This window comes from Candidatus Neomarinimicrobiota bacterium, assembly GCA_021734025.1.
In the GTDB taxonomy this organism is placed as follows: Bacteria; Fidelibacterota; JAANXI01; order JAANXI01; family JAANXI01; genus JAANXI01.
In genome coordinates this window covers 1-115,343 of record JAIPJS010000006.1, presented here as the reverse complement: position 1 = coordinate 115,343, position 115,343 = coordinate 1, and the positions used below count along the sequence as shown (strand labels likewise).

Genomic DNA, 115,343 nt, shown 5'->3' with positions numbered 1-115,343 from the left:
GAAAGATACGGAAGTTCCGGAACATTCCGGGGGGCTGTTCCTGGATACGGAGGCATCAGGATTGAGCGGCGGCACCGGCACGTACGCATTCATGATCGGGCTGGGATACTTCCATGAGAATGAATTTGTCGTGGATCAGCTGTTCGTGGATAGCTATGCCACGGAGGAGGGGATGCTTGATCTGCTCCGCGAATATGTGAAGGCATCCGCGTTCCTGGTGACATTCAACGGGAAGAGTTTCGATATCAATCTCCTGAATACCAGGTACGCCATGCACGGACAGGCGAGTCCGTTCGACGATATGCCACACCTTGACCTGCTCCATCCGAGCCGGAATCTCTGGGATCTGACCCTGGAGAACTGCAAGCTCCAGACGCTGGAGCGGGAGATTCTTGAGTTTGCCAGAGCTCACGATACGCCAGGCGAGGAAGTACCGGGAATCTACTTTGATTTTATCCGTACCGGAGATCCCTCGGAAATCGCCGGCGTTTTCGAGCACAACGTACACGATATCGTTTCATTAGTTTCGGTCACGATAATGTTAGAGCAAAATTTCCGGGAGATACGATCTATTCCCACCGAAAACGGCTTGACTATGTTTAGTCGCGCAAGGATCTATGAGCGCCGGCACGATTACGAAAATGCCATCGAATGCTACACAAAGGCACTGGAACAGGATCTCACGAAATCCCGGCGATTTACCGCTCTCGGTAATATTGCAGCCCTCCATAAAAGGGGTGAGAACTGGGAGCGTGCAATCTATCTCTGGGAAGAACAAATTGAAGTGATGCCGACATTTGCACTGGAACCGTACGTGGAGTTGGCGAAATATTATGAGCATCAAGAAAAAAATTTTGTAGCGGCAATGGAATATGTGAATACAGTGATTGAGCAACTGCCCGGGCACCGGGAGGACGAGCTGGCAGCGTTGGAGCACCGTCTGAACCGGTTGCGCCGGAAACTGGAGCGTGATGCGTGAATGAGAAATCAATTAAAATGGTCAAAATGATCATTAACCCGACAGCTGGTGGCGGAAAAGGCCGAAAGGAACTCGAGCATGTACTGCGGGTGTTTCGGAGCCACCGGATTGAGGTGGAGCTGGTGGTGACCGAATACCACGAACACGCCATCGAAATTGCCGAACAGTCCCAGTTCGAGGAGTATGATGCGGTGGTGGCAGCCGGAGGAGACGGGACGGTCTATCATGTGATTAACGGGCTGATGCGGCATCCGGAAAGTGATCGGAAGCCTTTGGGGATTATCCCGCTGGGCACGGGAAACGCCGGCGCATGGGACACGGCAGGTGTCCGGGAGATCAATTCGGCAGTGGAGACCATCGCAGGCGGGAAGACGCGTTGGGTGGATGTGGGTACTTTCCTGATGGATCACCGGACGTACTATTTCCTGAATGTTATCGGGGTAGGATTTGTGGCGGATGTCGGCAAAATCGCCGTCAAAATGAAACGATTCGGGGAAATTGCGTATACATTCGGGGTTCTCTGGGAAACCTTGTTTCTGAAGTCGCACCATATGCATTTTGAGATGAATGGCGACGTATTTGATCTCCAGGGAACGTTCGTGGAGTTTTGTAACACCCGGTATACTGCGGCCGATATGCTAATGGCACCGGATGCAAAAATCGATGATGGGTATATAGACATGGTGGTGTGCAAGGCATTGAACCGGCGCCGGCTACTTACTGCCTTCCCGAAGGTGTTTAAGGGGACGCATACAGAGATGGAAGAGATTGACATTCACAAAATTAAATCCGTAAAACTGTGGACAGAGGAGCCGAAAGTTTTAATTCCCGATGGGGAAATATTTGGCCGGACACCCATCGAGGTCGGTATTGAGCCGGGCGCGCTGGAAGTGTTCAACAGGATGAGCGAATGAAAGAACTGTTCCGCTGGATCGTCACGGTGTCTCTCTACCTCTGGGGTGGATTCTGCGGTGTACTGTTAATTTTGACGATTTTGGTTGCCGCACTAATCCTTCCTGTCGGAAAATACGAGGGGCTTATTATCCATGGGTGCAGGATTTATTTGGCACTCATGGGAATACGCGTCACAACAGAGGGAAAAGAGCATTTTGATCCCGATGAGACGTATATATTTATGGCAAACCATATCAATATTTTCGATGTCTTTGTGTTGGGGGGATACATCCCCGGCGTGAAGCGAGGTGTGGAGGCGGCGGAACACTTCAGCTGGCCGCTCTGGGGATGGATGGTGCAGCGGTTGGGGAATATACCGATCCAACGCACACAGTTGTCCGAAGCAATGAAAAGCTTGGACACCGCGGCCGAGGCGGTGAAAAAGGGAATTTCCATCGTCATCCTGCCGGAAGGACACCGAACCCGGGACGGAGGATTTCAACAATTTAAGAAAGGGCCGTTCCACATGGCAAAGTCTGCTGAGGTGCCGATCGTGCCAATGGGAATGTCAGGTATGTGGGAAATCAAGCAGTATAAAAATCCGCACTGGAGACCGGGTACGATTCATATCCGGTACGGAGAGCAGATCCCTGTTGAATCCATCAAGGAATCCGGCGTCGAAGAATTACGCGGCATTACCCGCGATGCCATCGGTGGGTTGATTGATTACGATGAGAGGCCGAGAAGATAGGGTTTTACTAAAAGCGTGTTATGGTGTTATTGTGTTAAAGTGTTAAGGTTGTGCGTTTATTTATCTCAACTAGACTCTTATTTTCCATGGCGAATTAATCTTCATTTTTTTTCGTTGTTGGTTGTTCGTAGTTCGTCGTAATCACAAAAAACCGTTGAAACCTTCCTAATCCTGGATGAATGAACACGGGACTCCGGACAATTTAACTGTAAGTCTCTACAATTCGGATAAAATAGATTTCGCCTGCGTCTCAATCGCCCTGTACAACGAACAACCAACCACGAACCACAAACATTTTCTCCTTTCTCCTTTTTCCCTATACCCCTATACCCTTATTCCTAATCCTCATCCGGTCGGACAATCTCATATTCGCTGGTGATCTCTGCGGTACTTTCCAGCATGGCGGAGACACTGCAATACTTATCGTGCGATAAGTTAATTGCTTTTTCGGCGTCTTTTTCTTTTAGATCGGGGCTGGTGAAAATGTATTTGGTGTGAATATTGGTGAAGACTTTGGGGTGCGTGTCGGCTCGTTCTCCTGTGACTTCGATACGCAAGTCCTCCAGCTGCACCCGGCGTTTTTCCAGGATGACAATGACATCCAGTCCACTGCAGGTCGCCAGCGCCATAAGTACGGCTTCCATCGGGGCTGAGGCGGCATCACCTCCACCGGCCTGTTCTCCGGTATCGAAGGCGACCCAGTGATTCGATTTCCCCTTGGCTATGAAAGTTCGATTTTTGACATATTGTGCAGTAACACTTTTCATCGATGCTCCTGTCTCGTCTGAAATTCAACTCATCAAATTCACTGTTTAGAGAGACGACAGGAGAGAAAGTTACGTTTTCGGGTGCAGTCAGGAATTTTTATAGCGATTGTACGCCACGAGTCCGCCTTTGAGATGCTTTACGTTGAAATCGAGCCGGCTCAGTAGTCTGGCGACGGAGCCACTTCTGGAGCCGGTCTGACAGTAGACGACGATTTCTTTCCGCTTATTTTTTTCCAGCTGATCCAATTTATGCCGGAGCTGTTGAGCCGGGACATTCTTGGCGTTGGAGAGATGTCCGCTGTTGTATTCAGACTGGGTTCGAACGTCCAGCAGCATAGGGCGGGGGACTTTATTTAGGTGATCGTCCAGCTCCGCCGGGGTGATATCCAGATTCCGCATCTGCCATTTCCGCCAGATAAACCAAACGACAATGAGTACTCCGAGTCCGATCCAAAAATATTCCATGATTCTCCTATGCCAAACGAGTTCCGATTCACCGGAATCTATAAACACGGAGCGCAATTACCAAGGGGCAAAAGCAGTGTTACAGTGTTCTGGTGTTTCCCAAAGGGACCCCTCCGGGGCGAGTGTTCAGGTAACACCGAAAGCGTATTATTGTGTTACCGTGCTAATGTGTTATTGTTAAGGCCGTCATGAGTCATGCGGCCGGTGTCCCCAGTTCTGAGTTTACAACTCTCCACCTGTTGGAAGTCCCCGCCTTAGCCAGTCGCGTTTGTGGTTCGTGGTTGGTTGTTCGTGGTATCACCGGTTTACTTACGTCCAGTCTGCTATCTCGGATTTTATACATTTTTAGGGAGGACTGGGAGGGGAAACAACATACTACAAACAACGAACGACAAACAGGTTGTATCCCTTCTCCCTTATACCCCTAAACCTAATTCCCGATTCTTATCGTTGCATTGTCAAATTGAAATCTCCTCCTGGAACATATACATTAACATCTATGGAAATTATGCAGGGGGCCATTATTTTGTTGGCGATAGTGGGGGCGTTGATTGCACTCTATTTCAGTCTGGCGACCTATCAGATCGTGAGGGAAGATTTAATTGAGAGTATGCCGGTGTGCAACGTGCACGGTGAACGTGAACGGATCGTTGATACCTTCTATGGAAGGGTGTTTTTCCTGCCGAACTCGATATACGGATTTGTTTATTATATGACACTGCTGGTTACGGCCATTTTTTACTGGCAGCAAATTACGGGCTTTTGGGCAATGGCGTATCTCATCGGCAGCGGATTTGTCGCTGTGTTTTCGTTATTCCTCTTTTGGTCGCTCCAGGTAAAATTGAACACAATGTGCAGACTCTGTGTTACCTCTCATGTGATTAACCTGATAATTTTTGGCATATTTGGGGTTCGTTATGTTTAATTTAGTTCTCCGAAAGAATAGAAATGGCACGGTCCACCGCGAGGTGGTAAAGAGCTTGTTAAAGAATATATAATTTTATGGCCACCGTAGAATTTTCATCACAGACAGGATTGATTTACCCACCGGAGGCAGTGCATGCCATTCTGAGTGAACCGTCGCTTTTTCCGGATTGGTGCCCGGAGAAGTATAATCCGGAATATAATGGTGGCGTATCGCCCGGTGATTTCCGTTTTCGGATAACCCCGCTCTCGATTACAGGGCAGGTCAAGTCAGCGCAACCAGTCAAGAAGATTCACTGGGAATTTGGTGAGGGCGATTTTGAGGGATCCATCGAATGGCGATTAAATTCGGCGGATTCCGGTACCGAGTTATCCTGTGTTGGTACAGGTGTCATTCACGGTGTTCTTAATAATATAATTAACACAATTTTCCCGTATTCATCCCGATTTCATCGAATGTTCTGTGATCTGTTTTTTGGATTGAAGACGGAACTCTCTCGCCTCAAAGACGTCAGTCGGGACTGAGTTATGCGGATTTTTTCTCCCGTGCGGACTGTAAAAAAATATCTGAAAACCCTGGTGACGATCCACAGCTCTCCGAGGGCAATTGCACTTGGAGCTTCACTGGGAATTTACGTTGGATTTACACCCTTTGTGGGGTTCCAGACACTCCTGGGGATTACACTAGCGACGATTTTCGGGTGCAATCGGCTGGCGGCTGCGATTGGCGTAAACCTGCACACGCCCATTCTCTGGTTATGGCCGGGCGTTTTTGCCCTGGAATACCGGATTGGCCAATGGATGCTGGGGGGACATTCCTTCCCGCCATTTGATATGGCTTCGCTGGGGTGGACATCGATTTTTGAGGTCGGTTTACCGATACTGCTGGGCTCGGCAGTTATTGGTATCCCTGCTGCGATCATAAGCTATCCGATACTCAGAAAAGGCGTGATAAAATATCATAAGCGGCACAGTCATTACAATCCGGTGGCTGCTCCCAAAGAGAACCTTTCCGATATCAAATCAGTGCCTTCCGATCACCCCTAGGGCGTATTGGAATCCCGGGGGGAGTCCATATCCTCCGTTTCAAGCGGACGAACGCGCACCAGATAATACAACAGGCTGCAAGTCATGAACACACTTATAGCAATCAGGATCCATTTGAACACTTTCATACTTTACCCTTTACATTGGATTAAGCGCTAGATTGGACACCGGGATAAGATACCCCGGCCGGCACAGTTGGCTCAGTTAAAGTTCAAATAAAAAATTACGAAAAAGTAGCACGGCAGAGAAGTCACATTTTTCAATTCAATGAAAATTGGTTTCTGTCGATATTATACCGTATATGTCAGGGTCAGGAACCACTTGACAAGCGTCGGAAATTTATATAATAAAGACATCCGGGATTTGCCCCTGGTCTATACTCTTTTAATTATTAATAGCGAAAAGCATAGCAAACGTTCCAGTCCGGGCATCTCGTGTCTCAACTCAAAACCAAGAAATATTAAATATGACCGATACAACAGGTACTGATTTCAACGGTAATCTCGACCCCCAAACCTACAAAGCTGTTTTCCACAATGCCTACGACGCCATCTTTTTAGTGCGTGATGGTCATTTTATCGACTGCAATCCGAAAGCGGAAGAGATGTTTGGATACTCCAGAGAGGAATTTCTGCATTTACAGCCCGCGGAGGTGTCTCCGGAATACCAGCCGGATGGACAACTTTCCAGGGAGAAATCGAAATCAAAAATACAAGCGGCGCTCAACGGCACGCCACAGCGATTCGAATGGAAACATATGCGTGCAGACAGCACTCCGTTTGATGCCGATGTCAGTCTCAACCGGATTGATGTTGACGATAATGTGTTCGTGCTGGGAATTGTCCGGGATATAACAGAACGAAAACGAATCGAGGAACGGATTACCTACCAGGCCAGTCTGTTGAATGAAGTGGAAGACGCGATTATTGCCACGGATATGAACACAATTATTACGCACTGGAACGCCGGCGCCGAACAGGTATACGGGATCTCGGCCAGTGATGCGATAGACAAAACGGTAGAGGAGGTTTTCGGCAAAGCCCTGGTGGATGAAATCCGGGGAAAGCTCGGGGACTCATTCAAACAGCAAGGACTCTGGCGTGGGGAATTCAACTGGAAAACACCGGATGGGATTAAGAAAACCGTGGAAGGCAACGTGACGCGATTGACCGATGAGGCGGGTGGTTCCCTTGGGACAATTGCTATTTACCGGGATGTAACCGACCGAAAGGAAACGGAGCAGAGAATCCGGGAGCTGTCCCGCTATCCGGAGGAAAACCCCACCCCTGTAATGCGGGTAGAGTGCGACGGGAATATCACGTATACAAACAGCGCAAGTGCGCCATTACTGGAGTATTGGGAAATCACTGCGAATGACATGTTGCCCCCGGATATCGCTCAAACAGCAGAATCGGCATGCGACTCAGGAGAAAATATCGAAGCTATAGTGGAGACTGATGAGTCAATATATTCCCTGCTCTTTGCCCCGCAACCTGAGTCTGGTTACGTCTATATTTATGGCAAAGAGGTCACTGAAACGCGTTCAATGCAGCGAGCTCTTGAAGCCTCTGAAGAACGGTATCGGGCATTTATTGAGAACAGCAATGAAGGTATATGGCGGTTTGAGATTGAGGATACTATTCCAATAGAAAGCTCTGTGGAAGAGCATCTGACTACGGCTTATAATTCAGCGCATCTGGCCGAATGTAACGATGCCATGGCACGAATGTACGGGTATGAGAACAAAGATGATCTCATCGGAGCCAGGTTGAGTGATCTGTTACCGCCGGAAGATCCGGACAATCTCGCCTACATTAAAAAATTTTTCGAAAACGGGTTTAAACTGACCAACGAAATCACACACGAAAAAGACCTGCAAGGCGAAGAGCATATATTCAACAACAGTCTGGTGGGGATTGAAAAGAACGGATCCATCACCCGAATTTGGGGAACCCAACAAGATATTACCGAACAGAAGAATGCCGAACAGGCGCTTCGGGAGAGCGAGGAAAAATTCCGGGCGCTGACCGAAACTGCCTCTTCCGCCATATTGATTTTCCAAGACGATTCGTTTGTTTACGGAAATAAGGCATTGACTGAGCTCACCGGGTATTCTTCTGCCGAGTTGTCCCGGATACAATTGTCGGTCCTAGTTGCCGAAGAATACAAGGAGCACCTCTCCAGGATATTGGCTTCGGAATCCAGGGAGAATCAACCGGGGGGAAGGATGGAATTCCGGATTACCACCAAAGATGGTCAGGAGCGATGGATCGATTTTACAGCCACCGAAATCGAATACCACGGTAAAACAGCCCAGCTGGGGACGGCGTTCGATATCACCGAGCGGAAACGCGGGGAATTGGTGCAATCCGCAGTATTCCAGATTTCGGAAATTGTCCACACCACGGAGACGCTGGATGAGGTGTACAAGCGGATTCATGAAATTATCCAAAACCTGATGCCGGCAAAGAATTTTTATATTTCGCTATACGATCCTGAAGAAAATCTGCTGAGATTCCCATATTTCGTGGACGAAAAAACCGAATACCAGGGTGCCTTCTCCCGGAAACCGGGAGGGGGCATTACAGAATATGTTATGGAGTTGGGAGAGCCACTTCTTTTAACGACCGAGGATATGCTCAGGATGGTGGAAGAGGGCGAAATTGTCGCTCACGGGGAATATGCTGTGGATTGGCTCGGGATTCCGCTCCAGGCCAGGCAAAAAACTATCGGAGTTCTGGCGGTACAAAGCTACGATCCGGGAGTCCGGTATTTTGAACGGGAGAAAAATATTCTCTCCTTCGTCTCCAGGCAGGTGGCGATGACCATCGATCGGAAGCGGGCGGAAGCCGAGCTGGCACGGGAACGCCAACAACTGGCGGTCACCCTGCGTTCTATAGGCGACGGTGTGATCACCACCAATACCGAAGGTCAAATTCAACTGATGAATAAGATGGCCGAACAGCTCACCGGATGGAGCGAGAAGGAGGCAAAAGGCAAAAACCTTGATGACGTTTTCCCGCTGGTCAATAAAAACACCCATGAACCATTTGATTATTCTTTAAGAGAGGTAATCACCCAGCGAAAGTCAGTTTCTCTCCCTCCGCAAACTATTCTGAAAACCCGGCAGGGCGGGGAGCTCCTCATCGCGGACAGTATTTCGCCGCTCAGTGATGAAAACAGTAAAGTGATTGGAGCAGTACTCGTCTTCCGGGATGAAACGGAAAAGCGCCAGATGGAACGGGAATTATTAAAGTCCAGAAAACTGGAATCGGTGGGGACGCTGGCCGGTGGTATTGCGCACGACTTTAACAACATTCTTGCGGGCATTCTGGGAAATATTTCTCTAGCTAAACTGAATACGGGCGATCAGAATAAAGTGGACGAATTGCTCCAGAATGCGGAGCGGGCTGCCAAGCGAGCATCCAGTCTGACGAACCAGTTGTTAACATTTTCAAAAGGCGGCGCACCGGTCAAAGAGACCTCCTCTATTGCAGATATTCTTCGGGAGTCGGTGAAATTCGCCCTGCACGGCTCGAATGTCCGGTATGAGTTGAAAATTTCGGATGATCTCTGGGCAGCCGAAGTGGACCCGGGGCAGATTGATCAAGTTATTAACAATGTCATTTTGAATGCCGACCAGGCCATGCCATCGGGTGGCACGATTCGTATCCGTGCGGAAAATATTATGTTGGAGTCCTCGCTGTCTGCACCACTGTTTCCCGGAGCGTATATCAAAATTAGCATCACCGATTCCGGTGTCGGGATCCCGGAAGAGGATCTGGAAAAGATTTTCGATCCGTATTTCAGTACCAAGGATATGGGGCATGGGCTGGGATTGGCGACCTGTTACTCTATTGTGCAGAAGCATGGCGGAAAAATAGAAGCAGAATCAGAGGTAGGCCGGGGAACGACCATGACGATTTACCTGCCTGCCCGGAAAGAAAAACAGCTGGAGATTGAAACCAAAACCAGAGCCAAGATTTTGACGGGTGAGGGAAAAGTGCTGTTGATGGACGATGACAAAACGGTATTGGAGATTGCCTCCGAGATGCTTACCCGATTGGGGTATGACGTTACAACCGCCAGCGACGGAGATGAAGCCATCCACTTGTACAAAAACGCAATAGATACTAATGAGCACTTTGATGTGGTTATATTGGATTTAACTATTCCAGGCGGCAAAGGCGGGAAGGTGACTGCTGAAGAGATACTGGATATCGATCCGGAGGCGAATATGCTGGTATCCAGCGGATATTCCACGGATCAGATTATGGCCAATTACGAGGAGTACGGTTTTCAGTGGAAAGTTGCCAAGCCGTATAATCTGGAAGAGTTAAGTCAGGCACTGAATCGCGTACTGCAAAAAAATTAGTCTGCTGCTTCTATAATTATCGCTCAATGGCAGTCACCCGATAATTTTGAGGACACCAGTTTAAGCATTATGTTACTTTCGTTATACGAAAATACGACAATTACAATATTATGAAGTGGTTCTCGTTGGCCAGCTTACGGGTCAGGCTGATGCTGTTTGCCGTGATTCTATTGATTCCGGCTATTTTTCTGACCATATATAATACCCGGGAACTGGAAAGCCATGCGGCTATTGATTCCAGGCGAAATGCGCTTCACCTGGTTCGGATTCTGTCTGAAGAGCAGAACCGGGTCATTGAGAATGCCCGGCATCTCCTGACCGCATTGTCCCATATCCCACCGATTAAAAACCTCCGGCATCCCCAGTGTGATAGCTTGCTCACCGGCATGATACGGGATTACCCGACCTATTCCAATATCGTACTCGCAGATTCATCCGGGAAAATTATCTGTTCAGCCATCCCGTCGGACAGGCAAGTAAATGTAAACGATCGGGAGTGGTTTCAACGGACAGCGAAATCCGGTGAATTTTCCATCGGGGAGGTCCAGACGGGACGCTTTTCCGGCGACCAAATTGTCGTGCTCGGTTACCCAATAAAAAACAGCAGCGGAGCAAGCATGGCCGTTGCTGGTATCGGGATTAAGCTCAATTGGCTCAATTCGATGATCCGGATTACGGACCTGACCAAACAGACCTTCGTCAGCATCTTTGATGCGGACGGAACGGTAATTGCCCACTATCCGAATCCGGAGGAACATCTCGGCGCTCACCTGTTTGATGAGGCATTGTATACCAGGATTCGGGAGTTGAGTGAAGGTTCTCTGACTGCCAGACTCGGCCCGGAACAGCGGGAATATCTGCTGAGCTTCAGCCAGTTCGGTCCCGACGAAATGGAAACATATGTCAGCGTTGGAATTCCAACCGAGCACGCATTTGCCACCGCACAGCAATACCTGGTGCGTCAGATTATCTTGCTGGGAGGCATCTTTGCGGTTGTAGTACTCACAATTTGGTTTGGTGGGAATACGTTGTTTATTAATAAGGTGAAGAAGTTAATCCGGGTGACCCGGCAGGTAGCGGAGGGCGATTTCTCGGCCCGGACAGAAATACCCCCTGGTGAAGGAGAACTCAATCAGCTGGCAGCCAATTTTGACCAAATGACAAAAGCCCTGGGAGCCCAGCGGGAAAGTCTCCAAAAGACGTCACGGCGATACCAGGAACTCCTGGATAATATCCGGGATGTCATTTTCGTCCTGGCACCGGATGGAACTGTGACATCTATCAGTGCAGCATTTGATAATATACTTGGGTTTTCGCGCGATGATTGGCTGGGGAAGAAGTTTCAGCCGGCTATTCATCCGGATGATTTACCCAAATTTGAAAGCTATTTTAATATGGCGCTCCGGGGTGAAGAGACCTCCCTGTTTGAGGTGCGGGCCAAAAGTGGAAGAACGTATCTGACAATCGAATACCGGCTTTCTCCAAGGGTCATGGGTGACCAAATCGATGGCGTAATCGGTGTCGCCCGGGATGTCACCCGCCGGAAAGAGGCCGAAGAACTTCTCCGGCGGCAGGAAGAAGAGTATCGGTCGCTGGTGCAAAATGTTCCGGACGTTATCTCCCGGGTGGACAGAGAGTACCGCCATTTGTTTATTAACAGCGTCATCGAACGGTATATCGGTATTCCGCCGGAAGTAATCATTGGGAATACAGTCCGGGAAACCGGTCTGCCAAATTCCTTTGTACAGATGTTTGAGACAAACATAGACGCTGTCTTCCGCACCGGTGAAGAACAACAGGCGGAATACGATTTCGCGACGAACCAGGGCCATCGTCATCTCCACATTCGTTTTGTACCTGAGCATTCGGATGAGGGAGAAGTGGAAACCGTATTAAATGTGGCCAGAGATGTAACTGAGCTCCGGGAAACCGAAGAAGCGCTCCACGAATCCGAGCGGTTACTCCAGGAAACGTTTGAAGCGCTGGAGGAAGCGGTGATTGTAGTAGAGGTGGATTCCCGGAAAATAATCACTTGTAACCCCGCCACTGAGCGTATTTTTGGGTACTCCAAAGAGGAAATGTTGGGCAAGAGTACCCGGATGCTCCACGTTGATGAGAAGCATTATCGCCAATTTGATGAGATGGGAGTGGAACCGCTCCAGGCCAGTGGATCCTGGGAAACCGAATACCGAATGCGGAAGAAAGACGGGACTATTTTCCCCACGGAACATACTATCTCCATCCTGGAAGATGCGAAGGGAAACTGGAAGAGTGTAGTGAGCGTAGTCCGGGATATTTCGGAGCGGAAAAAGGCGGAACAGGAGCTTCGACGATCCCGCGAGCGTTTGCGGAGTCTGGCGAGAAACCTGCAAAGTGCGCAGGAGGAAGAGCGCAGGAGAATCAGCCGGGATATCCACGATGAACTGGGCCAGCAGTTGACGGCCATGCAGCTTGATGCCATCTGGTTTAAGCGCGAACTCCGGGATGACCCAACTGAATATATAGAAAGAATTGACAGCATGATTGCATTGATAGATGATGCTATTGCAACGATCCAGCGCATCGCCTCTGAGCTTCACCCGGGTATGCTGGAGGACTTGGGGTTGTTGGCAGTCCTCGAATGGGAAACCACACGACTGGCCCGTCGGGCGGGCTTTGAGTATGCATTGGATTTTTCTGACGAAGAGCCTGAACTATCCCATGAGAAAAAAACCTCGTTATATCGTATCTTCCAGGGGGCGATGACTAATATAATCAGGCACGCCGAGGCCTCTCTGGTTCGTGTACAACTCACAGAAGATGAATCGGATTACATTTTAACAGTTGAAGACAATGGTCGCGGCATTAGTCAGGACCAAATAGATAATACAAAATCCCTGGGGATAAATAGTATGCGGGAGCGGGTGCAGACCTGGGGGGGACAACTGGTGATTACGGGAGATCCCGATAACGGAACAACCCTTGTGGTCACCATGCCGAAGGGAGAAGGATTTAAGGCGTGAGTACCGAGATCTTGATATGCGACGACCATGCCGTCGTCCGGGCAGGTATGAAGCAGATTATCGAATCCTCGGCTGAATTTCAGGTCACCGGCGAGGCTGAATACGGCAACGAAGTACTGGAGTTGCTGGAAGAATCGACCTACGATTTAGTGATTTTGGATATTTCTCTGCCGGATCGCAGTGGGTTAGATATTCTCAAGCAGATAGAATCACTGTACCCTGACCTCCCTGTGCTGGTGCTGAGTATTCATCCGGAAGAACTGTATGCCCGCAGAGCGCTGAATGCGGGCGCATCCGGGTATCTGACAAAGCGGAGTGCTCCGGATGAACTGGTAAAAGCAATCCGGAATATCGCAGCCGGCCGGAAGTACATTACATCGAGTATGGCCGAGACCCTGGTCACCTGGATGAATGAAGAGAATATGCCGCTCCACGAAACCCTGTCCGACCGTGAATACCAGGTACTGGAGTACATTGGGAAGGGATACTCCCTCAATAAAATTGCCAAACAACTGAACCTGAGTGCCAATACCGTGAGTACATACCGTTCCAGGATTCTCGAAAAAATGGGATTACAGAATAATGCCGAATTAATTTATTATGCTGTGCAACACGGACTCGTGGAGTAGTTCAACAGTTTCCGGATTACTTCATAAAAGTTACCCGGTTGATCTCAGTAATTGTCTGTTTGTAGTGATTTCACTACAAAAAGATCACAATTAGCCCTATACCGCTTCCTCATTACCCACAATATATTCTTGCATTGAAATAGGAATGGATCTGTCAGAATATGGCGATTCTATTCCAACAGATACGCCGGAACCAAGGTAAATTTTCTCCCTGAGAGTTCACCAGGTTGTCTTTTGAGGGTACGGACGGATGCGCAGGGTACGAGATATACCTCTCCTGTGCATCCGTTTTTTTATCCCGCCATCCAGAAAACCACATGTGTGAACACGTGGATGACTGGTTTTCTGGGCGGGATACCGCCCAGACTCCGCCTAATGGTGGAGTTAAAGCCGGGGGCTCCAAATAAAGTACGAGGTGCTGAATGAAAATTGTCATCGCAGATGATGCGGCTTCCTTTCGGGAACGGCTCAGGGATATGATAGAAGCGATACCAGAGGTGAGTAAGGTGATTGCCACGGATGGCGGGTTCGATGCACTCCGGCAAATCATCGTGCACCAACCGGAGCTTGCTGTGTTGGATATCCGGATGCCGGGGGCGAACGGGTATGAAATCCTGATTGAGGTTAAAAAACGTGATCCTGATATCCGGATCTTCATCGTTACGGCTTTCGGAGATGAGTTAAATAAAACCATGGCCGAACACTGCGGTGCGGATGGATTTTACACCAAGACCGGACACCTGAATGAGATGCTCAACAAAATTGAACAATTGGCCAAAGAGAAAGCTATCTCTGAGAGAGATGTATGGGAAGAAATCGTAGACGAATCTGGATAATTGCTGCCGTATTAGCTGCCACCGGACTGATAATAACAGCCTCCTCTGTTTTTCTCTTATACCAAACGGCCATAGAGGAAGAAGAGCTCCATCTCCTGGAAAAAGTACGTAACCAGGAATTCCTCATTGAGGAATTAAGTAACTCCGGTATGTCGAAGGAGGAAATCCTGATTCGGGTCTCAGCCGCCCAGCAACGATCGTTGTCCGCCAACCGGCGCAGCGAATTTGTTCTGGGGACTTTGACGGTGGATTCCATTCACTTTATAATGAACAGAGACCTGCGGTATCCGGAACGGATGGCGCAGGTCCCGCTGACTGCTACACTGGGTGAGCCAATGCAGCGGGCACTGGCGGGATATTCAGGAACTGTGGTCGGCCACGATTACCGGGGTGTAAAGGTTTTGGGCGCCTGTGGATATATCGATTCCCTGAACTGGGGAATTGTGGCCAAGGTAAACCTGGCTGCTATCCGGGAGCCTTATCTGCGCGCAGGCGGAATTGCGGGGACGTCGGCACTTCTGCTGATTGCGCTCGCTGTCTTCCTCATCATCCGGAACACCAATCCGATAATTACCGGGCTGGAGAAGCACACCCGGGATCTTCGGGAGCGGATGAAAGAATTACGGTGTATGTATTCTGTCACGGAAATTGCTGGCCGGAAAGGATTGATACTTACCGGCATTCTCCAGGAGGTCGTTTCCGCCATTCCCAGTGGTTGGCAGTACCCGGATTCTACCGCTGCTCAAATTGTGTATGGTCACCAGGAATTTGTCACATCCGGATATACCGGAAACGGGCCCCGTCTGGAAAGTGCTCTCCAACTTCCAAATGGCACTACCGGTAGTATCCGGGTGGAACGGACAGTTTTATACGGTGAGGAGCCTTTCATTCCGGAAGAACAGGACCTGCTCGATGGAATTGCATCAACACTCAGCCGGGCACTCATTTCCCGGCAAACCGAGGAGGCGCTAAAGGAATCGGAAGCGAAGTATCGCGAATTGTTCAACAACATGCCTATCGGGCTTTACCGGACGTCGTCGGACGGAAAGTTCCTGGAAGCGAACGAGGCATTGGCCCGAATTCTTGGATTCGACAGCCAGGAAGAATTGTTGAAGACAGAAGTGCTGAAGGTGTATGCAAATCCTGAAGACCGTAAAAAGTGGCAGGAGAAACTGGCAAAAGACGGTCTTGTAGACAGGCATGAGGTGGAGATCCGCCGTAAGGATGGGTCTACAGGGTGGGTGCAACACAGCGCAAGAACGGTTACGGATGATGCCGGAAATGTTATGCAATATGAGGGGGCAGTGGAAGAGATCACCCTGAGGAAACAGGCAGAACGGCAGCTCCGTAAGAGTGAGGAACAGCTGCGGCGTGCGCAGCAGGTAGCGCATATCGGAAGCTGGTATATCGATCTCCCGTCCAATGTTCTGGAATGGACCGGGGAAACTTATCGAATATTTGGTGTTCCGATCGATACACCAATGAATTATGACCTGTTCCTGGATCGGATTCACCCGGAAGACCGGGCAATGGTCGATCAAGCCTGGCAGACTGCACTCGATGGGGGCGGATATAGCGTTGAACACAGGATTACGGTGAACGGTGAGCAACGCTGGGTCATTGAGAAAGCGGAAATCATTTTCAATGATCATGGCGAGCCTGTTAAAGGCATCGGTACGGTGCATGATATTACGGAACGGAAACAGTACGAGCTGGCCCTCCAAAAAAATGAAGAGCGGTTCAGGGCTATGATTCAGAACGCTTCTGACCTGATTACGGTCATAAATCCTGAAGGCATAATTCAGTACGACAGTCCCTCGATTCAAAGGATTTTGGGCTATAAACCTCACGATCGATTGGGAACATCGGCCTTTGAGTATATCTATCCCGATGAAGCTGAGATTGTGGAGAACGCCCTGAGTGAGGTGGCGAAGACGCCAGGGAAAACACTGTCTTTACATATTCGGATCCGGAATGCTGCCGGGGACTACCGGGTGATGGAGATCACCGGGTCGAATATGCTGGACGAGCCGGCTATCCGGGGTATTGTGGCAAATGCCAGAGATGTGACGGAGCGGGTGGAATCCTCGGAAAAGATGCAGGCCTACTCAGAAGAGCTGGAACGGTCTAACAAAGAGCTGGAACAGTTTGCGTATGTCGCATCCCATGACCTGCAGGAACCACTACGGATGGTTACCAGTTATCTGCAGCTCCTGGAGCGTCGATATGGGGGGCAACTGGATTCGGATGCCGACGAATTTATCGAGTTTGCGGTGGATGGCGCCAACCGTATGAAAACGCTGATCGTTGACCTGCTGAAGTATTCCAGAGTCAATACCCGCGGTAATCCTTTTGAAGAGACAAACCTGAATTCCCTGGTGAACGACGTGCTGGAATATATGAAAATGGCCGTGGATGAAAAGTCGGCCGTGGTGTTGGTGGGAGAATTGCCGGAATTGCCCGTAGACCGAACCCAGATAGCACAGGTCTTTCAAAACCTGATTGGAAACGGTTTGAAATACAGTGGAGATGCGCCGCCGGAAATTCACATCTCGGCAAAACAGGTCAAAAATGTTTGGCGGTTTAAAATACAGGATAATGGAATCGGGATTGCGCCGGAGCACCGGCAGCGTATCTTTGGCATTTTTGAACGGCTTCATGGCCAGGATGAATACGGAGGCGGCACAGGCATAGGACTGTCGGTGACAAAACGAATCGTTGAGCGCCATGGCGGTGATATCTGGGTAGAATCCGAACCGGGAAACGGGTCAACATTCTATTTCACAATCGGAAACGGACAGGAGTAACAATCTATGGAATACCTGAATGCGAAACCCATCGATATACTGCTGGTGGAGGACAGTCCCGGCGACGTCCGGCTGACCAGAGAGGCACTGAAAGAAGGTAAGGTAAAAAACAACCTGGAAGTGGCCAAAGATGGGGTTGAGGCGCTGGAATTTTTGTACCGTCAAGGGAAACACAAAAAGGCCTTCAGGCCCGATCTGATTTTGCTGGATTTGAATTTACCCAAAAAGGACGGCCGGGAAGTACTGGAGGAAATCAAAGCCGACGAGGATCTGAAGCGGATCCCTATCGTTATTCTGACGACCTCAGATGATGAAAAGGATATCCTCCGCAGTTACAATCTACACGCAAATTGTTATATCACGAAGCCGGTGGATCTGGATAAGTTCATTACCGTGGTAAAATCGATTGGAAGTTTCTGGTTCACTATCGTCAAGCTCCCCAACGGAAAATAATTATGACACATTACAATATTCTCGTAATAGAAGACAATCCTGGTGATGCCAGGCTGATAAAGGAATACCTCTCCCGGCGTAACGGTGCAGAATATTCGGTGGAGTGGGACACTTCCCTGACCCAGGGAATTGCCCACGCCCAATCCGAGCAGTTCGATATTGCACTCCTGGACCTGGGCCTTCCGGAGTGCCGGGGCAAAGAGACTTTCATCCGGTTTACACATGATATTCCATACCTGCCTGTGGTCGTATTGACCGGCCTGGATGACAAAGATCTGGCCGTTGACGCTGTGCAGAGCGGCGCCCAGGATTACCTGGTGAAATCCGAACTGGACGGACCGGTGCTGAAAAAAGCACTCCAGTATGCGATTGAGCGGTGGAAATTCACCCGGGCCTACCAGGAGTCGGAAGAGAAATTCCGGCTGATTGCTGAGACGAGTCAGGACCTAATTTTTCAGCTGAATTCAGACGGAGAAATACTGTACGCCTCGCCGGCGGTCTCCGATATTCTGGAATATTCCCAGGAGGATGTAACCAATCGACATTTTACAGAGTTTATTACTTCGGATGATCAGGAAAGAGCGCTTGATATTTTCGGCCGGGCCATCTCCGGAAAGACTGTCCAGACATTTGAACTAATCGCGGATACCAAATCCGGTGATCCGGTGCCGCTGGACGTGAATGTTTCAACATTCAAGATCGATGACACCCATATCGGTATCCAGGGAATAGCCAGGGATATCACGTCGAGGAAGACACGCGAAGAGGAGTTACAAACAAGCGAACGGGAATACCGGACGCTGTTCGAAAATCTTCAAGATGTTTTTTACCGTGCAGATTTGGAGGGGAATGTTACCATGACGTCACCTTCCGTGAAGGAACTACTGGGGTATACTCCGGAAGAAATCGCCGGGAAAAACCTTATCGAAGACATCTATCTGCACCGGGAAACGGCTATGCAGTTCTGGAGGGAGATCCAGCAGGATGGCGCAATCCGCGGGTTTGAAACCCAGTTGGTTCGAAAAGATGGAGAAATTATCTGGGTCCTGGTGAATGCACAAATTATGAAGGATACCGGCGGCAATCCGACGGGAATTGAGGGTATTGTCTGGGATATCACTTCCCAAAAGGAAATGGAAAAGCAGATACGCCGCCAGGCGAAGATAGATGAAGCGGTATCCAGGGCTTCACAACAATTTGTTAAAACCAGGGAAGCCGACCTGGACAAAGTATTGAAAATCCTTGGTGAAGCCGTTGATGTGAACCGGGCCTATATCTTCGGGTTTTCGAAAAACACAATTAAAGTGTCCAACACCCATGAGTGGTGTGATTCGCAAACCGATTCAGTCCGGGATGAGCTCCAGAATATTGATACACTGGATATGCAATGGTGGATGGAGAAAATACTAAACCAGGAAAATATTGTACTCCGGTCACTGAATGACTTGCCGGAAGAGGCTGAACCTGAGCGAATGATGCTTGCTGAGCAGGGGATCAAATCGTTACTGGCTGTCCCGATAGAATCGAGTCACAACACCCTCGGTTTCCTGGGGTTTGATGATACCGAAAACCGGCGTGAGTGGGGATCGGAGGAGATTAGAGCACTCCGTGTGCTGGCGGAGATGATTGGATTCTATTGGGAGAGACAGCGGTCAACCCGACGGGAACGGGTGTTCTCGGACCTCGGTCGTCAGCTCAGTGGAGCAACTACCCCGCCGGAGGCCGCTGAGATTATTGCCGAAGCGGCCGAGAAATTAATCGGCTGGGATGCTTGCAGCGTCGATGCCTACGACCCCGATGAAGATGTAATGAATTCGCTGCTAACCGTCGATATTATCGATGGAGAAAAAGGGGATGTTCCTCCTGTTGGTTCAGGGAGAGCGCCGGGGGAGGTCGCACGAAAGTGCCTTGTAGAGGGAGCGCAGTTAATCCTCAGAGATGAGAACACGCCCCCAGACCAGGGTCTCCGGCCGTTTGGGTCGACTGACCGGCTGTCCGCCTCCCTGATGTTTGCGCCGATCAGGCACAAGGACAGGCCCATCGGGATAATCTCAATTCAGAGCTATGAGTATTACGCTTTTGATCGAATGGATCTGGAAATACTGCAGGTCCTGGCCGATCATTGTGCCGGAGCGCTTGAGCGAACGCAGGCGGAGCGTGCCCTTCTGGAATCGGAACGGGATTTTCGGGGCATCTTTGATAATATGCAGGAAGGCTTTTTTCGGCTGGATGCCGATGGTACCATTATTAAGGTGAATCCCCGGATGCTTAAGATCCTTGATTGCGAAGAAAAGGAGCAGTTGATCGGAAAGCAGGTCACCGATTTCGAGGTGTTCAGCGACGAGGAGACGCAAAACTACCTGGAACTGCTCCAGGAATCCGGCGAAATTACCAACTTTCAGAATACCTGGTCAACCCTGTCCGGTCGACAGATTGAAGTTCGAAAGAGTGTCCATACGGTAGAAAATCCTGATGGATCGGTGTTGTATTACGAAGGGACCGTCTCCGATATCACGGAACAGAAGGAACTGGAGCGGCAACTGATCCATGCGCAGAAGATGGAATCGCTGGGACAGATTGCCAGCGGAATCGCCCACGACTTTAATAACGTGATGGCCACTATTTCCGGGGCAAACCAGATGCTTGAAATGCTTTCCAAAGATTCCCCTGAAGCGTTTGAAAAGTACCTGAAAATGATCAGTTCCAGTATTGAGCGTGGAAAATCCATCACCAACCGGATGCTTACGTTTACCCGGACAGAGCAGCCGAATTTCCAGCCTATCTCTGCGATGAATTATCTGGAGGAGATCCGCGAAATCACCGGTACTACTCTCCCGAAGAACGTCCTGGTCAATCTGAATCCATATGAGGGAAATGATCGGGTTATTGGCGATCGCGGTCAGCTTCAGCAGGTGCTCATGAACCTCTGTATCAACGCCGCCGACGCCATGGAAGGCGGTGGGCAGATCGACCTGGCTGTATCGGAGGCGCCGCAGAACTGTATCCGCCGGCACGACGTGGATCAGGAACTGGAGTACCTCTGTATCACCGTATCTGACAACGGTCCCGGCATCCCGGAAGAATTTCGTGAGTCGATTTTTGAACCGTTTTTTACGACAAAAGATCCGGGTAAGGGCACCGGCCTCGGGCTGGCGGTGGCGTACAAAATAATCAAGAACCACGGCGGTTGGATAGATGTTGAAAGTACGATAGGAGAAGGAACGATCTTTACCCTCGGCCTGCCGCAGGCGAAATCCGGTGGACACATCGCTGCGGAAAAAGATAATGTGGTTGATTACAGGGGAAACGGTGAACGGATACTCGTTATCGACGATGAAAAGGATATCCGGGAAATCATGACCAGCGTCTTGACCGAGCAGGGATATACGGTTATTACGGCGTTTTCCGGGCCCCATGCGATGGAAAAACTTCAGGAGAGCGATGAGCCTTTTGATCTGATTATCACCGATCTGGGTATGCCGGATTTCGGGGGGAAGGAATTAATCAAACGGGTGTTAAGGCGGTTTCCAAATCAGCGGGTTGTCGGGAATACCGGGTACCTGGATACATTTGAGCAGGAAGAATTAAAAGAGTTGGGTTTCGATAATATTATTCAGAAACCATTCAAAATCGAGGAACTGCTCAGGGTAGTCAATACCGAGCTCCAAAAGGTGGTTTAAACTCGTAGTTTCCTTAATGTAGAGTGGTCTACATAACTCAGTAGATGAAATGCGACCGGCCGACATCGAGTCCTTTTATGTAACCAAAGAGTCTCCTACCTTTTCAGTGTGAGTACATGAATATGTGAGGACCGAGGCCCGCAATGCCCACAGTGCTGGTTATAGAAGACGATTCATCCGTCCGCACCGTTCTTGAGGAAATGATTGGATCCGGCAATTACGAGGTGCTGTCAGCGGATAATGGCGAGGAGGGGCTGGAGCTCGCCCGTTCTGAGCTGCCGGATATCATCCTGTGTGATATATCCATGCCGGTGCTGGATGGATATGGGGTGCTCGAAAAAGTGCGCCAGGATCCGGAGCTCCGGATGGTGCCGTTTATCTTTCTCACCGGCACCGATGGCCGGCGGAAGTTTCGCAAAGGCATGGAGCTTGGCGCCGATGACTTTATCCCGAAACCGTTTACCAAAGTAGAACTGTTCAGCGCTATTCAGACCCAGCTGCGAAAACGGGAGGAACGCCTTGAACAAATTTCTGAAGAGCTGGAGGCCAAGGATCGGGAGTTGAACCGTCTCCTTCGCCAGGATGACCTCACAGGTTTGCCGAACCAACTCGCCTTCGGGGAACAGTTTACAGAACAGGCGTCCGGGGACTCCGCATCCGGGAATGCACTGGCCATCTTTTCGATAAGCCTGGATCGCTTTAGCGAAATTAACGACTCATTGGGGCATGAGGCCGCAGACCAGGTATTGCAAAGAATAGCCAATCGACTACAGTCCGGAACCGGGGAAGAGGACACAGTCGCCCGCACCCGGGCCGCAGAATTTGCCGTGCTGCTGACAGCGGTCGAGAATGAAGAGGGGGCAAGAACAGTGGCAGACCAGTTGCTGGAGCAGATGAAGTCTCCCATTGAAGTACAGGGCCACACGATTCATATAACCGGGAGTATGGGAATTGCATTGTATCCGCGTCATGGAAAAGAGATAAACCAGCTACTGGAATGCGCGGGTTTGGCACGGAGCCTGGTGAAGGCCCGGAACGGAAACGGGTACCAGGTTTATTCCGAGACACTGGAAGCAACACCATCCCAGCAGATTGAGATGGAAACCGCGCTCAGGAGCGCACTGCAAAAGAACGAATTCACGCTGAATTACCAGCCGATCGTTCGCTCCGGAGACGGTAAAATCAGTGGGGCCGAGGTGTTGATCCGCTGGCAGAATGAGCGTATGGGCTTTGTGCCTCCTTCCCGGTTTATTCCGGTGGCAGAGGAGTCCGGAATGATATCCGACATCACCTGGTGGGTGTTGGAAACTGCCACCCGGCAAATGCGCGAGTGGAAAACCCGGGGCGCCAACGGATTTACGCTTTCCGTAAACCTGTCCGGACAGCAGTTCGGGGAATCCGACCTGGTCACAAAGATTGATGAGCTGCTGAACACCGCTGATCTCAAGTCCGACGATATTAAGCTAGAGATCACCGAGACGGCTATCATCCGGGACGAGGAGCAGGCCCGTAATGTGATGAAGACGTTTCGGGCAAACGGCATCCGAGTCGCAGTGGATGATTTCGGTACAGGGTATTCATCGTTTAGTTATCTGCAGCAATTCCCGGTTGATATTTTGAAAATTGACCAGACGTTTATCAGGAACCTCCCGGATGACCATCGGAACATGGAGATCACCCGGGCTATTATTCAGATGGCGCATAACCTGGAACTCTCGGTCATCGCCGAGGGTGTTGAGACCAATAGCGAGCGGAATTTTCTCCGGGATACGGACTGCGATGAGCTCCAGGGATTTCTCTTTAGCAAGCCGCTGCCGGCCGATGAGTTTGAGGAATATCTTTTTGGGGAAGATGGAGAAGAAGGTCCCGATTAAACCGAGAGTTTATATTTTCATTGAGAATCCGGTCTCGAACGTCACTATACCCAAATTTTGGAATACCTTCTCTTCGACAGGCCAAATTGGGCATTATCTAATACCCGTTTTTTCTTGATAAAAAACGGGTAGAAAAAATCAAGGAAACTCAGAACTCGCACCTCTATGAATCTACATGGTCTTTCATTCATTACTCTCTTAAATATAAATAGCCCTAAAAATTTCTATTGGGGTGCTCAGACACTGAGTTTCCATAAAAAGAGTACTAATTGAGCGGAAGGCAACCATCATAAACCAGTCCCGTCAGGGGCGACCGCTGACTATCCCCGGGATTTATCCCGGGGGCGGTTTTGCATGATCGTCAGTCCCGCCAGGGACGACTGGGGTACCTCCTCCACCACCTCCCCCAATAGATCTCCGAATCACCCTATTCACAGTACCTGAAGAAAGAATTATAAAAATTTGTATAATATTCGTTTGATCGGCATATACAAATTTATATATTAGGTGCGTTTGCAACTGGTAATCGACCGAAAAGGATTATGGAATGGTTACGGATTTGGTAGTACTGGGGATTTTGAATAGAGCCCGCAGGCATGGGTACGAAATCAAAAAGGAGATCGAGTACGAGATGTTTAACGTGGACATCCAGTACGGCTCGATCTACCATGCCCTGAAAAAGTTCACGCAGGACGGGTTGGTGGAGCAGGTGGAGATCGAGCCGTCCGAATCGGGTCGACCGGACCGGAAAGGGTACGCCATTACGGACAAGGGGAGAGAAAAGTTCAAAGAACTGTTCGCCGGCGCGCTGACCGCTACAAATCCCGCATCCAATGCTATAGATGCTGCAATACATTTTGTCGGAGCAGTCCCGGCGGATAATGTGCTCGGATACCTCACGGAACGGTTGGAAGGATTTCGGGAACTGGGGAAGACCATCAGAGAGAAACAGTCCAGACGCACCATCGAAATTCTCCGCCGGAACCGGGAGAAGAAGCCGGCCAATCTCTCGCCGGAAGAGAATACGCTTTACGAGTCCGATCAGAAGTTAATCCCGTTTCTGTTCCGGAATGCGGTGAGTCACCAGCTGCATCTGGTGACCGCTGAAATCCGATGGACAGAAGAATTTATTGAGCAGTTCACGCAAAAGTTCGAAATTGCTGAAAAAAATTGAGAGCCTGTGTAGTCGCGGATGCAGACATCACTGGAAATCCAGAAACGTAATCGATAATCTTATTAGAAGAGCCGGGGCGCATGATTCGGTTCGGTCCGCGACCTCATCACAATAAAATTTCGAATATCAATGGCACACTCACACCATAATCACTCACACGACCACGGGAATGGTCATGAGCATACCCATGGCGCCATCGATCCATCCATCGCGTCCACGGAAAAGGGGATCTGGGCCATCAAGTGGTCGTTTATCGGGTTGATGGTTACGGCGCTGATTCAGGTGGTGATTGTCTACCTCTCCGGCAGCGTGGCACTGCTTGCGGATACCATCCACAATTTTGGCGATGCGGCCACAGCCATCCCGCTCTGGATTGCGTTCCTGTTTGCGCGGAAGCAGGCGAACAAGCGGTTTTCGTACGGTTTCGGTCGGGTGGAGGATCTGGCCGGAATGGCCATCGTTGGTACCATCCTGTTTAGCGCTATCGTCGCCGGTTATCAGTCGATCCACCGGCTCATCTATCCCGATCCCATGAGTCATGTCTGGGTGGTGGCCGGGGCTGCCCTGATCGGATTTATCGGCAATGAAGCGGTGGCGGTGTTCCGGATTAATGTCGGGAGGAATATTGGCAGCGCTGCGTTGATTGCCGACGGAAAGCATGCGCGAGTTGACGGCCTGACCAGTCTCGCAGTTTTGGCGGGCGCACTGGGTACCTGGCTGGGATATCCTGTCGCGGATCCCATCATTGGTATCGGTATCACCATTGCCATTCTGAAAATTGTTTGGGATTCGGCGAAGACGGTCTTTCAGCGGGTGCTGGACGGCGTCGATCCGGAGATCATCGATCAGATCAGGCACTCCGCGGACCATACGGAGCGGGTGGCCGAAGTCTCCGACGTCCGGGCGCGATGGATCGGTCACGAGATCCGCGCCGAATTGAGCGTGGCGGTACAACCGGATCTCACCATCGAAGAAGGTCATAATATTGCCATACAGGTACGGCACAATCTGCTCCATGACCTGGATTTCCTGACGGATGCGGTTGTGCATATCGATCCGGTGGACGAGAGCGGAGACGAGTATCACCGGGTTGAGGATCACAGTCATGGCGAGCATGGCGTGCATTCCCATCCCTGAATTTCCTGTTATCTCATCCCGGGTGTGCAGACGCCCGCTCATCATTGGAAAATGACATTTTATGGATAATCGAACGATTCTCGAAAATCTCCAGAGCCGAATCAGATTACTGATTATTGTTCTGGCGATTATACCCGGCGTAATGATGCTTTGGCTTCGGACCGCATTCAGTGGAGACGTGGCCATGCGGTGGTTCCTCGGCGTAGCGCTGGTATTTTTTTACATCACCACGGAATTCTACCACCGGCTCAATCAAAACCGGCCACCGAATGGTGACCGGCTTTTTCCCTCGCTGGGAATTGCTAATACAATCACTTTTTTCCGGGGATTTCTGCTCGCCTTGTTGGCCGGTCTGATTTTTTCTCCGGAGATTCTAAGTCGCGCCCCGTATCTCCCGGCTATCCTTTATCTCCTTGCGGGCATTCTGGACGGCTTCGACGGGCATATTGCCAGAAGGCGGGATCATATTTCATCGCTGGGACAAATGCTGGAAAACCGGTTTGATGCGCTGGGGATACTCGTCGCGTCCACCATGGGGATTGCGTTGGGAAAACTGCCGGTGTGGTATATGAGCATCGGGTTGGCGTATTACCTGTTTATCCTCGGACGAAAGTGGCGTCTCAGGACGGGCAAACCGGTGATTGAACTACAGCCGGATCGATTCCGAAGCGTTGCCGCGGGCATTCAGATGGGATTTCTCGGGATTGCATTGTTGCCAATATTTCCCGGAGAAATCACCAAAATTGCTGCGCCGGGCTTTTTCATTCCGACGGTATACCTTTTTCTCCGGGACTGGCTTATTACCGCCGGAATCATCGATTCGGTCGGAGGGAGATACCGGTCCTTTGTTTCAAAGATCAAGGGGACAGGCAGATGGATTTTACTTCCGGTGATTCGGATTGGTATCGCAGGCGCCTTCTTGTGGGGAGTACTCTCCGGCGGATATCATATGACCCCAGGATATATGGTCGTCGGCATATTGACACTCTTCGTGTTCATGGGCGTTACGGCGCAAATAACCGCTATTGTTCTGATGTGCGCTCTCGGGATAACCCTTCAACCCGGAGCGATTTCCCCGCAGACATTCATCATCATTTATTGCTCAATCGCGATTCTATTCTTCGGCTCCGGCCGGTTCTCCCTCTGGCGCCCGGAGGAACAATTCCTCTTCCGGCAAAGGTAATCCTGTTATGCCTGATTACGTGAATATCATCATCTGGGGTGTCTACGCACTCCAGGTGGTGGAACTGATCTTTCTCCCGCTCCCCAGTGAAGTGTCAACCTACCGGCTTTTGTCAGGTCGTTCTGAGGTAACCGAACGGGATGCTCTGGGGATTAAACCGTTCACCCGTGGCGTGCTCATACTCGGCACGGTTATCTCTGTAATCACGTTTTTGATACCGTTTGTGATACAATTGTATCCGGATGTACTGATATATTTGCTCCCGATAACAGTTCTCGTGGAATTGTCCCCTGCTCTGATTGGTGTGGTTTTGTTAGTTCTTGGCAGCCTGTTGACGCTGACTGCAGTGATTCAAATTTCGAAATTCCGGAGTAAAAATGAGATGCCGTTATTCACTTCGGGCATATATGGCTTCAGCCGGAATCCCATCACCCTGGGGCTGGATATCATAATGGTCGGATTTTTCCTGGTGTACCCTACATGGGTTTTACTCGGTGGGACAGTCATTTATCTGATGAACAGTCATTATCACGTGGTGCTGGAAGAAGCGATACTCCGGGAACGATTGGGTGATACATACCGGCGTTATGCGGGCAACACGAGGCGGTATCTTTAGGAAGTTTCATATACTCCAAAGAAATCCTTATTTAGAGCGGTAAACTGTAATCGGCCAGTCGACAGATGTTCCCGGCGTTCTGCAAGCCAATCGGTTAATTCTTTTTCTCCGATTTCCGGGACGCTTTTGAGCGCATTTTCCATGGTTCGGAGAAGATATTCGATGAATCGGTGTTCATCGTCCGGATATCCGCCGTTGACCGGTTCTACCCGCCAGGGGGAATCGCCGGATGCAATGAGGGTTGTTTTATCCGACAGTATTGCTTCAAGTTTAGCCGCCGCCTTGCTTCCTGACCGCGGTTTCCCGTTGGTGGTTTCACTGTTCATGGATTTGTGATAGGTGTCCAGGATTTTTTTGTTCAACCGGGGATTTTCTGATGGCGAAACCTGCGTAACGCCGCCATAGTTCAGTGTAAAATAGTAGAATCCTCCGGGTTTCAGGGCCTGGAGCAGGATTGGGACGGCGGTCTCCAGGTGAAACAGATCCAGGACAGCGTGGGCCAGGATGCCGTCGAATCCGGCGATGTGTTCCTCCTCCTGAAGCCACTCCAGCGCATCGGCGGTTACGAACCGGATGTGACCACGCTTCTCGTCCTCCAGGAGTTTAAAAATTTGACCATCGGATACGGCATATTCGATGCCGTGTTTCTCACAATAGTGCTGTATGCCGGAGATAGCAGCCGAAGTATTGTCCTGATTCAGATCCATGGCGGTATAATCGTACCGATGGAGCACATCCCGGTCGAAAAGTCGCTCTACCATGGCGCCGGCGCCTGAGCCGATTTCGATTAGCCGTGCGGTTCCTTGTTCCTGTATTTTGCAGAGATGAGTTCGAAATGTCTCGAACACTCTGCGGTTCAGTGCCCGGTCGTCCACGGATTTTTTCACAGCAAGATAGTCTTGGTAAGTGTATTCATTCATAGGCAAATCCTTCAAGAAATTCCCGGACTTTGTGGCCGGTTTCCTCCCAGGTGGGGTGTTTCAGGTATGCCCGGAAGGCATTGACACTCATTGTGGCAAGTTTGTCTCTGTCTTTTACCAGTTCGCGGATGAGGCCCCGTGATTTTGTGAGATCACCGGGGGAGACGATGTACCCGTTTTCGCCGTGAGTGATAAATTCGTTCGCGGCGCTTTGGGCGGTGGCAATACTGGGAATGCCGAATCCGGCCGCTTCCACATGGACCAACGGAAACCCTTCCGCAAAGGAGGGGAGGACGAGCAGATCCGAGCGCTTGAAAAATTGCGCAATCTCTGCCGGGGATTCAATCTTTCCGGCTATTTGGACAATCGACTCCATACTATTCTTCCGGACAAATCGCTGGATTTTCCCGGTATAATCCGGTTTATATTCCGGGTCGCCGACCAGGGTAATATTGACTTCCTGAGCGGTGAAATCCTGGCAGGCCCGGAGCACGGCCAGCGCATTTTTCCTCGGTGTAAGGTTACCCAGTACTAAAATCCGGAGCGGGCCATCCCGGTCGGGATTTGCGCGAATTCCTTCCTCAGTCATTTCCCCGCCAAACCGATCCCCGGCCGGGTAGGCAACCACGTGTGGTTTGGGTAATCCAAGCAGCGTTACGACCTGCGCAACCGTCTGCTGGCTGATGGCAACGTACCCGTCCACATTATGCAGGAACTTCCGCTCGGCCCGTTTGGAGAACCAGCTGGTAACGGGATTCGATTTTGCTTCGGCTGCCAGCAGGTGAACGATGGCGATTACCGGGACGGAGAAATGTGTTTTAATATTTCGCATCCGTAAAAAAAGGGACGGATGTACCAGTTCGTCGATGAGTAACAGATCCGGCTGGTGAGTTTCTATTTCATCCATAATTTTTGTCGAGAGATTCTCCGGTACGTTTCGCAGGTACCCCTGGCGGTTTAATGAAATGACGGATACCTCGTGTCCGGCCTCTCTGAGATGTTCCACAACTTTCCGGTCGTAGAGGTAGCCGCCGGTCAGAGTCTCCAGATCGCCGTAGATGATAAGTCCGATTTTCATTGGATTCGTGCCGCTTCCGAAGTATCCGCGGAGCCATAAGTCGCCTTCAGGCTCTCCATCAACATGGGATAAAGGTCCTGGTGGGCGATAGTGCCTGAATCTTCTGCGGGTTTTTGGAATCCCTGCGCAAAGCCTTCTTTGGTAAATGTGCTAAGCAGCTGCTTATTTTTGCTCAGGACATGAACGATGGTTTGAGTCCCGTCGGATTTGCGGGTGACCATTGCCGGCTGGTGGTCGCCAACAATGAGGACCACGGCGTCGCCGGCGATTTTGTCCCGCATGAATCGTTGGATTACCCGAAAATCGTACCGGAGTAATTTGAGGAAGTAGTCCGTATTCAACGGCTGCATGGTCAGCGAATGGAGCCTGATCCTGAGATGACTGAAAAAATCTTCGTTCCAGGCGGTCGAATCGTTCGGATTGTTCAGGGACCGCCAGTCCGCTTTTAGCGGGGGGCGCGCCTGCTCGCTCCACGGCATATGGGTGGCGAGGGTCGTGAAATGGAGCATCGTGGGTCCAGTCTCCGGTGCGACATAATTGTGATAGGCGTAATTCAGGCTGTATTGATCCGGAACAATGCCCCAGCCGAACGCAGTTCCGGTATAGTGCAAATCTTTATAGGCAACCGGTATTTCAAATCCGAACTGGTTCTCCAGGGGAATACCGGGTCTGGTCCGATCGGCGGGCTTCACCGAGATTGTTGTGTATCCGAGTTCCTCCAGGACGCGAATCAGGTGCGATGTGTCGAATTTCAGGATACTATGATACAATGGTTCGTTGGCAACCCGGATACCGGTGAGGATGGTTGCGCTGCTCAGCCAGGAGCCACCGCCGACCACCGGGGCGTCGCTGTAGTTGGTCACGGCATGCCAGCCGCGGGACTCCAGTGTGTCCGAAAAATCCCGGATGATCCGATTGTATCCATCCTGGAGTTTGGGGTGTTGCAGAAGAATTTTTCCGTACGATTCCAGCATTATCAGGTAAATGTTCGGCCTGGTTGATAACTGCAGATTGGCGTACTCCTGGAACGTGCTGTCCAGTGCCGCCCAGTCCGTCTTCCGGATGGTGTGATAATATTCCAGAGATGTCTCCACCGACTGACCGGCCCGGTAACTGACCAGTTGGGCTGCAGCGTCCCGTTTGTGGATACCCCAGTCGATTTGTACCAGCAGCACCGCTGTCCAGAGAATTCCGAGCGTCCATAAGATGGGTTCTGGTGAACCGGTCTCCCTGAGTCGGCGGCTCAGGTGCCCGAACATCTTTGGGATAATCCATAGAATAAGTATCGCGACCAGTGCTGTGATGATCAGCAGAATAAGCCAGGCCACAGGACCGTTATCCAGGACGAGATAGAGGGCGTCTGTGATGAGATACAATTCGTTGTACAGGACGGGGGGACGCTGAAAGAGTTGCTGGATGACCGAGGCGTATCCCTCGAATGCCAGCAGAAGGATATACGCGGTTATGCATGCCCGGCGAACCCAGCGATGCCAGCTCTTGTTCCTGGTCGCATAGAGCAGAGTGAGCATAGCCAGGAGATCGACGCTTATCCAAAAGAGGCTGAAGATTTGGCGGGTGTACCAAAAGCCGAATACCGTGCCGGTTTCCGCAAGTTTGTGGAACCAGGACGGAAAGACGAGGATAGCATTCAGCGCAAATGCCGTCGCCCACCAGGTGGTGAGGAGATCACGAGTTCGTATTTTGATGTAATTAAATTGTTTCATTACGAAAATGCGGGTGAATTGCCTGACGAAAGATAGAAAATTTTTTGTATTGGTTTTATGGATTTTATGGATGCCGGGGAGGACACACTATCCCGTCCGGTTATTCCGTTCGTCTCTGTCAGTGGCGCTGAAACCGATCAATGGTAGGAAACATTTACAGCGATTGGGTGTATTCAGCCCAGGTGGACTCATCCTCCCAGAGTCTGACCGAAATCTCTTCGAGGGTTTCCGTCTCCAGGGCGGAGGCGATTTTTTCGCAGAAGATCCGGGCGAAGTGCTCCAGGCTTGGGTTCAGATCCCTGAACTCCGGGAGATCGTTGAGGGTGGTGTCCTGAAAGATCGCGACGGTATCCGAGAGGACCGATTTTACTTCATCGATGTCAACGAGATAGCCGTGTTCGTTCAGTCTATTTCCTGTGAGCCGGAGATCTATGCGATAGGGATGGGAGTGGAGTTCGTTTTCGGGACCGAAGTCCCCGCCAATGAGGTAGTGCTGGGCGACGAATGATTTTTGGATTGAGAGGGTGTACATGATTGGTACCTGTTTATTTATTGATGTTTTCTCAAATATAAGGTTTTATGGTACGGTTTTTTAGATCCATTATATCTTTGATCAGGGAACCTTATGAATAGCCTCGGGCTTCAGCCCGGGGACAGGTTGTTTTATCCCGCCATCCCGCCGTGGCGGGTTGAATGGTTTTCTGGGCGGGATTCCGTCCAGACTCCACCTAATGGCGGAGTCAAAGCAGGAACCCCGGCTGTAAAGCCGAGGGCTCCATTCAGTTTTGTTGATTGAGTTAAACTCAGTCGGGTTTTCTTAACTTTTTTTACACCCACTTTTATCTTGACATAAAAGTGGGCAAAAGGTCAAGGCTGCCACGTCTATTTCTGTCATGCCAACGGCTTCCTCGGGCGGGAATCAAAACTCCCTCCGGTCAAACAGTTGATTCCCGCTTGTCCTCAGGGCGCCGGGCATGAAGACAAAATAGACGTGGAGGCCATTTGCACAAAAATAATCTATCTTAAAGTTTCGGTTATCAAAATCTCCAAAGAATATTTTTTTCGGAAACTCAGTGTCTGAGCACCCAAATAGAAATTAAAATGTTTTCCTCTATATATGAGCAGTCTTATGAAAGACCATATTAAACTAGAGAAGTGCGAGTTCTGAGTTTCCTTGATTTTTTCTCCCCGTTTTTTATCAAGAAAAAACGGGGAAACAAGATTTCCGGATCCCCGGGATAAATCCCGGGGCTAGTCAGTGGAGGCTCCTTCGGAGATTGACGACAAAATTAATAAGTCAAAATCACCTGGATGGTTTTCTCCGGATGCTGATCGATTAGCTGGTAGGCATCAGCAGCGTTCTCAAAGGCGAATCGGTGAGTGATACACGACTGCAGCGGGAGCTGCTTTAACTGCCGCATGGCGAGATTGAGGCGTCGCTGTTTGGTCCAGCGGTCGGCGAATTGGGTGCCGAGGGTGCTGACCTGGCTGCTGATGATTTTGACGCGGTTGCGGTGAAAGCGTCCGCCGAGATCCAGCGACACAGCCTTGGTGCCGTACCAGGAGCCGACCACGATCCGGCTTCCGAAGCCGGCCAACTCCAGGAGGGAATCAAGTGCTTTTGGGTTCCCGGACACCTCGTAGAGGAGGTCAGCGCCGGAAATTTCATCTTCCGGAAAGAGTAATTCGCGCAGCGTATCCATGGAATTGCTGTCCGTATCGAAGGACTGGGTCGCACCGAACTGCAGGGAGGCATTCCGGCGGAGCTGAAAATGATCCAAGGTATAGATTTTCAGCATCGGAAATTGTTCCAGTACGCCGGTCGTGAGCAGTCCGACAATGCCCTGTCCGGTCACGACGACCGTTTCGCCGGCAATGGGAGCACCGTCCATGACCAGGTTAAGGGCGGTTTCGGTGTTCGGGAGGAACAGGGCTTCTTCCGGCTCCAGTGATTCCGGCAGCAGAAGCAGGTCATCTGGATCCGCGTGAAAGTGGGATTCGTGAGGATGAAAGGCGTGCACAAGTTTTCCCTGCAGGTCCGGATTAATCTCCGAGCCGGTTTCTGTGATTTTTCCGACCACGGCGTACCCGTACTTCAGCGGATATTTGAACTGGCCTGGCAAGACCGCCAGCTGGGAATCCACATCCATATCCGCGGGGACCTTTTGCCGGTAGACCAGCATCTCGGTCCCGGCGCTGATGGCCGAGTATATGGATGTGACGAGCACCTGATCCGGTGGAAGATCAGGCAAAGTCTCCTCCCGGATTGTTACCGAACGTTCACCGGTAAAATAGAGGCTGTGCCGACTTATCGGGTATTCCAGCAGACGTTTCCCCATACGATTAAATCCTTACCAAGTTGACGATGATGAATGTTGTTGAGTTGTGGCGGATTTTCAGGATCGGTGATCCGGAGATCGCCGATCCCCCTGAATCCGCCAAGGAGTTGCGGAGCCACGGTGAGCACCATGATGTCGACCAGTCTTCGGTTCAGGCAACTGGTGATGATCCCTGAGCCGCCTTCCACCATGACATGCCGATACCCCTCGGATTTGAGGAACCGCATCAGTGCTGCGAGATCGACCGTGCCATCGTCTGTGGCAGGCATCTGTTCTACCCGTACCCCCAATTTTTGCAGTTTTTCCAGCGATGCTGTAGGCGCTTCATCCGTAGTCGCAACTATTGGCGTCCGTGAATTGTCATTCAGCACCTGGGAGTCCGGCGGAATACTCAGGTTGCTGTCCACGATGACCGGGACCGGGTTCTCCCCCTCGCGCAGCCGGACGGTCAACTGCGGATTATCGGCGGTGACCGTTCCCACACCTATTAAAATGACATCGTGCATGGCACGGAGTCCGTGCGAGAGTTCCAGCGATTGTTGCCCGCTGATGGTCAGCTGCTCGCCTGCCGTCGCTGCGATACTGCCGTCCAGGCTCTGGGCAAAGCTGAGCGTCCGGGCCGGGTAATCCGAAGCGCTGTTTTTTAGGTGTTGGTCAAGCATCTGCCGGATTTCGTGAAGAATTCGTTCTACGCCGGTCGATTTCCATGCAGTTGATGGCGTCGACGAAATCTCCAGCAGATGATTCAGTCGCTCCTGCTTAGCCCTCAGGTAGTTCCGATTTCGATCCGTCGCGTCGATTTGGTGCGGGACACGCTCGGCTACCGGAATACCGGCCTTTTCAATTCCGCGGATTTTTTCCGGATTATTGGTCATCAGGCGGACTGAACGGACGCCGAGATCCTGCAAAATGCTGCCGGCAATGTCGTAGGAGCGTTCATCGTCTCCCCGGCCGATTTCGCGGTTGGCCTCGACCGTATCATAGCCTTCGTCCTGGAGGTTGTAGGTTTTGAGCTTATTCAGGAGGCCGATGCCACGGCCTTCTTGCCGTAAATAAATCAATACGCCAGCCCCTTCATTGGAAAGTCGCTGCATTGCCAGTTGGAGCTGATCCTGGCAGTCGCACCGCAGCGATCCCAGCGTATCCCCGGTGAGACACTCGGAATGGATGCGGGTCAGCACATTCTCCCGGCCATGGATATCGCCAGTTACCAGGGCCAGGTGTTCCCGGCTATCCACATCATTGGAATAGAGGCTTAGCCGGAATTCACCTTCCCTGGTGGGAAGATCAACCGTAATTTCTTTCGTGAGTGTCATAGGTGCCTCTGTATGTGAAACAGATATGTTAGTTTATTTGGGAATTTGCGTTTTTCAAAGAACGAAGTTGGCGTACCAGGCGTAAAATGCCGAGCAGGCAGCCCGCGTGACAGATATTGCTTGACTTCTACCTGAGGAATGGTTTGATTTATTGGTAATAAGAAATCTATTCAATATGGTATCGTACTTTTCCGTTTGCACTTAGAATATTTATTTCACGCAGAATAGATTTGTCTTAGTAAAACACGTTTGAACAGATAGATGATAAAATAGTTGTGTAACAAATTGGTATACAGCAATGCTGTTTCATTGGTTGGGCCTGTATAGTGCCTAGACTGGAAGGAACAGATATTCACGGTTGTACTCATGTGTGTGTGGATGGGTAAAGTAAAGACAGTTTCAGTCGGGAGGATCGGGATGCCGTGGAAGTATGACAATCGAAAAAGACTGGCAAAGAAGAACGTCACGCGTGGGATTGTGTTGGTTGGGATTGCGATTATCCTTTTGCTGGTGCTGGTGACGAATGTGCCCCAAGATGCCGGGTCAGTATTTGGAATATTTTGCAGGGTGGTGGCGGGCGGATTGTTGATTGCGGCGGGAATAGGTCTCTGGCAGCTGATACGTGGTTTGGGCCTCTACATCAAATATCTTAGTAACAGGGGATAAGCGAACATAATATCTCAAATGCGTATTTTCGAACAGGATATATTTACCTCTGTATCCCGCTTCACGGCAGGTACAGAGGAATGTAAAATAATCGATTGCACTAGTTTGGGCTGCGGACTACATTTTGCGCTCTTATGGAATAATGAATGCGGATAACTGGATAAACACGCTGTGAAAATTGATTTGATAGTCGGGGCCCGGCCGAATTTTATGAAGGCGGCACCCCTGTACCATGCTCTACAAAATCATCCAGAGTTGTTTGAGGTCAGATTAATCCATACCGGCCAGCATTACGACCGGAAAATGTCACGTATTTTCTTTGAGGAACTGGGCCTGCCAAAGCCGGATGTTTATCTTGGCGTCGGATCGGGGTCGCATGCCGAGCAGACCGGGGCGGTGATGACCGAGTACGAAAAGCTGCTCATAGACGATCCGGTGGATCTGGTCCTCGTGGTTGGCGATGTGAATTCCACCCTGGCCTGTTCACTCGTTGCAAAGAAGTTACATATTAAACTGGGACATATCGAAGCCGGGCTCAGGAGTTTCGACCGAAGAATGCCGGAGGAGATCAACCGGCTGGTGACGGACAGCGTTGCGGACTACCTGTTTACCACCAGCAGGGATGCGGATGAGCATCTGAAAAAGGAAGGGCACAGCGAGAATTCTATATTTTTCGTCGGCAACCTGATGATCGATTCGCTGGAGGAATTCCTCCCCCGGGCGGACTGTTCGAACCTCCTTGATTCTCTGGAAATTGAATCCGGCGAATACGGGCTGATTACGCTGCACCGGCCTTCGAACGTGGACGATGAGGAGATTTTTACCGGAATCCTGGAAGCCTTTCAGGAGATTCAGGGTGAGTTGCCGCTGATTTTTCCCGCCCATCCCAGGACAAAGCAACGGATACACGAACTGACTGCATCCGGTGCGCTGGAATCAATGCCCGGCTTGCATATTATTGATCCGGTGGGCTACCTGGAGTTTATTGGTTTAGAACGTGACGCGAAAATTATTTTAACGGACTCAGGCGGAATCCAGGAGGAGTCCACGGTGCTCGGCGTACCGTGTCTGACGCTCCGGGAGAACACGGAGCGGCCGGTGACGGTTGAGGTTGGGACGAATCGACTGGTGCATCCGGCCAAAGATGAAATTCTTGACGCGGTTCGAGCGGCCCTTGACGCAGCAGAGAGCTCCGGTGAGATTCCGGAATATTGGGACGGGCACGCTGCCGGACGCATCGTTGACATTTTAATTGAAGTGAATGCATTAATAGATGAGAGTAACGCAAGTACATTAAACTCATAGGTATTTACCGGTTGTTGAGAGTAATTTGTGTGATTTATCACATCCAGTTGTCGATTCTGGCATAAGTTGTTGAAAAGTACCGTTTGTCTGAATATTATTGCCAGAATATGGAGAAAGGAATAATTACTCCGAGGTGAATAGAGAAAAATCCCTGATGATTTTGACTTAATTCCCATTAAACATTGCGTAAGAACATTACAGGTGATTGATAATCCTGTAGGGTGCTGCTTGGCCGGCGTGCGTTTTAGAGTAGTTGGGTATGAAAGGTAAACTCCTTGTTCTGAGAGAGTTCGGAGCGGGGATGACATTGAGAAGAAGCAATTGCATGGCATAACACTCCATGATATAAATGGGAGTGAGGTGGCGAAGCCACGTCTAACAGGAAAGCCCGTAGTATTTGGCATGATTTGGATGCTAAAATTTATTGCTGTTTTCTCTTGAGTTTTCTTTTACCTTTGACAAATATTTCCGTGAGAACGAACTGATAGTAGTGTTGAGAGTAAGTAAATGAAAAATATTTTTGGGAACAGGATGATCAGCGGGGTACTGCCATACGTTTTTCTCCTGACAATGGGCATATTCCTCCTCCCGGTTGCGGTTCATCAACAGGTGCCGGGACAGGTGCAGGAAGAACTGGAACGGCAGGGGATGACCATCGAGGAGGCCCGGCAGCGGGCACGACAGCTGGGCATCGATCTGTCCAACCCCCAGCAGGCAACACAGCGTGCGCGGGAATTGGGCATCCCGGAATCCAGAATTCAGCAGATGCTGGACGCCTATCAAAGTGCGTCGCCGGAGCAACGGCAGTCGCAGCAGGATATGTTCTTCCGGGATGATACGACCGTTTGGGAGGATACAACGGCGTTGGCAGATACGACCGCCATGGCGCAGGATACCACCAAAGATACCACCCGTCGCGCGGTCGACAGTCTCCCGTATTTTGGATATAATTTATTTAAAAAGGTGCCTGACGCCTTTAAACCGACTGCGACTGGCCCGGTGGACGATGGGTATTTAGTTGGCCCGCAGGATGAGCTCCGGTTGGTGGTGTGGGGATCTGCGGAGTTTCAGTATGACCTGCCGGTAGACAAGGAAGGAAGAATTTATATCCCCAACGTGGGGCAGTTCACTGTCGCCGGGAAACAGTTGAGTACGCTGAGAGAAGAAATCAGACAGTGGCTATCCCGGAGTTATGCGGGACTTACGGCGAATCCGCCCACCGCTTATATGGATCTGACGGTCACCCGGCTTCGTCCTATTAAAGTGTATGTTTTGGGAGAAGTAAAACAACCGGGTGGTTATACCATCAGCAGTAATTCTACGGTATTTAATGTCCTCTATAGCGTGGGAGGGCCTCTCCGCCAGGGAAGTTTGCGTCAGATCAGTGTGATCCGGGATGGAAAAGTTGCGGCGACTGTCGATATGTACGGGTACCTGTTGAACGGGTACGAGCCCAGCGACCTCCGCCTGCAGAATAACGATCGGGTATTCGTGCCGCCCCGGGGCAAGACGGTTGCCGTTCGGGGACAAGTGAAACGTCCCGCATACTACGAGATGCTGGCGGATGAAACGTTTAAGGATCTGGTTGATTACGCCGGCGGGCTTACGGCGGAGGCGTATGCCGGACGCTTCCACGTGACCAGGATTATCCCCCTCGCTGAACGGGAAAACCCGTCGGTTGCCAGGGAGGTTTTGGACTTCAGCCTGACGAAGGTGCTGAGCGGTGAAAAGGATGTGAGTTTGGCCGATGGAGACCATGTCAGTATTTTCTCCATATTGAAGTCGTATCAAAACCGGGTATTTGTCAGCGGGGCGGTATACCAGCCGGGACAGTATGAGCTCAGCGACTCGGTTCGTACAATCCGTCAGCTAATTCTTCGGGCAGATAGCGTCCGCCCGGATGCCTATCTGGAAAAGGCTGATCTTATCCGGGTCAACAGGGATAGCACGGAACGGCAAATTTCTTTAAACCTCAATTTGGCATTTGAAGATCATCCCAGGCATAACCTCCCCCTGTTGCCTGATGATAGCCTGCGGGTGTATTCCCGGACGGATCTGGATACGATCAGACAGGTGGCTATCAGCGGGCAGGTTCGCAATCCCGGCGTATTTACCCTCCGGGACAGTATGACCGTGTATGACCTCTTGTTTAGAGGCGAGGGACTGCTTGACGAGGAGTATCTCAAGACGGTTTATCTGCCCCGGGCCGACCTCTTCCGGCAAACACCGGATGGCCGGCGGGAGATTGTGGTACCGTTTAACCTGGAGGAGGCTCTGAACGGTGACGGATTGGCGGAAGAGCGGTTACAACCACATGACGAAATCCGGGTTTATCCCCGCAAGGTGGAAGAGCGGGTTTCGGAAAAGTTTGTCAATATCAGTGGATCGGTCAAAAATCCCGGACAGTATCGTCTCCAGGAAAATATGACGCTGGAGGACCTTATCTTCAGGGCGGGTGGTTTCACCGAGGATTCGTATCTGGAGCAGGTGGAAATCTCCAGGCTCCTTGAGCCGGAAGCACAGGATGCCCAATCGAGAGCTAAAACCCTGACCATTCAGCTGCTACCTGAAGTGATGAGGGATTCGACTATTTCATTTGGAATTGATGATACGACACTGGCGCTCAGTAATGCCCGGACCTTTTCTATGCATCACCGGGACCGGGTTTATGTTCGTCGTGATCCGAATTTTAAACCCCAGAAGGTTGTTACTGTCAGCGGCGAGGTGCAATATCCTGGAGATTATACCCTGCGGGAGGAGAATGAACTGCTCTCCCAGGTATTGCGGCGTGCCGGAGGATTACGCACTACCGCCTATCCCAAGGGAGGCCGCCTGGTCCGGAAAGGGCAGAACGTGATCACCCGGATTGACCGGGCGCTGGAGGGCGAAGAACGGGCAGACGTCATCCTGCAGCCGGGAGATGAAGTTATTATACCACCCCAGCCGAACACTGTCTCCGTGCAAGGCAACGTAGCCAATCCCGGCCTTATCAAGTTCGAGGAAGGCCGGCGGCTCTGGTTTTATCTGGATCGCGCCGGCGGTGTTGGCGACCGGGTGGAACATGTGTACATCACACAAGCATCCGGAGCTACATTTGAAGTGGATCCGCGGTGGTACTGGCTTGATCCGAATCCCAAGGTGGATGACGGAGCGATCATCCGGGTGACCGAGGCACCGGAGCGCGAACGGGAGCCGTTCAACCTGGGACAAACACTGACCGATATCTCGCAAATTATTTCGACAACGCTGACGATACTAGTGTTAGCGAGTCGGTTGTGATTGTTAGGAAAAAATTGTTCATCGCTTACATTACCGATAAAAAGTAATGCCTGAAGATCCGAATAATAAAGCCCATAAAGATTATAATCAAAGAGATGATTCCTCTGCAGAACTTATAGCGTCTGACTATAGCGGGAGAAAAGTATCTTTACTTGACCTATTTCTATTAGTGCTTCGACGTAAAAGGGTTATTCTATATACGATAGGTTTTTGTATGATTATAGGGTTGTTCATCGCTCTTTTTGCTTCTCCGGAATATAAATCTTCTGCCACACTTATTAGAGAGATTGAAGCACAGGAAACTGGAATTGGGGGATTTTCTTCGCTAAGTCGGGGGTTGGGAGGCTTAGGCATTAATTTGGGTATTGCCACAACCGGGTTGACGGCCGAGGCGTACCCTGACATTATTAAAAGCAGGGAGGTTCGGCTAGCCGTTGTACGAGATGAATTTTACTTTTCCGAGCTTGGTGATACCCTAACTTTAACAGATTATTTTGACGGTGAAGCATCCATTATTTCAAGAATCCTTAACGTGCCAGGTAAATTCATTGAATCTTTTAAGAAAGAGCCAGCGAAGAGAGCAGTTATAAACACCTCTGGGGAAAGTTCCTATCCAAGTGAAGCAGAAGAATTAGCGATGAAAGTAGTATCTGAGATGCTTGCGGTTAACATCGATAGGGGAACTGGCTTAATGTCTATTGATGTAACAACTGAGGATCCTCTATTTTCAGCAAAGCTAGCAGAGAGTTTTATTGAGCACCTAAAAGACAGGATTCGGGGGATCAAAACACAAAAGGCACGAGACAATTTGGATTTTGTCCAAGAACGGTTTGTTGAGGCCGAAGTTATTTTAAGGCAAGCCGAAAAACAACTGGCCAACTTTCTTGATCGTAATACCAATCCGCAGACCGCGGAACTTCGGACTGAACAACAGAGATTACAACGGCATGTCAATTTCAAATCACAGCTCTATAGCGATCTTCAAACCCAACTCACTCAGGCTGAGATCGAGCTGCAGCGCAGTGAGCCGGTGATTACTGTCCTCGAGGAGCCAGTGCCTCCGATGGATAATAGCAAACCGAACAGAATGCTCACTGTAATTATTAGTCTATTTATCGGGAGTGTTCTGGGAATAAGCGTTGCATTCTTTCAGACAACAATTGACAATCTAAAAGAAGATGAAGAAGAAAGGGAGAAAATACAGGAGATTAAAGAACACCTGATTCCTGCACGATGAAGATGAATACGTAAAAAAAATAACCCTGTCTCTCTGAATCTGAAATTTTCGATAAATCTGATGATAAATAATTGTTTCGATTTATCTTACCAATACTAACGGAAAAAAATAGTTTTTCTAAATATTAATGAATAAAACTTCTAAAATTTATGTTGCAGGCCATACCGGGATGGTTGGCTCTGCTATCGTTCGCAGACTGCAGGATGAAGGTTACGATAACTTAGTATTAAAAATACATTCCGAGTTAGACCTACTTCGTCAGAATGAAGTGGAAGATTTTTTTAAACAGGAACAACCGGAATATGTTTTCGTGGCGGCTGCAAAAGTGGGCGGTATTTTGGCCAATGATACCTACCGGGCGGAATTTATCTACGAAAACCTCCAGATTCAAAATAACATCATCCAAAACGCCTATAAAAACGGTGCAAAAAAGCTGATTTTCTTGGGTAGCTCCTGCATCTACCCGAAACATGCGCCCCAGCCGATGAAAGAAGAACACCTTCTGACCGGTGAACTCGAGAAGACCAACGAACCATACGCTATTGCCAAAATTGCTGGCATCAAAATGTGCGAAAACTATTATCGTCAGTATGGTTCCAATTTCTTCTCAGTTATGCCAACCAACCTTTACGGTCCAAACGATAACTTTGATTTAAAAACGTCTCATGTCCTTCCTGCACTCATTAGAAAATTCCATGAAGCCATAGAAGAGGGGAGTGATCGGGTCGTTTTATGGGGAACGGGGGAACCGAAACGAGAATTTCTCCATGTCGATGATATGGCTGACGCCTGCGTCTACCTAATGAAAACAATTGATGCAGGGCAAGTTTATGGTAAAGACATCACCCACATCAACATAGGAGTTGGTGAAGACCTCAGCATTAATAATTTGGCAAAAATCATTGCGGAAATAGTTGGCTATCAAGGAGAAATCGACCATGACACTGCTAAGCCGGATGGAACGCCACGGAAATTATTGGATGTGTCTCTGCTACAGAAGTTAGGTTGGACTCATTCTATCTCATTGAGAGAAGGGATTCAGCAAACATATCATTGGTTTCTTGCAAATCATTAAATGATTTAATTTACTATTTCTACACAAATACGAATAATGTAATATAGACGGAATGGGTGAAATGAAAAAAGCACTTATAACGGGGATTACTGGTCAGGATGGTTCTTATCTCGCAGAACTTTTAATGGAAAAGGGTTATGAAGTTCATGGAATTATTCGCCGGGCCAGTACCTTCAATACAAAACGTATTGATCATTTATATAAAGATCCCCATACAGAGGATGTGCAAATGTTTCTACATTATGGGGATATGACTGATAGTAGCAATTTAAACCGGCTGCTTGAAAAAATAGAACCTGATGAAATATATAATCTCGCGGCACAGAGCCATGTTAAAGTTTCGTTCGAAGTTCCTGAATATACGGCGGAAGTAGATGGTATAGGTGTTTTGCGGTTTCTGGATGCCATTAAAGAGGTTGGTTTAAAGGATGCGACCAAGTTTTATCAGGCGTCTACGAGTGAAATGTATGGCAAAGTCCAGGAAGTACCTCAAAATGAGAATACCCCATTTTACCCCCGAAGTCCATATGGGGTTGCGAAATTATATGCATATTGGATTGTCAAAAATTATCGTGAAGCATATGATCTGTTTGCTGTTAATGGGATTTTATTTAACCATGAATCGCCCCGACGAGGAAAAACGTTTGTGACACGCAAGATTACACGTGCAGCGGCAAGAATTCAACAGGGCCTGCAATCAAAACTGTACCTCGGGAATCTGGATGCCAAACGGGACTGGGGATACGCTCCAGAATATTGCAAAGGAATGTGGCGAATGCTTCAGCAAGAAAGTCCGGATGATTACGTTCTTGCCACAGGTGAAACTCATACGGTGCGGGAATTCGTTGATTTGGCATTTCGTGAAGTCGGACTTCAGTTAGTTTGGCAAAACGAAGGTAAGGAAGAAATCGGTATAGTAGCTGCTATTACTGATGACAACTATACAGGGGATATACAATGTGGAGATGTTCTCATTGAGGTGGATCCCAAATATTTTCGGCCCACAGAAGTGGATGTTTTAATTGGTGACGCTTCGAAGGCAGCTGATAAATTAAACTGGAGAAGCCGCTTATCTTTTGAAGAGTTAGTTCACGTTATGGTTCAATCTGACTGGTCTGATTTACAGGAAGAGAAACGCTACGGAGGCACTCTTAGTATTTGAATTTCTGTTCTAAAATTGATCCTATATCAAGGCTAAGGTATTACAGTGATCCATTTTTAAAGAGTACACTCATTGTTTCTTTCTGATATTGCTTGGAAATTTTGAAATTTAAGGAAAAAATATCAATAAATAGGGGTGAAGGAATTCAGATTTTTATCTGAATATTATGATAGATTTCCTATAGATGATAAATATATTTGATGGCAATTTTCATCTGTTGTATTAGGCCGGAATTCTTCTAAAAGTATGGATCTTTATCTTAATAAATATAACACGGTTGCTGTGTATTTTTTCTTGGTGAGTATTCATGTCTTATTAATGTATGCGTTTAAAGGGTATATGGGCTTAAATATAAATGCGCCATCTTTCATTTTAATTAAACTTTGGAAAGAGTTGGTCATTTCCCTTTTTATTTTAGTGAATGTTGTTATGACATCATACAGAAGGAATAAAATTGAATTCCGTATGATCCTACTTGATGATTATATAGTTTTATTCTTACTGCTCGGTATATTATATATACCGATTGGGGGAAATCTCACAACATCAATTTGGAGTTTTAGGAGCCTTTACGAAATTTTCTTTTTTTACATGGCGGGTCGGTTTTTTGTCTTTACCATAGATGGGTATGCTAAAGTTTTAACCCGGATGATTGGTATTGCCGTATTGGTAAGTATTTTTGCGGTTATTCAAGTTAAATATTTGGGAACTAATTTTTTTTATGATGTCTATAATGTTGATAAACTTGCCGTCGCGCATACAGCCTATGGGTATGAGCAAATTAGAGCGACCTCTACCTTTATAACTGCCCATGAATTTGGCTTATTTATAGTTCTTCAAATTTTATTTATACCTTTTCTTTGGAATTACTACGACAGTAATAAAGTGAAAATATTTTTAAGTACTTCGCTTCTCATAATTTTGGTAGGTCTTGTATTTTCTCTCTCAAGAAGTTCTATAGTGATTTTATTTGTATGTGGTATAATATATTTAGGTAGGAATTTTAAAAGATTACCTGTTTACTTAATATTAGGAATATTTGTTTTCTACGTTTTGCATTATACGGGAGCAATTCAAAATCTCTCGTATATTTTTATAGGAATGGATCCCTCTAGTAGCGGCAGGTTGGATGTCTTAAATGAAGCAGTGCATTTCATTATGGACCACCCGTTTGGTTCTGGTCTAGGAACTGTAGGTGTAGTTGTAAGAAGATTTATACCAACTGCTCCTCAGTTTGAAGGAGAATTATTTAACATTCTCGCTCAATTGAGTATCGTCGGGTTATTAATTTATATTTCTATCTATTTTCAAACATTTAAACAGATTAAGTCAGCTTTTCATTCTGAAAATAAGTCCATCACAAATTTTTCTATCAGCGTATTTCTGTTGGTATTGGCGTTAGGATTGAGAGAATTAATTCTCCCAAGAGATTTTAGCAATTATTCATGGGGGTGGTTTATGATTGGTTCGTTTGTTAGCTCAAAATATTACTGGACACAAAATTTTAAAAACTTAGTAAGGAGATGACCAATTTAGATAGTTCTTAAAGTAGTCAGTCGGTTTGTAGTCTCTCTGAAATGAACGTAATTGAAGCATGGTACCCCAATATTAATTGAACATTCTAATATAGATTCAAATAGATCGTATCGATTAAGAAATAATTTAATTACTAGGATTCGATGTATGAGTTTTAATAAACTTAAAAAATCAAGTATAATACTTCTCGGCCTTGCTGTAAAAATTATTGCCCTTGTTGTACGTCCAAATAAAGACTATTGGGTATTTGGTGCTGGAAAGGGAGAGGATTTTATCGACAACTCAAAATTTCTTTTTTTACATGTTGCACATCATAATCGAAAAATTCATCCGATTTGGATTACGACTAATAAGCGTGTCATTTCCCAACTGAGAACGGAAGGTTACGAGTGCTACCACAATTACTCCGCAAAAGGCATTTTTTCCATATTAAAAGCAGGTGTAGGAATTCTTTGTACTAACCGGTCAGATATACATTTTTTTCAACCATCAAAGGATAAAATTCTAGTAAATTTATTTCATGGTATGCCTATCAAAAAAATCATATATGACTTTGAAGGCCATAATTTAAAACGAAATCCCTTTTATGATAAAATATGGAATGTTTTTGCAGCGACTTCTAAATGGGAAGACTCAAGATTAATTCCGAGCACCGCCGAATTTTTTAATGAATCATTGAGCACTGCTTTTAAGACAGAAAATGTGTATGTCACTGGTTTACCAAGAAATGATATTTTTTTTTATGACACGCATGTTAAAGAAAAATTTAAAGGTATTGACAATCATAAAAAATGGAAATTGAGTGATAAAAGGATTGTATCGTATTTACCAACCCATCGCAAATTTGGTAAAGGCAAAATAAACCCAATACCATTTATCGATGACCAAGAAATGCAAGATTTCCTTAGTAATGCCAATACAATACTGTTGTATAAGGCACATTATAATTATGCCATCCATAAGGATAGAATACCTGATGAAAAGAGCGTGATGAACATCAGTCACTGGGACATTGATACCCAATACCTGTTGAAAATATCTGACGTTCTTATCACTGATTATTCAAGCTGTCTATTCGATTTTTTACTCCTCGATCGCCCTATTCTATTATATTTCTATGATAATTATGCAATAGAGGATAATCACCTGTATTTTGATATAGAAGACCCGCATTATGCTCCAGGCCCTATAATTCGTAATCAGAAAGAGTTAAAACGTATATTAGTTGGGGTAATAGAGACGGGAGATCCTTTTCGTCAAAAAAGACAAAAGTTTGTGCAGAAGTATCACAAATTTCGGGATGGTAAAAGCAGTTTACGTATAGTCGAATCTATCAATAATATCCTGTCCGATCGAGGTGATTTAAGCGATGTATGATAAATTAAAATCCCTCACGGCCGATATCTCCATCTACGGTTTGGCCGAACTCTTAAATCGGATGATGCAGGTCCTTTTTCTACCAATAATTTTTATCTACATCAAGCCTCACGACTTTGGTGTATTGGATTTTTTCTTAACTGCAAAAAACTTATTATCTATTGGATTAGGTTGGGGTATAATAACCGCGATTCAACGATATGCCTATAAAGATATTGAGGCGAAGTTTACTGAAGTAGTTTCAGTTTCGATTTGGTACATATTAATTATTGATATTGTAATAGGATTGCTAATATTAATAGGTCTCTACGTCTTTTTAAATGAAAATAATATAGTCTATTTTGATGCTGTTGTCGTTACAGTCTCAATATCTGTATCTTTTGCGTTGCGATCTGTAGCACTAGGAGTTTTACGTTTAAAGAGAAAACCGAAGAAGTTTTTAATTGTTACAGTGAGTAATGTGGTTTTCTATTTATTGCTCACATTTTTATTTATCAAATTTTTGGATTTAACTTATATGGCCTTTTTATATGGTGGCCTGATTGCCATCATGCTCTCGACTTTAATCGGTATTCTTTTCATAAGGGAGTGGATAACCTTAAATCTAAATTTAAATTTGGCTCGACGGATTTTAGGATTTGGTGTTTCTGTATTATCAACCTCAATGGCCTTTCAATTTATCAACAGTTCAAATCGGTTTTTTTTAAAAATAAATAACAGTTTCAGCGATATTGCTATGTTGGGAATGGCTAATCGGCTTTCGGTGTTCGTTGGAGGATTACTCATTGCACCTTTTGGCTTAGCATGGCTTCCGTTTGTCAACGAAAATTTCAGCCGAAACGATTTTCCGGAAATTTTCCGAAAGGTTTATATCTATGTCACTTACGTCGGTCTCTTATTGACTTTAACGATCAGTCTTTTTGCTAGTAATATTTTAGACCTCGCAAATGATATCGAATATGTCAACTCAGCAATTTATGTGCCGATTTTTTCATTGGTATTTGTTTTTCAGGGTTTTTATTACCTTTTCTCAACCGGGATTTATCTCCAAAAGGGTAGAAAAAATTACTATACTATCGCACTTGTCAGTTCAATATTTAATATTGTAATGTATATATTATTGTTAAATGTTCTTAATGTAATGATCGTGAGTTTGATTACGCTTGGTACATATGTGTTGATCTTTCTTATGGCATATTATTTTGGACAAAAAATGATCCAAGTATCAGTATTTAATACAGAAGTTGTATCCTGTTTTTTGACTTTTATTGTACTCATGGTCGTTAATTTGAATTATCTGCCAGCCATGTGGGCAATTCATGAAATAGTTTTTAAAATACTATCTGTAGTGGTGTTTGTTGGATTATTGTTTATAATACCCTCAATGCGAAAGGATGTTTCGTTAATCATAGCCAAGATAGGTTAACAATTTTGATATAATTTTAATTTCGAAGGATTAGTTATTTATGAGTAGAAAAGTTATAACTTACGGTACTTTTGATCTATTTCATTTTGGCCATTTAGAGCTGCTTCGGCGGGCGAGAGAATTGGGAGATTATCTAATAGTAGCGGTCTCAACAGATAAATTTAACAAAATTAAAGAAAAACGATGTATCTATAAATTTGAGCATCGAATAAAGATAGTGGAGGCTATCCGTTACGTAGATGAAGTTATTCCGGAGAATCGTTGGGAACAAAAGCGTGACGATATCCTATCAAAGAATGTTGATATTCTTGTTATGGGAGATGATTGGGAGGGTAAGTTCGACGAATTGAACGATGTATGTGAAACTGTCTATTTACCCCGCACCTCTAAAATTTCTACTACAGATATTGTGAAAAACATTGAGCAAAACAATTACCGTTAATAGTAAGATGTTTTAGCAAAGAGGTTAATAGTTAAACGAATTTATTGCAAAAAAATATTAGAGTACTAATCTATGAAAATACAAGATGTTAAAAATATTACGAGTAAAGGTAGTCGCGACCCTTTTTTAACCAACAGAATTTTTTTTCGACATATCTCAGTATATGTCACGTATATCTTTCTTAAACTGCGTATCCCAGCAAATACAGTGACTTTTCTAAGCTCAATTGTTGCAATAACAGGAGCATTTTTACAGGTTTATAACGATATGCAAATACTATTGATTAGCTGTGTTCTACTAAACTCCTATTATATATTGGATATGGCTGATGGAGAAATTGCCCGGTACAATATTAAAAAAGGAAAAAGGCAACCTAATGAGGCCGGACCGTATTTTGATGCTCTGGTACACTACTTCCTTACTCCACTCCTTTTTTTCTCTGTTGGATTATTTTGCTATCATAAATATGGAGCAGAGATATATCTTTGGGCCGGATTGATTGTGGGAATGTGGTTATCATCATACGCCCAATCTGCCGCAAATAGAGTTATACTCGACTTCTTACTTCAAGGAAATCGAGATCCCAATGGAAAAATTATTGATGAACTTTGGAGGGATAACAAGTACGACAACTCAAAGGCTTCCATTAAACAAAGGGTGAGGTTCCTAATAAGAGAAGCATTTTCTTCTCAAGGACAAATTATTACTCTTACTTTATTGATAATTTTGGATTGGATATTCCAACCAGGAATATCATTTCGAGCTTACTATTTATTGATTATGGCTGGAATCGCATTGCTTAATATGCCTCGTGTTTCGTATAAGTATTTTCGAATGCTAAAAGAATTATAATTTGACAAATGGGCCTAAGAAATATTTTCAGACTTGGGTATTAATTTTTCTAGTTTTGTGTTTTCAATGTTTATAAGACAGCAAATTAATAATAAAAAAATGGTATAAATGCTTTGAAGGAACTCCCCAAAATATCAATAATTACACCTTCGTTTAATCAGGGTGAATTTATCGAGAAAACTATTCAAAGTGTAATAAATCAGGATTATTCAAATACTGAATACATTGTTATTGATGGCGGCTCTAGCGATTCGACTGTTGAAATAATAGAGCAGTATGAAAAACATATTACGTATTGGATAAGCGAGCCGGATACAGGGCAATCCAACGCAATTAATAAAGGATTGAAAAAGGCAACCGGTGAAATATGGGCGTATTTATGCTCTGATGACACCTATAATGAAGGAGTTCTTCAGTCAGTGGCGACTGTGTTTCAGGAAAATCCGAATTGCGATTTAATATATGGCGGATGCAACTTCATAAATGAAAATAATATAGTCACACGGGTAAAGCGACCAGGTGAGTTTAATCGGAAAAAGTTATTAATGGGTAATTATTTATATCAGCCCTCAGTATTTTTGCGAACAAATATATTTCAACGATTCGGGTTATTTTCCGAAGAACTCAACTATAGTATGGACTATGAATATTGGCTGCGGATCAGTAAAGAGGCGAATTTTTGTTATATCGATAAAATTCTCTCAAATTATAGGCTTCATACTAATTCTAAATCAATGGACCAAATTGTGTCTATGGTAAGGGAATCATCGAAGGTACGCAAACGATATGGAGCTGGATGGCGAGCCGATTTGGATTATATATTATTTGTTATGTGGGGACAACACTACTACCGATTTAAACGCAGGTTTTTTGAGTGGATAAGCGCATAATGAAATCTTTATTTGAAAAGTTATTTCGTCGTATTAAAAAAGATAAATCGTTTACACTTCATGAACAGTGGACATTACTCCCAGTGGTTACTATGCTTCTTTCAATGGCGATGAGTCTTGTTCGAGGAAAGTGTGTAGGAATAAACTTTAAGAAGCAAGAGGGATTTATATTTGTTAAAAAAGGTGTCAGGTTGATGAATACTCATCATATAGAAGCAGGTAAAAACCTAATATTAGAGGAAGGTTGTGAAATTAATGGATTAGCTAAAAAAGGTATAAAATTTGGTACAAATGTTACCGTTGGAGCGTATGCGCTTATTCGACCGAGTAATTTTTACGGTGGAGAGCCGGGTGAAGGGCTGAAGGTAGGTGATAATTCTAATATTGGGCCATACAGCTATATCGGATGCTCGGGATACATAGAGATAGGTTGCAATGTAATGTTTGGTCCCAGGATTAGTGTTTATTCAGAGAACCATAATTTTCAGCGAACTGATATTACAATCAAAGAGCAAGGCATAGAAAGGCAGTTCGTCAAAATTGAGGATGATTGCTGGATAGGTTCTAATAGCGTCATATTGCCGGGCGTTACTATCGGCAAAGGTGTTGTTGTAGCTGCAGGAAGCATCGTAACTAAAGATATTGCCCCCTATTCTGTTGTTGCTGGCAATCCTGCTCGTATATTAAAAAATAGAAATTAAATTAATTGTGAACATTCTATTTATTCATTCCGCGTCAGATTTGTATGGCTCCGGGAAAATAATGTTATATGTTATCGATGCTTTGCAATCGAAAGGACATGTGTGTCAAGTATGTGTCCCCAACGAAGGGCCGTTAGTTAGTGAATTACGTAAAAGAAAATGTAAAATCCAAACGATGGAATTGGGAATTATACGAAGGAAATATCTTAATTTTTTTGGGCTATCCAATAGGATTTATGCCCTAGTATGGTCAATACTTAAATTGGGAAAGATCATTAGAGAAGATAAGATTGATGTAATTTACTCGAATACGTTAGCCGTTTTATGCGGTGCATTTGCGGCAAAATTTTTTCAAAAAAAGCATATTTGGCATATTCATGAGATTATTGACTCTCCCAAAATATTTGCACTATTTCTATCTGTTCTGATACAACACCTATCTGATTCGGCAATAGCAGTTTCAACACCGGTGAAGAAATACTGGGATACCATTTATAAGAGGAAATCTGAAAAGGATATTATTAAAATTATTCATAATGGGATACCATTGGAAGATTTTGATGTATCTCGATCCTCACTAAGAGAAGAAATAGGATGTGATGACCGGTGTACTATTGTTGGAATGATAGGAAGGGTTCACCACTGGAAAGGACAAGACTATTTCCTTAAAATGGCAAATAAAATTCATCAAGATTTCGAAAATGTCCGATTTATTATGGTAGGTGATACGTTTTCTGGGTACGAATATTTATATGAGAATTTGTCTAAATTAATACAGGGTTTTGGTTTGGAAAACGTTGTTTACGACCTTGGTTATAGAAGGGATATACCTAACTTACTAAAAGGGTTTGATGTTTTTGTATTGCCTTCAACCCTTCCAGACCCTTTGCCGACAGTGGTGTTGGAAGCAATGGCAATGCAGGTACCGGTTGTAGCAACTGCACATGGGGGAGCTTTGGAAATGGTTGAACATGGAAAGACAGGATATCATATTCCATGGGATAATGCGAAAGCCGGTTCTGTGTACATTGAAAAATTAATATCAGATAAAAAAAAGAGGGTAGAATTTGGGAATAGAGGGCGCAGACGTCTTGAGACATTTTTTACATTAGATGCGTTTAAGAAGAACATTTCCGCAGTTGTATCTAATGTCGTACCCAGCTGATATGTTAAATACGAAAAGAATTGCAATAATTGGAACCCGAGGCTATCCTTATGTATATAGTGGCTACGAAACGTTTATAAGAGAATTGCTAGGTCGATTAAACCACAAGTTTGATTTTCACGTTTATTGTCATCGCCAGCTATTTGAGAATAAACCCAAAAAAGTGAACAATGTTACCTTGCATTACCTGCCTGCAATTCAGAAGAAGTCTCTAAGCCAGTTATCCAATAGCATTTTAAGTACTATGCACGCTCTATTCATGCGTTATAATATGATTTTATATGTCAATACGGCAAATGGCCCATTGGGGTTGTTGACCAAAATATTTGGAACTAAAACGGCTATAATTACAGATGGTTTAGAATGGGAAAGACCCAAATGGGAGGGGATTGGAGGGAAGTATTTTCTTTGGGCTTCTCAAAAAGCCACCAAGTACATGGATGTGCTCATTTCAGACAGCAAAGAGATGAAAAAAGTTTATGAGAAGAAATTTAACGCTGATTCTGTAGTGATCGCGTATGGAGCGAATTTGGTACGAGAGGAAAGCCAAACGACTACTGATGCATTCATAAATTTTTGTAAGATTCACGGTTTGAAGGCACGGGGTTATTACCTAATTGTTGGACGATTGGTACCAGATAATAATGCGGAACTTTTAATCGAAGGATTTCACAAAAGTAACTCCACCAAAAAGTTAGTCATCGTCGGTGATACGCCGTATCACGATCAGTGGGCTTCCAGAGTGAAATCTTATATGTCTGACAAAATAATCTTTACCGGTTATATTCGAGATCAAAATTTTTTAAATGATCTTTTTTTAAAGTCTTATGTCTATTTACATGGTCATGAATATGGTGGGACAAATCCGTCGTTATTAACGGCTCTTTCAAAACGATGTGCGGTGTTGGCTTTGGATACTAGATTTAGCAGAGAAGTTTTGCTTAATGGTCAATATGGAAGGTTCTTTGAAAAAAATGTACAATCACTGCGAGAACAAATAGAATCTCTGGAGCAAAACGAAAACTTAGTAGACAAATTGAAGAGAAGTGCTCCTAAACGGATTCAGGAGAGATACACTTGGGAGAAGATCGCAAAACAGTATGAGGAGCTGTTCCAAATAACCATATCAGGCTAAACTTATAAGGACAGCACTAAATTTAAGGCTCATGACTAGAACAGCATACCAGAAAAATGGTATATTTCAGCCTTGGTGCGGGTTATTATGTTTTCAAATCGTCAAAAATCCCTAAAGATCAATTCGGGCATTAGTACAACTGTTTGCCCTGGATATTGAAGTCGCCAAATTTGTAGCGATACTCGACTTGCCGCGGAACAATTTTAATTGGTTATTGCGGGCAGGGCGTGAACATAATATTGTCTTCTTTGAGACCGAATCACCATCCGGCGGCGAAATGGAAGTCGATGAAAGTAAATTCTGAGCAAAGGGATTCACAAGTAGAGGGGCCCTAAAGAGTTTGGATACAGTGATTCATAATGATGGGATATTGAGGTATGGTTGTTATGGGCAATAACAACCATTTTCGAGTCTATCAAAAACCCTGCGGACCAAATTACGGGGGATAGCCAACCCAACACCCTATTTGCATTTGAGAAATCGACTCCAGATTTAATCATTGGCATGAATACTTGTATCCATTGAGACTTAAATTATGTCGAAAAAAAATCCACAGTTCTATTCAGAGGCCTAGAATTATTACAACAAGAAAGTGTAAATAATTGATGGAAATAGTTAAAGAGCCGCTCAACGGACTGTTAATAATAAAACCAGATATTTACGAGGATGAAAGAGGTTTTTTTCTGGAAACTTGGCAACAAGAACGATATAGATGTATAGGTATAAAAAATAAATTTGTGCAGGATAATTGGTCCCGTTCTTTCAAAGGAGTTTTGCGTGGCCTTCATTATCAAAGAAGCCAACCTCAGGGCAAACTGGTGAGTGTCCGTAGAGGTAGAATCTTCGATGTAGCGGTAGACTTGAGAAAAAACTCAAAGACATTTGGAGTTTGGTATGGTGAGATTTTAAGCGATAAAAATCATGTTCAAATGTATAGCCCTCCAGGGTTTGCACACGGGTTTTCTGTATTATCTGAATGCGCCGATGTGAATTATAAATGTACTGCTTATTATCAACCTAACGATGAATACGGAATTATTTGGAATGACCAGGACTTAGCAATTGACTGGATGATTAAAAATCCTATAATATCTGAAAAGGATAAAAAATTTAGTTCATTTAGTAAAATTAAAGCATCCAATAAATTGCCAAAACCTGTGAATGTATCATTATGATCTATTAATTAGTTTATTTACATTTATTTTAACCTATAGTTCAAAAAAAGAAAAATCGAAGTTCTGCTAAGTTAATAAGTATAAATTGTAGTATAAAAAAAATGTAATAATTATTTAAAAGTTTTTAAAACTATTCCGTTATATTCTAAACCATCATAATAGTAAAAAAATGGTAAAAAAAAACTGGCCTTTATTGTATAGCATGCTCATACTTGTCTTTGATTATCTTTTAATGAATGCAGCATTTATTTCTGCTTTATATTTGCGATTTTCATCATTTACAATCATTGAAGATTATATCGCGTTATTAGTCGTTGCTAATATCGTGTTTTTTCCGATTGCCATTGTGAATGGCGTATATCGAGGGACTTTTAAAATTCCACTGCCAACACAAAAGCGACAATTAAAGGTTGTGATTATTATGTTGGCATTCATTTTAGCGCTGTTTGTTTTTTTGGCAAAGGGAGAGGACTATTCCCGGGCAGTCATTATTATTTTCCTGATGAGTCAATATTTTTTACTTTCGGTATGGCGCTCTCTAGCATACAGGTTAAATCAATTCCTTTTAAAGCATGGCTTCGGAAAAAAACGAAGCATAATAATAGGCACTGATAGGCATGCAGTTGAATTTTACGACATACTGAAAAATCATTATAGAAATCATTATCAGATATACGGATTCGTTGTCAACGGCGCTCCGGAAAAAACGCTAAACTCAATCAGAGATTCGATTATCGGGAAGGAGGAGAATCTACCGGATATTCTGGAAACGCATCCCACAGATAACATTTTTATTGTGAAAGAGACCTTGTCGGACAGCCATGTAAACGGTATTCGGCAATCGGCCAGACGATATCACGCGAAAGTAAAGGTAGTTTCTCCTAAGACCGATGATTTAATTCAACGATTAAATATCCGGGATATCACCGGAATTCCATTTAGCACGGGCCCCATTCGTTACCGGTATATGTTTGTACGTGAGAAGTTAAAACGAATGTTTGACTTATTTGCAGTAATAGTGGCAAGTGTGATTCTCGCGCCGATGGGCCTCCTTATTGCATTATTAATTAAAATGACATCAAAAGGACCAGTATTTTTTAAGCAGGACCGATCATTATATAAGGGGGAAAATACCTTCTCATTTCTAAAGTTTCGTACCATGTATGAGAACGCAGAAGAATTAAAAGACGAATTACGGAATCAAAACGAATCTGACGGGGCGCTCTTTAAAATGAAAAACGATCCTCGGGTTACACCCATTGGGAAAATATTGCGAAAGTATAGTCTGGATGAAATTCCGCAGTTTATAAATGTTCTCAAGGGAGAGATGAGTATTGTGGGACCTCGTCCACTGCCAGTTGAAGATTTCGAGATGTTAAATGGTGATTTAAAGAAATATAATTGGTGCAAAATACGCGGTGAAGCCAAGCCAGGGATTACAGGGTTATGGCAAATATCTGGTCGCAGTGATCTTTCCTTTGAAGAAATGTGTTTGCTAGATTTATATTACATAGAAAATCAATCAATACTATTTGATATTGAAATAATATTCGATACTATTCCAATTGTTCTTCTCGGTAAAGGAGCTTACTAATTGCACAAAATACCCGGTTATTATATTCATTCAGTTCTATTTGTCGGCGAAATCATTACCGAGATACCCAATCATAGAATCATTTAATATAATCTCAGAGATTCACCTATGTACAAAGAGTGATTTTTTGCGAATCGTGTCCAATCCCGAAAATCAATAGAAGGAATTCTAATGGATCGTTATACAAAAAAACGGACAATCGTTACAGGTGGCGCTGGTTTCTTGGGTTCGCATCTCAGTGAGGCACTACTCGGAAAAGGCCATGATATCCTATGTATTGATAACTTTTACACTGGTAGTAAAGCAAACATCGAACATCTGATTGAGAATCCTTATTTCGAACTCATGAGGCATGACATAACGATTCCCCTATATATCGAAGGTGATGAAATTTATAATTTAGCGTGTCCTGCTTCACCAATTCATTACCAAAGAGATCCCGTACAAACAACGAAAACTTCTGTGCACGGTGCAATTAATATGTTAGGGCTTGCTAAAAGATTGAATGTAAGAATACTCCAGGCTTCAACCAGTGAAGTATATGGGAATCCGCAAATTCATCCACAAACAGAAGAATATTGGGGGTACGTAAATCCGATTGGACCGCGCTCCTGTTACGATGAAGGAAAACGTGCAGCCGAAACTCTATTTTTCGATTATTACCGTCAACACCAGCTAGAGATAAAAGTTGTTAGAATCTTTAATACTTTTGGTCCTCGAATGCATCCCAATGATGGGCGTGTTGTGAGTAATTTTATTATGCAGGCTTTACAAGATTCACCTATCACCGTATATGGTGATGGTAAACAAACCCGTTCTTTCTGCTACGTGGATGACTTAATAAGTGGGATGATCAAAATGATGGAGTCTAATGCTTGTGTTACCGGACCCTTAAATTTAGGGAACCCGGTGGAGAGCACAATTCTGGAATTAGCAGAAAATATTATAGAACTTACAGGTTCCAATTCAACAATAGTATTTCGGGATCTTCCGCAAAATGATCCTGAACACAGAAAACCTGATATCAGTATGGCAAAAGAAGTGATTAACTGGGAACCCAAAATAACATTAAAAGAAGGTTTGAAACATACTATTAAATATTTTGATGAGTTGTTATCAAAATAGTAGTCCATCTAAATTAAATTTAAATAATTAATAGGAAGTGATTAGTATTTTCAATAGTATAAACTAAAAATTATTTGAAGAAATGTTCAGGTATCCCTATTAATCAAAGAATTCCCCGAGGTCTCTGCCTCGGGGTAGTTTATTATTAAGCTCTCAATTTTGATATTGAAATGATTGCAACAATTAAATATCAAACCTGACCTGTAGAGAATACAAATTATAATTTTCATCTTTTTCCCACCGTCTGGCAATGCCTAGTTCGGTCCGGAAGACGTTGGTTAAATCGTAACTCCAGGAGAGACCCAATTCCCGTGAAGTCCGGATATCGCCAACTAGCCATCCGGTACTGTTGTCCAGGGCAGGATCTCTGTGCATATAATTTTGGTTTGGATCATTGCCAAGGGGATAATAGTCGTTATCCCCCGGTTCGTTAGGATTTGTGCCGTCCTTTAACTGCTCGAATTGAACCGCAAGGTGTTGCCGGGCGTCGAGCCACCACCGGTTTTCGATATGCAGCAGCTGAGAGTTCGGCCCGGCGTAAAAACCCAATCCCCGGCCATTATGGGTGTAAGTGCCGTATAACGGAACCCGATGCGTATACACCCAGGGCCGGACTGCCGTAAATTCTACGGTGAGATCTGTTGGGCGCCAGCCGATATTCGGAGTCACAAGCAATCCGCCCTGTATGATCCATTGGTTGCGGTAATAATCTTTGAAGATTTTGTCCAGCTGGAGCTCATCGATCATCAGAGTACCGTAGAGCTTGACTCCATCAATGGGATAATATTCACCCTCAAAGTACCAGAGAATATTGTCCTGATTTCGGACCGTCAGGTTGTGCTGCACCGGCCACAGGAAGACGGTGGGGATAAAGTAAATAAGTTCGGGATCGCGGTCGCCGTAGACCAGCATCTCGGTGAAGGCTCCCTGGAATTTGTCGGACAAAGCAAATTCCCAGCGATGTCCCACAAGGTATTTTTCGCCGAAGGTGACGCTGCCGGTCTCCGGATCGGTTTCCGCCGGTTCCGCCGGGAGGATAGACCCGTGAAAGAACGAGAACCGAAATTGCCGGATCATTTTTGACCAGCTGATAAAGGGGAAGGGATCCACATTATTGGATAAAATAGTGGAATGCTGTGAATTACCCCACACAAGAGGCTCCGAGGCCAAAGAGAACCGGCCGAAATTAGAAGTATACTGGACATAAGCGTTAGCATAGTCAAAGGAAAATTCCCGATCAAAACCAAAGCTGCCCTCCCGGCCACTTGCTAGAAACCCTCCCTTATACTCATCCGGGGGATTGTTAAAGTTTTTGTCATATTGTACATCAAAAATTCGCGTGTCGCTATAGAGGCTGAAATTTTTCCCAAGTTGCATTGCAAGCCGATACGAGTGTTGGGTTAACAGCCTGTTTGTGGAACCTTTCCTCTCATACCGCCCCATTTCATTCCAGTCCAGCCAGATTAGATTATCGTTCTCCTCATACGTGACTAGGTGCAATTCTTCCCTGGACGGTGAATACTGAAACGCTTCTTTGAATGCGTGGGCAAATGTCTTCATCGAGCGGAACGTGTGATAAGTGCTCCGGTCTTCTGATATATGGAAATGCCGATCCTCCGTCAGCTCATACCGATAATCCGCCAGGTATTCGTCCAGAATCTCTTTTTCGATCCTGGAGAGTTCCGGGCGTTGCTCGTCAAGGCGTTGTAATTGTTCGGCAATATAATCACGCGTCAGCGGCCGGGTGTCGTCCATGTAGCCCGGCAGTAAGCCACGAGTGGCCATGCGTTCCAGGTAATCGTAGACGGGATCACCACTGCGAACGTGGAGCTGGGAACTGTGGCCGATATTGAATACCACCAAAATCAATATTAATCCGATAAAAATTGATTTTCCGACGCGCATAAGGCTCCATATAGTTGAGTTTGAATCGAAGAAAGGTAATAAATATAGCTTATCCAAAAAACTACAAATACATGCCTTTTCATTGATTCTGGGCACTTTTTTTTCCCGACGGATCGGGACAGGTAGAAAAAAAGTGCGAAAAAAACCCGGCGGAGAAAACTGGTTTGAAACCGCGTACGGTTCACTTCAGGTGAGAACCAGACCTGTGCCGATTTGAAATGCTCGGAATCTATGATTTCGTTAGCATTTCATTGTCGGTAAACTCCCTTCGGTCAGACAGCTGGTTCTCACTGTCTTCCCTCACCAGCCTCACCAGAGATGCCTCCCGGCAAGGCTCCTTCCGGAGCGCTCACCGAGCGGTTGAACAAACCAGTTTTCAAGGCCGATAAAAGAGCGGGGTTTCTGCTTTAAAAAGATACTTATTTTTATAGTTGGTTTTTCGAATGGCCTCCAAAATTATCTTGGCAGCCTTGACTTTTTGCCCACTTTTTTGTCAAGAAAAAAGTGGGAGGAAGTTGTGGGTTTTCGCCCCAGGTAATCGTAAACGGGATCGCCGATGCGAACGTGTAATTGACTGCCAAAAACACGACCATATCCGATTGCAATCAATATCAGGCAAATAACTCCAGCAGCGATTCGTTTTCTGAGATGCTTAAATCTCCATTGTACCGATTACGCAGTGAATTTTAACGATGTAACAATTTCAGATTTCCCGCAAAACAGGAAAAAAGGTGTGTTGTGAACCAGGATTCCACTAATATTCCTACTTTGTTCAGAATCACAACCGGAGTCCTGATGGAGAAAGCGCGCAATAACCCGCCCCTCCGTTCTGCAAGGCAATTGGATTTGATGGATAATCTTATAAACCTGATGGCACCGCCGGGAACGGTAGCGAGTTACTTCAAAAATGATAATAATTATTAATTCTGATAAAAAAAGGGGCTAAAGCCCCACAAAAGTTAAAAATGCTTCAAATACCCCGGCATAAATGCCGGGGCTATTCAAATTATTCCGATTTATGAATAATTCCGTTTAGAAATAAGGACAATATGATAATGTAATTCCACGACTTCCATTCATCAGACCATAGTTCACAGCACATTTTCTTATCATCAATGCGGTAATCAGATAGAAAATGTGCTTTTTTTGTGTCCCGCCGTAGCGGGATGGATGAATAATTTTCCAGAGGGATTTCGCCCAGACTCCATCCCCGGACGGAGACGTGCAAGGAACGCGGGCTGTGAAGTCGGGGGGCTTCATATTTTGTAGGCTTTCTGATAGAATTAATAAGGGAACAAACCTAATGGCCCAAGTACACCGGCAGCCTGTTGCAATGTTTCGGCATATCCAAATGATCTGGAGAAGTGACCCAAACGTCGAAACACCTACCAAACTCAGATTCCCCGATCTGGCCCTCGAAAATACACTTGGCGTGAATTGTTGGGAAAACCAACGTAAAACTCCGCGGCTAGTGCTGTCCGTTGCAACGGAGGACAGGTTGAATGCCCGAAATAAGCCTTGCGGGCGTATATACAAAATGATACTTTTAAGCCGAAGTTTAAATAACTCATGAGGACAGACCCATGTATACTACTAATATCAAAAAATGGGGAAACAGCTTAGCGGTGCGTATTCCAAAACATGTCGCCGAGGAATTACATATAGACCAGCATACGGAAGTTGATCTCCAGGTTGCCGAAGGCGAACTCCATATTAAACCCAAAGCGGTACCCCATTATTCGCTCGACGATCTCTTATCCCAAATCTCCGCTGAGAACACCCATGGTGAGATTGAAACGGGGACGCCTCAAGGGAATGAAACATGGTAGCCAAACAGTATGTCCCAGACTGCGGAGACCTCATTTGGTTGGAATTGTCTCCACAAACCGGACACGAACAATCGGGACATCACCCGGCAATCGTGGTTTCCCCAAAGTCGTACAACGCAAAAGTTGGACTCACCATTTGCTGTCCGATCACCAACCAGCAAAAAGGGTATCCGTTTGAAGTGGTTCTCCCGAAATCTACACAAGCCACGGGTGTGATTCTCTCCGACCAAGTCAAAAGTCTCGATTGGAAAAAACGACAAGCACAATTTATGGAAAAAGCGCCAGATTCAGTGCTTAATGAGACACTCGGCAAGATTCATACACTGCTCTAATTTTCACCTACGCGGGCATTCAATCTAACCTGAAAATATTCATGAGTTTTAACAGATGAGCCTAGTCAAAAATGGGGCTGAAGCCCCTGAAACGTTTGGTGAGGGCTTCGTTTCCCCGTCCCGTCCGGACGGGGCTATTCAAATATTTTCCAATTTCAAGATATTACCTAAACAAGAAAACTACTGGTTCCTTTTTAGACCGAGCTCACAAATGATTACCGGGTATCGAGTTGACCTCTGTATTTTCAAGGGGTTAGGAGCATTTCCGGAGTCTATCCTTCCCCATAGGGATCTCTTCCTGGGCGATAAACTCAGTTCCGGAAGGAATCTCTGGTGAGAGATGACGCCACGGTGTGGCACTCTGAGCCCGTCGTGAGCACGTGACCACTGACTGGCCGGGTCGAACGACCTGTCGAAGGGTGGCAGACTCCGGGTCAGAATGGTTTGCGGAGTTTTCTGGAGTGCAGCCAATGAAAAATTCACGAAGAATACAGGCTAACTAAATTGAAAACTCATGGAACTTCACTTGGGTTATTCATCTATAAAAAATTGTGGCACTCTCTAATAGAAATATGAACGTTGATTGAAAATGAAACGCAGAAACGATCAAGTGAAAAGGGACAGAAATCATGCAAATACAAAGAATTTCCCTGCAAATCCGGCATTATTTTATCTTTAAAATATTGTGCCATCCTAATATGAACGACATTAATTGACCCGATATCTGGTATTTTATCTACTTGAATTATCTGTTTTCCAAAACTATCTTGGCACACTATGAACAATAACGGCGTACAAAACTCGCAAAACGGCTATTTCCCTGAAGAAGAGCAGGTCTCCCTCCAGGACTATATCCGAGTACTTTACCGGTATCGGTGGCTGATCATCCTCAGCTTTGTGGTGATACTCACCGGGACTGTTTGGTACACTTTTACGACGCAGCCTATCTATGAAGCGTCAACGACCATCATGATCAAGAGCGAAAAATCGAACATGGAAGATCTGTTCGTGGGGCCGGTTTACAGCGGCCAGAAAGAATTGAACAACCAAATTGAATATCTCAAGAGCCGAACTCTTTCTGAGCAGGTTATCGAAAACCTGGATAACACGAAATACGCTGATTCCCTGTATGTGCTGGGAACCGCGGGGGAAATGAAAGAGAGTTTTCTCAGTAAAGCAAAAAAGCTACCCTATGTTGTCTATAACTGGCTCATTGGGAAAGAGGTTGAGGAATCGACTGCGGAGTCCTATGAAGAGCGAATACGCCGGTTGGCATCACGGTTACGGGGTTGGATGACCGTCGAACCGGTGCGGGAGACCGACGTTATCAAGATCAACATTCAGGCGCCTGCCAAGCGCGAAGCAGTGCTCATCGCAAATACGATCGCCAATGAATATCATAAGCAGAACTTGCAGATTTCCCGTGGTGAAGTGAGTCAGGTCAAGCAGTTCCTGAATGACCAGCTGGAGAATGTGGAAGACAATCTGTTCCAGGCCGAAGTGGCTCTGAAGGATTACCAGCAGGAGGCCGAGGTCGCTGCACTGGACAAGAGTACGGAGAGCCTGATCGAACAGCTCTCGGAGGTGGAGAGCAATTACAATAGTGTAATCGCCGAACGGCAATCATTGGAAACCCGGCTGGATTATCTCAAGTCTCAGTTGTCCGATCAGGAAAAGAAAATTGTCGGCGACATTTCGGATATCAATACCCCATACGTCAAAGCGCTTCGGGATTCTCTGGCAAGTAAACAGGTCAAGCTTACCGTCATGCGGACCAATCCGGACATTCCACCGGATCATCCGGGGATCCGGAAGGTGGAAGCGCGAATTGCGGAGTTAGAACAGGAGGTTCGCAGGGAAACGCAGCGGCTGATCAACAAAGGGATGGAAGTTGCCGATCCGCTGAGCTACAGCCAGGAGATGATGAAGGATATTCTGAACCTCCAGGCGCAGATTGTGACACTACGGTCCAAGGAATCGTTCCTGGGCAGCGTGGTGAAGGAGTATAATAGTCGGTTGGAGAGCCTGCCGCAGAAATCGTTGCGACTTGCAAGACTGAAACGGGATCAGCAGGTCAACGAGAAACTGTTTCTCCTGATGAAGACAAAGTATGAGGAGACCCGGATCACCGAAGCGGGGCAAATCGGGAATGTCCAGATTATGGATCCTGCCGTGCCGCCGAAAAGTCCGGTGAAGCCAAACAAAAAATTGAATCTGTTGCTGGGGATGCTGCTTGGCGCCGGGCTCGGGGTTGGATTGGCCTTTACGCTGGAGTATTTGGATAACACGGTCAAAACCGCCGAAGATCTCGAGCGAATGAACCTTCGGGTGCTCGGAATGGTGCCGGTGATTGATAACGATGAACTCATGGAGAAGGCCGAAGAGTTGCTGAAAGAGAATGGCGAAAGTAAGTTCAGCCGGGAAGGGCAGCGGATTGAGCAGCGGCTTGTTACGCATCTTGATCCGAAAAGCCCGGTGTCCGAAGCGTACCGGACACTCAGGACAAACCTCCAGTATATTACGCCAGATGAACCTCTTAAATCGATCCTGGTTACCTCCGCCGGCCCCGGTGAAGGAAAATCCACGACTGCCGCTAATCTGGCTATAACCATGGCACAGATGGGGAATAAATCCATACTAATCGATGCGGAACTCCGTCGTCCGGTTGCACATAAGATTTTCCACCAACCTCGAACTCCGGGGCTGACCGATGTTTTGATGCAGGAGATGTCCTCAGCGGAGGTAGTCAAGGAGACCGGGATTGAGAACCTTGAGATCATCACCAGCGGCAATTTACCGCCGAATCCCTCGGAACTCCTGGGCTCCAAATATATGCAGAATTTGCTGGAGGAATTGAGCAACAAGTATGATCGGATCATTCTGGACAGTCCGCCGGTGATTGCCGTTACCGATGCGGCCGTGCTGTCCACGGAAGTGACCGATACAATGATCGTGGTTTCCTCAGGCAATACCGATCGCAAGGCACTGGAGCGAGCCAAAAAGCAGATCTCGGATGTGGGGGGAGAGATCGCCGGATCGTTGCTGAATAATGTGAGACGCGATAACGTGTACGGCTCCTATTACTATTATTATCAGTATTATTACTACTCCGGAGATGGTGACAAAAAGCGGAAACGACGCCACCGGAAGGCATGATTCTCATCTCCCGCGTGTCAGTGAATTTCCTGACTGGGCTACTGGAATGGCAACACTCTTCGATATATTCAGAGCACCGTTGTGATCTATCCCACATGGTGAATTTTTCCAGATATTTCCCGATTGACTCCAATAGAACTGCCTCGTATTTTCTTCACTCTCTTGAGAAGGATATCAAAGATATTACCTCACAAACAGGATCCGAAGAAACACCTGATGTGACATCTATAAAAAACACTGATTCCATAACAAAACCGGGCTTAAACTTATTGGGCGCATCTGTGTAGCGTGGGGCACTGACGACGGGGAGAGGTAAAAAGATATCTCAGGATGATGTCTGAATGAGGCCGTGGATGTGAAGGGCATACGGCTGTGAGTGAAAGTAAAACTTGTTGAGAAAAACCACCGCTTACCATAGAATGCACTATGGGAGTGAGGTGGCGAAGCCGCATCCGAGAGTCAGTTTTTTTGGTTGAATTTTCCTTAAAATCACATGATATACTTTAAGTTCCTGTCGGTTTGAAAAGGCTGGCGGTTCGCTTCATGGGAGAACCAATGCTCGCTCATCAGAGACCTCTTCCGGGGTTACACCGGTTTCCCCCTACTTTTATCCGGCCACCCCGTAGGGATCCCCATGGGATAAAAGTAGGCTCCGAAAGAGGGCTGCTAATCACGCCAATGGCGAGAAAGCATCCCTAATCGGAGCAGGCAAAAGGGCCGGCCCCCAAAACTGGGTTGAACACGGCAAGCAATATATGAGAGGAAATTCAGTTCTATTGCACGTTTTGCCATTGCCACTTCCGAATATGAAAAACTGTTTTTCTCCGTACTTTTTTAAAAAAAGTACCAAAAAGCCGGTTGCCCTATTTGTTTCTAGAACTACTACATTGCCCCGCCTATCAGAACCCGAAACTCCCTTTGGTCAGACAACGGGTTCTGATGACGGCGTGCCAACAGAAGTTCTACAAAACAAATAGCGAGACCGATAAAAACGACACAGTGATCATTTCTTGGTTGTTTATCGCCTTGAATTTTTCCCCACTTTTAGCGTCCAAGTGTTCCGCACAAGCGTTTCAAGGCAAAAGTGGAAATAAAAGGGATATTGAAAAAGTTTTGAAAATGATACAGACTTCAAAAAGTTACAAATTCCATTGGAATACCGTTTTATTATCAAGATTCACCTGATTACATTTACTGATGCTTTGAAAAAGCACAAGTGAAAAGGTAAAAGGAAAAAATAAAAAAAGAAAAAACTGAACCATGAAAAAGGTCCAGAAATCCAATGACGAGAAAGAACCCAGGGACCTTGAGGAACGAACATTTAAATTCGCTGTTACAATTATCAAGTTTTTACGTAAACTCCCGTATTCAAAAGAAAATGATGTTATCAAATATCAATTGGCAAAATGTGGAACATCAATTGGTGCGAATTATGAGGAAGCGCAGGGGGCTTTTAGTAAAAGCGATTTTAAATATAAAATTGGCATTTGTTTCCGGGAATCTAAGGAAAGCAATTATTGGCTGAGAATCATCAAGGCAGCGAATATAGCGAAATCAGAAGAAATAGATTATTTGGTAAATGAATCAAAAGAATTGAAAAATATTTTTGGCAGTATTGTTAAGAAAATGAATGATAAAGAAAAAGTGAAAAGAAAAAAGTGAAAAGGTAAAGGTGAAAAAATAGAAAACAAAAAAGCCGGTAGACCAACAAACGGTTAATTTTCGAAACAAAAATTTTCTCCAGTAAATCGGAAAACACAGGCTGTTACTTTTTCCTTTCTACTTTTAACTTTGAGTGATGAAAACACAGGTTGTTGCTTTTTCCTTTTCCCTTTTTACTTTTCACTTTCAAGACAAGAAACAAAGGAGTTTCAAACGATGTCAAAACAATCACCAACTAGTAGCAACGTAACCTGGCATTCCACAAAAGTCACCAAACCCATGCGCGAAAAACGCAACGGACACCGGGGCGCAGTCATTTGGCTGACCGGACTCTCCGGCTCCGGGAAATCCACCCTGGCGATAAACCTGGAGGAAGAGCTTTTTACGCTTGGGTATCATACGTATGTGCTTGATGGCGACAACGTCCGCCACGGACTTAACGGCGACCTGGGGTTTGCCCCGGAGGATCGCGAGGAGAATATCCGGCGTGTCGGTGAAGTGGCCAAACTGTTTGCCGATTCCGGATCCATCGTTATTACGGCGTTTATTTCCCCATACCGCAAGGATCGCCAACGGGTGCGCTCCATCATGGGTGAGGGCGACTTCATCGAGATTTTCGTGGATGCCGCTCTCGAAGTTTGCGAAAAGCGCGATCCGAAGGGCCTCTACAAAAAAGCACGCGCCGGGGAGATTAAGAATTTCACAGGCATCGATGCCCCCTACGAAGAGCCGGAGAATGCGGAAATTATCGTGGACACCGGCGAATTATCCGTCGCAAAATCGGTCAACTTTGTGGTGGACGAGCTACATGAGCATCAGATTATTGATAAAAATATCGAGCATGCGCTCAACCTCAATAAATCGGAAAATGGGGGATTGAAGGAGAAGGTGTACTCCGACTAACAAATCTGTCCACGAATTACCCGAATGGATACGGAAAAACCTGGCTGCGCCGTATGTTTCGAGAACTTTCTCACCAGAGACCCCTACGGGGCTACACCATTTTTCCCCTACTTTTTGCCCGCCACCCCGCAGGGATCTCCATGGGACAAAAGTAGGCTCCGAAAGAGGGCTGCTAATCACGCCAATGGCGAGAAAGCATCCCTAATCGGAGCAGGCAAAAGGGCCGGCCCCCAAAACTGGGCTGAACACGGCAAACAATATATGAGAGGGAATCCAGTTCTATTGCACCTTTTGCCACTTCCGAATATGAAAAACAGTTTTTCTCCGTACTTTTTTAGAAAAAGTACCAAAAATCCGGTTGCCCTATTTGTTTCTAGAACTACTACATTGCCCCGCCTATCAGAACCCGAAACTCCCTATGGTCAGACAACGGGTTCTGATGACGGCGTGCCAACAGAAGTTCTACAAAACAAATAGCGAGACCGATAAAAACGACACAGTGAACATTTTTTGGTTGTTTATGGCCTCGTTTTCAATTTTGGGCACCGCTGTGGCGAAATGAGGACAGGCAGAACCGGCTGTTTGATCGGAGGGAGTTCTACCGATAATGCATTGGCAGCCACAACAAGTTGTGGGCCACTGCAAATCGGCACAGGCGGTTCTGCCCCGAGTGAGCCATATCAGCGGTCAAAATTGAAAACATCGCCTTGATTTTTTCTCCAGTTTTAATGTCCAAGTGTTCCATGCAAGCGTATCAAGACAAAACTGGAATAAAAAAAGATGAAGAATGTCGGGCCAACGGCCAGAGGTGCTGTCATTACAAAGGCCTACATTACAAAGGCCTAAATGTGACGAGAAAAAGTCGTTCCATTCATTCCAATCCACTCATTACACTTATCAACGAGGTGGCATGTTAAAGACGTGCAATAGGAATAATTGATTTATGTGTATCTGTAATATAACCGAAGAGAAAGAAGAATGAAAAAAACACGGACACAATATGATACTCCTGTTGATGCGCTGATTGCTGTGACCAAACAGCTCCATACCTTTGAGATGAAGTATAAACTCGAGTCGGAAGCATTCTACGATGAATTTAAAAAAGGCAAGCGTGGTGACGCGCAGGACTTTATTGAATGGGCGAATGCGTATCAGCATTACCTGGCTTTGCATCATGAGTTAGAAGAACAACTCAGCCATGTTGCATGAAATACTCCAGGGCTATCTTGAGACAATTGCGCACGCTATCGACACACTGGATTCAATCTACGTGGAAAAGTACGAAGAAGAAATCCTCACTCCAAATCGGTGTAATGTGCGGATTCGCATCCGATGGAGTGCTGGGGATCTGCTCGAAATAAATGAAGCAGTGATTGTAACCGGTGGCATATTACACCACCTGAATTATCGATACCATTTTCAGGATGCGACCAATACAATGCATTTTCGGTATGACAACAGTCCACATCATCAAAACATTGCTTCGTTCCCCCATCATAAACATACACGGGATGGAGTAGTTAAAACAGAGCAACCTGCTCTGCCAGATGTGATAAACGAAGTAAAAGATATTGTAGAGTCACAAGAAAATTAAACCCAACGGGAAAAAACAAGTAGACGTGTGCGATCTGTTGAACCCCACCGGGGGGCACCATTTTCCCCCTACTTTTATCCGGCCACCCCGGAGGGATCTCTGGTGAGGAGATGCCTTCCGGCAAGACTCCTCCTGGGGCTACACCGCGCTGGCCAATAGAACCCGAAACTCCCTCGTTCTTTGTATGTCCCCTTTTTCCTTGATGAAAAAGGGGACAGAAAAAATCAATAAAACTTCGAACTCACGCCACCGTCAGGTGAGCACTTTCCCATTTATGATTCAGCGTAGTAAGATCGAGACTCAACCAGATGTTTTCTGGGGCGCTCAGACAGCGAAGTTTTCGTTAAAAACCCAGAAAATCTCGTGTTGTCGTTTCCGGACATATTCCTTGATTCTTTCAGGAACTTTAAGCACCATCCTTTATGGAGTGGTTGTGAGAGGAGGAAGAAATGCAAAATACTTCAACCTATATAAATCGGATCGTCATTGATCCGGAAATTCATTTTGGGAAGCCTTGTGTTGCCGGTACGCGTATTCGTGTTGAGAACGTGTTGGAACTCATCGATGAAGGCATTCCATTTCAGGAAATCATCGACCGGTATTATCCCGAACTGGAAATAGACGATGTGAAGGCCTGTGCAAAGTATGCGACAGACCTGGTGCGGGGTGAAGAAATTTCGCCTGAACTCACCTGATGTAATTTCTGGTGGATCAGGATGTGTATCACGTCACCGTGCAGTGGCAAAGAGAAGCCGGTCATGATGTAGTCACCGCCAGTGAGCTCGGGATGGAACGCGCCACAGACCGTGAACTTTTACATCGATCCCAGCAAATGGAACAACTTCTTATCACGCGCGACAAGTATTTCGGTACACTCGTATATTTGGAGAGATTTGAAGCAGTTGGAGTCATTCTTTTACGGATGCTGCCAACAAATATTGATGAGGTACATTCGGAATTTGAACGACTACTTCATGAACATTCAGATGAGGAACTACAACACTTGCTCTGTGTAGTGGAACCGCATCGATATCGTAAACGAAGGTTACCTGGAAATACGGACCATTGAAAACATCGTCCATGGTCTGCTGTTGATGGTAGGTTGAAGGAGAAGGTATATCCCGGGTAAGACAATATTGTCATTCTGAGCGCAGTCCGGCAAAGTCGGACGGAGTCGAAGAATCTCGTTATTTCTTATGGTTGTTTTTGAATACCTTGTAGAGTCCCCTTTGGGAAAACTGGTTTGAAAACGCAAAGAAATATGTGAGAGGAACTTCAGTTCTCTTGCACCTTTTGCCACTTCCGAATATGAAAAACTGTTTTTCTCCGTACTTTTTTAAAAAAAGTACCAAAAATCCGGTTGCCCTATTTGTTTCTAGAACTTCTACATTGCCCCGCCTATCAGAACCCGAAACTCCCTTTTCAATGCACTTTTTTTTAGAAAAAAAGTGCGAAAAAAAGCCGGCTGTACCGTTTGTTTCTAGAACTTCTACACTGCACTGGCTACCAAAACAAAAACTCCCTCGCTTCGCTCGGTCAGACAGTTTGTTTTGCTGACGCCAGCGCAGCAGAAGTTCTACCAAACAAACGCCAAGGCCGATAAAAATCGATAATCTTGTGTTGTAGTTCAGGGCCTCGCTATTTATTTTGGGCACCGTTTCGATGAGCGGAGGACAGCCAGAACCAGCTGTTTGAGGGAACGGAGTGACCGAGTTCTGGTTCTGGCCCGAAGCGAATCTTGAAACGGTCAAAATAAATAGCACAGCCAAGGCGTTTTGCTCCTTTTGCGCCAGTCAAAAGGAGGGATAAAAGGGGAGATAAAAGAGGTTTGGAAAAACTCCTGAGGTTGGGTTATCCAAAAAACTCAAAAACACCGACCTCACCCTCCGGAAGGAGTCTTCTCACCAGATATCCCTATGGGACTGGTGAGACAACCCCTCTCCTCAAATTCCCAAAGGGCCTCCTCCCGGAGCAGGAGCAGGGCAAAAAACTAAAGCAAAACCAGGAAGAGTAGCAGAAATAAAGATCTTGCCTTACATTAAGACGACAAAGACTTTAATCCGGGAATAATTCTATGAAAACCACAACAGCCTCTGTGCCGAACATCAAAGATATTCGCAAAATACTGCAGGAGCACAAAGACGAACTCTATCAAAAATTTGGTGTCACGCATGTTGGCTTATTCGGCAGTTATGCCCGCGAAGAGGCGACGCCAGCCAGCGATATCGATATAGTCGTCGAGATAGAGAATCCGGACCTGTTTATTATGGCTGCGCTCAAAACGTATTTGGAGGAATTACTCAAACGGGAAGTTGACGTTGTCCGCCTCCGGCATCATATGAATCCATCGTTAAAAACCCGAATAGAACACGAAGCAGTGTATGTCTGAACAGGCATTGGTCCCTGAACTACTCCACAACATCCGCTGGGCTATTGAACAGATTCAACACCGCAGTAAATATGTCGAGACCTATGAAGACTTTCTTGCAGATGATAAGGGCCGGGAACGGCTTGACAGTATCTGTATGCAATTCATCAACATCGGCGAGGCGTTGAAAAAGATCGATCAACTGACTTCCAATGAGTTATTGCAGCAATATCCTGATATCGATTGGCGGGCGGCAAAGGGAATGCGTGATGTAATTACCCATCATTATTTCGACATTGATGCGGAGGTGGTGTACCGTACTATCCAACACCAATTGCCAAAACTGCTAGAGACGGTTAGCAAAATGATTGCTTACCTCGAAGCGAAAAGCCACGACAGCAAATAATCCGATGATCGGTCATTAAATAATGCAACAAGCGGAACAACCTGTCCACCCAGGCAGGGACTCCTCCCGGAGCTACACCGTCCTGCCTATCAAAACCAGAACTCCTCCGCTTCGCGTCGTCAGACAGCTGGTTTTGAAAACGGCAGTCCGGCAGATATTCTACCAAACAAATTGAGAGGCCGATAAAAAAACCCATTAATCTTGTGTTGTAGTTCACGGCCTCGCTATTTAGTTTGGGCACCGTTTCGACGAACGGAGGTAAAAATTTCTGTTGTCTGACGGAGCGAAGCGACGGAGTTTCAGGAATTTTTCGGAGTGAGTCGCCAAACGGTCAAAATAAATAGCGCCGCCTTGACCTTTTCGCCCTTTTGGGTCAAGCCAAAAGGGCAATAGAATGGGGAAGATAAAAGTGGTTTGGCAAAACTCCTGAGGTTGAGTTATCCAAAATACTCAAAAAATCCCGACCTCAACCCATACCCCTCTCCTCGAACTCCCGGAAGGCACTCTCACGGAAGGAGTCCTATGGACCTCCCGGAGCAGGAGAGGGACTGAAAGCCTGGAAAAATTGGGTTTTATTCTATGGCTTGGGATAGTTACATTTCTTCAGAGTACGAAACCGTAATAGATTGAAGAAATAACGAAAAGGAATCTGTGGCTAACCATATGCTCACCAAAGAAATTGTCATTGAAAAACTGGCGCAATTGGAACAAGAAATCGATGACTTGAAAAAAGCGGTAGAAACACTCCCAACCCTGTCTGACCAGGAAAGTACACAGTCCTTTCTCCAGAAATGCACAGGGTGGCAGGATGATCGGTCTGTCGAGGACACCATTCGGGAGATCTACCAGGCGCGAACGACTACCACACGAGGTGCTGAGGCGTTTTGGAGCAATTCTGAGTGAAAGAAACACTCAGATATCTGTTGGACACTGATACCTGTATTTATCTGTTGAATGGGAATCCGCAAGTAAAAACCCATGTGTCTGAATCTGGTGTCGCAGCGCTGGCAGTGTCTATTCTGACCATTAGCGAATTGTATTTTGGCGCCTATAACTCCTCCAGGGTTGATGCAAATATCCAGCGGATTCATGATTTCCTGACCCCACCGGGCCCTGAGATATTGTCCTTAAGCCAAACGGCGGCACAATATTTTGGTGAACTGAAAGCAGATCTCCATAGTAAAGGACAACCCGTGGGAGATATAGATTTGCTCATTGCAGGCATCGCAAAAGAATATCACCTCACCGTGGTGACTAATAACGAGAAACACTTCCAGCGAATCCCGGATTTACAGATTGCCAATTGGACGTAAGTCGAACCACCGGGCAAGGGTATGCCTACTCTTGCAACTAATTCATTGCACTTTTTTCCCCCGACAAACTTGTACTAACCCCGACCAGTCGGGGAAGTACTCGTAGATCGGGACAGGTAGAAAACCTCGTAGAGATCCCTACGGGAAAAGTGCGAAAAAAATCCGGCTATGCCATCCGGTTCAAGAACCGCCTGCCAAGGCCGATAAAAAAACGAGAAATCGGTTTTGTTTTTATTTGGCCTCCAATTCAATTTCGCTCTATCGGCCTATGGCCGGAGGTTGGCAAAACCAGTTGTCTGAGCGGAGCGAGTTTCTGGTTTTGCCCCGGAGGTCATTGCTGCCGATACCGAAATTGAATTGGCAGCCTTGACCTTTTCGCCCTTTTGGGTCAAGCCAAAAGGGCGTCAAAATGGCGTGTCAAAATTGAAAACATCGCCTTGATTTTTTCTCCACTTTTTCATCAAGGAAAAAGTGGGAACAAAAAGAGTTTAGAAAATGCTCTTTAGCAAAACTTATCAAACTCCCTATAATCAACACCCATCCCGATGAACCTCAAAAATCGCATCAATAATAAAAGCCTAATATCATTATGAAAAAAACCGCAAAAATTTACGTAGCAGGCCACAACGGTATGGTAGGCTCCGCAATTGTGCGACGGTTGCAGGAGGAAGACTACAAAAATTTAGTTCTTAGGACCCACGACGAATTGGATCTGCTGCGACAAAAGGATGTTGAGGAATTTTTTAGAAATGAAAAGCCCGAATACGTATTTGTAGCGGCCGCGAAAGTAGGTGGAATCCTGGCAAATGATACTTACCGTGCAGAATTCATTTACGAAAACCTCCAGATCCAGAATAACATCATCCACAATGCATATAAAAATGGTGCCAAAAAGCTGATTTTCCTGGGAAGTTCCTGCATTTACCCGAAACATGCGCCGCAGCCTATGAAGGAAGAATACCTGCTTACCGGTGAACTTGAAAAAACCAACGAACCCTACGCCATCGCGAAAATCGCCGGTATTAAAATGTGCGAAAACTACTACCGGCAGTATGGCTCAAACTTCTTTTCGGTAATGCCGACAAACCTCTATGGACCTAACGACAATTTCGATCTTGAAACGTCACACGTACTCCCGGCGCTCATCCGAAAGTTTCATGAAGCAACCCACTCAACAACTCAACAACTCAACAATTCAACCGTAACCCTCTGGGGTACCGGCGAACCGAAACGCGAATTCCTTCACGTCGATGACATGGCAGACGCCTGTGTCTATCTAATGAAAACAATTGACGCTAGCCAAGTCTATAATAAAGACATCACCCACATCAACATCGGTGTTGGTGAGGACATCAGCATCAATAACCTAGCCGGATTAATTGCCGATATCGTCGGCTTCGAAGGGCAAATTGAACACGACACCTCAAAACCCGATGGCACACCACGAAAATTGTTAGACGTGTCCTGGCTGCATGAGTTAGGGTGGGAGCATTCGATTTCGTTGAAAGAAGGGATTCAGAATACATATGATTGGTATCTTGAAAATGTCGAGAAAGATGGTTGAGACGTTTAGGCGTTTAGTAGATTAGGCGTTGAGGAGAATTTCGGGTTACTTAAGAAATAGGTTAACACAATTTTTATGGAATACAGTTTTGAAAAATTGGATGTTTGGAAAAAGGCAAAAGATTTTGTGGTTAGAATTTATAAGGTAACTGCCGATTTTCCGGAAGAGGAAAAATTTGGATTAATTTCTCAGTTGAGGAGAGCATCCGTATCAATCAGTTCGAATATTGCAGAGGGTTCCTCCCGGACGTCTCCTGATGACCAGGGACGCTTTTACATAATAGCATATAGTTCAGCTATTGAAGTATTGAACCAATTAATAATCAGCACCGATTTAAATTCCTCGATGACAAAACTTATAATGAATTACGGTCGGAAATCGAACACATAACGGCAATGCTCAACCGCCTCCACAACTCAACCCAAAAACACTAAATTCCTAAACCCACTAAACTTCTAAACTCATAAACAATGATTTTTCTAAACTTCTAAACCACTCAACTAATCAACTTATTCCTTAAACATGCAACATTTTATTTTCAGCACTAAAGGTTCGATAACATGACTAATCGCAACAAAATCGCCCTCATCACAGGAATAACAGGCCAGGACGGCTCATATTTAGCGGAGCTGCTCCTGGAAAAAGGCTACGAAGTACACGGCGTGATCCGTAGAGCTAGTACATTTAATACCAAAAGAATAGATCACCTGTACAAAGATCCCCATAAAGAAGACGTACAAATGTATCTCCACTACGGGGACATGACCGACAGCAGTAACCTGAACAGGCTGCTCGAAAAAATAGCCCCTGACGAAATCTATAACCTTGCTGCCCAGAGCCATGTGAAAGTATCATTTGAAGTACCGGAATACACCGCTGAGGTTGATGGAATAGGTGTTCTACGGTTTCTTGATGCTATAAAAGAGGTCGGGTTAAAAGACACAACAAAATTTTACCAGGCATCCACAAGTGAAATGTACGGTAAGGTTCAGGAAGTTCCGCAAAATGAAGAGACACCATTTTATCCACGATCTCCTTATGGAGTAGCAAAATTATATGCCTACTGGATTGTAAAAAACTATCGTGAAGCATATGATCTGTTCGCAGTAAATGGCATACTTTTTAATCATGAGTCCCCCCGCCGCGGTGAGACTTTTGTTACCAGAAAAATCACACGGGCAGCCGCCAGGATTAAAGCCGGACTGCAAAAGAAACTTTATCTCGGGAACCTAGAAGCCAAGCGTGACTGGGGCTATGCCCCGGAATATTGCGAAGGCATGTGGCTGATGTTACAGCAGGATGAGCCGGATGATTATGTGCTGGCTACCGGTGAAACCCATTCAGTAAGGGAGTTTACGGAACTTGCATTTCGGGAGGTGGGAATTTCTCTTGATTGGCAAGGTGAAGGTGTGAATGAAATTGGAGTTGTGAGTGGTATCGCTGGAGATAATTCTGAGAATGGCATTAAAAAAGGTGATGTGATTATAGAAGTCGATTCCGATTATTTCCGACCAACTGAAGTGGACCTGCTAGTGGGAGATTCTTCAAAAGCTAAAAAAGGTTTTAAATGGCAGCCCCAAATTGGGTTTAAAAAATTAGTAAAAATTATGATTGAATCAGATTGGAAGAAGGTAAATATTGAGTAAATTTTTAGTTACAGGCGGTGCCGGTTTTATTGGCTCAAATATAGTACACAGATTAGTCGAAATTGGTCATTCGGTTCGGGTGTTGGACAATTTCTCAACCGGACGGAGAGAAAACATCCAGGATGTAATTGAAGATATAACACTAATAGAAGGCGATTTAAGAAGCTATCACATCGTACAGGAGGCGGTGGATGATGTTGATTTTATCCTCCACCAGGGTGCGCTACCTTCAGTTCCCCGGTCAATTGCTGATCCAGTAACATCAAATGAAGTGAACGTAAGCGGAACCCTAAATATTTTACACGCAGCGCTCGAGGCAGGTGTAAAAAAAGTAGTCTTTGCCTCCTCATCATCAATTTACGGGGACAGTGAAAAACTGCCAAAAACCGAAGATATGACCCCGAACCCGTTATCACCTTATGCTGTTTCAAAGATGGCCGGTGAAAAATATTGCAAAGTGTTTGCTGATATCTATGGTTTACACACCATAGCATTACGGTATTTTAATGTATTTGGACCAGGTCAGGATCCTACTTCCCAATATTCTGCTGTCATACCAAAATTTATCACATCTATGCTTGAAGGAAGGTCCCCAACAATTTACGGCGATGGTGAGCAGTCACGGGATTTTACATATATTGATAATGTGGTGAAGGCTAATATTTTGGCGACCGAATCTGATTTCCCAGCAGGACTTGTTGTGAATTGTGCCGGGCATCAGAGAATAAGTGTGAATGAACTTGTAAATTCGATTAATAAAATAGCCGGAAGTAGCATTCAGGCAACTTACGATGATAAAAGACCTGGTGATGTGAAGCATTCCTATGCTGATATTAATTTAATTAAAAAGTATTTGGACTTTCGTCCTGAAACTTCATTCAATGAGGGACTCCAACAAACGATTAATTGGTATAACAAAGGGTAATTAGTGAAGATTTTAATTACTGGCGCTGCTGGTTTTATTGGATCTCATTTTTCTGAGTATTTAGTAGAGAAAGGCTACGATGTTATTGCATTTGATCGATATAATCCAAATAATCATTGGGGCTGGCTTGAAAATTCAAAATATAAGAATGATTTAGAAGTGAAGTTAGGAGATATCCGGGATTACGATTCGGTTTATAACGCTGTAAAAGACTGTGATGTTGTTTTTCACCTTGCCGCATTAATTGGAATTCCATATTCATATATTTCTCCAATGGCATATATACGTACCAATGTAGAAGGTACATATAATGTTCTTGAAGCAAGTAGGCAATTGGATATTCAACAGGTATTAATTACTTCAACTAGCGAAACCTATGGAAGTGCGCAATACGTACCAATTGATGAAAAACATCTACTCGTTGGTCAATCGCCGTATTCTGCTTCAAAAATTGGTGCCGACCAGTTGGCATTAAGTTATTATAAATCCTTCGATACCCCCGTAAAAATTGTGCGACCATTTAACACCTTCGGTCCCCGGCAATCAGCACGGGCCATTATTCCAACCGTTATCAGTCAAATTCTCAATGGACAAGAAAAAATCAAACTCGGTAATTTGTCACCAACACGGGATTTAACCTATGTGAAAGACACAATAAATGGGTTTCATGAAATATTTAAATCCGATTCACTGTTTGGTGAGGTGACCAATATCGGGATGAAGGAAGAAGTGTCTATTGGTGAATTAGTGAATTTGATATCAGAGATTATGGAAAGTGACATTGAAATAGTGACCGATGAAAAGAGAGTCCGTCCTAAGAAGAGTGAAGTAGAACGTTTATATTGTGATAATAAAAAGATAATGTTTGCAACAAGTTGGAGACCAAAATATACCCTGGAGGAAGGGTTGCGGGAAACAATCGACTGGATCAAATCAAATTTTGACCATTTTAAACCTGAAGTATATAATGTCTGACCAAATACCTTTATCAATACCATCACTCAAGGGTAATGAGTGGAAATATATCAAGGAATGCCTGGATACCGAATGGGTCTCCTCCGCAGGAAAATATGTAGATAAATTTGAGCAAGACATCGCAAAGTATGTGGGAGTCAAACATGCTGTGGCTTGTGTTAATGGAACAGCAGCGCTTCATGTCGCTCTCAGAATTGTGGGAGTAATGCCAAGTGATGAAGTCATCGTTCCAACCCTTACCTTTATTGCTCCCATCAATACTGTCCGGTATTTGAACGCAGAACCGTTATTTATGGATTGCGATGAATACTATAATATTGATATTGAAAAAACTATTGCCTTTATTGAAAATGAAACCGTTTTTGAAAACGGTGAAACCAAAAACAAGAAAACAGGTAGTAGAATATCTGCAATTATTCCGGTTCATGTATTCGGAAATGCAGTTGATATTGAACCATTGCTTCCAATTTGCAAGGAAAGAAATATTAAAATTGTAGAAGATGCTTCGGAAAGCCTTGGAACATACTATACTTCTGGTGAATTGGTGAATAAATATACGGGAACAGTTGGCGATATTGGTTGCTATTCCTTCAATGGGAATAAAATAATTACTACGGGTGGCGGCGGGATGATTGTCACAGATAACCAAGAATATGCTGAAAGAGCAAGATATCTTACTACACAGGCAAAAGACGATCCTACACGCTATATTCACAATGAAATTGGGTATAATTACCGCTTAACAAATATTCAGGCTGCAATGGGAGTGGCGCAACTGGAGCAATTGAATGATTATACTGAAAGAAAGACAAACAATTATAACAAGTACAGAGATTATTTAAATGAAATTTCGGGACTTTCATTGGCCGGGGTTCCGGATTATGCAAAACATAATTACTGGATGTATCCGCTGCAAATTGACACTGATGTATATCCAAAAGACAGGGAAAAACTGATGACATATTTGAATGATAACGGCGTCCAAACCCGGCCGGTATGGAAGTTAAACCATACTCAACTGCCCTACCAAAATGACTTTAATTATGATATTGATAAAGCAATCCAATTAACCAAAAATAGTTTGCTGTTACCAAGCAGTGTTACCTTGCAGGAAGAGCAAATTGAACATATTATTGAATTATTGAAAAGTTGAAAGATATTGTAATAATTGGCGGTGGTGGGCATGCAAAGGTCATTCTCGGTATGCTCAAAGATGAAAATGGGTGGAACGTGCTTGGTTATACGGATTTTGAACATCATACAAATTCGTTACCAATAAAGTATTTGGGTACAGATGAAATCCTGTCCGAACTGATTAAAGAATTCCCGGAATGCAATGCCGTATTGGGCATCGGCATTATCTCACCAAAGGATAATCAAAAGAGGAAAAATATTTATAAAAATTTGAAACAACATGGGTATAAATTTCCGGTAATCAAATCAAAACAGGCCATTTTACAAAATGATTGTAAAATATCTGATGGTACAGTAATTATGGCTGGGGCTGTCATCCAACCAAGCGTAAAAATAGGAAAATTGGCGATTATTAACACAAACGCCTCAGTTGACCATGATTGTACCATTGGTGATTCAGTGCATATTGCCCCGGGGGTTACAGTAAGTGGCGACGTTATAATCGGGAAGGAGTCATTTATTGGTGCTGGTGCCTCAATTGTGCAGTCAGTTAACCTTGCTGATGAATGTATTATTGGAGCTGGGGCAGTTGTTACTAAAAGCATAACCATGCCTGGAAAATATGTGGGGGTTCCAGCTAAATTAATGTGATGGGAATATTTTGAAAACAGTTGCGATTTTTACAACAACGCGTGCAGAATTTGGTTTGTTTGCCCCACTGATTGAGGCAATTAAAAATTCAAAAAAATTGGAGTATAATCTGTTTGTAGGAGGTACCCATCTTAAAAGTAATTATGGAGAAACAATACGGGAAATACGGGAAAATAAATTTAATATTACAGGTACCTTCGATTATTTGTTGAATAATGATTCAAGTGCATCATTGAGCAAATCATTGGGGATTGCCACTTATGAACTTTCTAATATTTTTAGGGAATATGAGTTTGATTTTGCATGTGTGCTTGGTGATCGATTTGAACTGTTGAGTATAATTGGTAACGCTATATTGTTTAAACGGCCAATTATTCATATTCATGGCGGGGAAAAGACGGAGGGGGCAATTGACGAGCAAATTCGCCATATGGTTACAAAGGCAGCACACATACACTTTGTCGCGTGTGAAGAATATGCAACCAATATAGAGAGAATGGGGGAAGCCGAATGGCGTATATATAACACCGGGGCGCTGGGAATCGATAATATTGTAAATGAAAAGAAAATTCAAAAATCTGAATTATTTAAAAAATTGAATCTGGACGAGGAACGTGAAACTGTCTTGATGACATATCATCCAGTGACTCTTGAGTTTGAAGTACCAATTTCTCAACAGGTTAAGAATATATTTTCAGCGTTATCTAAATGGGGTTTCCAGGTCGTCATTACCGCACCAAATATTGAGACAGAGCGTGAAAAAGTGATGACATTCATTAGAAAAAAAATGAGTGAAAATACCAATTACCATTTTTTCGATTCGCTGGGGTTTAAAAATTATCATAGCTTAATCCCTCACTGTAAGTTTGTCATAGGGAATTCATCCAGTGGGATAATAGAGGTGCCGTTTTTTAAGATCCCAACTGTCAATATTGGAAGTAGACAAGATGGGAGAATAAGGCATCCAAGTGTAATTGATACGAACTATGCAGTTGATTCTATTAGGAATGGAATTACAAAAGCCCTTGACCAGAATTTCAGAAAGTCCTTGGGAGATATGGAATTTAAATTTGGTGACGGTCATGCTGCCGAGAAGATGGTGAGAATAATTAATCAAACAAGGGTTGATCAAAACTTTTTACGAAAAAAAATAACGTTTCAAGGTTAGTAAAGTCGAAATGACCAAAGCCTTTATAATCGCGGAAGCTGGGGTTAATCATAATGGCAATATTAATATAGCTAAACGACTGATTGATGCTGCTGTTCAGGCCGGATCTGATGCTGTAAAGTTCCAGGCATTTATTGCTGATAAATTAGTTTCAAAAGGAGCAAAAAAAGCAGATTACCAGATTAAAAACATGTCAAAATCTGAGGAAGCGCAGTATGAAATGCTGAAAAAACTGGAGTTTTCTAATAAAGACTTCCGGGAATTAAAAGATTATTGTGATTCTAATGATATTGAATTTATGACAACTCCATTTGATGAGGACAGTGCTGATTCGGTAGTCGATCTATTAAAACGTATAAAAATTCCCTCCGGCGAAATAACAAATCTTCCATTTGTAAAATATCTTGCCCAAAAAGGAAAACCCCTTATTCTCTCCACCGGTATGAGTACTCTTGGAGAAGTTGAGAAGGCTGTGAATATTCTCGCTGAGAATCAAAATATTGATGAGGGAGATATTCCCACTCTTACAGTTTTGCATTGTACCACAAATTATCCGTGTCCCTATGAAGAAGTGAATTTAAATGCAATGCTTACATTGAAAAATGCTTTCAATTTACCTGTTGGTTACTCAGATCATACCCTTGGGATTGAAGTGCCAATTGCTGCCGCTGCAATGGGAGCAACGGTGGTTGAAAAGCATTTCACATTAGATCGATCCATGGAAGGCCCAGACCATAAGGCTTCTCTTGAACCGGATGAATTGAAAAGAATGGTGCAGTCAATCCGTAATATCGAAATTGCGATTGGCGATGGAAGGAAGAGGCCGAATCAAAGTGAACTTAAAATAATGAACGATGTACGCAAGAGCATTATTGCAAAGGAGGAAATATCTTCTGGGACAAAAATTACTTCGAATATGATAGAGATAAAACGACCTGGTAATGGTCTCCCGCCCGATGATATGGAAAAAATTATTGGCTTGAGAATCTACAAAGATAAAAAAGCTGAGGACGTATTAACCTGGGAAGATTTTAAATATGAATAAGGACGAAATTCAAAAATTAACAATACGAAAAGATACCACACTTCAACATTCATTGAAAAAACTTGATGAAGGTGGCGAGAAAATTCTTTATGTATTGGATGAAAATGAAAAATTTTATGGAACTCTCACCGATGGCGACATCAGACGGTGGATTTTAAACACCGGTGGACTTTCAGGCACTGCGGGCGAGATATGTAATGAGAATCCAATCTCAGTTGAGACTGGTTATAACATTGAATCAATAAAATCGATATTACTCGAGAAAAAGATTGAATCAGTCCCCATCGTAGAAAACGGTAAAATAATAGACATTCTTGTATGGGAAAAGGTATTTGAAGGAGACTATACAGAAGAACAAAATACCCAGGGAATGTTAACAAAGTTGGATATCCCCGTTGTAATAATGGCAGGCGGAAAAGGCACCCGCCTAGACCCGTTTACCCGTATTTTGCCCAAACCGTTAATACCAATCGGCGAAAAACCCATTATTGAAATTATAATAGATCGGTTTCGGAAATGGGATATTAACAAGTTTTATCTATCTGTAAACCATAAATCACGGGTCATCAAAGCTTTTTTTGAGGAATTGAATCCATCGTATTCTATTGAATACCTTGAAGAAGAAGAACCGCTGGGTACGGCAGGGAGCTTAAAATTCCTTGAGGGACGTATTCAAGGCCCATTCATTGTCTCCAATTGTGACATAATCATTGATGAGGATTATGCTGAAGTACTTCAATATCACCAAGAGGAGGATAATGATATTACACTTGTTGCCTCAGTGAAAAATTATAATATTCCGTATGGCGTGTGTGATATTGAAAATGGAGGTATTTTGAAACAGATCCGCGAAAAACCCGAGTACAATTTTCTGGTGAATACAGGGTTATATATTATTAACAGTGAAGCTCTTAAATACATTCCAAAAGACACATTTTTTCACACGACTGATTTAATCGCTGAATTACAGAAACAAGGGAAAAGTATTGGTGTATACCCGGTTAGCGAAAAATCCTGGATTGATGTTGGAGAGTGGGAGGAATATCAAAGTACTATTGCACAGTTTAAAAATTTATGATAAATAGTAAACGCATTTTGGCGGTTATTCCTGCTCGAAAAGGATCTAAAGGACTACCGGGTAAAAACAAAAAAAATCTTTTGGGTAAACCTTTAGTCTTGTATCCGATCGAAACGGCTAAAAACTCGAAATATGTTGATGAAATTTTTTTAACCACCGATGACATAGAAATACAAGAAATTGGGTTAAGTGAAGATATAAGTTGTCCGGAGATGAGGCCACCTAAATTTTCCTCAGACACAGCGTCCTCTTTCTCTGTGATTAAGTATGTAATAAATTATTACAAGAAGAATAACAAAGATTTTCAGTACATTGTATTATTAGAACCAACATCCCCGTTGACAGAACACACAGATATTGATAATGCTTTGGAAATATTGGATAACAGTAGAGATGTTGCTGATTCTATAGTGGGAGTGGCTCGGGTTGAATCTCAACACCCCAAATTTATTGTAGGACTTACTTCAAATAATATTATTAAACCCTATCTCTCAGGATTCAGTTCACTAAGACGCCAGGAAATTGAAAGATTGTTTTATTATGATGGGAGCTTTTATATTTCTGATACTAAAGTCCTGCTAAATGAAAAGTCCTTTTATCATGAAAGGTGCATAGGATTTGAAATGCCAAAATCGAAGTCATTTGAAGTCGATGATATGATTGATTTTTTATGTGTTGAATCCATTCTGAAGAATAATGAGAAAATAAAATGAAAACTTCAGGAACCGGACAAAACCTTTGGAAAAATGCAAAAGATATAATCCCGGGAGGGAATCAACTTCTCTCAAAGAGAAGTGAAATGTTTTTACCAGGACTATGGCCTAGCTATTATAAGAAAGCAGCGGGATGCGAAGTTTGGGATATGGACGGCAATCATTTCTATGACTTTGCTCAAATGGGGGTCGGTTCATGCATATTGGGTTATGCGGATGGTGACGTTAATTCTGCAGTTGCGAGTGCTATTTCTAATGGCTCTATGAGTACTTTAAATTGCCCCGAAGAAGTCCAACTTGCTGAGAAATTGATAGAACTCCATCCCTGGGCTGAGATGGTACGTTTTTCCAGGACAGGGGGTGAGGCATGTGCCATTGCTACCAGAATTGCTCGTGCAGCGTCCGGCAAAGATAAAATAGCTTTTTGTGGTTATCATGGGTGGCACGACTGGTATCTTGCATCCAATCTGGCAGATGACTCAAATTTAGACGGACAACTATTACCCGGACTCCAACCGAAAGGTGTGCCGAAAGGATTAAAAGGGAGTGCGATCCCATTTCATTATAACTCATTAGACGAATTACAATCCATCATTGATAGGAACCCCGGCGAAATTGGCGTCATATATCTGGAGCCTCAGCGAGGAACTCCACCCGAAGAAGGATTTCTTGAGGGAGTTAGAGGGATAGCGGATAATAATAACGCGGTTTTAATATTTGATGAGGTAACATCCGGTTTTCGCATGAACCCGGGAGGTATTCACTTAAAATATAATGTGAATCCCGATATGGCAGTGTTTGGAAAAGCGCTTGGTAATGGATATCCGATCTCTACAGTGATTGGAAAGCGAGATGTTATGGATGCCGCTCAGGATACCTTTATCAGTTCAACATTTTGGACTGAAAGAATTGGCCCGACGGCTGCTCTGGCGACTATAGACAAGTATATTTCAAATTCAGTTCATGAGAAATTGATTGAATATGGAGAAAGGATTAATAGTGGCTGGCAGGATATTGCAGAAAATAATGCTCTTAACATTAGCGTCTCAGGGATCTCTCCACTGACTCACATACATTTCGATTGTTATGATCCTCCAGCAGCCCAAACTTATTATACTCAAGAGATGTTAAAAAAAGGGTATCTGGTGGGAGCGGCAGTGTATACTACTTATGCCTATAGTACAGATATAATTAATCAGTTTTTAGAAGCCTCATCTGATGTTTTCACGGAGCTAGCCAAATTAATTCAAGAAGAAAAAATCGAAGAAAAATTAATGTTTGAAAAAAAACATTCCGGGTTTGCACGGCTGGCCTAATATGAATTTATCCGGAAAGATAGTTATCGTAACAGGTGGGACTGGCTTATTGGGGAAGGCTATGGTAAGTCATATTTCCTCCGCCGGCGCTCAGGTTATAAATTTTGATGTAAAAAAAGGTGATGGAAAAGAATCTGAAACAATCATTTGTGACGTGACTAGCGAAAACCACGTTCAAAAAAAAATAAATGGAGTATTAGAAAATTATGGTAGCATTCATGGTTTAGTGAATAATGCTTATCCACGTACTGATGATTGGGGTACTGACTTTGAGGAATTATCTTTTGATTCGTGGAAGAAAAATGTGGATTGGCAATTAAATAGTTACGCTATGGTTAATCAAAAAGTACTCCCCATAATGAGGAATGCCGGTGGAGGATCCATTGTAAATATCGCATCAATTTATGGTATAGTAGGCAATGATATGACTATCTATGATGGAACTGAGATCAATCCATCTGCAGCTTATTCCGCAATCAAAGGTGGTATTGTAAATCTAACTAGATTTCTTGCCTCCAAGTATGGACCATATAATGTGAGAATAAATTGTGTATCTCCAGGGGGGATTTTTAACAATCAACCGAAAAAATTCGTGGAAGCATACGAAAAGAGAGTTCCAATGACACGGATGGGGAAACCGGAGGATATAGCCCCCGCAGTTACGTTTTTATTATCCGATGAGGCTAAATATATAACAGGACATAATTTGGTAGTTGATGGTGGTTGGACAATAATCTAATAACGAACCCAAAAATATTTTTACCAGAATATTCTATAAAACTTTAAAGTTATTGGCCTAAAGGACAAACAAGTTTGTGGATAAACATAAGTATATAGCAATTATTGGAGCTGGACAGTTAGGCAGCAGGCATTTACAAGGTTTAACTAAATCTAAAAAGTCTATGAAAATTTTTGTAATAGATCCTGATAAACATGCACTTGAGTCAGCAAAAACTCGATATCAAGAATCAATAAATCCACAAACGACGAGCACTGTCTATTATCATAAACATATAAAACTACTACCCAAGAATCTTGATTTGGCAATTATGGCGACAACTGCAAACGTACGTAAGAATGTAACTGATTTACTACTTAAACATGCAGATATAAAAAACCTAATCTTGGAAAAAGTGGTTTTTCAGGATAGTCGGGATTTTTCTATAATGAATAAGCGGTTTGATGAAACGAACACCAAAACTTGGGTGAACTGTTCGAGGCGTGCCTATCCTTTTTTTAAAGAGATAAAAGGTATATTACATAAATCAAAAACTGTTTTTATTAAAGTAAAGGGAGAGAATTGGGGGTTAGCATCTAATTCAATACACTTTATTGACCTTTTATCTTATTTGACGGATGCGAAAAATTTTAATGTTGATATTTCAGGACTGCAACCTCAGCTAGTACCGTCAAAACGAGAAGGGTTTATCGAAATTAAAGGAAGTCTAAAAATAATAACAGAAAGAGGGGATTCACTAGAGGCTGTCGACCAGGTATACGCTGCAGATAATTCACTTTCAATTAGTATCAAGACTGAAAATGAGAAGTTTCTTATAAATGAAAATGAAGGTACGTTATGGCATGAAAGTAAGACGAAGACAAGGAAGTCGAATACTAAAGAAATTAGAGTACCTTTTCAGAGTGAAATGACTGGTAAAATTATTGATCAGATTATAGATACCGGACAATGCGATTTAACACCCTATAATGAGTGTCAAATTTATCATATACCAATGTTGGAGGCTTTTAATAGCCACCTATCAAAAATTACGGGAGAAGAATTTCAAGCATGTCCGATAACATGAATAAGAGTCTATGGCTCATTGGGGTGGGGCATATGGCCGTTGAGTATGTGAAGGTCTTGGATGCCCTTAGCGTGCCATTTACTGCAATAGGTCGTGGAGAGGAATCCGCTGCTGCATTTGAAAAGAAATGTGGTAGGACTGTTAGAACGGGTGGGCTTAACAAATGGTTGAATAATTCTGAAGTTCAAAACCCAGAGTCAGCTATCGTTGCAGTAGGTATGGAACAATTAGCACCTGTTACTATCAATTTGTTAAAAAACGGTGTAAAAAAGATTCTCGTTGAAAAACCGGGAGGCTTAAATATAGAAGAAATTAACAAAGTTGCTGAAGAATCTAAAAAACGTGATGCGGATGTTTTCGTAGCATACAATCGACGGTTTTATGCGTCAGTTCAAAAAGCCCAAGAAATTATTCAAGATGATGGTGGAGTCACGTCTTTCCATTTTGAATTTACTGAGTGGTCACATAAAATTAGCGAATTAAAAAAAGCGCCAGGTGTAAAAGAAAATTGGTTTATTGGTAATTCATCACACGTGGTTGACTTGGCATTTTTTCTTGGTAGCCACCCTAAAGAGATTATAAGTTTTACAGCCGGCGGATTGAAGTGGCATCCTGTTGCCTCCATTTTTTCGGGTGCTGGCATTGCAGAGAACGGTGCTCTTTTTTCTTATCAGGCTAATTGGGAAGCCCCCGGCCGGTGGGGGATAGAAATTATGACTCAGAAATATAGATTAATATTCCGGCCATTAGAAAAATTACAGATCCAAGAAATTGGAAGTATAAATACAGATTTTGTTGAAATTGATGATAATTTAGACAAGAATTTCAAACCAGGGTTATACAATGAGACAAAAAACTTTTTAAATAAATCAAAAGACCAATTGTGTACTATACACAACCAGGAAGCAAATATCAAATATTATAAAAAAATGCTTGGACAGTAACATGAAGACAATCATACTTGCAGGGGGTTGGGGGACTCGTCTTGGGCAGTTAACAGATGTGGTTCCAAAACCAATGGTAAAAATCGGTGGAAAGCCGGTACTATGGCATATTATGAAAATTTATTCTCATTATGGGTTTAATGAATTTATATTTGCATTGGGAGTTAAATCAGAGGTTATCAAAGATTATTTTTATAACTATGAAACATTAAATAATGATTTTACTATCGACATGAATAGTAAAAATATTGAGTTTCATAACAATCATGACGAAACAAATTGGAAGGTAACTCTTGTTGATACAGGTTTAAATACCTTAAAAGGGGGAAGGGTTAAAAGAGTTGAGAAATTTTTAAATGATGACATAAATATGCTAACATACGGTGATGGAGTATCAGACGTCAATATTGATGAACTTCTCCAATACCATAAATCGCATGGGAAAACAATCACGATCACAGGGGTGCATCCACCAGCGAGGTTTGGTGAATTGATAGAATCAGATGGTGAGGTACAGGTTTTCCAGGAAAAGCCGCAAACTTCTACCGGATTGATTAATGGGGGTTTTATGGTTTTTAATTCAAAATTATTAAACTATCTCACTCCCGATGAGGATTGCGACCTGGAACATGGTCCAATGGAAGAATTGGCTGCCGAAGGTGAAGTTATGGTCTATAAGCATAAAGGAAATTGGGAGTGTATGGATCATGAGAGAGATGTAGCCCATTTAAATAAACTTTGGAAGCAAGGGAACGCTTTTTGGAAAGTATGGTAAAATTTTTAGAAATCGCGAGTTTCTTTAAAGATAAAAAGGTACTAATTACAGGGCATACGGGTTTCAAGGGATCCTGGCTTTCTCTTGTATTAAATCAATTCGATGCTAAAATAAATGGGTACGCTCTTGAGCCACCTACAATCCCCAGTTTATTTGAAGAAGCCGGACTTGACGATATTGTAGAATCAAAAATTGGAGACGTACGGAACTTAGAAGAATTAACAGAATTCATTCATAACGTTGATCCAGAATTTGTAATCCACATGGCGGCACAGCCGCTTGTAAGAGATTCATACGAAATGCCGGTTGAGACTTATGAGACCAATGTGATTGGAACGGTCAACTTGCTGGAAGCGTGTAGAAAACTCCCGTCATTAAAGGTAATTATAAACGTAACTACGGATAAGTGTTACGAGAATCAAGAATGGCATTGGGGATACCGCGAATATGAGCCAATGGGAGGATACGATCCGTACTCAAATAGTAAGGGGTGTTCGGAGTTAGTGACATCGGCGTATCGTCGATCATTTTATAATCCAATAGACTACGAAGAGCACGGAGTTGCTGTGGCAACTGCACGTGCGGGAAACGTGATTGGTGGGGGAGACTGGGCGTCTGATCGATTGATCCCCGATTTTATTAGAGCTATTTCGGAACAACAAAAATTCAAAATACGTAATCCCCATGCGATCCGGCCCTGGCAACACGTGATGGAACCCGTTATGGCCTATCTAGTTCTAGCCAGAATGCTATATCTTGAAGGACCGCATTATAGTGGAGCATGGAATTTTGGACCTAATGATGATGATGTGAAAAACGTGGAATGGATAGCAAAAACTATCTGTAATCTCTGGGGAGAGGGAGCCTCCTACAAGGTTAATACTAATACCCAACCTCATGAAGCTAATTATTTGAAACTCGATTGTTCCAAGGCAAAGGCTGAGTTAAACTGGAACCCAAAGTGGGATATTAATATGGCTCTCAGCTCCATTGTAGAATGGAACAAAGCGCGACTGGCTGGTAAGAATGTTCGCCAAATAACTGAAAGACAAATTAATCGATACCTAACTTAACGACAGAATTCAAATTGACGTTATAATTTATAAGGACTTATTTAGCAAATATGGAAAAAGAGAAGACACTACGGCAAGAGATCATTGATAAAACAATTGAATACTACCAAGAGAAATTCGGGAGTAAAGAGTTTTTCCCCGGAAAGTCAAAAGTGAATTATGCCGGTCGGGTATTTAATGAAGAGGAACTGGTTAATGCCGTCAATGCTTCCCTCGATTTTTGGTTGACGGAAGGACGTTACTCCGAAGAGTTTACATTTGAAATTGCTGATTACCTGGGAGTTGATAATGTATTGCTAACAAATTCAGGTTCGTCAGCAAATTTATTGGCGTTCTCTGCATTGACCTCCGAAAAATTAGGGGAAAAGCGACTCAAGCCAGGCGACGAAGTGATTTCCGTTGCAGCAGGATTTCCTGCCACCGTCACACCAATTATTCAATACGGGTTAGTTCCGGTTTTTGTGGATGTAGATATACCAAGCTATAATATTGATGTGGAGATGATGCGTAAGGCTATTACTCCAAAAACGAAATGTATTTTCCTCGCCCACACCCTCGGTAACCCGTTTGATGTCGAAGCAGTGATGGAAATTGCAGAAGAACATGATTTATGGGTTATGGAGGATAACTGTGACGCTTTTGGCAGCGAGTATAATGGGCAGAAAACAGGTACTTTCGGACATATATCCACTATTTCATTTTATCCGGCACATCATATTACCACCGGAGAGGGTGGCGCTGTATGCACTAATGATCCCCAATTAGCCCTGCTAGTTCGTGCGTTTCGTGATTGGGGCAGAGATTGTTATTGTGCTCCTGGTGAAAATAACACCTGCGGAAAGCGATTCTCTCAACAGTTTGGTGATTTACCCTATGGATTCGACCACAAATATGTGTACTCTGAAGTGGGGTACAATCTAAAAATCACAGATATTCAGGCGGCAATCGGTGCTGCACAAATCAAGAAACTGCCGGATTTTTGCGAAAAGCGAAAAGAAAACTTTAAAAAATGGAAGGCAATATTCTCGAAATTTCCAGAATACTTTATATTGCCTGAGGCAACAGATAATTCTGATCCAGCTTGGTTCGCATTTATTGTGACTTTAACCAAGGACGCTCCATTCACGCGAGATGAACTAACGGGATACTTAAACCAGGAACGAATCGAAACGAGAAATTTATTCGCTGGAAATATGACCAAGCAGCCAGCTCTCGTAGATAAAGAATGGCGAATGGCTGAACATCTTGAGAATACGGATTATATTATGCGTAATACCTTTTTTCTGGGCACATATCCCGGATTGACATATGAGATGTTCTATTATGCGGAAAAAGTCATCACTTCGTTTATTGCGGAAAAAACGAATTAACAGATGTTAGCAAAGAAATATCCCTCACGGATTGTTTCGATAACAAAACAGCTGGAAGAAATTTTTACCGTGGAATTCGAATCACTTCGGTGGAGATATAGATACTACCCTGGACAATTTTTGCATTTAGCCATTGATGAAACATATGATGGGGTGGGACAATGGCCCGAATCAAGGTGCTTTTCCATGCAGAGCAATCCTGATGAGGAGAATATAAGAATTACATATGCCGTGAAAGGTAAATTCACTACTCAAATGGAAGAAACAATGGAGGAAGGGGATAAGGTCTGGTTGAAGCTTCCATATGGCGATTTATTTACCCAAGATCATAATAAGGAAAAAACAGTCTTTTTGGCGGGGGGTACAGGGATTACTCCCTTTCTTTCGCTTTTCACACATGAGTCTTTTCGTGAATATAAAAACCCGAAAATTTACTTGGGTTTTCGTTCGAAGAAACACCACATCTATCAGGACGAGTTGACAAATGCGAAGAATCAGTCAAAGATGGTAGAAGTGTATTTTGAAAATCATGATGGACTTATTGACATTGATCGAGTTTTCAAAAAAAATGGTGTAAGTAGCGATTATTTTATCTCCGGGCCCCCGGACATGATTTCTGGCTTTAAAAAAGCGTTAATTGAAAGAGGAGTATCAGAAGGAAGTGTCCTGACGGACGAATGGGAATAAAAAGCTTACTAATGGTTAGTTCATTTCAAAATATATGGAAACAATACTACTAACAGGTGCTACCGGGTTCTTAGGTAGTCACTTACTTGAAGCGCTAGTAAATGAAGGCTATGAAGTTAGCATCATCAAACGTTCCACTTCGAATACGTGGAGAATAAAAAACCTACTTTCTCAAGTTGAAAGTTATGATGTTGATAAAGTGCCGATTGCCAAAGCATTTGAATATAGACGTATCGATGCAGTAGTTCACACTGCTTGCCACTATGGACGAAATGATGACCCAGTGAGCAAAGTTGTTGAGACCAACTTAATGTTTGGCCTACAATTGTTCGAAACGGCTGTTTTTTTCAATACGGCTGTTTTTTTCAATACGGGTACTTTATTACAGAAACATCCTAACGCTTACCTTCATGCTTATACGCTTTCAAAAAAACAGTTCGTTGAATGGCTTCAAGAAATGTCAGATAGGATTAATATAATTAACCTAAAATTAGAACATATGTATGGCCCTAGAGATGATCCCTCAAAATTTACTACTTGGGTTGTTCGGAGTTGCCTTAAAAATAAAGAAAAAATAGAATTGACCCCTGGTGAACAAAAACGTGACTTCATATTTGTAAATGATGTTGTAAACGCTTATAAAATTTTGTTAGAGAAGTATCGTGAGGAAAGTCCAAATTTCTTGGAGTTTGAGGTTGGAAGGGGTAAAGCAGTCACGATACGAAATTTTGTGGAAACCGTTAAAAGGTTAACAAATTCTGAGACTGAACTTGATTTTGGTGCAAAATCATATCGAGAAAATGAGATTATGCATTCTGAAGCTGATATATTTGCATTATCTGATTATGGCTGGAAACCAAGATATAGTTTGAAAGAAGGTCTAAATATTTTAATAAACAATGAAAAAAAATTAAACAGAATATTGTAAGAGGCATGAATTTTTAATTATGAAGACAGTAATTCTTGGTTCTGGTATTGCGGGTCTGAGCATTTCATATTTCCTTGGGCATGAAAATTGTTTAATCTATGAAAAAAAGAATTATTATGGAGGACATGTTCATTCTTACAATAAAAATGGTTTTGTTTGGGACGAAGGTCCACATGTTTCATTTACTAATAACCAATTTGTAAAAGATTTTTTAAAAAAGAGTTTAGGTGAATCACGTATTCTTGAATATCCAGTTGAAACAGTAAATTATTATCATGGAGATTGGATACCTCATCCAGCTCAAAGTAACATGTATGCAATTCCAGAAGGACTTAGGGAAGAATGTTTTAATGATTTTATTAATACGAGAGATGAAAACCATGAAATCGAAAATTATAAAGACTGGCTAATCGCAGCATTTGGGCCAACTTTTTATGAAGAATTTCCCAGAAAATACACAGAGAAATATTGGACTGTTGCGCCTGAAGAACTGACAACTGATTGGATTGGCAAAAGAGTATTTTATCCTGATGTTGAAACGGTAAAGAAGGGCTATAAAGGTGATTTGGATGAACAAACTCATTATATTAAACATGTAAGGTATCCTAAAAACGGTGGGTTTGTTAGTTTTTTGGATGGAATAATGAAAAATTCCAATATTTACTACCGAAAAGACGCCACTAAAATTGATCTTATAGAAAAGAGAATTATATTTAGTGACGACACATCGATTAACTATGATCGCTTAATTTCAACAATACCATTACCAGATTTTGTAAAATTAAGTGATGCTCCAAATGATATTGAATCAGCCTCTAAAAAATTATTATATTCCTCCATCCTTTTAATAAATATTGAAGTAAGCCATCCCGCGGTTAGAAACGAAAATTGGATTTACGTATATGATAAAGGTAAGTATAGTACAAGGATTTATTGTACAGAGATAATGTCGCGCAATAATGCACCAGAGGGAAAATGTGGTATCCAGGTAGAGGTATACTGTTCAAAATATGATAAATTTGAAAAAAGATATTCTGAAATTGCAAGAACTGTAATCGATGAATTAATAGAAATGGGGCTAGTAATTTCTATAGACCATGTTATAAACTTTCATACAAAATTTGTTAGATGGGGAAACGTTATTTTTGATCATAAACGTAAATCAGCTCAAGAAGCAATCCTAAATTGGCTGTCTAATTATGGCCTTGTAAGAGAAGAAGATGACTTAGAACCACTGACTATCTGGGAAAATAAATTTAGGGCAAATGTTAAACTTGGTTCTATTATATTAGCTGGTAGATATGCACAGTGGAAATATTATTGGACTGATGATTGTGTCTTAAGAGGAAAATATATAAGTGAATCTATCTAACAAATTTACGTTAATAATTCCTACTTTTAATAGGCATTCATATGTAAAAAGATCTATAGATTACTATGTTGGAGCACCGTTTAGTGTAATTTACCTGGATTCAAGTGAAGAGTCCATTGAGAATCAGAATTTTAAAAAAAATATTCACTATATACACTGTCCGAAAAAGGGTTTTGTTAAGAAAATTCATACTTGTTTAGAAAATATTAATACAAAATATGTGGCGTTATGTGCAGATGACGATTTTATCCCGTTAGATTCAATAAAATTTGGATTAAAATTTTTGGAGGATAATAACTCTTTTAAAACTGTTCAAGGATTGAATGTAGGATTTCTAAATAAATTCAATGGGGAATTTTATTATTCAAATAATATTCAGTCTTATGATGCCAATGAAATAAATTTTGGGCTAATAAAAAATGCCGAAATCTTTTGGCAAAATTATAGAAATGTTTTATGGTCTTTACAGCATAGAGATAATTTATTAGTATCATTTGACATTTTGTCAAAAAAAAAAATAATCAATGATAACTATATTGAATTTGTAATTGGTTGTATTGCATGTGCTCAAGGAGGTATCAAGTACATAGATAAAATTTGGAATGTTAGAGAACGTTTCGCGGATGATCATTGGGCACATAGACATAAATCTATAAAAAACTTTTATATCAACTCTGAAACAAGAAAAGAATTTAAGCATTTTGAAAAAATCATAGATAATCAAACTATTAAGGGATATTCAAAACATTGTTTAAAAAATTATTTAAAATTTACTGTATTAGATATAGCTAAGCAGATATTTAAACAGTTATTATTAAATTTCCACCTTATTCAAAAATACCCCAAAACAAATACTAATAGCAATCTTGATGAATTAGTGCGGTTGGAATTTAAAAAATACCCACACCTAAAAAATATAAAAAAAATTTTAGAACAGGAATACTACTAATTAATTGTTAAAAATTGGTAGTGTAAATTCATGTTCGCAATTTCAAAATAATTGATAGGAAATAGCCATCGATGCCTCCTAATTTTCAGATAACCAATCATGAAAACACCCACGGAGGACACCGATGGCTTCGAACAAAGATACCGCAATCTATGAGGGATTACTATCACAATTTATCAGCGAAGCCGACCCACTCCAAGCCATGCTGGAATGGATCGCGCACCAGATGATGCAGGTGGAAGCCAGCCAGAAAGTGGGCGCCCCCAAAGGGACGCACTCGACACAGGGGAAGACCTACTTTTCCGGCACGCGCGTCCGCCGGTTTGATACGCGGCTCGGGACGATGTATCTCCTCGTGCCGAAGCTCCGTTCAGGCGGCTATATTCCCTTCTTTGTCACCGCAAAGAAACGGTCGGAACAAGCCTTGATGGAGGTCGTTCGGGAAGCGTTCGTGAATGGCGTCTCCACTCGCAAGATCGAGCGGTTAGCCCACACCTTGGGCATCGAAAACATCTCAGCAGGCCAAGTCTCGGCCATTAGTCAGGCACTGGATGCCCAAGTCGAGGCCTTTCGCACGCGCGAACTCGAGGCGGAGTATCCTGTCTTATGGATCGATGCGCTCTATGAGAAAATCCGGGTCAATCACCGGGGCCAGAATCTGGCCGTCCTCGTGGTCATGGGCATCACGCGGGACGGGACGCGCGACGTACTCGCCGTCGAACCCATGTATCAGGAATCGCAGGACACCTATCAGGCGCTGTTCCGGCAATTAAAAGATCGGGGTCTGCAGGAGGTCTGGCTCTGTGTCTCGGATGCCCATCAGGGGTTGCAGGCGGCGATTCAGGAAGAATTTCTAGGCTGTAGCTGGCAGCGCTGTAAGGTCCACTTCATGCGGAATATCCTGGCCAAGGTGAGTCCGAAGCAGAAAGCCACCGTGGCGCAACGCTTGAAACAGATCTGGCACCAACCGGACCTCACTACGGCCCGCCGCTATGCTGAAACGGTGATAGACGAATATACCGAGGCGTTTCCCGACGCGATGGTGCTCTTGGAGGCGGGCTTAGAAGACAGCCTGCAATCGTATGCGTTTGCCAACCTGGATGCCCGGAAGATCAGTTCCACGAATGTCTTGGAACGGCTCAATCGGGAGATCCGGCGCCGGTCTCGTGTGGCCGCACCGTTTCCCAGTATGGCCTCGTACCTGCGGCTTATTACCTGCTATCTCATCGAATATACGGAGGACTGGAGTACCGGCCGGAGCTATATCAGCGCGACAAACATCGAAGCACAAGCGGAGGCGTTACCCAAAGCGGCGTAGGAGGCATATAATGGCACCCTTTCATGAAATTGCGAACTTTACTTGACACAACCAAAAATTTGGATAATAATCCAGAAAAAAATGAAAGAAAACATACAAAAATTATGTACGATAGTTGTATCATTGCATAATAGGTACAATGAAGCTACAAGATTGTATTCTTATTTTTGAAAATACTTAGATCAAGTAAATTCTTGGTATATTAGACAAGTAACTAAATTGATACCTGTTTTAATAGTTTTTTTAGTTCCGACAAATTTACATATTACAGGCACTTCAAACGCATTACGTCTTATTCAGAAAAACTGACAAAAGGAATTAATGGATTCGTAAACACAAAATATTCGGTTATTTGTGCTGGAATGATTTCATTGCTATAAAATGGATTAAAGAGATGCATCGAATTTTTTGAGAATAACCTTGATTATGTTGTCTGTAGAGGTAAAAAATATGATATTTGTTAATGATGAAAGAATATCAGAGGAAATATTATTTTTAGATGGCCCCCCCCCCCCCCCCAAATCAATCTTAAATCAACTGGAACCAACTAAATATTCAAATCCCGATAATCCTTATAATACTGACTTTATTTGTATAAAAGAGTTAATTAAAAAAATCGCATTAATAAAGCAATCGTAGGTTAAAGACTATAGGGGAATATTATATAGGAAGGATACATTAAAAAAGGGAAAACAAAGACAGTTAGAAATTTTTGTTTTCTGATTATCACCGCAAACTAGTTTGTTTCAGGTTAATATTGTTTCTAATCTAGAAAAATTAAAATTACTTGCCCAATAATATAGCTAAAAACACCGTTATGTATACTTTAGGGAATATACTCCCCAAAGTATCCAGTTATATATTGTTACCTATTTATACACGTTATCTTACACCATCTGAATATGGCATTGTAAATTCTATGGGTGTATTGAATATAGCGCTTGCAGTATTTTTTTCACTAAGCCTTGAACGGGCAATTATGCGGCTTTACTGGGATTATGAATCCGAAGAAAAACGGCGTGATTTCCTTGGTACTATAGCATTGGCTGTTGCTGGTATTGCCACAGTAATTTTATGCACACTTTTTTTAATGCACAAGTATGTTGGTATGATATACAAAGGAATTGAGTTCTTCCCGTATTTTGCGTTAGCTATTTTGTTATCGTACTTTCAAACCTATTCCCTAGTTCCAAAAAAGTATCTACTACTGAAAGGAAAATCAGGTATATTTATAGGTATCTCTGCTTTTGAAACGATAATAAATGCAGGTTTCATTTTATGGTTTGTTGTAGGAACTAGATCGGGGGCTGTTGGGTTTTTACAGGCTCAATTATTAGGATCTGTTATTTTTATACCAGTTTTTCTATATATGATATATAATAATACTAATTTACATTTTCATATAGATACCTTAAAATCTGCGCTATCTTTTAGTTTACCTATTATCCCTTCGATACTGGCGGCTTGGGTGTTAAACATGTCTGATCGGATTTTTATTGAGAGATATTTTGATCTTAATATGGTTGGTATATATTCCTTAGGTTACAAAATAGCAGGATTAGTGTTATTAGTTACTGGTGGATTTGGAATGGCTTATGCCCCGGAATTTTTCAGGCTCGCCAATTCGAAAAATCAAGTGAAAGCCAGAAAAAAAATATCAGAATATAATCATGTAAATATCCTATTAATTATTATGGTTTGTTTTGGAATTGCATTTTTTAGTAAGGAAGTGATTACCGTATTATTTGACAAAAGATATATTGAATCTTATCAATTCACTTTACTCATCTCATTTTCATATCTTTTTTCGGCTGCTACCGGAATTACGAGCAAATTTTTTCAACAATCGAAAAAAATGATGCAAAATGCTGGACTCTCAATTTTTGCGGGCGGGATTAATATTATACTAAATTTTACTTTAATACCGCCTTACGGAGCTTTTGGAGCCGCCTATGCTACAATAATTTCAATGGCGATCACATTTTATATTTCGTATTTTTTTGCAAGAAAATATTGTTATTTTGTACCAATAAATTGGAGAAAAATTCTTCCTGTAATAGGTATATTGGTTTTATTAGTAGTTACATTTCAGTATCTAATAGTATTTGATATATTACTTACAATTATAATTAAAATGAGCATTATGTTTATTTTAGGTTTTGTTTTTATAAAGAAATATTATTATAGAATTCGCCTAATCATTATTAAAGGATAACTAAACACTTAGTTGAGCATTAGTGTTGTTTGGGGTTAGCGTTTATAGCAATGTATAAAAATATTATATTTTGTCTGTCATATTTAAATATACCAATCACACTGCAGTTAATTGAAAATTATGGTGCAGATAGATCATTAGTAATTACGAATAATGACAGTTTATTTGAATTTTTCAGTTATTTGTATGGTGAACAAATTTTATTCTCTACAGAAAAACCGAGTAAATATGCTGAATTTTATAATCAAATTAATCCCATAAAAGGTTCTCTATATTTTTTAATTTCTTGGGTAAATAGAATTAAATATAAAAAAATATTTTTATCTATATCAGATAAGGATGTTTACTTTTTCATTAAAGGTTATGCAATTTTTGAAGCATTTATTGTAAAGCTACTGTCAAAAAATAACGAAATATTTTATAAAAGATCCGTAGATCTTTCTCAGTTGAAAGGATATGAGACGGTATTGGTCAAAATTCAAAAAAAACTTATTAAAGCATTTTACGGTGTTGAAGTAGATGTCCTCAATAACGCAGATCGTCCTTTATTTGCTTTGTCCAATGAATTTCTAAATAATATTAAGGTCAATTTTTTTGAATTACCCGATAATATCCAAAGAGTTAAAAAACCTATAATTGACAAATTTGATATTGGCAAATATAAAGGAGTATTATTATCTGGAAATACAGTTGATGAGAATTTTGTGCAGAAAAATGATTTCGTTAAAAATAATGATAAATTGATCAAGTATATGATGAAGAAATTTGGTAAAAATAACCTTGCATTGAAATTACATCCAAGATATAACACCAAGTATTCCAAAGAACACCAATTGCCAGAAATTAATAAAGTAATACCAGTAAGCCTGATTGCGGATTCATTTGATTTTATAATTGGATACGCATCTGCTGCGTTATTTGAGACCGCAAATAATGGAGGTCTAAGTATCTCTACTTTAGAATATTTTGAACCAATTTCGACTAACATGAAAAATAAATATATTGATTATTTACATAATAATTTAATTAAAGGAAATAATATATATTATTTTAAAAATTTACAAGAATTAGAAAATATATTTAACTTATTTGGGTTATAAAGTTAGTATGGAAGGTGATTTCAAAAGGATATTTTACAATAAATTTAATCGGGATAAATAATTTTTTCATATTTGAATTGAACTTCTTGATAATGCGAATTATTAATGCTCAATTATTTAACAAAAAAATATAAAAATGGTTACACTGCAAATAATTATAATGTCGATATTTTACAAACCAAATTTAAGTACGATAATAAGTTGGATAAACTAACTTAATAAGATAGTTGTATTGTGAGTATTAATTACACCATCATTACACTGTCAAATAAACAAAATTTAAATTCGTAGAGCTGTGATATATGAATATTAAAAATATGATTAGAAGATATAAAAGAATCCTATTAGAACAGTCGATTCGTAATTATCTAGAAGTGTTTGACGATGATATATTTTTAGTGTCTTATCCCCGCTCCGGAAATACTTGGATGAGATTTTTATTAGGTTCATTATTGTACGAGGAGAGAATTGATTGGAATAACTTTGAAGAATACATTCCAGATATATATAGGAATACGGATAAGGAGTTGAAAAAATTACAGAGACCTAGAGTACTAAAAAGTCACCATCCCTATGACAAAAGATACAATAAAGTTATTTATTTAGTAAGGGATGTAAGGGATGTTTTAGTTTCTTATTATAAATTTCATTTAAAATTCGGAAAAATAAAAGATGGATATTCTTTGGATGAATTTATTATAGATTTTGTCAGCGGAAACTTAGATGATTTTGGTACATGGGGTGAAAATGTAGAAGGTTGGATTGGTAATCGGAATAAAGTAAAATATGGCTTTTTATTAATTCGTTATGAGGATTTATTGGATGATACTTATGGTGAAATAATTAAGGTCTTAGAATTCTTAAATTGTAAGGTGGAGAAGGATAAAATTAATGATGCGATTGAGTGGTCTTCATTTTCGAATATGAGAAAACTCGAAAATAATCAGAAGGATTCTCAATTATTTAAAAATGCTGATAGAGATATTAAATTTGTTAATAAAGGCAAGTTTGGAACATGGAAAAACGTACTAAATAGCACCCAAAGGAATATTATTCATAACGAGTATTCCGATATTTTGGTTAAATTAGGATATAAAATATAATTTTCATGTATAACCGACTTAAACAATTCCTGTATCAAAAATATCTTAGTACAAAATTTGAAATTAAATTTTATAGTAATGTAAGGGTTAATAATAATTCAAAATTTGAAGGATGTAATGCTCTATATAATAATGTCTCTTTTTTGAATTCAGAATTAGGCTTGGGTAGTTATATTGCTAATAATTCTATTATTAAAAAAACTAAGATCGGCCGTTTCTGTTCGATTGGCGGTAATGTGAGAACAGGTTTGGGAATTCACCCAACCAAAAAATTCGTATCAACGCACCCGGCTTTCTATTCTCTTAAAAAACAAGCAGGTTTTACTTTTGTTAAAAAACAGTTATTTGAGGAGCATAGGTATGTGGATGAAGAGAAAAAATATTATGTAGAAATAGGTAATGATGTATGGATTGGTAATAATGTTTTAATTTTGGATGGAGTTAAAATAGGTAATGGCGCAGTGATTGCCGCTGGTTCGATTGTAAATAAAAATGTTGATGATTATGCCATTGTAGGTGGTATTCCATCTGAAATTATTAAATATAGGTATGGTGAAAATATTAGAGATATACTTTTAAAAATTAAGTGGTGGAAATGGAATGTAGAGGAATTTAAAAAAAAATCGGATAAGTTTAAAAATATTGATCTTTTTATAAATGAATTTAGCAATGATTAATTAATTTAATATATGGTGGAGTTTCAAATAATCTCTGGGTTTATCTTGTGTTTAAACTTTGTTTTTTCAATTAATTAGGGCTTACCACGAGAATAGCGGAATTTTTCGACTTAATTTCAATGAGTCTGGTATAAAAACGGGCTAAAGCCCTAATAAAGTTCAAAATTTTTCAAAGACCCCGCCATTTATGGCGGGACTATTCGAATTTTTGGGTTTCATGCTTATTAGACAAAAATATTCTCATAGGTATGAACTTTTTTAGAGTAGACTCTTCAATATTAAATGATATGTTTTTTCCTGTCGGTATTTAAATCTGAATTCACATTTCTTCAGATCCATAAAATGTTCTGTGAGCGATCTCACGAAACTTGGATAGTCGAGTTTTGCCAAACTGCATAAGGTCACAATCTCATTAATATTACTCTGGGGTGACGCTAATTCATTGACGCGATGCCACACATGAAATAGTTTTTAATAGCCCATATCGACCAAACTATTGTAGCCGTACCAGCTGTTACTCTGGATGATCGAAACTACACTCACGCGCCCCCGAATGGCTTGCTGCAACATGTGTGTCTGCCATTCGGTTCAGTCTCAATAGAGATGAATCCGTTTCGATTGAATTTGCCGAAGACGGTCGTTTTTCCCCGTGCCCCTTGGCCCTAGCACTCGCGAATTAGCTTCGCTCCAGGGTAATTTTCGTCGACATTCACTTCGCCGGCAAACTGTAATTTAGTTTCATAGAAGGCAGCAATACTTTAACGGATGGCTCACAAATACCGGTGATCGTATTCCGATGTATTCCGGGTGACACCGCAATTATAGTGGACTCAATAGCCAGGATAAATAATTAAACCATGTCCCTAAATTGGGCCTCCGAGATTTTTGTGCGATTGGCAAACTTGTTACACCGCACAATAACTGCAATATATCGATTTTTGGGATTACTTTTATATTCATGAGCCAATTTTTTCTGTCTATCATTTGGTATTACAGTTACTTATCTAATTTATGATTAAAGAGTCTAAATATAATTATTTCTCAATCTTAATGGTCATGACATTTTTAAGACCATATCCATATGATATCGGAGGGGAGTATATTGTAAAGCGAGTGATAGATGCCATTTGGGGATTATTGGTTATTTACTTTTACTTTAAAGTCACCTTTAATACCAAAACGAAAATTAGAATAAGTAAAAATTCAAAGATACTATTAACTATATCAATAATAACAATAATTTCATTAACACTTGCAAACATATCTCAAAACAGGATTGTACTTTTTAGTGATTTTTTGGAATCCTATAGATATTTCTATTACTTTTTAGTGTTGAATGCTGGTTTTCAGTTGAACTGGACAAAAGATACCCTTGAACGTTATTTAATTAGTCCAATAATAGTAGCTGTCATTATATCGGGTGCGATCTCAATATTAGCAGCCCTAAGCCCATTGTTAGCAAAGTATATTTCTAAGATTTATTTACTTAAATCAACTTATGGTCTCCCCGAATTGCAAAGTATTAGTGGTCCATTTAGGATAAGGATTAGTGGTACTTTTGGTAATCCGAATCATTATGGGGTTGCGCTTAATATCGTATTACCTTTTTTGTTTTATAGGGCTAAATTAAAGACAGAAAATCTGGAAAAGGCGATTTATTACCTTTTAATTTTATTTAATTTAATTCTAATAATTTCCACTGGCTCAAGAACTGCAATGGTTGGGGCAATTATCCAGTTGCCTTTTCTTTCGATGATTAATTACAAAGGTTCTAGGTCATTAAGTATTTCCTATTCAAAATTGATTTTAGTTATACTGGTTTTCTCTGTATTGTTTAAGTTTACATATGATATTTTTTCTAGAGTAAATGTTACAGTGAACCAGATTATGGATATTGGGCTTTTGGGTGTTGACTCTTTACGAATCAAATTTGAATGGAGTATGCACCTATTAGAAAAGGTTCTGTCAGAAGCGCCATTTTTCGGTTTTGGACCTTCAGAACAATACGGTTCATTATTTGGTGATAATCAAATAAGTGCAACTTTATACAGATTTGGGCTGGTTGGAATTTTACTGTATTTGTTATTTTGGTTCAATTTATTATATATTTTATTAAAAAACAGCTATTTTATTCAATATATAAATATATATACATTTATAATGATCTGCGTTTTTATGTTATTTGGATTGACCGGAAAGTTTTTTGATGCAACCCAAATTACAACATTTTTATTCCTGATTGTTGGTGTAATTCTGCAAATTAATTCTCAAAAGAAGGAATTTCAGTCCTAAATGTTACCTAAAATTAGCATAATAACACCTTCTTTTAATCAATCGGAGTTTTTAGAACTCTCAATTAAATCAGTTATTGAACAAAATTATCCTAATCTGGAATTTATTGTGATGGATGGCGGTAGTAGTGACGAGACTCTAGATATTTTAAATAAATACGATAAAGATATCGATTATTGGAAAAGTGAAAGGGATCGAGGGCAGGCCGATGCAATTAATAAGGGATTTAAGTTATCTAATGGCATAATTATCGGTTGGTTAAATTCAGATGATTTACTCGCACCAAACTCCCTTTTTAAAGTGGCAGAAGCCTACAATACAAATCCAGGGGAAAAGATTTTTTTTGGTGATTGTTCGGTAATAGACCACCGAGGGAATTTTGTTTCAACTAAAATAACGAAAGATTTTGATTGGCACACAATATTATTGGGTAAGAGTCTGGGACAGCCTGCGGTTTTCATGAACAGGGAAATTTTGAAAGAAATAGGATATCTTGAATATCAATTGCAATATGCTCTTGACTGGGCTTTTTTTTTAAAAGCATTTTATTTTTATAAAAACAATCAAACAAAATACATTAATTCAGTATTAGGGATTTCCAGAGAATATGAAGGGACGAAAAGTCGCACTGGCTTAAATGAAAAAGGGGAAGAACGAAGGGAGATTTTAAAAAAATTTTTTAAGGAATTTATTAGTGTTGATAAATCGACAGCGATGAAAGCATACGCGGGAACATATAAGGTCCAATTTTTCGATGAATTGTTTGCTGCTAAATTACTGTCCTCCTTTCGGAGTATAATTTATGTTCTCTATTATAATCCCTCCATTATATTAAAAAATATTGATAAAATAAGGTGGATAATTAATAAAGCGATGAATAGAGCACAAGAAAAGTACGAGTAAATTGCATTTAAATATTGACTATATAGCAAGCATTAATATAAATGGTAATTCAGGAAAGGAAAAAGCTACAGGGGAAAAGCTATCCGCTCTTGAATCGTCTCAACATAGTGTCGATAGTTTTGTTTTAAGGAAAGAGAGTTCAACATTAATTACTAAACTTTTTGTAATCATATTTTTAGAGTTAAACTATCTATTTAAGAAAATTTTTTCCAAAAATCCCCCAGATTTAATATTTACCAGAAGCACATTTGGGTTTAGCGAGTATATAATTGGCAACCTTTTTCATGTCCCAGTTATCAGGGAAATACACGGAGATTTTATTGACGAGGCTAATATATTTTTTGAAAAAAACAGAGTATTAAAATTATTCTCAGTTCTTTATTCAAAGTATATAAACTTCTTTTTAAAAAAATCTAATGGAATAATTTTTAATAATGACTTATTAGAAAAACACTTTACTGATAATTATAGACTCAATGGAATCCAAAAAATCACAATTTCAAATGGATGTAGTATAGATAAATTTTATCCTATCGACCCAAGTATTGCAAGACTGAAGTTAGGACTAGATCCGGATATAATTTATTTGTTATTCATCGGTTCCGTTAATAAATGGCATGGAGTCGAATATCTGATTGATACTCAAAATGAAATCAGCTCTTTATCAAATCGATTTAGACTTTTAATAGTTGGTGCAAATGAAAATTCATATGTAAATAAGTTAAAAGGAAAATCTTCAGCAAATAGGGATATTATTTTTAAGGGGCGAGTAAGTGCAGACGAATCATTACTGTATATTAATGCATCAAATATTAGCCTAATACCTGTGAATCCTGTTAGGGTAAGTCCCGGCAGCCCTTTGAAATTATTTGATACTATTGCTTGTGGGAAACCAGTCATCACACAGATAAATACTCCTGGTTATAGTGATATTACACAAAAATATAATATAGGATATACTTGCAACTTTTTTAAACCAAGAGAATCAGCACTAAAAATTATTGAAATATCAAAAAAAATAGATTATGAGGAGTTTAGAAATCATAATCGCCTTGTCGCGGAAAAATATTTGAGCTGGAATAAAATAATAGAAAAATGGATTTCATTTGGATTGTTAGTTAAAAAGGGAAGTAAATCAGTTGCTTATTGAGGGATTAACGAATTAAAATGTTATCTGGACGTTTACTTTTTGTTATAAATCATACTGATTTCTTTCTTTCCCACAGATTACCTATTGCTTTAGCTGCGGCAGATAAAGGGCTGAGTGTACACGTTGCATCAATGAAAACTCCAGCAGCCAATCAATTAACCTATTACAATATTACTTGGCATCAGCTACCCCTTGAGGCTGGAGGAATGAATCCATTTTCTGATTTAAATCTTTTAATTCATCTAGTTAGTTTATACAAAAGTATTAAACCGGACTTAATCCATCATGTAACCATAAAACCAATAATTTATGGTGGTATTGCATCGCGATTGACTAAAATGCCAGCCGTAGTACACGCCCTTTCTGGGCTAGGGTTTTTGTTTATTGCTAATGATATTAAAACAAAATTTATTAGGAAGATATTAAGTATATTTTTAAAGTTTGCGTTTACACATAAAAATTTAAAATTAATTTTACAAAATCCGGATGATAGGAGGGAGTTTGTAAATAAAAATATTGTTAATGAAGAAAAAGTTAAAATTATAAAAGGTTCCGGTGTTGATCCAAACAAGTTCAAGCCTAGCCCAAAACAGCAAAAAAATACTCCCAAAATTTTGTTTGCCTCAAGGATGCTCAGAGATAAAGGGCTTATTGAATTCATTAATGCTTCGGAAATAATCGTAAAGATGGGATATAAAGCAAAATTTATTCTTGTTGGAACACCAGATAGTAATAACCCTCAGTCGGTAACAAAGGAACAATTACACAAATTCACTAAACATGATTTTATCTCTTGGGAAGGATACCGAAGTGACATGGAGCATGTTTTTCACGAATCAGATATTGTATGTTTACCTTCTTATAGAGAGGGTTTGCCCAAAGTATTAATTGAAGCAGCTTCTTGTGGAAAACCCATTGTTACCACTGACGTTCCTGGTTGTAGGGAAATTGTGAAAAATGGTTTGAATGGTTTTTTAGTGCCTCCCAAAGACTCAAAATCTTTAGCAAATGCAATCATAAAATTGATTGATAATCCAGCACTAAGAAAACGAATGGGAAAAAATGGGCGTGAAATGGTGCTAAAGGAGTTTACTTTAGAAAAGGTCATTAGTGATACATTAAATATTTATCAAGAATTATTAAAGAAAGAGTATAAACCATGAAATATCTCATAACAGGAGGCGCAGGGTTCATCGGATCGAACCTCGCTGATCAATTAATTGAAAACGGACACAAGGTAGTCGTAATCGATGATTTGTCAACAGGCCGGCTGGAAAATATTAACCACCTGAGTGATAACGACAATTTCGAGTACCATGTTGCCAATATTATGAATTACGGGTTGCTTGAGTATTTGGTTGAACAGGCCGATATTGTATATCATTTGGCAGCCGCTGTCGGTGTAAGGTTGATTATGGAAAACCCGGTGGAAACCATCATCACCAATGTCCGTGGCACGGAAAATGTGCTGGAAGCCTGCAGCAAACACAATAAGAAGGTCCTTATTGCCTCTACCTCGGAGGTTTACGGAAAATTACAGGAATTAAACGGCGGTATTGACCTCCTGAATGAAGAGGACGACTGGATGCTTGGGCCAACGAGCAAGCGACGCTGGGCGTATGCCGCGTCAAAATCGTTGGATGAATTTCTTTCTCTCGCATACTACGATGAAAAAAAACTACCCGTTGTGATTGTGCGCCTGTTTAATACAGTTGGTCCACGGCAGCGAAGCCGCTACGGAATGGTGCTCCCGAATTTTGTCAAACGGGCGTTACTGAATGAAAAGATAACCGTACATGGTGATGGAGAACAGACGCGTAGTTTTACCTATATTGATGATGTGACGTGGGCGTTAACCGAATTAATGGAGCGGGAGGGCGTTTTCGGTCAGATTTATAATCTTGGCAACGGTGAAGAGATATCGATAAATGAACTGGCAGAACTTGTCAAGGAAAAAGCGGATAGCAAATCAGAAATTGTTCATATACCTTATGAAGAAGTGTATGGACCAGGCTTTGAGGATATGCAGAGAAGAACGCCTGATATCACTAAAATCCAGGAAGCGATAGGCTATGAACCGCAATACAATATTAACGAAATAGTTGAAAGGGTGATAAAGTATTACCGTACCCGATAAACATGTTTTAGAAAAATGTGTCTCAAGTCATTCGATTTCTACTATGGTTTATTATTATAGTATGTATGAGAAAATTTAACTTAGCCTGAATATGTCTTCCATTAATTATATCATACCGGCGGTATTATCATTCGCCACGGCAGTAATTACTACCCCGCTGGTGATGAAATTCGCCCGGAAGAAGGGGTTTATTGCAGAACCCACGGCTGATCGGTGGCATTCCAAACCGACCGCACTGCTGGGGGGTATAGCAATATTTCTGAGCATCGTAATCGGATTTAGTTATGCCGGGTTATTTAATAAAATGCCGTTGGGCATCTTCGCCGGTGGCCTTTTAATTTTTATCTCAGGCATTTTCGATGATATTAAGGGCGTGAAACCCTATGTAAAAACCATCATCCAGATTATTGCTGCCGGACTGGTTATTCTTTCGGGCATTGTGGTGGGTAAAGGGCTGCTGCCCCAGATTATAAGTCTCCCGGTTACCCTGCTCTGGATTGTGGGTTTGACCAACGCTATCAATCTGCTGGATAACATGGATGGCCTAAGCAGTGGTATCAGCGGGATTATCGGAATATTTCTCGGGGTGATATTCATTATGAATAATCAACCTACGCCAGCGATTCTCGCTTTCGTTATCTCTGGTGCATGTTTGGGGTTCCTTGTTTATAATTTTAATCCGGCAAAGATTTTTATGGGGGATAGCGGGAGCCTTCTACTGGGGTTTCTGCTGGCATCAGTCTCCCTGATTGGTACCATAGAAGTCAAATCCCAGGTGATGTTATCACTTGGAATCCCAGTCCTACTGATGGCGCTCCCGATATTTGATACAACGCTGGTGACCCTCAACCGCAAATTTTTCGGCAGGCCTATTAGCCAGGGCGGGAAAGATCACTCATCTCACCGACTGATTTCGTTGGGGTACAGCGAAAGACAGGTTGCCCTGATAATGTACGGATTTACCGCAATCGGCGGCATCATTGCTATCGGCTTGATGTACCTTGAATTGTCCATATCTATGTTGCTATTGTTAGTGACGGGAATTCTGTTTATTGGTGCGGGCGCGTTTTTTACGCGTATCAAGGTCTATTCGAAACAGGAATACAATTCGATATTGCGGTCGAATGGCGAAAAGACGCCCAATACCATAGTCAACACAGTGTTAATGTATAAAAGGCGTATTGCAGAGATTATAGTTGATGCAATCATTGTAATCTATTCGGTCTATGCGGCATTATGGCTACAATTTGGCGGATTAACACCGGAATTTGTCGAACCGTATATGATGCAGTTCATACCGATATTCGTACCGTTCGTTTTGGTCGTGTTTTATGGGTTTGGATTCTACAAAGATATCTGGCGCTACGTCACAATTTCGGATGTGACCAAAATTCTCGGAGCTGTTGCAACTGTTGTAGCGGTGTTGACGATTTTAAAGTTCACACTCAATATCCTACAGATACAATTCACGACAATTCTGATATTTGGAATGCTGCTCTTCCTACTTATCTCTGGGTTCAGAGTATCGGAACGGATAGTGGCGGATTTATTGAGAGGCCACTCTCTTAGTTCGGGTAACAAAAAGAATATACTATTTATTGGCGCAGGTGATACGGGCAACCTGGCAATACGGGAAATCAATCAAAACCAGGAATTAAACCTGAACCCGATTGGCTTTATCGATGACGATCCCACAAAACTCGGTGCGAAGATTAACGGTGTACCAGTTTTCGGAAATTTAAATAAACTAGAAGATATAGTTGAAAAACATAACGTCGATGAAATAATAATATCAATTACTAATATTGAAGATGAGTTATTGCATAAAATTTACGATAAATGTAAATCTACAGGGAAACCAATAAAAAGAGCTCAAATCAAACTTGATCAGGAAATTACAACTAACGGTTTAAAGTAAATGTATTTTGGTAAGTATCATAGCCACTATTGATTACCTTGGTGTATAACCTCTGTTTGCATTCTCCGTTAAAGGCAGCCACCGCATCATCTTTTCCGTGCTGATCCTCCTCCTCTTCACCGGCTTAGCATTGACGCACTTACACTCAGGTATTGGAACCAAACGGATAATACCGGACAGGAATGGAGAGACGTACCAGGGTACGCTTCTTCTTAGCTTAGCCCCCTCTGTCATTTCAACTGCAGGTCCGCCCACGTCGGACCGGAATGGAGAAATCCCGCTGTTTCATACATAAGGAATTCTCTAACACCGAGATCTCTCGACTGCGTCCCAACCAGTCGGGACTCCGCTTGAGATGACATAACATAATATCCTTCCATACCCTTGTCATTCCGACCGACTGAAAGGAGCGGAGAAATCTCGCTGTTTCATACATAAGGAATTCTCTAACGACGAGATCTCTCGACTGCGTCCCGACCAGTCGGGACTCCGCTCGAGATGACATAACATAATATCCTTCCATACCCCTGTCATTTCGACCAAGTCCGGTGTGTGGACGTGCGGAGAAATCCCGTTGTTCGATCCCTCCAGTCAAACACCCACCACCGAGATCTCTCCGTGCGTCGCCTGGCGGCTCCTTAGTCGAGATGACAAACGTGAATAATACACCACACCCCTGTCATTTCGACCGACCGCAGGGAGCGGAGAAATCTCGGTTTTTCATACATAAGGAACATTCTAACACCGAGATCTCTAGAATGCATCCCGACCGGTCGGGACTCCGCTCGAGATGACATAACATAATATCCTCCCATACCCCTGTCATTTCGACCAGTCCGGTGTGTGGACGTGCGGAGAAATCCCGTTGTTCGATCCCCCTCCAGTCAAACACCCACCATCGAGATCTCTCCATGCGTCACCTAGCGGCTCCTGAGTCGAGATGACGCAACATACTACTCTCCCATCAATTGTCATTTCGACCGACTGAAAGGAGCGGAGAAATCTCGGTTTTTCATACATAAGGAACATTCTAACACCGAGATCTCTCGACTGCGTCCCAACCAGTTGGGACTCCGCTCGAGATGACAGCCCTTTTCACTAGTGACTCCGCATTGTCATTTCGACCGACCGAAGGGAGCGGAGAAATCCCGTTGTTTTCCAAGCCCGGAGGGCTTGAACATGAATAGCCCCCGGTGACAACCGGGGGGTCACGGTCACCCAGTTCAAAACGGCAACCCCAAAAGGGTTGAATATAAGGTAATAGCATTCTGGTATTTTCCTGAGTAATGCCTTAGATTATTTTTATCATGATTGAAATGCTTTGGATACAGCGTTGTATTCAGGATGAAAAATATTTATTCTCCAAGCATGGCGACCAGGAACGCCAAAATGATAATTTAAAAATTCGGGAGATTGAGGAAGCACTGCAGGATGGAAAAATCATCGAATCATACCAGGACACCGGTCGTGGTGAAAGTTGCTTGGTCGCGGGATTCACAAAAGGCGGTAAGCCAGTCCATTGTGTTTGCGGGAGTCAGGAGAACCAAATGGTCATTATCACAGTATATATTCCCAAACCACCAAAATTTAAAAACCCGTATGAGAGAGGTACAGAATGATGAAGGTATGTAGTTTCTGTGGGCATACGACCTTTTCCGAAAAGAAAGTACAATATATTTACAGGCACGACGGTAACATGATGGTCGTGAATAACGTCCCCTGTCAGGAATGTGATTATTGTGGTGAACAATACTTTCAGGCAGAAGTGCTGAAAAAAATCGAGACGGATTTTGAAGATATTCGTACTGAACGAAAAAAACCGCAAAGACAAATTTCGGTTCCGGTAGAAGAGTATTAGAGAGACCTCTTGTCATTTCGACCGGCGCTTTCTCCGGCCGTGCCGGAGAAAGCAGAGTGGAGAAATCTCCTCTTTCCCCAATTCCCACCGAGTTTTATTCAAATGAAATTTTCCGTTTTTCCAGTTGGCCGCCTTGATTTTTTCCCACTTTTTTATCAAGAAAAAAGTGGAAGGGAAAAGAGAAAATAAATCAGGTCTGAAAATGCTCCAAATGGTAACCTGAATGACAAACCTCCCTTACGCTCCAAACCTTTGTCATTTCGACCAGTCCGGTGTGTGGACGTGCGGAGAAATCCCGTTGTTCGATCCCCCTCCAGTCAAACACCCACCATCGAGATCTCTCCGTGCGTCGCCTGGCGGCTCCTTAGTCGAGATGACGCTACATACTACCCTCCCATCAATTGTCATTTCGACCGACCGCAGGGAGTGGAGAAATCTCGTTGTTTCTCCTATACCCGTAACAAAAATGACCCCTCGACCAATGCGCGACCACAACTACCACGTCTACATCATGACCAACCCCGCCAACACCGTGCTCTACATCGGTATGACTAACACCATCGAACGCCGCGTCTGGGAACACAAAAACCACTGGATCCCCGGGTTTACCAAAAAGTACAACACAATCCACCTCGTCTATTATGAACACTTTGAAAATGTAGAAGAAGCCATCGCCCGTGAAAAACAAATAAAACGGTGGAACCGTCAGAAGAAGGAAGAACTCATTGCCACCCTGAACCCCGAATGGAAAGATCTCGCCGCTGACTGGTATTAACCAAGATAGATACCCACTGTCATTTCGACCGACCGAAGGGAGCGGAGAAATCTCGTCATTCCTTTCACTCCCATCCCCTGTCATTTCGACCGACTGAAAGGAGCGGAGAAATCTCGCTGTTTCATACATAAGGAATTCTCTAACACCGAGATCTCTCCATACGTCGCCTAGCGGCACCTGAGTCGAGATGACAAACGTGAATAATACACCACACCTCAGTCATTTCGACCGAGTTTGTTGTTTAGACGAGCGGAGAAATCCCGCTGTTTCATACATAAGGAACATTCTAACGACGAGATCTCTCGACTGCGTCCCGACCAGTCGGGACTCCGCTCGAGATGACATAACATAATATCCTTCCATACCCTTGTCATTCCGACCGACTGAAGGGAGTGGAGAAATCCCGTTGTTCGATCCCTCCAACTCAAACATCCACCACCGAGATCTCTCCGTGCGTCGCCTGGCGGCTCCTTAGTCGAGATGACGCTACATACTACCCTCCCATCAATTGTCATTTCGACCGACCGCAGGGAGCGGAGAAATCTCGGTTTTGTAATATTCTCCAAACTAATGTCATTTCGACTGCAGGTCCGACTTGGTCGGACCGAAATGGAGAAATCTCGTTGTTCCACAAGCCCGAAGGGCTTGAAAATGATTAGCCCCGGATGTCCCGGCGGGATCCCGTTGGGGCAATCCGGGGTATACGATCCCCCAAAATCCCCAACCCCAACGGGGTTGAACACCATTCCACCCCACATTCCGGAAATACCGCTTCCGCCATGTGGGGCTATGCTAATTATTATCCATCTCCGATGAATCGGAGATTCTACAGAAGAGTCCCTCGCCGTGTCTTGGGACGGACATCAATTCGAGTAGCCGGAGATGCAGCAAAGCGAAATCTCCGGAGATGTTGGAATTCTCTCAATCCCCGGGCAACCGGGGATTTTTTTATGTCCCGGAATTATTGGTAATGAAAAAGGTCACGAAACAAATTGACTTAGTAATCAAACCGCAATTGAAAGTAAAAGTAATTATCACTCCGCTCATTGACAGTTTGATACGTATATCCGGATAAAAGACGGATTATATTGGTTAGTTGAAATTCGCCACGTATCCCCAACTCTCTTGTGGTTGTTATTTCCCCCATTAACCAGGAAGTGCTGTAATCAAATTGAGTATTTCTTTCGTGATAATTCTGATTCGGATCCCCTCCATAGGGATAATACGACGGATCATTCGGTGAAAGAGGAGAAGAACCGTGTTTGAACTGGTTCCGGAAGAGAGACAAGCGCCCACGACGTCCAACCCAGATTCTGTTATCAATCGTGATTTGCTGCGAATTCGGTCCTCCGTAAAATCCGAGGGAACGCCCGTGATGGGTAAAGGAACTGCGTTCCGGCTTTTTATGGGTATACACCCATGGCCGGATTGCCGTGAATTCTACCCTGGTATCAACCGGAATATCGGCGACCGAGTAGGAGACCAGACTCCCGGCCTGTACACCCCATTTGTTCCCCCACCAGTCCTCCGCGATTCTGCTCGTAGATAACTCATCCAGAATAAAACTGCCATAGAACTCCAGTCCTGCGATAGGCTGAAAGGTCGATTCCAGAAAGAGAAGAACATTGTCATTATTATCCACGTTATGCTGGGTTGACCAGAGAAATGATAGTGGTACCAGGTACGCCATCTCCGGATCACGCCCGCCGTACACAACGGTTTCAGTCAGGTTGATCTGCCACCAGGAATACACAGGGATTTCCCAGCGATGGGTAACGAGGTATTTTTGCACCCAGTTTGATCCAGGCGTATATGTGAGTTTATAATTCTCCCATGGATAGGAGGAAAGCCAGCCATGCAGGAAGGTAAATCGGGTTGGCCCAAGCATCATCTGGTAGGAGAGATATGGTATTGGTGGAACGTTGTACGAAAGTGCTACCGGATTGGAGCTGACACCCCAAGCAAAGTTCTCCAGTCCCAAAGATAACGTACTCTTGTTGAACTGGTACTGAAGATATCCCCTGGAATAATCATAAGAAGTATACCGTACAGATTTGTTCGCAGTTGCCCGTACCCCACTATAAAAGCCCCCTCGGTAAAATTTTGAAACTTCTCCAAATCCTGGTTTCACCTGCTGATCATATATGTGCGCATCACTATATGCACTAAAATTTTCTCCGTAATTCACAGAAAGCCGGTATGCATGCTGGATCAGGTATCGTCCGGTTCCTGATTTATTTTCATATAACTGCATCTCATCCCAGTCCAGCCAGACAGCATCATTTTCCTCTTCATATACTGCAAGATGATGTTCCTCCTGTGCTGGCGTGTATCTAAAAACTTCCGTCAGCGCTCCAGTAAAATTATTCAACGACGAAAATGGGTGATAGGTATGCTTATCCGGCTGTAACTGAAAATACCGCTCATCCGTCAGCTCGTATCGATAATCTGAGATATATTCGTTCAGAATCTCCCTTTCGATACGGGAGAGTTCTGAACGCTGCTCGTCAAGCCGCCGCAACTGCTCTGCGATATAATCCCGCGTCAGCGGCCGGGTATCGTCCATGTAACCCGGCAAAAACCCGCGGGTCGCCATACGTTCTAAATAATCGTACACCGGATCGCCAATGCGAACGTGGAGTTGGGAAGCACTACTTTGTGTGCTCCCCAAAGCAAACAAAAGTAATATAATTCCGGAGAGGATTGATTTAACGAGACGCATTAGATTCCATTGTTTTGATTTTATAATGCATTCATGGTTTTCCTGGCCTCCACATCTCTTTCGTCTCGATGCCCGGCGCACCGAGAACAGGGCAACTCAGCTGTCTGACCAAAGGGAGTTCTGAGTTGCCCCGAGGAAGCCGCTGGCATCGCAGAAAGAGATGTGGTCGCCTTGAATTTTTCCCCACTTTTGTTTCAAGACAAAAGTGGGAGGTAGGTGGTGCTAGGCGCTCCAGGTAATCGTACACGGGGTCGCCGATACGAACATGAAGCTGGGAGGCGGTACTTTGTGTACCTCCCAGAATAAGGGATAATAATATAATCCCGGACATGATTGAATTAGCGATGCGCATGGAACTCCAGTTCGATTGTTAATTGATTGAAAAAGGTAACGAACATCGTGTTTTTAAAAAACTACAAATATATCCTCTTTTCTCTATTCTGTGTACTTTTTTAGAAAAAGTACCAAAAATCCGGC

The 115,343-nt window shown here is 43.3% G+C and carries 95 protein-coding genes and 1 pseudogene (1 of these 96 running past the window's edge); 85 read left to right on the top strand and 11 right to left on the bottom strand.

Annotation, left to right across the window (positions count from 1 at the left end; all coding sequences use genetic code 11):
• The 3 genes in view from K9N57_08860 to K9N57_08850 are tightly spaced (each overlapping or abutting the next) and all read left to right on the top strand, a layout consistent with a single transcriptional unit that may run on beyond the window.
• On the top strand, positions 1-979 hold the 3' portion of the coding sequence (locus tag K9N57_08860; protein ID MCF7804287.1) for a ribonuclease H-like domain-containing protein. The gene continues 332 nt to the left of window position 1, outside the view; only the last 979 of its 1,311 coding nucleotides appear in the window; its start codon lies beyond the left edge, outside the window; it ends in the stop codon at positions 977-979.
• A complete protein-coding gene (locus K9N57_08855; protein ID MCF7804286.1) occupies positions 976-1,893 on the top strand; it encodes a diacylglycerol kinase family lipid kinase in 918 nt (305 codons plus the stop codon). The genes K9N57_08860 and K9N57_08855 overlap by 4 nt, the downstream gene beginning before the upstream one ends.
• Positions 1,890-2,624 carry a 1-acyl-sn-glycerol-3-phosphate acyltransferase gene (locus K9N57_08850; GenBank protein ID MCF7804285.1) on the top strand — a complete coding sequence of 245 codons (735 nt, stop codon included), beginning with the start codon at positions 1,890-1,892 and terminating at the stop codon, positions 2,622-2,624. The genes K9N57_08855 and K9N57_08850 overlap by 4 nt, the downstream gene beginning before the upstream one ends.
• A gap of 338 nt (positions 2,625-2,962) precedes the next feature.
• Here the strand turns inward: K9N57_08850 and K9N57_08845 are convergent, their stop codons facing one another.
• Both K9N57_08845 and K9N57_08840 read right to left on the bottom strand, forming a co-directional pair.
• Positions 2,963-3,391, bottom strand: coding sequence for an OsmC family protein (locus K9N57_08845; GenBank protein ID MCF7804284.1), 429 nt, complete (start codon positions 3,389-3,391; stop codon positions 2,963-2,965).
• 87 nt (positions 3,392-3,478) lie between these two features.
• Positions 3,479-3,856 carry a rhodanese-like domain-containing protein gene (locus tag K9N57_08840; GenBank protein ID MCF7804283.1) on the bottom strand — a complete coding sequence of 126 codons (378 nt, stop codon included), beginning with the start codon at positions 3,854-3,856 and terminating at the stop codon, positions 3,479-3,481.
• Between the two features lie 508 nt (positions 3,857-4,364).
• Between K9N57_08840 and K9N57_08835 the strand changes: the two genes are divergently transcribed.
• The 15 genes from K9N57_08835 to K9N57_08765 all read left to right on the top strand — a co-directional run bounded on the left by K9N57_08835 (position 4,365) and on the right by K9N57_08765 (position 27,593).
• Entirely contained in the window at positions 4,365-4,781 is a 417-nt protein-coding gene (locus K9N57_08835; GenBank protein MCF7804282.1) for a vitamin K epoxide reductase family protein, read from the top strand.
• A 77-nt stretch (positions 4,782-4,858) separates the two neighbouring features.
• Positions 4,859-5,305, top strand: coding sequence for a hypothetical protein (locus tag K9N57_08830; protein MCF7804281.1), 447 nt, complete (start codon positions 4,859-4,861; stop codon positions 5,303-5,305).
• Between the two features lie 3 nt (positions 5,306-5,308).
• Complete coding sequence (locus tag K9N57_08825) at positions 5,309-5,827, top strand: DUF2062 domain-containing protein (protein MCF7804280.1); 519 nt, start codon at positions 5,309-5,311, stop codon at positions 5,825-5,827.
• A 466-nt stretch (positions 5,828-6,293) separates the two neighbouring features.
• On the top strand, positions 6,294-10,202 hold the full coding sequence (locus tag K9N57_08820; protein ID MCF7804279.1) for a PAS domain S-box protein: 3,909 nt from the start codon (positions 6,294-6,296) through the stop codon (positions 10,200-10,202).
• A gap of 110 nt (positions 10,203-10,312) precedes the next feature.
• Positions 10,313-13,204 (top strand): PAS domain S-box protein, encoded by a 2,892-nt coding sequence (locus K9N57_08815; GenBank protein MCF7804278.1) that lies wholly within the window; start codon positions 10,313-10,315, stop codon positions 13,202-13,204.
• Positions 13,205-13,251: 47 nt separating this feature from the next.
• Entirely contained in the window at positions 13,252-13,833 is a 582-nt protein-coding gene (locus K9N57_08810; protein MCF7804277.1) for a response regulator transcription factor, read from the top strand.
• Positions 13,834-14,255: 422 nt separating this feature from the next.
• On the top strand, positions 14,256-14,669 hold the full coding sequence (locus K9N57_08805) for a response regulator transcription factor (GenBank protein ID MCF7804276.1): 414 nt from the start codon (positions 14,256-14,258) through the stop codon (positions 14,667-14,669).
• Positions 14,639-17,476, top strand: a complete 2,838-nt coding sequence (locus tag K9N57_08800; protein ID MCF7804275.1) for a PAS domain S-box protein — start codon at positions 14,639-14,641, stop codon at positions 17,474-17,476. Before K9N57_08805 ends, K9N57_08800 begins: the two co-directional genes overlap by 31 nt.
• A gap of 6 nt (positions 17,477-17,482) precedes the next feature.
• Positions 17,483-17,929, top strand: coding sequence for a response regulator (locus tag K9N57_08795; GenBank protein MCF7804274.1), 447 nt, complete (start codon positions 17,483-17,485; stop codon positions 17,927-17,929).
• Positions 17,930-17,931: 2 nt separating this feature from the next.
• On the top strand, positions 17,932-21,609 hold the full coding sequence (locus K9N57_08790) for a PAS domain S-box protein (protein MCF7804273.1): 3,678 nt from the start codon (positions 17,932-17,934) through the stop codon (positions 21,607-21,609).
• Positions 21,610-21,752: 143 nt separating this feature from the next.
• Complete coding sequence (locus K9N57_08785) at positions 21,753-23,483, top strand: EAL domain-containing protein (protein ID MCF7804272.1); 1,731 nt, start codon at positions 21,753-21,755, stop codon at positions 23,481-23,483.
• Between the two features lie 547 nt (positions 23,484-24,030).
• Positions 24,031-24,657, top strand: a complete 627-nt coding sequence (locus tag K9N57_08780) for a PadR family transcriptional regulator (GenBank protein ID MCF7804271.1) — start codon at positions 24,031-24,033, stop codon at positions 24,655-24,657.
• Positions 24,658-24,786: 129 nt separating this feature from the next.
• Positions 24,787-25,794 carry a cation diffusion facilitator family transporter gene (locus K9N57_08775; GenBank protein ID MCF7804270.1) on the top strand — a complete coding sequence of 336 codons (1,008 nt, stop codon included), beginning with the start codon at positions 24,787-24,789 and terminating at the stop codon, positions 25,792-25,794.
• A gap of 61 nt (positions 25,795-25,855) precedes the next feature.
• The gene (locus K9N57_08770; protein ID MCF7804269.1) at positions 25,856-26,977 is read left to right on the top strand and encodes a CDP-alcohol phosphatidyltransferase family protein; all 1,122 of its coding nucleotides are present in this window, start codon (positions 25,856-25,858) and stop codon (positions 26,975-26,977) included.
• 7 nt (positions 26,978-26,984) lie between these two features.
• Positions 26,985-27,593, top strand: coding sequence for a hypothetical protein (locus K9N57_08765; protein MCF7804268.1), 609 nt, complete (start codon positions 26,985-26,987; stop codon positions 27,591-27,593).
• Here the strand turns inward: K9N57_08765 and K9N57_08760 are convergent.
• The 6 genes from K9N57_08760 to ribA all read right to left on the bottom strand — a co-directional run bounded on the left by K9N57_08760 (position 27,590) and on the right by ribA (position 34,970).
• Positions 27,590-28,513 carry a class I SAM-dependent methyltransferase gene (locus K9N57_08760; GenBank protein MCF7804267.1) on the bottom strand — a complete coding sequence of 308 codons (924 nt, stop codon included), beginning with the start codon at positions 28,511-28,513 and terminating at the stop codon, positions 27,590-27,592. The two genes, K9N57_08765 and K9N57_08760, sit on opposite strands and share 4 nt — an antisense overlap.
• Positions 28,506-29,591: a glycosyltransferase family 4 protein gene (locus tag K9N57_08755; protein MCF7804266.1), complete on the bottom strand. Its 1,086-nt coding sequence runs from the start codon at positions 29,589-29,591 to the stop codon at positions 28,506-28,508. Before K9N57_08755 ends, K9N57_08760 begins: the two co-directional genes overlap by 8 nt.
• Positions 29,588-31,315: a hypothetical protein gene (locus K9N57_08750; protein ID MCF7804265.1), complete on the bottom strand. Its 1,728-nt coding sequence runs from the start codon at positions 31,313-31,315 to the stop codon at positions 29,588-29,590. Before K9N57_08750 ends, K9N57_08755 begins: the two co-directional genes overlap by 4 nt.
• Positions 31,316-31,469: 154 nt before the next feature.
• The gene (locus tag K9N57_08745; protein ID MCF7804264.1) at positions 31,470-31,847 is read right to left on the bottom strand and encodes a 6-carboxytetrahydropterin synthase; all 378 of its coding nucleotides are present in this window, start codon (positions 31,845-31,847) and stop codon (positions 31,470-31,472) included.
• A 757-nt stretch (positions 31,848-32,604) separates the two neighbouring features.
• Complete coding sequence (locus tag K9N57_08740; protein MCF7804263.1) at positions 32,605-33,627, bottom strand: zinc-binding alcohol dehydrogenase; 1,023 nt, start codon at positions 33,625-33,627, stop codon at positions 32,605-32,607.
• Entirely contained in the window at positions 33,624-34,970 is a 1,347-nt protein-coding gene (ribA, locus tag K9N57_08735; protein ID MCF7804262.1) for a GTP cyclohydrolase II, read from the bottom strand. The genes K9N57_08740 and ribA overlap by 4 nt, the downstream gene beginning before the upstream one ends.
• 417 nt (positions 34,971-35,387) lie before the next feature.
• On the opposite strand from ribA, the gene K9N57_08730 reads away from it, so the two are divergent.
• From K9N57_08730 to K9N57_08645, 18 genes are all read left to right on the top strand, one after another.
• Positions 35,388-35,636 (top strand): hypothetical protein, encoded by a 249-nt coding sequence (locus tag K9N57_08730; GenBank protein MCF7804261.1) that lies wholly within the window; start codon positions 35,388-35,390, stop codon positions 35,634-35,636.
• 171 nt (positions 35,637-35,807) lie between these two features.
• Positions 35,808-36,941 carry a UDP-N-acetylglucosamine 2-epimerase (non-hydrolyzing) gene (gene wecB / locus K9N57_08725; GenBank protein MCF7804260.1) on the top strand — a complete coding sequence of 378 codons (1,134 nt, stop codon included), beginning with the start codon at positions 35,808-35,810 and terminating at the stop codon, positions 36,939-36,941.
• Between the two features lie 531 nt (positions 36,942-37,472).
• On the top strand, positions 37,473-40,220 hold the full coding sequence (locus tag K9N57_08720; GenBank protein MCF7804259.1) for an SLBB domain-containing protein: 2,748 nt from the start codon (positions 37,473-37,475) through the stop codon (positions 40,218-40,220).
• Positions 40,221-40,266: 46 nt separating this feature from the next.
• Positions 40,267-41,457, top strand: coding sequence for a hypothetical protein (locus K9N57_08715; GenBank protein ID MCF7804258.1), 1,191 nt, complete (start codon positions 40,267-40,269; stop codon positions 41,455-41,457).
• 127 nt (positions 41,458-41,584) lie between these two features.
• Complete coding sequence (locus K9N57_08710; GenBank protein MCF7804257.1) at positions 41,585-42,532, top strand: GDP-L-fucose synthase; 948 nt, start codon at positions 41,585-41,587, stop codon at positions 42,530-42,532.
• Positions 42,533-42,593: 61 nt separating this feature from the next.
• The gene (gene gmd / locus K9N57_08705; protein MCF7804256.1) at positions 42,594-43,694 is read left to right on the top strand and encodes a GDP-mannose 4,6-dehydratase; all 1,101 of its coding nucleotides are present in this window, start codon (positions 42,594-42,596) and stop codon (positions 43,692-43,694) included.
• A gap of 246 nt (positions 43,695-43,940) precedes the next feature.
• A complete protein-coding gene (locus K9N57_08700) occupies positions 43,941-45,221 on the top strand; it encodes an O-antigen ligase family protein (GenBank protein ID MCF7804255.1) in 1,281 nt (426 codons plus the stop codon).
• 156 nt (positions 45,222-45,377) lie between these two features.
• Positions 45,378-46,607: a CDP-glycerol glycerophosphotransferase family protein gene (locus tag K9N57_08695; GenBank protein ID MCF7804254.1), complete on the top strand. Its 1,230-nt coding sequence runs from the start codon at positions 45,378-45,380 to the stop codon at positions 46,605-46,607.
• Positions 46,600-48,033, top strand: a complete 1,434-nt coding sequence (locus K9N57_08690) for an oligosaccharide flippase family protein (GenBank protein ID MCF7804253.1) — start codon at positions 46,600-46,602, stop codon at positions 48,031-48,033. The genes K9N57_08695 and K9N57_08690 overlap by 8 nt, the downstream gene beginning before the upstream one ends.
• A 40-nt stretch (positions 48,034-48,073) precedes the next feature.
• Positions 48,074-48,475 (top strand): glycerol-3-phosphate cytidylyltransferase, encoded by a 402-nt coding sequence (gene tagD / locus K9N57_08685; GenBank protein MCF7804252.1) that lies wholly within the window; start codon positions 48,074-48,076, stop codon positions 48,473-48,475.
• A gap of 72 nt (positions 48,476-48,547) precedes the next feature.
• Positions 48,548-49,327: a CDP-alcohol phosphatidyltransferase family protein gene (locus tag K9N57_08680; protein MCF7804251.1), complete on the top strand. Its 780-nt coding sequence runs from the start codon at positions 48,548-48,550 to the stop codon at positions 49,325-49,327.
• Positions 49,328-49,440: 113 nt separating this feature from the next.
• Entirely contained in the window at positions 49,441-50,217 is a 777-nt protein-coding gene (locus K9N57_08675) for a glycosyltransferase (GenBank protein ID MCF7804250.1), read from the top strand.
• Positions 50,217-50,918 (top strand): acyltransferase, encoded by a 702-nt coding sequence (locus K9N57_08670; protein ID MCF7804249.1) that lies wholly within the window; start codon positions 50,217-50,219, stop codon positions 50,916-50,918. Before K9N57_08675 ends, K9N57_08670 begins: the two co-directional genes overlap by 1 nt.
• A gap of 61 nt (positions 50,919-50,979) precedes the next feature.
• Entirely contained in the window at positions 50,980-52,083 is a 1,104-nt protein-coding gene (locus K9N57_08665; GenBank protein ID MCF7804248.1) for a glycosyltransferase, read from the top strand.
• A 1-nt stretch (position 52,084) separates the two neighbouring features.
• Positions 52,085-53,218, top strand: a complete 1,134-nt coding sequence (locus K9N57_08660) for a DUF1972 domain-containing protein (GenBank protein MCF7804247.1) — start codon at positions 52,085-52,087, stop codon at positions 53,216-53,218.
• A 605-nt stretch (positions 53,219-53,823) separates the two neighbouring features.
• Positions 53,824-54,393: a dTDP-4-dehydrorhamnose 3,5-epimerase gene (rfbC, locus tag K9N57_08655; protein MCF7804246.1), complete on the top strand. Its 570-nt coding sequence runs from the start codon at positions 53,824-53,826 to the stop codon at positions 54,391-54,393.
• Positions 54,394-54,562: 169 nt separating this feature from the next.
• Entirely contained in the window at positions 54,563-55,987 is a 1,425-nt protein-coding gene (locus K9N57_08650; protein ID MCF7804245.1) for a sugar transferase, read from the top strand.
• A 171-nt stretch (positions 55,988-56,158) separates the two neighbouring features.
• Positions 56,159-57,112, top strand: a complete 954-nt coding sequence (locus tag K9N57_08645; GenBank protein ID MCF7804244.1) for an SDR family oxidoreductase — start codon at positions 56,159-56,161, stop codon at positions 57,110-57,112.
• 183 nt (positions 57,113-57,295) lie between these two features.
• On the opposite strand, the gene K9N57_08640 is transcribed toward K9N57_08645, so the two are convergent.
• Positions 57,296-59,017, bottom strand: a complete 1,722-nt coding sequence (locus K9N57_08640; GenBank protein MCF7804243.1) for a hypothetical protein — start codon at positions 59,015-59,017, stop codon at positions 57,296-57,298.
• Positions 59,018-60,600: 1,583 nt separating this feature from the next.
• On the opposite strand from K9N57_08640, the gene K9N57_08635 reads away from it, so the two are divergent.
• The 9 genes from K9N57_08635 (at position 60,601) to K9N57_08595 (ending at position 69,562) form a co-directional block, all read left to right on the top strand.
• Positions 60,601-60,846 (top strand): AbrB/MazE/SpoVT family DNA-binding domain-containing protein, encoded by a 246-nt coding sequence (locus tag K9N57_08635; GenBank protein MCF7804242.1) that lies wholly within the window; start codon positions 60,601-60,603, stop codon positions 60,844-60,846.
• Positions 60,840-61,178, top strand: a complete 339-nt coding sequence (gene mazF / locus K9N57_08630; GenBank protein MCF7804241.1) for an endoribonuclease MazF — start codon at positions 60,840-60,842, stop codon at positions 61,176-61,178. Before K9N57_08635 ends, mazF begins: the two co-directional genes overlap by 7 nt.
• Before the next feature lie 777 nt (positions 61,179-61,955).
• Positions 61,956-64,334 carry a polysaccharide biosynthesis tyrosine autokinase gene (locus tag K9N57_08625; GenBank protein ID MCF7804240.1) on the top strand — a complete coding sequence of 793 codons (2,379 nt, stop codon included), beginning with the start codon at positions 61,956-61,958 and terminating at the stop codon, positions 64,332-64,334.
• Positions 64,335-65,594: 1,260 nt separating this feature from the next.
• Positions 65,595-65,996, top strand: a complete 402-nt coding sequence (locus K9N57_08620; GenBank protein MCF7804239.1) for a four helix bundle protein — start codon at positions 65,595-65,597, stop codon at positions 65,994-65,996.
• A gap of 216 nt (positions 65,997-66,212) precedes the next feature.
• Positions 66,213-66,899 carry an adenylyl-sulfate kinase gene (gene cysC, locus K9N57_08615; protein MCF7804238.1) on the top strand — a complete coding sequence of 229 codons (687 nt, stop codon included), beginning with the start codon at positions 66,213-66,215 and terminating at the stop codon, positions 66,897-66,899.
• A 978-nt stretch (positions 66,900-67,877) separates the two neighbouring features.
• Positions 67,878-68,108: a hypothetical protein gene (locus K9N57_08610; protein MCF7804237.1), complete on the top strand. Its 231-nt coding sequence runs from the start codon at positions 67,878-67,880 to the stop codon at positions 68,106-68,108.
• On the top strand, positions 68,098-68,493 hold the full coding sequence (locus tag K9N57_08605; GenBank protein ID MCF7804236.1) for a DUF6516 family protein: 396 nt from the start codon (positions 68,098-68,100) through the stop codon (positions 68,491-68,493). Before K9N57_08610 ends, K9N57_08605 begins: the two co-directional genes overlap by 11 nt.
• A 470-nt stretch (positions 68,494-68,963) precedes the next feature.
• Positions 68,964-69,188 carry a DUF433 domain-containing protein gene (locus tag K9N57_08600; protein ID MCF7804235.1) on the top strand — a complete coding sequence of 75 codons (225 nt, stop codon included), beginning with the start codon at positions 68,964-68,966 and terminating at the stop codon, positions 69,186-69,188.
• 23 nt (positions 69,189-69,211) lie between these two features.
• Positions 69,212-69,562: a DUF5615 family PIN-like protein gene (locus tag K9N57_08595; protein MCF7804234.1), complete on the top strand. Its 351-nt coding sequence runs from the start codon at positions 69,212-69,214 to the stop codon at positions 69,560-69,562.
• A 118-nt stretch (positions 69,563-69,680) separates the two neighbouring features.
• Here the strand turns inward: K9N57_08595 and K9N57_08590 are convergent, their stop codons facing one another.
• Positions 69,681-70,262 carry a hypothetical protein gene (locus K9N57_08590; protein ID MCF7804233.1) on the bottom strand — a complete coding sequence of 194 codons (582 nt, stop codon included), beginning with the start codon at positions 70,260-70,262 and terminating at the stop codon, positions 69,681-69,683.
• Between the two features lie 305 nt (positions 70,263-70,567).
• Here K9N57_08590 and K9N57_08585 point away from each other — a divergent pair, with 305 nt between their 5' ends.
• The 40 genes and pseudogenes from K9N57_08585 (at position 70,568) to K9N57_08390 (ending at position 112,144) form a co-directional block, all read left to right on the top strand.
• Positions 70,568-70,882, top strand: coding sequence for a nucleotidyltransferase family protein (locus K9N57_08585; GenBank protein ID MCF7804232.1), 315 nt, complete (start codon positions 70,568-70,570; stop codon positions 70,880-70,882).
• A complete protein-coding gene (locus K9N57_08580; protein ID MCF7804231.1) occupies positions 70,875-71,267 on the top strand; it encodes a DUF86 domain-containing protein in 393 nt (130 codons plus the stop codon). Before K9N57_08585 ends, K9N57_08580 begins: the two co-directional genes overlap by 8 nt.
• A gap of 651 nt (positions 71,268-71,918) precedes the next feature.
• On the top strand, positions 71,919-72,170 hold the full coding sequence (locus tag K9N57_08575) for a hypothetical protein (protein ID MCF7804230.1): 252 nt from the start codon (positions 71,919-71,921) through the stop codon (positions 72,168-72,170).
• A complete protein-coding gene (locus tag K9N57_08570; protein MCF7804229.1) occupies positions 72,167-72,580 on the top strand; it encodes a type II toxin-antitoxin system VapC family toxin in 414 nt (137 codons plus the stop codon). Before K9N57_08575 ends, K9N57_08570 begins: the two co-directional genes overlap by 4 nt.
• Positions 72,581-73,169: 589 nt before the next feature.
• Positions 73,170-74,144, top strand: a complete 975-nt coding sequence (locus K9N57_08565) for a GDP-L-fucose synthase (GenBank protein ID MCF7804228.1) — start codon at positions 73,170-73,172, stop codon at positions 74,142-74,144.
• 75 nt (positions 74,145-74,219) lie between these two features.
• Positions 74,220-74,578, top strand: a pseudogene (locus tag K9N57_08560) (four helix bundle protein).
• 126 nt (positions 74,579-74,704) lie between these two features.
• Positions 74,705-75,790 carry a GDP-mannose 4,6-dehydratase gene (gene gmd / locus K9N57_08555; protein ID MCF7804227.1) on the top strand — a complete coding sequence of 362 codons (1,086 nt, stop codon included), beginning with the start codon at positions 74,705-74,707 and terminating at the stop codon, positions 75,788-75,790.
• A complete protein-coding gene (locus tag K9N57_08550) occupies positions 75,783-76,715 on the top strand; it encodes an SDR family oxidoreductase (GenBank protein MCF7804226.1) in 933 nt (310 codons plus the stop codon). Before gmd (K9N57_08555) ends, K9N57_08550 begins: the two co-directional genes overlap by 8 nt.
• A 3-nt stretch (positions 76,716-76,718) precedes the next feature.
• Entirely contained in the window at positions 76,719-77,690 is a 972-nt protein-coding gene (locus tag K9N57_08545; GenBank protein MCF7804225.1) for an NAD-dependent 4,6-dehydratase LegB, read from the top strand.
• Positions 77,683-78,843: a LegC family aminotransferase gene (locus K9N57_08540; protein ID MCF7804224.1), complete on the top strand. Its 1,161-nt coding sequence runs from the start codon at positions 77,683-77,685 to the stop codon at positions 78,841-78,843. The genes K9N57_08545 and K9N57_08540 overlap by 8 nt, the downstream gene beginning before the upstream one ends.
• Positions 78,840-79,475, top strand: coding sequence for an acetyltransferase (locus K9N57_08535; protein ID MCF7804223.1), 636 nt, complete (start codon positions 78,840-78,842; stop codon positions 79,473-79,475). Before K9N57_08540 ends, K9N57_08535 begins: the two co-directional genes overlap by 4 nt.
• A 7-nt stretch (positions 79,476-79,482) precedes the next feature.
• Entirely contained in the window at positions 79,483-80,643 is a 1,161-nt protein-coding gene (gene neuC / locus K9N57_08530; protein MCF7804222.1) for a UDP-N-acetylglucosamine 2-epimerase, read from the top strand.
• Positions 80,644-80,653: 10 nt separating this feature from the next.
• The gene (gene neuB, locus K9N57_08525) at positions 80,654-81,688 is read left to right on the top strand and encodes an N-acetylneuraminate synthase (protein ID MCF7804221.1); all 1,035 of its coding nucleotides are present in this window, start codon (positions 80,654-80,656) and stop codon (positions 81,686-81,688) included.
• On the top strand, positions 81,681-82,766 hold the full coding sequence (locus K9N57_08520) for a nucleotidyltransferase family protein (GenBank protein ID MCF7804220.1): 1,086 nt from the start codon (positions 81,681-81,683) through the stop codon (positions 82,764-82,766). Before neuB ends, K9N57_08520 begins: the two co-directional genes overlap by 8 nt.
• Positions 82,763-83,479 (top strand): acylneuraminate cytidylyltransferase family protein, encoded by a 717-nt coding sequence (locus K9N57_08515; GenBank protein MCF7804219.1) that lies wholly within the window; start codon positions 82,763-82,765, stop codon positions 83,477-83,479. Before K9N57_08520 ends, K9N57_08515 begins: the two co-directional genes overlap by 4 nt.
• Positions 83,476-84,795 carry an aminotransferase class III-fold pyridoxal phosphate-dependent enzyme gene (locus K9N57_08510; protein MCF7804218.1) on the top strand — a complete coding sequence of 440 codons (1,320 nt, stop codon included), beginning with the start codon at positions 83,476-83,478 and terminating at the stop codon, positions 84,793-84,795. The genes K9N57_08515 and K9N57_08510 overlap by 4 nt, the downstream gene beginning before the upstream one ends.
• 1 nt (position 84,796) lies before the next feature.
• A complete protein-coding gene (locus tag K9N57_08505; protein MCF7804217.1) occupies positions 84,797-85,534 on the top strand; it encodes an SDR family oxidoreductase in 738 nt (245 codons plus the stop codon).
• 76 nt (positions 85,535-85,610) lie between these two features.
• Entirely contained in the window at positions 85,611-86,600 is a 990-nt protein-coding gene (locus tag K9N57_08500) for a Gfo/Idh/MocA family oxidoreductase (protein ID MCF7804216.1), read from the top strand.
• Positions 86,585-87,544: a Gfo/Idh/MocA family oxidoreductase gene (locus K9N57_08495; protein MCF7804215.1), complete on the top strand. Its 960-nt coding sequence runs from the start codon at positions 86,585-86,587 to the stop codon at positions 87,542-87,544. Before K9N57_08500 ends, K9N57_08495 begins: the two co-directional genes overlap by 16 nt.
• A 1-nt stretch (position 87,545) precedes the next feature.
• A complete protein-coding gene (rfbF, locus tag K9N57_08490; GenBank protein MCF7804214.1) occupies positions 87,546-88,319 on the top strand; it encodes a glucose-1-phosphate cytidylyltransferase in 774 nt (257 codons plus the stop codon).
• A complete protein-coding gene (rfbG, locus tag K9N57_08485) occupies positions 88,313-89,392 on the top strand; it encodes a CDP-glucose 4,6-dehydratase (protein ID MCF7804213.1) in 1,080 nt (359 codons plus the stop codon). Before rfbF ends, rfbG begins: the two co-directional genes overlap by 7 nt.
• Before the next feature lie 50 nt (positions 89,393-89,442).
• The gene (rfbH, locus tag K9N57_08480; GenBank protein MCF7804212.1) at positions 89,443-90,762 is read left to right on the top strand and encodes a lipopolysaccharide biosynthesis protein RfbH; all 1,320 of its coding nucleotides are present in this window, start codon (positions 89,443-89,445) and stop codon (positions 90,760-90,762) included.
• A 3-nt stretch (positions 90,763-90,765) separates the two neighbouring features.
• On the top strand, positions 90,766-91,449 hold the full coding sequence (locus K9N57_08475) for an FAD-dependent oxidoreductase (GenBank protein MCF7804211.1): 684 nt from the start codon (positions 90,766-90,768) through the stop codon (positions 91,447-91,449).
• A gap of 34 nt (positions 91,450-91,483) precedes the next feature.
• The gene (locus tag K9N57_08470; GenBank protein ID MCF7804210.1) at positions 91,484-92,377 is read left to right on the top strand and encodes an NAD-dependent epimerase/dehydratase; all 894 of its coding nucleotides are present in this window, start codon (positions 91,484-91,486) and stop codon (positions 92,375-92,377) included.
• Positions 92,378-92,396: 19 nt separating this feature from the next.
• On the top strand, positions 92,397-93,749 hold the full coding sequence (locus K9N57_08465; GenBank protein MCF7804209.1) for an FAD-dependent oxidoreductase: 1,353 nt from the start codon (positions 92,397-92,399) through the stop codon (positions 93,747-93,749).
• Positions 93,736-94,698, top strand: coding sequence for a TIGR00180 family glycosyltransferase (locus K9N57_08460; protein MCF7804208.1), 963 nt, complete (start codon positions 93,736-93,738; stop codon positions 94,696-94,698). The genes K9N57_08465 and K9N57_08460 overlap by 14 nt, the downstream gene beginning before the upstream one ends.
• 124 nt (positions 94,699-94,822) lie before the next feature.
• Positions 94,823-96,016 (top strand): IS256 family transposase, encoded by a 1,194-nt coding sequence (locus K9N57_08455; protein ID MCF7804207.1) that lies wholly within the window; start codon positions 94,823-94,825, stop codon positions 96,014-96,016.
• Positions 96,017-96,803: 787 nt separating this feature from the next.
• Entirely contained in the window at positions 96,804-98,231 is a 1,428-nt protein-coding gene (locus K9N57_08450; GenBank protein ID MCF7804206.1) for an oligosaccharide flippase family protein, read from the top strand.
• A gap of 50 nt (positions 98,232-98,281) precedes the next feature.
• The gene (locus K9N57_08445) at positions 98,282-99,331 is read left to right on the top strand and encodes a hypothetical protein (GenBank protein ID MCF7804205.1); all 1,050 of its coding nucleotides are present in this window, start codon (positions 98,282-98,284) and stop codon (positions 99,329-99,331) included.
• A gap of 302 nt (positions 99,332-99,633) precedes the next feature.
• A complete protein-coding gene (locus K9N57_08440; GenBank protein ID MCF7804204.1) occupies positions 99,634-100,434 on the top strand; it encodes a sulfotransferase domain-containing protein in 801 nt (266 codons plus the stop codon).
• A 5-nt stretch (positions 100,435-100,439) separates the two neighbouring features.
• On the top strand, positions 100,440-101,111 hold the full coding sequence (locus K9N57_08435; GenBank protein MCF7804203.1) for a CatB-related O-acetyltransferase: 672 nt from the start codon (positions 100,440-100,442) through the stop codon (positions 101,109-101,111).
• A gap of 1,113 nt (positions 101,112-102,224) precedes the next feature.
• The gene (locus K9N57_08430) at positions 102,225-103,403 is read left to right on the top strand and encodes a hypothetical protein (protein ID MCF7804202.1); all 1,179 of its coding nucleotides are present in this window, start codon (positions 102,225-102,227) and stop codon (positions 103,401-103,403) included.
• Positions 103,404-104,306 (top strand): glycosyltransferase, encoded by a 903-nt coding sequence (locus K9N57_08425; GenBank protein MCF7804201.1) that lies wholly within the window; start codon positions 103,404-103,406, stop codon positions 104,304-104,306.
• A gap of 1 nt (position 104,307) precedes the next feature.
• Complete coding sequence (locus K9N57_08420) at positions 104,308-105,456, top strand: glycosyltransferase (GenBank protein MCF7804200.1); 1,149 nt, start codon at positions 104,308-104,310, stop codon at positions 105,454-105,456.
• A 17-nt stretch (positions 105,457-105,473) separates the two neighbouring features.
• Positions 105,474-106,619 carry a glycosyltransferase family 4 protein gene (locus tag K9N57_08415; GenBank protein MCF7804199.1) on the top strand — a complete coding sequence of 382 codons (1,146 nt, stop codon included), beginning with the start codon at positions 105,474-105,476 and terminating at the stop codon, positions 106,617-106,619.
• Positions 106,616-107,593 (top strand): GDP-mannose 4,6-dehydratase, encoded by a 978-nt coding sequence (locus tag K9N57_08410; protein MCF7804198.1) that lies wholly within the window; start codon positions 106,616-106,618, stop codon positions 107,591-107,593. Before K9N57_08415 ends, K9N57_08410 begins: the two co-directional genes overlap by 4 nt.
• Positions 107,594-107,684: 91 nt before the next feature.
• On the top strand, positions 107,685-109,511 hold the full coding sequence (locus K9N57_08405) for a hypothetical protein (protein MCF7804197.1): 1,827 nt from the start codon (positions 107,685-107,687) through the stop codon (positions 109,509-109,511).
• 1,307 nt (positions 109,512-110,818) lie between these two features.
• On the top strand, positions 110,819-111,130 hold the full coding sequence (locus K9N57_08400) for a DUF4258 domain-containing protein (GenBank protein ID MCF7804196.1): 312 nt from the start codon (positions 110,819-110,821) through the stop codon (positions 111,128-111,130).
• The gene (locus K9N57_08395; protein MCF7804195.1) at positions 111,127-111,369 is read left to right on the top strand and encodes a type II toxin-antitoxin system MqsA family antitoxin; all 243 of its coding nucleotides are present in this window, start codon (positions 111,127-111,129) and stop codon (positions 111,367-111,369) included. The genes K9N57_08400 and K9N57_08395 overlap by 4 nt, the downstream gene beginning before the upstream one ends.
• 481 nt (positions 111,370-111,850) lie before the next feature.
• Positions 111,851-112,144 carry a GIY-YIG nuclease family protein gene (locus K9N57_08390; protein ID MCF7804194.1) on the top strand — a complete coding sequence of 98 codons (294 nt, stop codon included), beginning with the start codon at positions 111,851-111,853 and terminating at the stop codon, positions 112,142-112,144.
• A gap of 997 nt (positions 112,145-113,141) precedes the next feature.
• Here K9N57_08390 and K9N57_08385 read toward each other — a convergent pair.
• Entirely contained in the window at positions 113,142-114,866 is a 1,725-nt protein-coding gene (locus K9N57_08385; GenBank protein ID MCF7804193.1) for a hypothetical protein, read from the bottom strand.
• Positions 114,867-115,343: the final 477 nt, after the last annotated feature.

Bases quoted from the DNA above. Each gene is read 5' to 3' on its own strand.
- K9N57_08790 (MCF7804273.1), top strand. From the start codon at position 17,932: ATGACACATTACAATATTCTCGTAATAGAAGACAATCCTGGTGATGCC.
- K9N57_08750 (MCF7804265.1), bottom strand. From the start codon at position 31,315: ATGAAACAATTTAATTACATCAAAATACGAACTCGTGATCTCCTCACC.
- K9N57_08820 (MCF7804279.1), top strand. From the start codon at position 6,294: ATGACCGATACAACAGGTACTGATTTCAACGGTAATCTCGACCCCCAA.
- K9N57_08845 (MCF7804284.1), bottom strand. From the start codon at position 3,391: ATGAAAAGTGTTACTGCACAATATGTCAAAAATCGAACTTTCATAGCC.
- K9N57_08650 (MCF7804245.1), top strand. From the start codon at position 54,563: ATGGTAAAAAAAAACTGGCCTTTATTGTATAGCATGCTCATACTTGTC.
- K9N57_08415 (MCF7804199.1), top strand. From the start codon at position 105,474: ATGTTATCTGGACGTTTACTTTTTGTTATAAATCATACTGATTTCTTT.
- K9N57_08805 (MCF7804276.1), top strand. From the start codon at position 14,256: ATGAAAATTGTCATCGCAGATGATGCGGCTTCCTTTCGGGAACGGCTC.
- K9N57_08715 (MCF7804258.1), top strand. From the start codon at position 40,267: ATGCCTGAAGATCCGAATAATAAAGCCCATAAAGATTATAATCAAAGA.
- K9N57_08605 (MCF7804236.1), top strand. From the start codon at position 68,098: ATGTTGCATGAAATACTCCAGGGCTATCTTGAGACAATTGCGCACGCT.
- K9N57_08400 (MCF7804196.1), top strand. From the start codon at position 110,819: ATGATTGAAATGCTTTGGATACAGCGTTGTATTCAGGATGAAAAATAT.
- K9N57_08495 (MCF7804215.1), top strand. From the start codon at position 86,585: ATGTCCGATAACATGAATAAGAGTCTATGGCTCATTGGGGTGGGGCAT.
- K9N57_08465 (MCF7804209.1), top strand. From the start codon at position 92,397: ATGAAGACAGTAATTCTTGGTTCTGGTATTGCGGGTCTGAGCATTTCA.
- K9N57_08770 (MCF7804269.1), top strand. From the start codon at position 25,856: ATGGATAATCGAACGATTCTCGAAAATCTCCAGAGCCGAATCAGATTA.
- K9N57_08455 (MCF7804207.1), top strand. From the start codon at position 94,823: ATGGCTTCGAACAAAGATACCGCAATCTATGAGGGATTACTATCACAA.
- K9N57_08700 (MCF7804255.1), top strand. From the start codon at position 43,941: ATGGATCTTTATCTTAATAAATATAACACGGTTGCTGTGTATTTTTTC.
- K9N57_08580 (MCF7804231.1), top strand. From the start codon at position 70,875: ATGTCTGAACAGGCATTGGTCCCTGAACTACTCCACAACATCCGCTGG.
- K9N57_08730 (MCF7804261.1), top strand. From the start codon at position 35,388: ATGCCGTGGAAGTATGACAATCGAAAAAGACTGGCAAAGAAGAACGTC.
- K9N57_08800 (MCF7804275.1), top strand. From the start codon at position 14,639: ATGGGAAGAAATCGTAGACGAATCTGGATAATTGCTGCCGTATTAGCT.
- K9N57_08680 (MCF7804251.1), top strand. From the start codon at position 48,548: ATGAAAATACAAGATGTTAAAAATATTACGAGTAAAGGTAGTCGCGAC.
- K9N57_08385 (MCF7804193.1), bottom strand. From the start codon at position 114,866: ATGCGTCTCGTTAAATCAATCCTCTCCGGAATTATATTACTTTTGTTT.
- K9N57_08840 (MCF7804283.1), bottom strand. From the start codon at position 3,856: ATGGAATATTTTTGGATCGGACTCGGAGTACTCATTGTCGTTTGGTTT.
- K9N57_08815 (MCF7804278.1), top strand. From the start codon at position 10,313: ATGAAGTGGTTCTCGTTGGCCAGCTTACGGGTCAGGCTGATGCTGTTT.
- K9N57_08390 (MCF7804194.1), top strand. From the start codon at position 111,851: ATGCGCGACCACAACTACCACGTCTACATCATGACCAACCCCGCCAAC.
- K9N57_08445 (MCF7804205.1), top strand. From the start codon at position 98,282: ATGTATAAAAATATTATATTTTGTCTGTCATATTTAAATATACCAATC.
- K9N57_08825 (MCF7804280.1), top strand. From the start codon at position 5,309: ATGCGGATTTTTTCTCCCGTGCGGACTGTAAAAAAATATCTGAAAACC.
- K9N57_08610 (MCF7804237.1), top strand. From the start codon at position 67,878: ATGAAAAAAACACGGACACAATATGATACTCCTGTTGATGCGCTGATT.
- K9N57_08720 (MCF7804259.1), top strand. From the start codon at position 37,473: ATGATCAGCGGGGTACTGCCATACGTTTTTCTCCTGACAATGGGCATA.
- K9N57_08695 (MCF7804254.1), top strand. From the start codon at position 45,378: ATGAGTTTTAATAAACTTAAAAAATCAAGTATAATACTTCTCGGCCTT.
- K9N57_08670 (MCF7804249.1), top strand. From the start codon at position 50,217: ATGAAATCTTTATTTGAAAAGTTATTTCGTCGTATTAAAAAAGATAAA.
- K9N57_08410 (MCF7804198.1), top strand. From the start codon at position 106,616: ATGAAATATCTCATAACAGGAGGCGCAGGGTTCATCGGATCGAACCTC.
- K9N57_08755 (MCF7804266.1), bottom strand. From the start codon at position 29,591: ATGAAAATCGGACTTATCATCTACGGCGATCTGGAGACTCTGACCGGC.
- K9N57_08775 (MCF7804270.1), top strand. From the start codon at position 24,787: ATGGCACACTCACACCATAATCACTCACACGACCACGGGAATGGTCAT.
- K9N57_08440 (MCF7804204.1), top strand. From the start codon at position 99,634: ATGAATATTAAAAATATGATTAGAAGATATAAAAGAATCCTATTAGAA.
- cysC (MCF7804238.1), top strand. From the start codon at position 66,213: ATGTCAAAACAATCACCAACTAGTAGCAACGTAACCTGGCATTCCACA.
- K9N57_08470 (MCF7804210.1), top strand. From the start codon at position 91,484: ATGGAAACAATACTACTAACAGGTGCTACCGGGTTCTTAGGTAGTCAC.
- tagD (MCF7804252.1), top strand. From the start codon at position 48,074: ATGAGTAGAAAAGTTATAACTTACGGTACTTTTGATCTATTTCATTTT.
- K9N57_08520 (MCF7804220.1), top strand. From the start codon at position 81,681: ATGAATAAGGACGAAATTCAAAAATTAACAATACGAAAAGATACCACA.
- K9N57_08710 (MCF7804257.1), top strand. From the start codon at position 41,585: ATGAATAAAACTTCTAAAATTTATGTTGCAGGCCATACCGGGATGGTT.
- K9N57_08640 (MCF7804243.1), bottom strand. From the start codon at position 59,017: ATGCGCGTCGGAAAATCAATTTTTATCGGATTAATATTGATTTTGGTG.
- K9N57_08620 (MCF7804239.1), top strand. From the start codon at position 65,595: ATGAAAAAGGTCCAGAAATCCAATGACGAGAAAGAACCCAGGGACCTT.
- K9N57_08760 (MCF7804267.1), bottom strand. From the start codon at position 28,513: ATGAATGAATACACTTACCAAGACTATCTTGCTGTGAAAAAATCCGTG.
- K9N57_08505 (MCF7804217.1), top strand. From the start codon at position 84,797: ATGAATTTATCCGGAAAGATAGTTATCGTAACAGGTGGGACTGGCTTA.
- K9N57_08635 (MCF7804242.1), top strand. From the start codon at position 60,601: ATGTATACTACTAATATCAAAAAATGGGGAAACAGCTTAGCGGTGCGT.
- K9N57_08835 (MCF7804282.1), top strand. From the start codon at position 4,365: ATGCAGGGGGCCATTATTTTGTTGGCGATAGTGGGGGCGTTGATTGCA.
- K9N57_08585 (MCF7804232.1), top strand. From the start codon at position 70,568: ATGAAAACCACAACAGCCTCTGTGCCGAACATCAAAGATATTCGCAAA.
- K9N57_08395 (MCF7804195.1), top strand. From the start codon at position 111,127: ATGATGAAGGTATGTAGTTTCTGTGGGCATACGACCTTTTCCGAAAAG.
- K9N57_08645 (MCF7804244.1), top strand. From the start codon at position 56,159: ATGGATCGTTATACAAAAAAACGGACAATCGTTACAGGTGGCGCTGGT.
- rfbF (MCF7804214.1), top strand. From the start codon at position 87,546: ATGAAGACAATCATACTTGCAGGGGGTTGGGGGACTCGTCTTGGGCAG.
- K9N57_08795 (MCF7804274.1), top strand. From the start codon at position 17,483: ATGGAATACCTGAATGCGAAACCCATCGATATACTGCTGGTGGAGGAC.
- K9N57_08810 (MCF7804277.1), top strand. From the start codon at position 13,252: ATGAAGCAGATTATCGAATCCTCGGCTGAATTTCAGGTCACCGGCGAG.
- K9N57_08540 (MCF7804224.1), top strand. From the start codon at position 77,683: ATGTCTGACCAAATACCTTTATCAATACCATCACTCAAGGGTAATGAG.
- gmd (MCF7804256.1), top strand. From the start codon at position 42,594: ATGAAAAAAGCACTTATAACGGGGATTACTGGTCAGGATGGTTCTTAT.
- K9N57_08665 (MCF7804248.1), top strand. From the start codon at position 50,980: ATGTTATATGTTATCGATGCTTTGCAATCGAAAGGACATGTGTGTCAA.
- K9N57_08745 (MCF7804264.1), bottom strand. From the start codon at position 31,847: ATGTACACCCTCTCAATCCAAAAATCATTCGTCGCCCAGCACTACCTC.
- K9N57_08785 (MCF7804272.1), top strand. From the start codon at position 21,753: ATGCCCACAGTGCTGGTTATAGAAGACGATTCATCCGTCCGCACCGTT.
- K9N57_08510 (MCF7804218.1), top strand. From the start codon at position 83,476: ATGAAAACTTCAGGAACCGGACAAAACCTTTGGAAAAATGCAAAAGAT.
- rfbC (MCF7804246.1), top strand. From the start codon at position 53,824: ATGGAAATAGTTAAAGAGCCGCTCAACGGACTGTTAATAATAAAACCA.
- neuB (MCF7804221.1), top strand. From the start codon at position 80,654: ATGACCAAAGCCTTTATAATCGCGGAAGCTGGGGTTAATCATAATGGC.
- K9N57_08660 (MCF7804247.1), top strand. From the start codon at position 52,085: ATGTTAAATACGAAAAGAATTGCAATAATTGGAACCCGAGGCTATCCT.
- gmd (MCF7804227.1), top strand. From the start codon at position 74,705: ATGACTAATCGCAACAAAATCGCCCTCATCACAGGAATAACAGGCCAG.
- K9N57_08780 (MCF7804271.1), top strand. From the start codon at position 24,031: ATGGTTACGGATTTGGTAGTACTGGGGATTTTGAATAGAGCCCGCAGG.
- K9N57_08830 (MCF7804281.1), top strand. From the start codon at position 4,859: ATGGCCACCGTAGAATTTTCATCACAGACAGGATTGATTTACCCACCG.
- K9N57_08515 (MCF7804219.1), top strand. From the start codon at position 82,763: ATGATAAATAGTAAACGCATTTTGGCGGTTATTCCTGCTCGAAAAGGA.
- ribA (MCF7804262.1), bottom strand. From the start codon at position 34,970: ATGACACTCACGAAAGAAATTACGGTTGATCTTCCCACCAGGGAAGGT.
- K9N57_08850 (MCF7804285.1), top strand. From the start codon at position 1,890: ATGAAAGAACTGTTCCGCTGGATCGTCACGGTGTCTCTCTACCTCTGG.
- K9N57_08425 (MCF7804201.1), top strand. From the start codon at position 103,404: ATGTTACCTAAAATTAGCATAATAACACCTTCTTTTAATCAATCGGAG.
- K9N57_08765 (MCF7804268.1), top strand. From the start codon at position 26,985: ATGCCTGATTACGTGAATATCATCATCTGGGGTGTCTACGCACTCCAG.
- mazF (MCF7804241.1), top strand. From the start codon at position 60,840: ATGGTAGCCAAACAGTATGTCCCAGACTGCGGAGACCTCATTTGGTTG.
- K9N57_08405 (MCF7804197.1), top strand. From the start codon at position 107,685: ATGTCTTCCATTAATTATATCATACCGGCGGTATTATCATTCGCCACG.
- K9N57_08565 (MCF7804228.1), top strand. From the start codon at position 73,170: ATGAAAAAAACCGCAAAAATTTACGTAGCAGGCCACAACGGTATGGTA.
- K9N57_08435 (MCF7804203.1), top strand. From the start codon at position 100,440: ATGTATAACCGACTTAAACAATTCCTGTATCAAAAATATCTTAGTACA.
- rfbG (MCF7804213.1), top strand. From the start codon at position 88,313: ATGGTAAAATTTTTAGAAATCGCGAGTTTCTTTAAAGATAAAAAGGTA.
- K9N57_08690 (MCF7804253.1), top strand. From the start codon at position 46,600: ATGTATGATAAATTAAAATCCCTCACGGCCGATATCTCCATCTACGGT.
- rfbH (MCF7804212.1), top strand. From the start codon at position 89,443: ATGGAAAAAGAGAAGACACTACGGCAAGAGATCATTGATAAAACAATT.
- K9N57_08625 (MCF7804240.1), top strand. From the start codon at position 61,956: ATGAACAATAACGGCGTACAAAACTCGCAAAACGGCTATTTCCCTGAA.
- K9N57_08475 (MCF7804211.1), top strand. From the start codon at position 90,766: ATGTTAGCAAAGAAATATCCCTCACGGATTGTTTCGATAACAAAACAG.